This is a genomic window from Sporosarcina sp. P1, from assembly GCF_002743155.1.
GTDB classification, from domain to species: domain Bacteria; phylum Bacillota; class Bacilli; order Bacillales_A; family Planococcaceae; genus Sporosarcina; species Sporosarcina ureae_B.
Genome location: NZ_PDYS01000007.1, coordinates 1 through 115,343 on the forward strand (window position 1 = coordinate 1; position 115,343 = coordinate 115,343).

Consider the following 115,343-nt stretch of genomic DNA (forward strand, 5'->3'; position numbering starts at 1 on the left):
TTAATTGATAAACTGGATGATGCGGCTTCATAGTAGACTCCTCCTTTATTGGTTTTACTCTATAAATACCAACAAAGAAGGAAGTATAACCCTATATTTTTTCTTAAGTTGACGCCTATGGTCGCCCCTCCTACGCGCCAATCCCTGCAGTGTGAGCGGGTGACAGTTATTGCAGTCATTGAAGTTAGGTTTGTAATTGGTTTGTACATGAAATATATTCAGTGACGACATTAGTTCAAACACTATCGTCAGTGAGTGTTTCTGCATCCATCCACCATAAAAAGTAGGATTGAAGCGGAAGTTGGGGGCGACTCTGGGAGGATCAGCGGGACGGTTGAAACACCCGGCGAGCAACGCGAGGGGTGTGGTTCACCGCCCGCCCTCCAGAAAGCGTCCCCCAGCTGGAGCGGAAATCCCATGAGTAATGTAACTTCACTCAGCATCTTTAATTGTTTAAAACTCCAACACTACTACCAAATTCTGCAACAAAACAAGACATTCGTTGCAAATTCGTCATTTTTTGATAAAGTAAGAGAGATAGAAACTGATATAATCAGTCGAATAAGTTGGAGGCAAAGGAGAAGTACATATGTATTCTACTTACGGTTACTGGCGTTCACTAGTTTATCCTGACCGACTTGCCGTTGAAATTGGGCAAGGAACCGTCACTGGGTTCAAACGCCGTGTGTTTAGCGTATTCATTTTGGGCATCATCCTGTTCGTCCTCCGCGATATGTGGGGCATGAATACCGGGACGATGACGTATATCTTGGCGAACGGTTCGCTCGATGATTTTACCATCGGCCGCATCACTGCATTGGTCGGTGCCATACTCTGGGCCATCATCTACATGTCGTTCCATTTCTGGGGCGTCGCATGGATTTTAAGCATGTTGACGAAAATTCCATTTAAGCCCTTGCTGAAGCTACAGCTAGTGGTCACGGGATTATTGCTAATCGAAAAACTCATCAATTTCCTGATCTTCGCGGTTGCTGGAAAAACAGCAGCGGTTTCGATTCTTTCATTCGGACCACTCGCGGTAACATTCTTGGATAATTGGTATCTCATTCTGTTTGTCAATCAATTGACGATTTTCTCTGCATTGATCGTGGCGGTTCAGTATCGCTTCATCAGCTTCTCGAAAGTGGAAACGTCACTTGTCGGTGAAGAAGTTATAGAGCATAAAGGTATCCGCAAGCATGCATTGTGGATGTTGATCGCATTGCAAGTGGTCTTTGCATTGATCACTGCGGCAGTTGGCTTTGCTCCTATCGAAAAAATGTTGAACTTGTTAATGATTGGAGGACTATAAGATGAAAGCACAAAATATCATCGTGACGGTCCTCGTTACAGCGTTTCTAGCTTTGAACATGTTTTTGGTGTTCGATGAAAAAAGTGTCATCCCGAAAGCGCAGTACGTCGGTGAGTACGAACGGTTGTCTGCGGATGATTACAAGAAAGAGCTCGACAAAGAAGGATTCATTTCACCGAAAGATTTGCATACTATCTACCTAAAAGACAACCAGACAATTGATTCGTGGCTCGTTCAAGAAGGGGAGACAGTGGACTTCGGAACTGAGCTCGCTTCATTGAAAGTGGATCACATCGATTCGCAACGCAATGAACTAGAATCGGAACTATCCGCGTTGCAAAATCAGTCGTCATCGATTTCACAAACGATCAGTAATTTGGAATATGAACAGTCCTCAGTGGGCGGTTCGAAAAACAATAGTGATTATTATGACACGAATGACGAGAAAAAAGTACGCGTTAATTTGAATGTAGGCATCGAAGTTAGAGAAGACGGAACGTTTGCGCAAGCGATTGCGGAAGCAGAACGAGATCTCGCTGAAGTGCAACGGAAAACGGAAATCGTCGAATCGCAGCTCGCAGAATTGCCGAATGAATCTGCCTTGACGAGTCCAGTAAGCGGCTATGTCGTAGCCATTAAACGCGATAGCGAGTCACCATCTATCGATATTTACAGCACCGACCAGACGATCGTCACATATGTACTCGACAATGAATGGCCAAACGTGGAAACGGGCGCACCGGTAACGATCCAGCATGACTCGATCCACACACCGTTCACACCGAAAGTCGATCCGAATCAACAACCAGAAGAACCAGTAGAGCCTGAAGAAACGGAAGACGGGATCAGCAGTGAAAAAGGTAAATCAGTCGCGTCTCTATCTGCTGACGGTGTACCACCGAGTACCGTGCCTTACGACGATCCGAAAACGGAAATCGACGGAACGGATGCACAACCGCCAGCTGTGAATCCGAACGCTGGATCAAATCCTCCTGAAGAAAACTTCGACGGCACTTCCGGTAACCCGGATGGTTCGCTCGACAAACCGGAAACACCGGTATCTTCACCGGACAACAATAACAACTCAGGCACGCGAGATACACCGAACACGGAGACACCGCCATCTACAGACACTCCAAACTCGGATGGGACGACAAATCCCGATGCAACACCTGAAGCTACACCGAATCCGGATGATGCAACAACAAATCCGGACGGAACGATCACGAATCCAGAAGTAAAGGATTCACCTGAAGGTAAGCCTGCATTAACGAATAAACAAAAGAAACTCGCTGAAGTACAAGAGCGCATCACTCCGGACTATCCAAATGACATCTCCACAATTAATGGAGTCGTCGTATCGGTATCCAAAGTGCCGGCGAAAGACGACGAGTGGTTAGAAGCGTATAAAGCCCTAGGCAATACACAAAAAGACAATCCACTAGCCTATTACGAAGTACGCATTGCGCCGTACGACGAGCAAATGGATTTGCCATTCGGCACAAACGTCAACACGTTCATTCAAACGAACGAAGCAAATCAAGCAGTCAGCATCAAAACAAACTGGCTGACAGATAAATACCAAAACAATGCGAAAATATGGACGCTAGACAACAATGGACGAGCAGTCCAAAACATGGTCGAAGCACCATTCACTATACTCGATCGAACAGTCCTCACAACGGGCATCGAACCAGGCGTGATCGCACTACACAACGAAGATCTGGACAGCAGCCTCGAGCACCAATCCGTCTTCCACCCACTTCCACTTTACCTACCGGAATGGGAACAATGGAAAACAACACCTTGGCAACACTACGTCCGGTATTTGATTAAACGATAAAAAACTGCCCGTAATTGGGCAGTTTTTTTCGTTTTTGTGGGGGGTTCTGCAGGGGTGTTTCTGTTGGCCGCTCTGCTGGGCGCTCTATATAGCTTGTTATCCGCTCTATTTATGTAGTTGAACGCTCTATGAAACCTTTTAAGCGCTCTATCATCTCGTGTAATCGCTCTATGAATGCGCTCGAGCGCTCTATCAAGCCAATCAACCGCTCATTGGAGTATTACATCATGAAATCAGGCAAGGCGAAGCCGCGCCGCTCATACATTCTGTTTAAGTGCTCTATTAGCCAGGCTAACCGCTCAATATTCCTGCTTAAGCGCTCTATCCGGCCATCTGTCCGCTCTATTGCGACCAATAACCGCTCTATCAAGCCAATCAACCGCTCAATGAAGTAGTACATCATGAAATCAGGCAAGGCGAAGCCGCGCCGCTCATACATTCTGTTTAAGCGCTCTATCAGCCTAGCTAACCGCTCAATATTCATGCCCAAGCGCTCTATCCATCCGCTTATCCGCTCTATCGCGACCAATAAGCGCTCTATCAAGCCAATCAACCGCTCAATGAAGTATTACATCATGAAATCAGGCAAGGCGAAGCCGCGCCGCTCATACTTTCTGTTTAAGCGCTCTATTAGCCAGGCAAACTGCTCAATATTCATGCTCAAGCGCTCTATCCATCCGCTTATCCGCTCTATCACGACCGACAAGCGCTCTATCAAGCCATCTATCCGCTCAATCGCATGCAACCACCCACAACCCCAACATGACTAAAGACATATTTTCAAACAAAATACCAACATATATCATTCTCCAAACCCATAAAATTGAATTCTCCCCAACAAATCCACTTCAAAATTGAATTTCACCCCTCAAAAATCACTCAAAATCGAATTTCTCCTAATACTTCCCAATTCACGACGCCCTTGATACAATAAATATACGCTCTAACAATCCAAATAGTGGGAGGTGAAACAACATACTCTATAAAACTCGCACGATCCCCAAACTGATCATCGGCCAACAGGCGCTTCTAAAACGCTTACCAGTTAATCATGACAAATACGAAAAAATCCGCACTGATTTCTACAACGGCAAAGCGGGCTTCGGAGGGGAGAGGGAATTCGACTACCAATTAAGAGACTTCATCCCGCCGTATCCGCACGCCATCCTCCACGACGTTTTCCTGAAACACGAACATGCCTATTTCCAAATTGATTCCATTTTAATTACCCCGAGCACCATTGTCTTGTTCGAAATCAAAAATATTGCAGGCAAATTACACATCAAGCAAAGTCCGACCCAATTCATTCGCGAATCAGTCAACGGGGAACGCACCGTCTTGAGAAGTCCAATCGAAGAAATGGAACGCAAAAAACACTATTTCACCAGCTGGCTGCAAGCGCGTAACATCGACATCCCTCTCGTCGACTACATCGTTTTCGCCTACCAAAACGAACTCACCATCGAAAACACATCGTCCCACCGGCTCGTATTTTCATATGAAATTCCCAACCGTCTGAGAAATTTGGAAATGAAGAGTGAACTATTGAGCGCGAATCAAATCAAGAGATTGGCGAATGAACTCCTAAACACACACCGCCACTATGATCCATTTCCGCTAATCGAAAAGTACGCACTGTCCATAAAAGACTTAGCAACCGGTGTCGCGTGCCCGCATTGCGAACAATTGATGATGATGTGGCGGACCAGAAGTTGGCAGTGCCGAGCGTGCGGCCATATCGATCGCCATGCCCATCATGCTACGCTGGCGGAATGGTACTGCATCGGCGGCGCGCAACTCACCAATCAGCAATTCCGCCACTTCACCAACATCCACTCTCGCCACATAGCGAAACGAATGCTAGCCAACCCCTTCACCGAAATGTCCGGCAAAAAGCGCAACGCCATCTACCAACTCTCTCCGAAACTCCTCCACACAGAAAATCTACATTTGTAAAAGCAACCAAACCAGCGCATAAGCTTTTCATGCGCTGGTTTCTTAATGAAATCAAATAACGTATTCGCTCATAAGGAGATCTGCGCTACCCAAAACCTCCGCGCGCTCAATGTTTCTCCTTAACCGATCAATCGCCACGCCCAACCGCTCTATCCACCCCGTTCAGCGCTCTAACTGCCCCAATAACCGCTCAATCCAGCCGATGCCCCGCTCTATGTAGACCAATATCCGCTCAATCCCCACGGCCGGACCGCCCATAAGGAGTTCCGCGCTATCCCAAACTCCCGCGCGCTCAATGTTTCCCGCTAACCGCTCAATCCCCACGCCCAACCGCTCTATCCACCCCGTTCAGCGCTCTAACTGCCCCAATAACCGCTCAATCAAGCCAGTGCTCCGCTCTATGCAGACCAATATCCGCTCATCCCCACGGCCGGAACGTCCATAAGGAGTTCCGAGCTATCCAAAACTCCCACGCGCTCAATGTTTCCCGTTATCCGCTCAATCCTCACGCGAAACCGCTCTATCAACCCCGTTCAGCACTCTAACTGCCCCAATAACCGCTCAATCAAGCCAATGCTCCGCTCTATGTAGACCAATATCCGCTCAATCCCCACGGCCGGACCGCCCATAAGGAGTTCCGAGCTATCCAAAACTCCCGCGCGCTCAATGTTTCCCGCTATCCGCTCAATCCCCACAATCCCCACGGCCCAACAGCTCACCCCCAATCCACCCCCAACCCCCAAAAAAACAAAGTCATCCAACAAATTTCGACAATACCCCTACCAAAACACATGCCAAATCCCGTATACTCTTAACAAAAGGGGGACGTTTATATGAATCTAGCTTACGACAAAAAAATATTCTTAAGTACTATAGCGATGGCCGTTGCGGTATCTGCAGTAGGAGTTACTGCATCTGCGCCGGTGGAGGCTGCGAAACCGGTTGCGTTTAAGGACGTACCCGAGAAGCATTATGCCTACGATGCGGTCATGTATATGGCTGCCAATGGAATTATCAAAGGCTATGCCGACAATACATATCGCCTGAATAAACCTGTCACTCGGGCTCAGGCGGCTAAGATGATCGCCGTTTCCATTGGAGCGAAGCCGAGCCATGCGTATAAAATGGATTTCAAGGATGTAACGAAAGACAACGGGTCATATGATCATATTCGCGCATTGACACAGCGGGGGTTATTCAAGAATGCGGATAAATTCAATCCGAATAAACCCCTAACTCGCGGACAAATGGCGAAGCTACTAGTCCTTGGGTACCATATTGTCACGGACGATAATGATTTCATTATTTTTGATGATGTCCAGAAGAGCAGCGGGGCATATGCATACATTATTACGATTGCGGAACTCAATATCACGACGACGCGTCCAGGGGGCAAATTTAATCCGAATGAACCTGTTACTCGTGGCCAAATGGCGGCATTTTTGTACCGTACGATGCAATTCGACGAAAATCGCAAAAATGGATTGATTACGTATGACAATAAAAAGAAAGGCTATGTCGATCGCGATCAAAACTTGATCAAGCCGAATCCTGATAATCAAAAGCCAACACCTGAAAAGCCAAAACCAGTACCGCCGACGCCGAAACCGGATCCACCGAAACCAGTTCCGCCAAAACCAACACCACCCGCTACAAAACCGGAACCAACAAAACCTGAACCTGAAAAGCCTTCATTGGCGGCACAGGTGATTATTAACGTGAACGTGAAACGACAAAATGCCAAAATTGGCAATCTACGGGCGGATCCCGCGCTCAACCGGATTGCGAGCGCGAGAGCGGAAGACTTGGCGAAGCTCGGGGAATTATCGCATATTACGCCGACATATGGCACGGCTGAAGAGTTGCTGCAGAAATTTGATTATAAATGGACGGCTTATGGTGAAAACATTGGGGCTGGCTTCCATGATGCGCTGGAAATTACAAATGCTTGGTTAGCATCGCCTGCGCATAAAGAGAATCTATTAAGCCCAGTATTTACGCATATGGGAGCAGGTACGGCACCCGATCCAACGGGTAAAATCTATTGGGTCACACTATATTCGAAAAAATAATTATAGTTAGCCGCTTAATCGCTGGTGTATAGGGTATAGTGGAAAGATACATACTTTTACCAAACCCACCGTATAAAGGAGGAGACGCAATGAAACAAACTCTGATTGCAGTAGCAGCTGTTTTTGCCTGGCTCTGCTTAACACCCGCCACCGAAGCCGCGACTCTTGACGAAGTGAAAGAAATTGTCGATTTGTACTATTATGGCGATAAGCCTACTAATCTTCACAACGCGAGAAACGTCACTGAAGTCGTACGTCAGCTCGATGAATACTCGGTGTACATGACGCCCGCTGAATATAAAGACTATCTCAATCAATACGCAAGCGCTGAAGCACCGGCGCAAGTCGCTACTGTTACGGCACCGCACAATCCAAACAATGTGAGTTCGAATATGATGTACGGAAACGTCGGGTATATGAAGATCAAGACATTCTCTGCGCATCTACAAGAAGACGTCAATACCCATTGGTCACGTTTGAAAGCCGCAGGAGCGAAGAAACTGATTTTGGACTTACGTTTTAATGGGGGCGGCTATGTTGACAGCGCCGAGCAATTACTAGGCTTCTTCCCGAAAGTAAAAGAAGCATACAAACTGCAAACACGCATGGGGACACAGTCAGGGAAAGTCGTCCCAGCGAAAAACAAATTCCCGGTAGACACGTACGTACTCGTCAATCGCTACTCAGCTTCCGCTTCTGAAATTGTGGCAGTCAGCCTCAAAGACCAAAGCGCGGCGAACGTAGTAGGAGAGACGACAAAAGGAAAAGGTAGCGTTCAGTCGTTATTTGAATTAGAAAATGGCGGCGCGCTGAAGCTAACGACAGGTCACTATACAGGACCTAAAGGAACACCCGTACAACATATAGGCGTCGAGCCGAATATTAAAATGAAATCGGGAACGGAGCACACGGGCATGCACAAACGCCTTGTTACTTCTGACTTGGCCGCGCGGGGCTACCAGTTCATCAAAGGGCCAACCGCTGTAGCGCAATCAAAAATATTCAACGTCGAGTTCACGCAGAACATGAACTTTGGTCCAGCGAAAGATTTCAACAAGATGGAACTTGTGAAGTTCGGAAGCGTCTCTATACAAACGGCTAAAAAGGCTAGTAATGAGAAGACGATGACGATCCAGCCGGCGAAACCGATGGCGCTTGGAGCTGAGTATATGCTCATTGTTCATCCGGGGATAGCAGGGGCTAACGGGTTGAGTGTGGTGAAAGGGACGTATACGCCTTTTACTGTGCGAGCACGGGCTAAATAAATTGGTGATGAGGGCGAGAAGTTGGTATACTGTATAGATGGAATAGAATTAAAACTTAGGTGCTCTTAGTAGATGGGGTGAGGGTGGAGGCAACGTGGATCGACGCTGCAGGCGGATGCTTTCCCATGGGCTCGCGGTGAGCCAACCAGTTCGCTTTGCTCTCTTTGGTTGTCTCACCTGATCGAGCTGATCCATCGGGAGTCCCCGCCTTCCGCTTACGATCCACTGGTTATTCTTCTGGAGTTTGTGTGGAAGTGCTTAAAAAGTATTCATTCTTATATAATGTATTTGCTAGAACAAAGGATGAAGAGATTCATCCTTTCTCTTTGAAATTAGATGTGTTGGGTGTTGCGTTCTTGAACTTGAAATTCCAACACAAAGAAAAAGTGGTCACTAACTGTTACCGTAATATAGGTAGGATCGGAACGGCAGGCGGCGACTCCCGGAGGATCAGCGTGAGTTCGAGACCCTGGACAGGTGCCTTAATTTCTGCAAAGTACGCAGAAATACGGCAAAGCGAACTCTCCGTGGTTCGCTTGGCTCAAGCCATGCCCGCAGGAAAGCGTCCGCCTGTAGTGTAGATCCCAACCCCCACACAAAGTCTCACACAGTTCCACAAAGACACATCACTACAACCTAAAACAAGAAAGCGAAGGTATCATACACTATGGAAAAGAAATTATGCGTAGTAGGCCTAGGTTATATCGGTCTTCCAACTGCCGTTATGTTTGCGAACAGCGGCGTTCAAGTACATGGCGTCGATCGTAACGAACGCGTCGTTCAGCTGATCAACAATAAACAACTACATATAGAAGAAAACGGTTTGCAAGAACGTTTGGAGAAAGCGGTAGACGAAGGGCACTTCCAAGCGTCTACTACACCGGTAGAAGCAGACGTCTACATCATTGCTGTACCGTCACCGATCAATCCGGACAATACCGCGAACTTAGAATTCATCCGTGCAGCAACTGCATCGATCGTGCCGTTCGTCAAAAAAGGCGCACTGGTAATCTTGGAATCCACAGTTCCACCGAAGACGGTCGAAAACGTCATGTTGCCCGAATTACGTAAAACGGATCTAATTATTGGAGAAGAACTATTCGTTTCTCACTCACCTGAACGCGTTATTCCAGGTAAGATCTTTGAAGAACTAGTAAACAACGACCGTATCGTTGGTGGTGTTAATGCGAAATCGGCAGAAATGACGAAGGAACTTTACGAAGTGTTCGTCAAAGGGACGATCCACTTAACGGACGCTACCACAGCGGAACTCGTTAAAGTCATGGAAAACACGTACCGCGACGTCAACATTGCATTTGCCAATGAACTCGCAAAGATTGCAGAAGGGATCGACGTGGACATTTGGGAAGCGATTAAGTTTGCAAACTTCCATCCACGCGTCAATATCCATACACCAGGCCCAGGCGTCGGTGGTCACTGTATCGCAGTCGATCCATGGTTCTTAGTGGAATTGGCACCTGAAAAAGCGGATATTATCAAAAAAGCACGTCTAACGAACGATGGCATGCCGATGTATACAGCGAAACGCGCACAGCGTTTGCTTCAAGAATACCATATCGAAAACGGTAAAGTGGCGGTTCTCGGTCTTGCATTTAAAGGGAACGTCGACGACATGCGCGAAAGTCCGTCAACGAAAGTAATTGATTCTCTGCAAGATTTGGGTCTAGATGTCGTTTCATTCGATCCGCACATCAAAGAATTACAGCATTCGACGCAAGTTGCAACGCTCGAAGAAGCAATCGGCACAGCGGATCTTCTTCTATTAACTACAGACCATGACCAATTTAAACAATTGAATCCGGCAGACTTGCAGACGAAACAGCCAAGACCGATCATATTGGATACGAAAAATGCTCTCCCAGCAGATAAATGGGAACAAGCAGAATATAGATTCTTCAAATTAGGCGACGGCAAAAAAGAGGGGCAACTGTACAAATGAAAGAAGAAATACTAGGCGTCTCCGTTAACACGGAGAACTACGACGAACTGATTCCGAAAGTCTTCGAGAATATTGAAGAAGGAAAGAAATCACTTATCGTCGCGATCAATCCGGAAAAGCTCATGAAAGCTAAAGAAGATCCAGAACTAAAAGCATTGCTGAACCGAGCAGAATTCCAAATCCCGGATGGCATCGGTGTAATACTGGCATCCAAGCTGAAAAAAGGTCAGATCCGTTCGCGTGTGACAGGAATCGACATGATGGACCGCGTCGTACAGGAAGCCGCCATACGTGGAAAACGCATTTTCCTCTATGGCGCAAAACCTGGCGTGGCGCAAGAAGCGGCTGCGAGATTGCAAGTCATGCATCCAAACATTCAAATCGCTGGTATTCAGCACGGTTATGAAAAAGATGTACAAGTCGTCCTCGACACGATTAACCAAGCGAAACCGGATATATTATTTGTGGCGATGGGTTCACCGAAGCAAGAACAGTGGATTGAACAACACCGCGACCAGTTACATCCGACGTTGTTCCAAGGCGTAGGCGGATCATTCGACGTGCTAGCGGGCAATATCAAACGCGCACCGGCAGCATTCCAAAAAGCAGGAGCGGAATGGTTGTATCGATTGCTACTTGAACCAAGCCGGATTAAACGTCAAATGAATTTGCCGAAGTTTTTGGTAGAGGTGTATCGGAAGAAGTAAGGGTAAAGAAATAAGATAGGCAAGTAAGGGCTAGGGGTTGGGGATTTGCGCTTCAGAGGGGACGCTTTCTGGAGGGCCCGCGGTGAGCCAACTAGTCACTGCGTTCCTTTAGTTGTCTCACCTGATCGGGCTGATCCTCCCAGAGTCGCCCCTCTTACGCTCCAATCCCTTACGAGGTGAGTGGGTGGCACTTATTGATGCTCATTGAATATAGGATTGGCATTGTATTGGAATTTGAACTTGAACTTGAACTTAACCTAAGTCAAAGATAACAATAATTAGCATACTATCTCTAATGAGTGAATCAAGTATCTCCACTATCAACGTAGGATGGAAGCGTCCCCAGCTGTAGCTTCCATCCCAACCCACTAACCTAGTTCTCTAGTATTACAAAGTAAATCTACTAATTAATTCAACCAACTAACGAAAGTAAATTAAGAAATATTATACTATTAAGTTACTATCTTGTAATCTATTGAACTTGGTGATAGAATACGAAGTTGTAAGGATAATTTTCTCTTTAGCATATAGCACTATAGGTGCAAAGCGTTACGGTTGGTTGACCGCAAACAAAAAGGCTTGAACAGTTCCCATCTGTTCAAGCCTTTTTGTTTGGCAAAAATCTCTTGCATGCCCAACATCCCTTCTTTTTAAAACGCTTTGGAAAATACTTGTATTATATTAATCTTTCGATACAATAGTAGATGGGGCAAAAATATTTTGTCGCACCGTGCTATTAGACTAGTATATAATCCAAGATTCAATTGACTTTTAGCACATACTTATCTATACTTTAAGTTGTAATGCCTACTACTTTCATACATAGGTAGTAACTGGCAAAAACAAGAGATAATACGAGGAGGAAATTATTTAATGGCTAACCAACCAACGAAATATCGCAAGTTTGTAGTAGGGGCTGCTTCAGCTGCACTAGTAGCATCAGCAGTAGCACCAGTAGCAATGGCTGCAACTTTCACTGACGTAAAAGACAACAACTCACACAAAGAGGCAATCGACGCTCTTTCTAATGCAGGTGTAATTTCAGGTTATGAAGACGGAACATTCAAACCAAACAAAACACTTACTCGTTCTGACGTAGTAAAATTGATGGGTAAATGGTTAGTATCTGAAGGTTATAAAGTACCTACAGACTACAAAACTAAACCACGTTTCTCAGACTTGAAGACTACATCTAACGATGAGCTTCTAAAAATGTCTGCACTAGTGTATGACAACGGAGTATTCGTTGGTAAACCAGACGGTTCACTAGATGCAAACGGCGACATCACTCGTGAAAACATGGCAATCGTTCTTGTTCGTGCATTCGACCGCGTACATGATATTGACCTAACTTCTTACGTGAAAGACCAAGACTTCAAGAAAGACGTTACAGATCTAGGCAAAGCGAAAGCTGAAGCTCGTCCTGCTATCGACGTTCTAGACTTCTTCGACATCACAAACCCAGCTGCACCAGAATTCAACCCTAAATCAACAACAACTCGTGGACAATTCGCTTCATTCCTTTACAAGACTACTCAAGCAGACTTCAGTGAAGTTGGCGGCGGAATTGTAGCTCCTGGAGTTGCATCTGTTAAGGCGGTTAACGCAACTACTGTTGAAGTTGAAATGAAAGACAAAGTTGAGAACATCAACTCTTTGAACTTCAAAATTGACGGTTTGACTGTATCTAACGCTGCAGTAAAACAAACTAACGATAAAGTAATCGTATTAACAACTGCTACTCAAAAAGGCGGAGAAAAGTACACAGTTACTTTGAATGAAAAAGCAATTGGTTCATTCACTGGTATTTCTGCTGTTGTTCCTGAAAAAATCAGCTTGAACACGAAATCAGTTCAAGGTGTTGTGGGTCAACAAGTTATCCTTTCTGCTAACATCGGCGTGAAAGAAGCAGGCGTTCCTGTAACTTTCAACGTAAAAGCTAACACAACAGGTACATTGAACAAGGACCAAGTATTTGAAGTAGTAACAAATGCTGACGGTATCGCTACGTTCTCTTACACTCAATACAATGCTGGTAACGATACAGTAACTGTATACCCTACTGGTAAAGCAGATCTTCGTGAACAAGGTACAGTTTATTGGGAGAATGCTGCTCAATTAACTATCAAAGACATCACGGAAGCTACTACACTAGCTAACGGATCTAAAAAAGCATACGAAATCAATTCTGAAAAGAATGCAAACAAATATGTGTTTGTTACATTCAAAGAAAACTTGAACGTTACACCTGATAAATTGGTGAAAACAATTAAAGCTGAAGGCGTAACTACGTATAACCTAGATACAGTAACAGGCGTACCAACAACTACATCTGCTGACTACCCTTACAAAGCATCTACAGGCGGCGAAGCAGTTATCGCTGTTAAATTAGATGGTAAAGGTAAAGCAAACCTAGTTCTTACAGGATCTAATGCAACTGCTACTCCTATCGTTTATGAAGGTAAGCAATTGTCTAACACAAATGGCACAAGCCAACTAAACTTTGATGCAAAGTATGATGCAAGAGCAATGCAAGCATCAGCTACACCTGTTACATTCAACGTACAACATGCACTTGGATTAACAATCAAAGCTGAAGGCGTACAAAATGCAGCAACATACAAAAACGCTACAGAAACAGGCGGCCGTGATTACACAGTTACTTTCAACACGAAAGACGGTAAAGCAGCAGCTCCTGGAACAGTTGTAAATGTTGCGATTGATACAGAAAACATCAAAGGTTCTTTACGCCTATTGGATTCTGACAATAAAGCAGTTACACCTACACAAGATGGTAAAATCAACATCTATAAAGTATTAGTAGAAAAAGACGGCCAAGCGAAATTTACAGTTGCAAGCACTGTTGAAAATGACTATGTAGCTCCTGTTGCATTCATCGACAACGGCAAAACAAACGGTAAATTGGATGCTGACGATCTACAATCTAATGGCGAAGTAACATACTTTGTAGACGCTGTTAACTACACTGCTAACTTGAAGGCTGTTGATAAAAACGGTAAAAAAGTTACTACAGTTGTTGCTAACGGTGCAGAGCCTGCAACATTCATTTATCAGCTAGTTGACCAAAACGGTAAGCCACGTTCTTCTACAGATGCAACTACTGTATCATTTGAAGTACAAGCTGGTACTGGTAACCTTTCTGCTAATGGAACACTTGTTGCAGCTGGAACAACTAAAACAGTTCCTGCAGTAATTGGTGCAGGTCAAACTGAAGCAAAAGTACAGGTTACAGCTTCTGCTCCAACAAATGCAACAGTAAGCGCAACTGGATCTAAAGCAGGCGTTGTATTGCCTTCTACAAATCCATCATCTGTATCTGTGAACTTCTCTCAATATGGTTCAGCAGCTATTACAGGTACTGTAACAAACCTTAACACTACACTTGAAGTGTTAACAATCAATGATACGGTATACACTTATGCAAATGCAAAAGCATACCAAATCAAAGGTAGTGCAGTAACAAAATCAGCATTTGAAAATGAAATCGTAACTGGTACATCTAAAGTATCTGTAACAGTTGATGCAGATGGCAAGTTTACGTTTAACGTTCTTGATGCTAACACTGGAAATCCAGGAACTGGTACAAGTACAGCAGTAGTTGATCAGTTGAAAAATGCTACAACAGATGCTGCTAAGACAGCGGTATTGAAAGCAGCTTACCCAGAGCTATCTGACACTCAAGTAGCGGCATTATTAACTCCTGTTAAAACTAAAGTTAATGATGGAACAATTAATGCTTCAAATTTACAAGCAGACTATGATTCATTATTCGTTTCTGTTAAATCAGCAGTGGCACTTGATACAACAGGAGATGGTAAAGCTGATGCAGTTGAACTTACGTTCTCGGAAAATCTAGCTAATCCAACTAACTTGCTACCTGCAGATTTCGCAGTAACTAATGGAACAGTAAGTGCTGTCGTTGATGGAACTGCTAGTGATAATAAAGTTCGTTTAACTATCACAGGAGCTACTTCTACAAATGTTGGTACATTAACAGTTAAGTCTACTACAACTAATCCAGTTGCAGGTAAAACATTAGTTTCTGGGTCGATGGCAGTAGAAGCTGCAACAATTGAAACTGGTGTAGCTGGTAATGGAGTTGTTTCCCAAGCCGGAGATGCGGGAACTAAGCAAATTCAAACTTTAACTGCTACTGCAGCAACAGCAACTGGTGACGCAATTGTATCTATTGTTGCAAAAGGATTTAATGGAGACGCACCATTAAATATTAACGTACCTGTTATAGCTAGTGATGATGCTGGTACTGTTGCAACAAAAACATTTAACGCTCTAAAAGCTAATACTACGGTTACTAATTTCTTTGATGTAACATTGTCTACAGATGATGTGATTTTAACAGCAAAAACTGCAGCTGCTGATGATACTACAATGAAAGTAACTTTGGCTAATAACGTTACTCTTGCAACGGCTGCTAATACTGCTGGTGTGGCTCCGAAACAAGAAACTGTAAATATCACTATCACTTCTGGTGCAACAAATGCAGCTGGAACTGCATCAATCAAATTGGTTGATGGAACATTCAATAAAACTATTTCTGCTTCTGTTGCTAAAACAGATTCAACTACAACTGTTGCTGGTAAATTATTTGCAGCACTGATTGCAGATACTGACGTAACTGCTCACTATACTGCTTCTCTCAATGGTGCTGTAATTACTTTAGTAGATAACACTCCTGGTGTTGGAACTGTAACTACTGTAACAGTAAAATAAATTAATAAGCGATGCCTGTGCACCACACAATTCAGGCGTTCTTCAGATAATATGTTAGTTTAATAGCTGAGGAAAAATGATCCTGCGGAAAGCAATTTCTGCAGGGTCTTTTTCTGCTCTGAGAATGCTCCTTCTCGGCACTATTCTAGTAATAGCCATTAGAATGAAGAGATGAGCTAAGGAAGACTATCAATTTAATCGTAGTTTTCATACCCATTCCTCTCCTCCTAACAAAGCATTCCATATTGTGTTGGCTTGCCGTATTTAATGCGGTGTCTTACTTGATCATCGTGTCGCCTTCAAAAAGTCCATCCGGACAGAAATCACTAAGATTTCGCCGGATGGCTTTTCTTATTCCCATGAAGAGTATCAGAAATCCATCTTCACTTCATTCATGCAGTATACAAAAAAGTACCCATAAGAAAAGAAAGGCATGCCAAAGAAGCCTTTCTTGAAAGGGTAAAAAATTTTAAGCGAGTGGAGGCTGGGCTAAGCTACTTTCTTATATGTATGATAGAGACCATTTAGTACAGGTATCGCCTCAAGCTTTGTCTCTTCTGCTGAAGTCGGGAGATACGTTGGTGAAGTAATTGGCGTCTTGCCGTTTATGCCTTGATGTGTCCAATCATTGTTGTAATAGCTGATGTATTTTCGTAACAGCGAATGTAAATGTCGCTCATTCAGTGGGTTGATGTAGTCCAACAGTTCTCTCTTCACCGTACCAATGACTCTTTCTTCATAAGGGTTTTGTCATGGCAAGCGATTGTTTTACTATAATAGGTAACAACATCGTTCTAGTATGCTATCCTTATAGGATTACAATAAAGATGGTGAAACGATGAAGATTGTCTTTTTTATTTTGCTGATTCTCCCCATACCTCTCTATATTAACGGTCATCCCTTTTTATGTTGGCTTGCAGTGTGCAATGCAGCATCGTATCTAGTTGTAGGATTATTGATTCCTCATTTAATAGCTAAGTCAGCTATGGGCAAGTTCAAGTCAACAATAGATATGTTGGAACAACAAGGAGCTACTCCGGAAGAAATAGAAAAAGCATTTCAGGAAGAAATAGTTATTACAGAACAAGATCGTCAAGCAGTGCCAATTTGGATTTATTACATATCTTTAAGCCATGTATTAATTGGTGCAGTATTAAGCGGTATCGGCATCTTGTTTTTATTCCGGTAAGTAAACTGAAGGTATCTGCGCATTACACAGTTCAGGAAAATTCTGAAAATATGTTGATGTAAATGGATAAGTGTCTTCTGATCGAGTACATTGGTTCGGGAGCTTTTTTCTGTTTCGACTGCATTTCCAAATATATATTATAATCCTGAATAATCTAAACAAGCCTTACTTCCTTTGTGGAGGTAAGGCTTGTTTTAATTGGAGGGATTTAAACGATGAAGTATGAATTACAGACGGAACAAATGAAGTTATTGGTAGTAAAAGAAGAGACAAAGAAACCTGTACCAGCAAAACGAGTAGACATTGTATCTTTACGTATGGTGAAAGAATCATGTTTACTGTACAAGAATCGTTCTATTAAGAGTCTTGAAGATGGATTTCTTCTGTTCAAGCAGTTCTTAGGTGAACTTGACCGAGAATATTTCGTTCTCATGTGTCTTGACGTACTTGACCACCTCATCATTGGAGAAGACAAGTTTGTATCATTAAAAGAAAAGGGGTATCTATGATGACTAAACAAGGGAATGAAGGTGTTCTCATCTCCAGAGAAGTTCAATGGTTTGTTGACACGTTACGGAAAGATTATGGAATCCGGGTAACTGCACAAGAAGTAGGGTATGAAGGATTGGAACTTGGCATGGATGAAGTAGATGAAGTATTCATTCCGAAAGAACTGTTTGAAGTTATACCCACAACCATGCTCTATGAATTGATGATTTTGGATGAATCAAAAGGGAATGTTTGGTCCGGAACGATTGGCTTCTACCCGAATTCTCCTGAATGGTGTTTACAAGTCATCATGAAGAACGATGAATTACAGCTGCGAAAACTATTGTCGCTTCTTGACTGAATTACACGACAAAACTACTTAACCTAGCAACTTTTCTCACGACAATTCTACGTTGAAAAAAGCTAAAGCAGCACAACTGTTGCAGGGTAAGAAAACCGTTGATTGTCATGCGACTAAAAGAGGCGACAGTATTATATATTCTGTCGTCAGTTTCAGTGAGTGCCCTAATTAAATCTAAAGGAGATGCTTTTATGTGGAAGACTCTTGCAACGACAATTCTTGTACCTGTGTTGGCAGAGGTTGCAAAAGGACTAACGCTCTTTCAAGAAACTTATAAACCAACACTGGAGTACGCAGTTGGCTTGCAAACTTTTTTAAAGAGACTCAGATTCACTCTTCATCCCCACCTATTCAAACGGACGTTCTGTACGCGTTTATAGAAAAAGGGAGTCGATTTAACAATTGTCAGTAAAATTTCCAGACATTCTATCATTAAACAGCGTACCTATGCATCACACAACTCAAAAATCACTCTGACAATTCATCATTATACAAGGAGAGGAAACGAATAATCTAGAAATCAATCAGGAAGCTCTTTTTCAAAATTAGATACGCAAATTCTTTTATTCTACAATTGAGGTCAGTTATGGAAAAGTTACTGTTTATTTTTATTAAAAATGTCCTTAATCCTGTTTACTTATTATGTCACAATTAATCTCATCCAAATTACCTGCATCTTCACTGACTTGCAAAGCAACATTTATATTACGCATAGAATTCCCTGAGGAAGAATTTGAACTTATAGGACTGCGAAAAGCAGATGAGATGAGGTCGGTTAGATTAAAGTATATTTGAAAATCTAATACATTAAATGGCATATTATTAAAAAAATATATATGCATACTATTAATCATTGTTATAATGGCATAGTACTATATATATAGAATTATGAAGGAGGAAAAGATGCATGGCGATTCGTTCCAAACAAAATCAATTATTAATCGCGCTTGTTGTATTGGTCGTTCTAATCACTACACCGATTTCTACAAGTGCAAAAGGGTTTTTGGACACAGAGAACAGCTCACACGAAAAGGCGATTGTAGAACTAGTTGAACAAGGTGTTATTTCGGGATATCCAGATGGGACGTTCAAACCGAACAAGACAATATCACGTTCCGACGTAGTGAAGATGATGGGCAAATGGCTTGTGTCTCTGGGGTACGATATTCCGGAAGATTATCAAACGAAGCCCCGATTCACTGATAGTAAACAAATCGCTAATGAAGAACTGCTGAAATATGCAGCGTTAGTAAAAGATCAAGGGGTATTTAACGGACAAGCTGACGGTTCTCTTAATCCGACTGGAGAAATTACTCGTGAAAATATGGCGATTGTACTTGTTCGAGCATATAATGCCATTCATAAAACAGATCTTGTGGGATTTGTGGCGAAGCAGACATTTACAAGAGATGTAAAAGATTTAGGAAAGGCGAAATTAGAAGCACGATCATTTATTGATGTGCTCGACTTTTTCGATATTACCAATCCTGTGATTTTATCATTTAATCCGAAAAACACCACAACACGCGGACAATTTGCAACGTTTTTATATAAAACAGCATCTGTTCCGGTGCCTCCTGAAGAAGACAAGCCACAGCCGCCAACTGATAAATCTCCAGTTTGGCAATATAATGGCGAGCAGCAGTTAAATGTGAAAAATGGAGCGACATTTACACTTCCAGCAGTTCAGGCAATTGACTATTCAGGTAAACAGATTGCGCTTCGGACTGTCATTACCGATAATGCAGGGAATGTTATTAATGAAATCAACACTTCAAACGGTGGCACTTATACGATCACCTATAGCGCGATAGACGAAGCAGGGAACAGAGCGAAAGATTTAATCATCACAGTGTATGTAGCTCTCCCGTCACCTACTGAAGAAGATGACGGATTTGTAATAGAATCGATTACGTAAATAAATGTCATCCATCTGCTGATGTAAAATTGGCAGGTGGTTTTTTATAGAGGGTAATTGCATATATCAAAGGTGTTGGTTTAACGTAATCCATTATTAATCATGCATCATCAAAAGAAAATGTCGAACTTAAATGTAAATTCTAGGAATATATCGTTTAGTGCTATTGCATATTGCCAGATTGTTAACTATGATAGTAGTAACTAAATAATAATATATTGGTTCTCTGTTTATCACAGAGATGAAAAAGGAATCAGGTGAGAATCCTGAACGGTCCGGCCACTGTAAATGGGAAGTGACTTCTATAAAGCCACTAGTTGAAAAACTGGGAAGGCAGAAGAAACGATGATCCATAAGTCAGGAGACTTGCCAATGTATGTTGCTTTTAAACCTTCCGGAGAAAGGTGTGCAAACGGTATCACTCAATTGGTCTGTCTATCTATTGAATATACGTATGCTCTGATCTCTCATTCGGGAGGTCAGGGCATTTTTATTTAAATGACTTTAGAAGGAGAGAACACATTTTGGTGAAATTAAGTAGAACGGCATTCTCGGCTTTTTTAAGTTTGTTGCTCGTTTTTTCTATGTTGCTACCAACGATCCATGCTGCTGACATTGATAGTGCCGATGCAACACTTAAGCAACTTAGTCTGGATAGTCAAGACGATGTAACTAATGAAGGACAGGATTCGGAAGCTACCACAGATGACGAATCTGAAAAGACGATTCCAGTCAGTGTTAGAATTGAGGGATATGATAAAACTATCGTTCCTCTAACAGAATTTGAAATTGCACCATATGATATTAGCCATGCGCTTCGAAGTAGCAAAGGAAATGAACCACCGCTTGCTCTTCATGCGATTGTTAAAGCGCTTGAATTACAAGGACATGATGTCTCAGATCGTAAGAGATTCGATTTTGGCGGCGGAAATTTCATTAGTAATATAGATGGTTTGAAAATGAATTCAGTAAATCCGGGTCTAGATGGCTGGATGTACTATGTGAATAATGAATTCACCTATTATGGCGTAGGTCAACATGAATTACAGCCTAATGATGAGATTACAATGTTTTTCACCACGAATTATGGATCTGTGAAGTATTCGTGGTTTAATCAATCGTATCTCACTACGCATGTGAATGAAGAGGTCGCACTAGAACTGAATACAGTTGATGGTACGATTGGCGATGCAACTATTCTTGTCAATGAACAACCATTCGAGGTGGATGGAAAGGTAATACGGACAGATGAGCAAGGTGTTGCGAAACTGCAATTCACAGAGCCTGGTGAATATCATGTTTCTGCGAAGCGAATGGATGGGGAATTTAGTAATATTACGCGTCCTTATAGCAAGATTTTAGTGGAAGCAAAAGAAGTAGTTTCACCGGAACCAGAACCAGAGAAGCCGGAGGAACCTGAACAGCCAATTCAGCCAGATCCAGTACCTGGCTATACGGTGGATACATTATTGAATAATGTATTTAAGTTTTATAATAAAGAGAGACTCAATGGAGTTGGGGGCGTAAATCTTACTTGGACTGAAGTAGTAGCCTTACAAGCTACCAACTATTTGGCCAGCAGCGATCATTCATTGCCAGATTGGATTGAAAAAGATCCAGGATTAGATGAAAACACATATGATACAGAACATATTCGCTATATTTTCGCATTGCTTGCATCGGGTGAAGATCCGTCCAAGGCATGGGAAACTGAACGGAATTTATATGCTGAGTTAGCAGCTCAGCAGAAAGAAGACGGAGCTATTGGTGGAGTGAACAAGCATGTTTGGGCAATGCTGGCATTGGACACTGGCGAAAAACTAGGTCAAGATGTCGGAAGCTGGAATACTGCAAGCAAACAGAAGGCGCTTGATCACCTGCTTGGGCATCAATTATCAGATGGCGGATTTTCCTTTTCTGGTAAGACGGCAGACCCTGATATGTCAGGCATGGCTTTGCTGACATTGGCAAATTATCAAGATAACAGTGCAGTAGAGAATGCCATACAGCGTGTTAAAGATATATTACGTGAAAAACAATTAGCAACAGCTGGATGGGGATCATTTGGTTCAGAGAACTCCAATAGTATTGCCACAGTTATTTCTGGCCTGGTTGCGATTGGAGAAGATCCACTTTCAGATAGTTGGAAAAAAGGTGATGTAACACCACTTGACGCATTACAAAGTTTTCAATTAGCGAATGGTTCATTTACCTATACATTAGGACAGTATGCAGGAACTAATATAAAAGCAACGGAACAATCTCTCATTGCTTTACATGAAATCAAAACCGGAAAGTCAGTATGGGCGCAATTAGCAGTTCCTTCCGAACAGCCAGAAGTGCCTGTTGAACCGGAACCTGAAACCCCGACTGAACCGAAGCCTGAAACCCCAACTGAACCATCACAGCCGACTGAACCGGAAGAGCCTAATACTCCGACAGATCCGGTAGTGCCTGTTGAGGGTAAAGTAACTCTTTCCGTAGAGAAAAGAACGATGGGACAGGGGGATGCAATTCCTGCTATGCAAGTGTCTCTTCAAAACGGTGACACTGCCTATACAGTATTACGTCGTATAGCTGGAGAAAAAGGAATTGACGTAATAGCAACTGGAGCTGGTCCAGATGTGTACGTGAAAACTATTGCGGGGCTTTCTGAATTTGATGGCGGCCAAAAGAGCGGCTGGATGTATTCAGTCAATGGGGACTTCCCTCAATTTAGTGCGGGCATTTATACATTGCAAGATGGAGATGTTCTTCGCTGGCAATATACAAGAAATCTAGGGGAAGACTTAGGACAAGTGTGGGACCCGGAAGATAAAGAGGAAGATGTAAAACCGGGTGACAAAGAAGATCCGGATAAGAAGCCTGAAGAAAATGGAAAGCTTCCTGAAGATATTGACAAGACACCAGAAGTTACTCCGGATATGACAGAACAATTAGAAGCGACTTTGGAAAATGTTCAACAAAAACTGTTACGTGATGGCGTTCAAACAGAATGGCAATCAATCGGATTATTTAGATCAGGCGCTCAAGTGCCGGCCGATTACAAAAAAGTATTTGAACAGAACGTACAGGAACAGATTATTAGTAAAGTCGGTACGGGCCGAGCGAAGATCACGGACATTGAAAGATTGATCTTAGCAGCTGGCGCGATTGGAGTAGATCCGACAGACGTAGACGGTAAAGGGTTGAATTTAGTAGCGAAGATTTATGACAGTGAAAAACGTCCGACTGGTGAAGATAGCTTGACCTTCCAAGGAAATAACGGAATTATTTTCGCTTTGATTGCTTTGGACTCGAATAACTACGAAGTTCCAAAGGATGCTAAATGGAATCGTGAAAAATTGGTTGCAGAATTATTGAGTAATCAAAAAGTGGATGGATCATGGAGTTTGGAGACCACTACTTCCGGAACAACAAGCGTGGATATTACTGCAATGGCATTAGCTGCGCTCGCTCCTTATAAAGAGCAGGCGGATGTAAAGAAAGCAATTAACAACACAGTTGCATTTTTATCGAAAGCGCAAGGACCAGAAGGTGGTTATCATGAATCATTCGCGGGTGGGGTTTCTAGTGAAGCTACTGCTCAAGTGATTATCGGTTTAACTGCAAATGGGTTTAATCCTAGAAGCGATGCATTTACGAAGAATAACAAGAATTTACTAGATCACTTGCTAAGTTTTAAAGCTACTGATGGCGGTTTCAAGCATTTGGTGACTGAGCAGCAATCGAACGGCATGGCAACAGAACAAGCTCTGCTTGCTTTAGTAGCATATGACTTACTCGTTAAAGGGAAAGGTTCAATATATGACTTCACTGACGTGGCAATAAAGCCAGTGCCTAAGCCTGAACCAACACCTGATCAAGTATTTTCGGATTTAACTACACACTGGGCTGCTGATTACATTCAGCAAGCAGTGAAAAATGGAATTGTTACTGGATATAAAGATGGCACATTCAGACCAAATCAGTCATTGACGCGTGCGCAGGCTGTTTCGATACTCGTCCGCTCACTTGATTTGAAAACAGATAAAAAAGATCCGTTTACAGATACAGTAAATTATGCAGATGAAACGCGTGCAGAAATGGCAGCTGCTTATCATCATGGTTTGGTCAAAGGGAAAGATGGTAAGTTCATGCCGGCAGCTAAAGTGACACGTGCTCAAATAGCATTAATGTTTTATCGTGCGTATGAAATTCAAAACGGCACAAAATATAATGGGAAAACGAAAACACCGTTCCCAGACATCAAGAAATACGACGCGGAAGCACAAAAAGCGATTGGTATGTTATATAATCTAGAAATGGCGTCAGGAGAATATGGTCAGTATATGCCAGGAAATTCTACAACTCGTGCTCATGCAGCAAAAATGATAATAGAATTTTCAGAAGTAAAATGAATTAAATAAGAAAGTTACTTAATACCCCCTTCAACCTTACATTATAGGTGAAGGGGGTATTTAATCTGTCATCATGCTATTCAGTATAAAAAGAGTAGTGAATCTTGTGGAAATGGAAATAATAACTAAAAAGAAGAGTCTTAAGAATCATTTACTGCTTGTTCTTGTTATCAAATTTAATGATAAATCTTAAAAAAATAATAATTGGTAATACATTCATGTAGGGATATGGTAAACTAGTCTTGAACTAACTAATTATTCGGGGGGTAAATTTATTGAAAAAGACTTCAAAAGCTTCACACAAATTATTTAGAGCTGCTTTAGCAACAACAGTAGCAACTGGGGCATTCGTTGCGGCTGTTCCAGCAGAAACAAATGCAGCAATTAGCTTCAAAGATGTAACGAATCCGGCAGTGCACTACTATAAGCCAGTTTTAGAATTGGCAGAACGTGGTGTAGTGAAAGGGTACGATGATGGTACATACCGTCCAAATGCTTCTGTAACACGTGCACAATCCGCAAAGATTCTAGCACACGTACTAGACTTGGACACAGTAAATGTAAAAGATCCTGGATTTAAGGATGTAAAAAAAGGTACGCCGTATTATGGTCCTATCGCAGCATTAGCTAATGCTGGATATATTAAGGGGTATGAAGATAAAGGTGTTAAGACATTTAAACCGAATAATAACTTAACACGCTCACAAATGGCTAAAATTTTAACGTTAGGTTTTGATTTGAAAGAAGAGTCATTAGCTGCTGATCGTTTCAAGGATGTAAAACCAAGTGATGCATACGCAGGTTATGTAGCGGCATTAGTAGCACTTAATATTACAACGGGTACAACACCGACTACTTTCTCACCTAATGGATTGGTGACGAGAGGCCAAATGGCAACATTCGTAGTTCGTACTGAAACAGCGTTAAAAGTAGAAAAACCTGAAGTCCCTGAGCAACCAGAAAATCCGGATCCGACGCCACCTACAACTCCAGAAGAACCGGATAATCCAACACCAATTCCTCCGACAGTGGAAGTTGGTAACCAAATGTTACACAGTAAAATTGTGGATATATTAGCACAAGGCAATAATTCGACTGATGCTGTTGCAGTTTCATTGTCAGGTAACACATTCACTGTAGATATTAAAAAACCAACGACTACAGTCAATGATTTTAAACTTGTGGCAAAACCGATATTCAATGCATTTAAGACAAATACGATAATCAACTCAGTGACAGTGTCCTTAGTTATTGATAATCAAAGTGTTGTAATTAGCCAATCAAACATTGATCTTAATCAAGACTTCGAGACGGTAGTTGATAAGGCATTGGCAAAAGTAGGCGCTAGTGGCACGACAAATCTAAGTGCATTACAAGGTAAGACTGTTACAATGAACGTAGTAGGTACAATCGATGGTACACCTTTTAATAGCACATATTCATTCGTATTCGGAATTTGATCGATAACTGAGTAGAGAAAAGTTCCGTTTTTATATGGATTTGTGAAAAGTTGTACGCGCTTTTAATAATATGAGGTTATGTCTGTTTAATAGATTTAACAAAGTTGAAAGGGCTACCGCTAAAAGTCGAAAAATTAGACTCGTAGTGGTAGCTCTTTTTTTATTTCCATATTATATTAGGCAGAAGACTTGGAAAACTGGTAAACTATACATAAATAAAGAACAAAGGAGACTAATATGAATAAAAAACTTAAGATATTCTTACTATCGGCATTAGCGGTTATCGTTATAGGTAGTAGCTATATTATATATCTATTCCAATTCAAAGAGTATGAAGTGGCAGATGAAGAAGTGGATGAGATTATTGAGAACCCGTATGAAATTATTTTGCCGAATGGGACCAAGCTTGTTCTTGATGGCGAAGAACAAAACGATGATCAGAATACTGAACAAACGTCGGATAGTAAGTCGGATAATGGGGATGAAAACTCAGACGGCTCAACGTCCACTGCAGCAGGTGATAAAAACACCACTTCTAGTACTGCAGGAAGCACATCTACGGGTCAAGTAGACAGTGCAAAACAACCAGCTAAAGAAAACGTGGGAAGCACAACAGGTACCACTACTTCTACTGGTGATCAATCAGGTAAAAAAGATCCTGCCGGTAGCCAAGCTGCGTCAGGGAATGCGGGATCCAATCAGCCAGCGAAGAAGGATTCTGTAGCGGCGATTAAACAAAAATATGAACCAACCGTTAATAACTTACAAGGACAAGTTGATGGCAAGATTAACTCGTTGATTAGCCGTGCGAAGAATGAATACAGTACGAAAAAAGCGAATGGTGAAAGTATCGATTATGGGTACTTCTACAATAAGTATATGTCTGCTGCTAATAGTTTAGAGTCACAGACGGATGCTGTATTTAATGGAGTCGTTAGCTCGCTTGAAAAAGATCTGCAGGCTAATGGATATGATAAATCGTATTCTCAAAGCATTCGCGATGAGTACGCAGCGCAAAAGAAAGCGCGTCGTGATAGTATCATGAGTAAAGCGATGGGCAGGTAAATGGAAAAACGACTAGTCTAAAAGGATTTCCTTTCAGGCTAGTCGTTCTTTTTTTCTGGGACGCAACGAGACGGCAATTTGCAAAATGAGCAAGAACGTCAGCGCACCGGACATATCGAGTAGGACATCGCGAATGGTGGCGGTTCGTCCTCCCGTGAAATATTGATGGGGGCTTCATCAGCGCGGCCAAGTAGTAATGTGAGGATGCTTGCGATGAAGAATCTAGGGAAACGAGATGGCAGGGATAAGACTTTTCTCATACGCGTAATTATAGCATAATTAATCAAAAATCCTATTTTAAAATGAAAATTCGATATTTTTCATTATGCTTATATGCTATACTAGTAGCAAGTTTGCCGAAAAGGAGCAATTTTACATTATGGAAGAAACGATCAGTTTACAGGAACTATTCACGACATTAAAAAAGCGTTTGGGTTTGATTATAGGAACGACAGTAGCTGCAGCTGTACTTGCGGCGGTTATAAGCTATTTCTTTTTAACACCTATCTATCAAGCTTCTACACAAATACTAGTCAATCAACAAAAAACGGAACAACAATCATTTGACTCGCAAGACATTCAAACGAATTTACAACTTATCAATACATATAATGTCATTATTAAAAGTCCGGTCATCTTATCGCAAGTCATAGAACAATTGGATCTAGACATCACACCGGCAGCACTAAATGCTCAACTTACAGTGAATAGCGAGCAAAACTCACAAGTCGTCAATGTCACAGTACAAGACCCGCAAGCACATAAAGCGGTCGATATCGTCAATACCACTGCAGAAGTGTTCCAAAAAGAAATCGTCAATTTGATGAAAGTCGATAACGTAAATATTTTATCGCCTGCATTCTACGCGGAAGATCCGAAACCCGTTAAGCCAAATAAAGAGCTCAACGTGGTGATTGCAGCAGTTATCGGACTCATGGTAGGAGTAGGCATTGCATTTTTACTAGAATACTTGGATACTACAGTGAAAACAGAACAAGATATTGAAGAATTGCTCGGTTTACCGGTGCTTGGGCTAGTTAGTCCAATTTCTGATAAGGAAGTCCACACGGCAACCGTTGCGCCAAAGAAAGGGTCAAGTGCACATGTCAAAAAAGCGCATATTTAATAAGAAGAAACAGGCTAAACAATCCGTTGCGCGTAAATTAGTTACGGAAACGAATCCGAAATCAGTAGTGTCCGAGCAATTCCGTACTATACGGACGAATATCAACTTTTCCATGCCCGATCATGATCTGAAGTCCATTTTGTTCACGTCAGCAACGCCAGGGGAAGGGAAGTCTACAGCGTCAGCTAATACAGCTGTGGTCTTTGCGCAAGAAGGAAAGAAAGTGCTGTTGATTGACGCGGATATGCGAAAACCGACTACACATTATACATTTTCCCGAATGAATGCGACAGGCCTATCTAACTTATTGACTCGTCAATGGGAGCTTGAGGATATTATCCAACAGACTGATGTTGAAGGGCTCGATCTCATCACAAGTGGACCCATCCCGCCAAATCCCGCGGAACTTTTAGGATCGAAGACAATGGACGTACTCATAGAAAAACTTAAAGAAAAGTATGACATGATCATTTTTGATGCGCCACCCGTTTTATCTGTGACAGATGCGCAAATTTTGTCAAATAAAGCAGAAGGCACGATTTTGGTTCTGAATACAGGCACTACAGAAAAAGACAGTGTACTGAAAGCAAAAGAAGCGCTGATCTCTTCCCAAGCGAATGTTATAGGAACGATTTTAAATAACTTCATATTGCAAAAAGATCAGTATTACTACCAATATTATGGAAACGATGAGTGAAAGGGCCTTGCGCCTTTTCACTTTTCTTGAATACAGCAAAGTGCTAGGAGGACATACATGATTGATATACATAGCCATTTATTGTTCGGTGTCGACGATGGACCTGACACAATCGAAGGGACCATGCGCATGGTAGAAGAGGCCGCGTCAGAAGGCATCACTCAGCTAGTCGTTACACCGCATGCTTATAGCCCGCATTACCACGTACCGGTGCAAGAAGTGGAAAGCCAAGTTCGAATGTTAGGGGATATTATTCAAGTGGCAGGCATTGATCTGACTTTATCAGTGGGTCAAGAAGTACGGCTGCATGAACATATTATCGAAAATTTATTGAATAAAGACATACTCACATTAGCCAACTCTCGTTATTTACTATTGGAGCTACCTACTCAACATGTTCCAGCCTACACCATTAAAATCATCCAGTCTTTACTAGAAGAAGGCATTGTGCCCATCATTGCACATCCCGAACGGAACAAAGGGATAGCAGAGAAACCTGAGCGACTGGAGCGGTTAGTACGTCACGGTGCACTTGCACAAGTGACAGCGGGCAGTGTGGCAGGTCACTTTGGGAAAAATGTTCAGAAGTTATCTATTCAGCTCATAGAAGCGAATTTGATCCATGCGTACGGGTCGGATGCGCATAATACCGATAACCGTCCATTTTTATTCAATAAAGGATTAGAAGTGCTTGGAAAGAAAGTGGACATGGACACAGTGGATATGTTGTTGGTGAACAATCAACAAATTATCCAGAATAAATTACTCACCATCTATGAACCGGAAACGCCAGTGATTAAAAAGTGGTGGCAATTAATTGGATAGATTGGTAATGTTATAAAGGTTGATACTCTAAATTGACTAGTGAGTAAGTAGTAGAAACACAATTGAAAGGAGGAGCTCCTTTGACTGTACGCAAACGAATGACCATGTTAATCGCAGCCGATTCCATAATCGTCTTATTGTCGATCTATATAGGATACTTCATGCTTCATCCATTCACTTCGATTATCTTCAATAAAATGTTGCTAATCAGCGCCATTACGATACAGATTGCGCATCATTTCTTTGCTTGGTATTACGGCCTCTATCGAAAAGCGTGGTCGTATGCATCTATCGGTGAACTGAAGTCGATCGTCAAAGCCGTCACGTTCACCATCCTCGCAGTGGTCGTTGTTCAATTTACCCTCACACAAGATGTCTACGCTCGCGCATTGGCTATCACATGGATGTTGCACGTTCTGCTAATAGGGGGATCCCGTCTGTCTTGGCGTCTAGTGAGAGATGTAGTCGTGAAGGATAAAAGTATCGATATGAAACGCACGATGATTCTAGGAGCCGGACAAGCAGGCACGATGATCGCCAGACAAGTACTAAGCAATCCAGAATACGGCATGAAACCTGTCATTTTTGTAGATGACGATAAAATGAAACAAGGTCTCGATATTTACGGAATGCGTGTTTATAGGGGTACTAAGAACATCCAGCAATTAGTAGATATGCATCACATAGATAAAATCATCATTGCGATTCCCTCGATGGGTAAACAGCAAATGACAGAGTTAATGAAGCGTTGTATCGAAACAGGCGTCAAAACGCAAACGATTCCACGCATTGAAGACTTGATGACAGGGAAAGTATCCGTTAAAGATATGCGTGACGTGAAAATAGAAGATCTACTCGGACGTGACGAAGTACAGCTCGATATGCAGGCCATTGAACAGAAGTTGACCGGTAAAACAATCCTCATCACAGGAGCAGGCGGTTCAATTGGATCGGAAATTTGCAGACAAGTAGTCGAGTTCCAACCAAAGAAATTGATACTACTCGGTCATGGTGAAAACTCGATCTATACTATAGACATGGAACTGCGCCAAAAAGTTTCATCTACTACAGAAATATGTCCTGTAATCGCAGACGTGCAAGATCGTACGCGCATATTTGATCTGATGAGCGAACTAAAACCGGATGTCATCTACCACGCGGCAGCACATAAACATGTACCACTCATGGAAGGCAACCCGATGGAAGCCGTCAAAAATAATATATTCGGTACAAAAAACGTAGCAGAAGCCGCTAGATTCTTTAGCGTCAAGCACTTCGTTCTCGTGTCGACCGACAAAGCAGTCAATCCACCGAACATCATGGGGGCGACAAAGCGCTTCGCTGAAATGATTATACAAAATTTAGCTAAAGACAGTGAAACCAAATTTGCCGCTGTACGATTCGGCAACGTCTTAGGTTCACGAGGCAGCGTAGTGCCGTTATTCAAACAACAAATTGCCAAAGGTGGGCCTGTCACGATTACGGATCCAGAAATGACCAGATACTTCATGACGATTCCCGAAGCATCACGCCTAGTCATTCAAGCAGGAACACTTGCACAAGGCGGCGAAGTGTTTGTTCTCGATATGGGCGAACCAGTCAAGATTGTCGATTTAGCGAAGAACTTGATCAAGCTGTCTGGCTATGAAGAAGATGAAATCAAAATCAACTACTCGGGCATTCGTCCTGGTGAGAAGTTATATGAAGAGCTATTGAATGAAGACGAACGACAGAGTGAACATGTATTTCCGAAGATTTATATCGGGAAAGCTACACCGATTTCGGAGACAGAGCAATTATATGTGTTGGATAAGTTGCCTGGTATGGGTGATGGGGAGTTGAAAGAGACTTTGGTTGGGTTGGCGAATCGGAAGTTTGTGGAGGCGCCACAATCTACTAGAAGTGTAATGTAATGCTCTACATACATACACGACCATTGCATAGTGAACAAACCACGGTATAGGCTCTTTTATGAAATGTAGGTAGGGAAGGAAGTTAGTAAAATGAAGTCAACGAAAACACGCGAAAAAGTATTTCTTGCATCACCTCATATGAGTGATGAAGGGTACGAGATGGAATACATAAAAGAAGCATTTGATACGAACTGGATCGCTCCACTTGGAGAAAACGTCAATCAATTTGAAGTAGAATTCGCCACTAAAGTCGGTTCTACGGATGCAGCTGCATTGTCTTCAGGTACCGCTGCTATTCACTTAGCATTGAAAGCCGCTGAAGTGGGAGAAGGGGACATTGTTTTCTGTCCAACATTAACGTTTTCGGCCACTGCGAATCCAATCATTTATCAAAACGCGACACCCGTCTTTATAGACAGTGATTACGAAACGTGGAATATGTGTCCGAAAGCTTTAGAAAAAGCTTTTGAACAATATCCCGAAGTGAAAGCGGTCATCGTCGTACATTTATATGGACTTTCGGCCGATATGGACAAGATCATGGAACTTTGCAACAAACACGGTGTACGTGTCATAGAAGATGCAGCAGAATCATTAGGTACATACTATAAAGGCAAACATACAGGCACAATCGGCCATTATGGTGCATTTTCATTTAACGGCAATAAAATCATTACGACTTCAGGTGGCGGTATGCTAGTTTCGGATAATGTGGAAAAGGTCGCAAAGTCCAGATTTTGGGCGACTCAATCAAGAGATCAGGCGAGACATTATCAACATAGCGAACTGGGTTACAACTACCGAATGAGTAATGTGTCAGCGGGAATCGGCAGAGGACAGTTAAAAGTATTAGATCAGCGAGTGGACAAGAAAAGAGAAATCTTCAACTTTTATAAACGTGAATTAGAAGATTTAGAAGGAGTCTACTTCATGCCGGATAATAACTGGGGTGAGCCAAACTACTGGTTAAGTTCCATGATCTTAACAGGAAAAGTGAGACCGCAACATATATTTGAAGCACTAGAAGAAGAAAATATTGAATCACGTCCAGTATGGAAACCTATGCATTTGCAGCCGTACTTTGAGAAGTATGATTTTGTGGGTGAAGGAATATCAGAAGAACTGTTTGCGAATGGTGTTTGTTTGCCATCGGATACGAAGATGACTCAGGATGATTTGAATAGAGTGGTTCGTATTGTTAAAGGGTTGTGGTGAAGATCAATCAGAACGGCAAGCATAACTTTTATAGAAAAATTGTAAAAAGACCAATGGATTTTGTTCTTTCGCTTATGGCTATTATTGTTCTTAGTCCTATACTTTTGATCGTAGCTATCCTAGTCAGAACAAAACTAGGTAGCCCCGTGTTGTTTAAACAGAAGCGACCGGGTCTTAATGAAGAGATTTTTACGATGTATAAATTCAGGACTATGACGGATGAAAAAGACGCAGAAGGTAATCTATTACCTGATCACGTGAGACTGACAAAGTTCGGTAAGCTGTTGCGTTCTACATCATTAGATGAACTACCAGGACTTTTTAATATTGTAAAAGGAGATATGTCCATTATCGGACCACGACCGTTACTAGTTCAATATTTGCCATTATACAATGAACAGCAAAAACGACGTCATGAAGTAAAGCCCGGATTATCTGGATTAGCACAAGCCAGTGGTAGAAATGCGTTGAGTTGGGAAGATAAATTTAATCTAGATGTTAAGTATGTCGACCATATTAGTTTTATCGGTGATTGGAAGATTATTTTGATGACGATTAAGAAAGTGATTGTGAGAGAAGATATTAGTTCAGAGACAGCTGCTACTATGGAGCCGTTTACGGGCGCTAAAAAGGAAGAAATCAACTATGAGTAAAAAACTACTTATTATCGGAGCAAGCGGACATGGAAAAGTAGTCGCTGATATTGCCATCAAAATGAATAAGTGGAGCAGTATCGACTTCTTAGATGATAAGACGATTAAAAATGTAATGGGATTAGATGTAATAGGAAGTTCAACAGCCATGTTGAGGTATATTGATGAATATGAAATATTTGTTGGTATTGGTGATAATGCAATTAGAAAAAAGATTTTTGAGACGCTTAAAACTGCAGGAGCTACCATCCCCACATTAGTTCATCCGAATGCTGTTATTGGATCAGAAGTAAGTATAGGTCCTGGTACGGTAGTTATGGCGGGAGTCATTATTAACTGCTGTACCGTGATAGGTCAGGGATGCATTATCAATACGGGTGCTTCGGTAGATCATGATAACCTTATTGGGGATTTTGTTCATGTGTCACCGGGTGCTCGTTTGGCTGGCACGGTCACAGTTGGAGAAGGATCTTGGTTAGGTATTGGTAGTGTTGTTAGTAATAATATTAGTGTTGCTAGTGAATGTATTATTGGTGCTGGTTCCGTTGTTGTTAAAAGTATATGTGCTTCAGGAATTTATTTAGGTATTCCTGCAAAGAAACTAATTAGAAGTTAGGAGCAATATGCTATGAAAGTATTCATCTTAGGAAGTTATGGTCCTTCGTTAGTGAATTTTAGAGGAGACATGATTAAATCAATGGTTGAAAATGGCCATGAAGTAATAGCATGTGCTCCTGATGAAAATGACGATTTAGAAAATCAGTTATTAGCGCTTGGTGCTAAATATGTACCAATAGTTATGAATAGAACAGGTATGAATCCAATTAAAGATATATATTTATTTAATGAAATTAAGAAGAAAATTAAAAATGAAAAACCAGATGTTTTTCTTTCATACACTATTAAGCCTAACATTTATGGAACATTAGCAGCTCATGTAAGTGGTGTTGAAAATATTTATGGTTTAATGACTGGTGCTGGATCTGTAATTCGTGGTAATACATTAAAATTAAAAATAATTCAAAAAGGAATAGTTCCTCTGTATAGAATTGCTTTTAAAAAATGTAAAGCTCTTCTCTTTTTAAATGAAGATGATTTGGAGTTATTTAAAAACAAAAGAATTGTTAATAAGCAGGAGGTAGTTGTTATAGGTAGTTCTGGAGTGAATTTAAACGTATTTGATAAAAGACCTTTGAAGAATAAAGATACATATTTGTTTATTGCTAGACTTATAAAGGACAAAGGTATAAATGAATTTCTAAAAGCGGCAAGTATAGCAAAAGAAAAACGTCCCTCAATGAAGTTTAATGTATTAGGACCATTTGATAAAAACCCTACGGCTATTACTCATGAGGATTTAAATAAGTGGATCGATAAAGGAACTATAAATTACTTAGGTGAAACTAAAGATGTCCGGCCTTTTATCGAAGATAGCTTTGTGATTACACTCCCTTCATACCATGAAGGTCAAGGAAGAGTCTTAGTGGAGGCAATGGCTATGGGTAGAGCGACAATTGCTACAGATGTTTCGGGTTGTAGACAAACAGTTAAAGATGGTGAAACAGGATTCCTTGTTCCAGTTAAGAACTCAGAAGTATTAGCTGAAAAAATGATATATATGTATGATAATCCCGAAATAACATTGAAAATGGCTGAACAAGGATATAAAAGAGCGCTAGAAAAGTATGATGTAAAAAAAATCAACGAAATTATTTTAAACGCAATGGAATTATAAAATATGAATTAAATTGAGGCGAAGTAATTGGATATTTATGAAAAAATAGTTTGTGGAGAAGAAAAAATTTCCGTAGTTGGACTAGGTTATGTAGGAATGCCAGTTGCAGTAGCTTTTGCTAAAAAAGTAAATGTAATTGGTTTTGATATTAGCCAAGAAAAAATAGAGCTCTATAAAAGTGGTATAGATCCTACAAAAGAAGTTGGAAATGATGTAATTAAAAATACTTCAATCAACTTTACCTCTAAAGAAGAAGACTTAAAGAATGCCAAGTTTCATATAGTGGCTGTACCAACACCAGTTAGAGAAGACCGTACACCTGATTTAACACCCTTAAAATCAGCAAGTACTAAACTAGGTAAAAACTTAACAAAAGGATCAGTGGTAGTTTTTGAATCTACAGTATACCCTGGCGTTACAGAAGATATATGTGTTCCAATCTTAGAAAAAGAGTCTGGTTTAAAGTGCGGACTAGATTTCAAAGTAGGGTATTCACCTGAAAGAATCAATCCAGGTGACAAAGTACATACGCTAGAAAATATTATTAAAGTAGTTGCAGGCCAAGATGAAGAAGTATTAGATGTAATTGCAAAGGTTTATGAGCTTGTAGTTGGTGCAGGTGTATTTAAAGCGGCAAGTATTAAAGTAGCTGAAGCGGCAAAAGTCATTGAAAATTCTCAACGAGATATCAATATTGCATTTATGAATGAGCTTTCTATTATTTTTAATAAACTAGAAATAGATACAAAAGCCGTACTTGAAGCTGCAAGTACAAAGTGGAATTTCCTTAACTTCTCTCCGGGGCTAGTAGGAGGGCATTGTATAGGTGTCGATCCGTATTATTTAACTTATAAAGCGGAGCAGATGGGTTATCATTCCCAAATTATTCTTTCTGGCAGAAAGATAAATGATAATATGGGAAAATATGTTGCTGAGAATATAGTTAAGAAAATGATTAAAGCTAATAAGCAAATAAATGGGGCGAAAGTTGCTGTTTTTGGTATTACCTTTAAAGAAAACTGTCCGGATGTTAGAAATACTAAAGTGGTTGATGTAATCAAGGAACTCCAAGAGTATGGTATTGAAGTTAAGGTTGTCGACCCCGTAGCAGATGAAGAAGATTTAAACGCGATGTACGATATTAAGCTTTCCCAATCTGAAGAGGTTAAAGATATGGATGCAGTTATTTTTGCAGTAACGCATGAAGAATTTAAAAGTATTTCATTAGAAGATGTTAAATATATGTGTAAAGAGCCTGTAGAGCTTGTATTAGCAGATTTAAAGGGCATTTTTGATAGAGAGCAAGCAAAGACTTCAGGGTTTAATTATTGGGGGCTGTAAGAATGGGCTATGAAGATGTAAAATTCCCAAAAGGAAGTAAGTTTTTAGTAACAGGATCGGCAGGATTTATCGGTTCTAATTTAGTGGAAGCTATACTTAGGTTAGGATATCAAGTTAGAGGATTAGATGATTTTTCAACTGGTAAAAAAGATAATGTGGAAGAGTTTTTAGATGACTCGAATTACGAGTTTATTGAAGGTGATATTCGTAATTTCGAAACATGTATGAGGGCTTGTAATGGAGTAGATTATGTTTTAAATCAAGCGGCTTGGGGAAGCGTTCCAAGAAGTATTAAGATGCCTCAGTTTTATGAAGAAGTAAACATCAAAGGGACCCTAAATATGATGGAAGCTGCTAGACAAAATGGAGTGAAAAAGTTTGTTTATGCTTCTAGTTCTTCTGTGTATGGGGATGATCCTAATCTTCCAAAGATAGAAGGAAGAGAAGGAAGTGTGTTATCGCCATATTCTTTGACTAAGAAAGTAAATGAAGAGTACGGAAGACTTTATAGCAAACTTTATGGACTAGATACATATGGATTACGCTATTTTAATGTGTACGGTAGACGACAGAATCCTGATGGGTCTTACGCTGCAGTTATTCCAAAGTTCATTAAACAACTACTTGACAATGAACAACCTACAATAAATGGGGATGGAAAACAAAGTCGTGATTTTACTTATATAGAAAATGTTATAGAAGCTAACTTGAAGGCTTGTGAAGCACCTAGTAAATCGGCAGGCGAAGCCTATAATATAGCTTGCGGAGGACGGGAATTTTTGATTGATATATATAAGCATTTAAGTAATACACTAGGTAAGGATATCCAGCCAAACTTTGGACCCAATCGTATTGGGGATATTAAACACAGTAATGCTGATATTAGTAAAGCTGGAGAAATGCTAGGTTACGAGCCTGACTGGAACTTCGAAAGAGGAATTCAAGCTGCGATCGAGTGGTATAAGGAGAATCTATAATTATGAAAGCCTTATTTGTACATGATCATAAATTTCCTTACAAGGATGGAATAAATTATTATTCTTATGGATTTGATGAGGAATTTTTCAATAGGTATTTAATGATATTCGATGAACTAGGGATAGTTGGGCGAGATGTTTTGATATCTACAGAAGAATCAAAGAAAGCCACGATAGTTAAGAGTGAAGTTCAGTTTCAAAACTTAAAAAGTTTTAGTGAACTTAAATCATCCGATATAAGAAAAAAAATCAATGAAAGCATCTCTAATAGTGATTATATAATAATTAGGTTACCTAGTGTTTTGGGATTATATACGTTACGAAGTGCTAAAAAGTTAAAGAAACCATACTTAATTGAAGTTGTTGGAAACGCTTGGGATAGTTTGTGGAGCCAGGGCGGGACAAAGAAAATGATTGCCCCAATAATGTCTACTTTGTGTAAAAAAGCAATATTAGGTGCACCATATGTTGTATATGTAACAGAAAAGACTCTACAGGCAGCCTATCCCACGAATGGACAAAGTATTGCTTGTTCTAATGTAACCTTACATAGTGTAAGCAATTCATTAAATAAACGCTTAGAAAAGATCAGGAATACAAGTTTTGAAAAGAAATTGGTGATTGGTACTTGTTCCACTCTAAATATTTATAAGGGACAACAAGATGTAATTAAAGCTATATCAAGTCTTAAATCCCAAGGTTATGCCATTGAATATCAATTAGTAGGTAGCGGAAATCAGGAATATTGTAAAGCTATTGCAAAAAGTTATGGTGTGAGTGATGAAGTTAAGTTTCTAGGTAGGTTAAACCATGATGAAGTATTTTCATGGTTGGATAATATTGATATTTATATTCAACCAAGCTTAACGGAAGGATTACCTAGAGCTGTGATAGAGGCTATGAGTAGAGGCTGTCCAATTATGGGTTCTGACGCTGGAGGTATTCCAGAATTAATAGAAAATGAATTTGTATTTGAAAAAGGCAACTCTGAAAGTATTTGCGCATTAATCAAAAAGACTACTACTAAAGCCATGCTAGAACAGTCAATAAAAAATCATAGTAATTCAAAAGAGTATCTGAAATCTGTATTGTATGATCGAAGAATAAACTTTTTTAATAAGTTTATTGAAGAATCTATAAACATAAAATGAGGTAATGGAACAGTGAAACACATTAGATATTTAATAAGTTTTCTAGGCAGAGATATACCTATCCATATGATAAATTTGCTAACTGCTTTACTTCCAAATCACATTGTGACTAATAGAATTAGGGGTAGTCTAATCAGTCCATTTTTAGGTGAAAGCGGAAAAAGACTTCAGGTTGGGAAAAATGTTATTATTAATAATCCTGGTAAACTAAGGATAGGTAATGACTGTTATATTTCTCACTTTTGTTACGTACAGGCAAAAGGAGAAATAGTATTTGGTGATAATGTGATTATAGGTCCGATGTCTGTAATTGCAAGTAGTAATCATATATTTGAAAATGGCATAGCAACCAATAAAGGAATTAGTAAGCCTATAAAAATCGGTAGTGGCACGTGGTGTGGAGGACATGTTGTAATCACATCGGGAGTCAATGTAGAAAATGGAGTAGTAGTAGCAGCAGGAGCTATTGTAACTAAAGATGTTTCTGCAAATAGTAAGGTTGCAGGGGTACCGGCAAAAGAGTTATCTTAAGAATCTTAAAACGTGATGAAATTGATGGAATAATAACTTTCGAACGAATAAAATATTATAAAAGTTTATGTTGATATGAAGAAATTAGATTTTAATTAATGTAACACTTTTAATAAGCTACCTTACTTTTATACTATTTCAGGAGGAATAGGAATAGAACTCGAATCTAAACAAAGGTAGTCGTTGCGTTCTCCTAGTATACTTGTATTGAATTCTTTGATTGGTTTTAGCATCGATCCTTCATGTTGTAAGTCATTTGCGGTGCATGAAGAAGTCCGCACACCTCTTAAATAAGGCAATGATTTTATTTGTATTAAACATATCTTGAAATATATTCTACAAAAACGATTCTAGTGTGCGATACAAATCATTCATTGAATTGCCCAAGTTGAGATCTATACGATTGTGTTTTTCATAATCTGAAAACGCCGTTAATCCTGTGGTTATGAGGGTATTGGTAGTTTTCTCTACTTTTTACAGACAGTGACAATGTCTGTTGTTGATTGATTCCCAATGTCTTTTTATTGTGAATTTATTATGGTAACTTTGTTCTACAAAAAACTTATTTTCTGTTTATTCATTTATATAATATATTTAATATTACCCTGCTGTTAGTTCACCTTTAGTTTCAACTAAAAATATAGATACAAGTGTATTAAGTAAAACTTCTTTGATCACTTTACTATCTTTTTAAATTTATATAGAAAGAAAGAAAAACCATGAATCTAATTCGAAATATATCTTGGGTTTTTGGAGCGAATTTATTCGTTTCTTTAACAAAGTGGCTTTCTGTAGTAGTTATAGCAAAAACTCTTAATGCAGGGGATGTAGGGGTATATGCACTTGCATTTGCAATTGGTGCTCCCGTAACACTTTTAGCTAATATGAAATTAAGATCTTTATACATAACTGATGATGAAAAAGGATTTAGTAACTACATTTTTTCTCGAAATTTAATTAGTATAATTACCGTTATCTGTCTGGCTATTATTGCAATAGTTATGTATCAAGAATATCTCATTATAATAATGTTAATTGGTTTGATGAAAGTTTTTGATTTGCAATCTGATATCTACTATGCGATTCCACACAAAAATGAAGATATGAAACTTATAGGAAGATTAATGATAATTAAACACTTGTTAACATTTATATTTTTCCTATTAGCTATTTTATTTACAAAAAGTCTAGTAATATCAATTTCAATTCAATTAATAACACAAATGTTAATTTTATATTTTGTAGAAATTAGAGAAATAAATAAAAGATATACTTTACAAAGTGATAAAATAAAATTTGATTTTAAATATGTCAAACTGGTAATATTGGCAGGTTTACCATTAGGTTTTGTGCAAATGATGACATCCTTTAATACCTCATATCCTCAATATTTAATAGAACACTTTGAATCACCGGAGATATTGGGCTACTTTTCTGCAATAGTTTATATTGTAGTAATCGGTAATATGTTGATTAATGCTGTATCCCAAAACTTTCTTCCGGTGTTAAGTAAAAAAATAAATTCGAAAGACTATGATTCTTTTAAAGAAATCATTTTTGTTAAGTTAACAGGTTTCTCCTTAGTAATAGGGGTATTTTTAATTCTAAGCAGTTACTTTTTTGGAGAAACATTTTTAAGAATCTTTTATGGTATGGAATATGCTAATTATAATCATATATTGATATTAATGAGTTTTGCTTTGGCTATAAACTTTATCAGCTGGAATTATGACACTGCTCTTTTAACAATGAAATATATCAGTATTCAACCTAAAATTTCAATAGTCATTTTAATAATGAATCTTATGCTTGGTTATTTCTTCATAAGCTCATATGGTATTGAGGGGGCAGCCATTACAGTTATTATTACTAATACTTTGCAACTAATTTTAAGAATTGTCTTTGTTTGTATTCGATTAAATATGTTAATGAAAGATAGGTTTTAAGAAATTTATTTAGGAGTATGTTAAATGAAATATGCCAAGAGTGAAAACGTAAAAGGTATAGTTAATATCGTAGCATTAAATTTCACTAGGATTGCTATATTTATGATTTGGATGATATCTTCATTCACTATCTCCGACATTATTTACAAATATAAGACTTTTTAAATAATATTTGTTGTTTTTTTATTCGTAAGATATGTAATATTACCGGAATTAATTGTATACTCTATCTATTACAGATAAATTTATTAGTTCTCTCTTATCTTCTTCATATCAATTACTGATATGTATTAACAACACTAAATCGGACAGATTTTATGAAGTTCCTAATCTACATTGCATTGGTATTTAATAATCCAGCGTTCTGTGTATTCGAACTTGACCGAACCAATTTACATAACTCTGTAGTTCACACTCTAGCTGGTTAATAGAAGTAAAGGTTATTTGCTTATTAGACTCTGCCTCAACTATATTAAACATCCTTTCTGCCAAGCATATCGTATGAAAAACCTTTCATATTGAGCGATCAACCAATCCCAAAAGCTTCTAAAGTTTCGTCAATTAAGAGATTTTTATATTCTCAGCTGAGGTTCTGTATGAGGTAAAAGGATACGATTCAAGCTGAGTTATATGGAAATAAATCCTTAAAGATTAACCCAGCTGTCTTTTGGGAATCTGCACTGTAGCCGATGTTTTCACTATTGAAAAGATTGACATATAAGCATATGTATTTCCAACTTCCAATGACTCGAACGTATGTTAAATCACTGACAATAATATCTAGGTAAGCGTCAAATAGTAAACACATATTAATAGAATAAGATTCGTGAGATAATCCTCCCAGACAATATGTTTTGGGAGGCATTTACTTGGGATTAAAAAGGAAGAAGCATACTGGTCTACAAAGATCGTATAAGAAGATTTCCAAATTTCTTCTTCATATGCTATATTGACGCCAGTTAACAATGAAGTATTTGATGTTCTTCAGACAGGTTGGAAGTAGCAATATCCAACCATAAACCTGATGAAACAATTACCAGTCTAACGGAGAATGCGGATTATGGAAATTATATTTTCATTTCGCTTCACATTGATTATTTCGCTACTTATCGTCAAACAAAAAAGAGGTAATTTTAAAAATCAAGCGGAAATTCTATGAAGAGTTACCTTGATTTTATTGTTAATAGATACGAAAAGATGTTAAATACTATATCAACTTATTTGAAAAGTCTTTTTTGGGGTTATAAGACTAGATGAAGTAGTGAGTAATCTGCGGGTGAATTTAAAAGTGTTGAGGAAATTATAGTTGATTAATACTTAGACAGATAAAGTTAAACCTTAAAATCATCAACACTCATTTATATCTATATGGTAATAAATCATAGGAGGTTTCGAAGTGTGAAAACACCAAAGAATGGATTATTTTTAGAAATCACTTTAATATGTTTTGGAGTTGTTATATCTCTTATATCCTTTATATTTGGACATGATGTTTGGGGTGGTGTAAGCGCCTTAGCAATACTAGTAATTGTGGCTATATATAGGGCGAATCTAAATTTAATCCACCCATTAACTTGGTTCCCATCAATCTTCTTTTTGTATTCGATTGCATATCCAGTATTAGTCGAGTTAGGCGAATACCCACCCACTAACTTTTTAAAAGAAACTTTGTTTCTAGAGTGGATTGCATTATTAACTTTTATTTTAGTATTTGGAAAGCCGAAAAATAGAATAGTTTGTTATGACGATCAATCTATAACTAATATTAAGATTATAGCTTTTCCATTATATATAGTCTCATTTGCATTAACGGCCATTTACATTTTCAGTGTTTATAGTAGGGGACTAACGTCAAAATATGCTATTTCATTGGATCAATCATTCTTAAAAAATTTAACTTTGTTTTTTCCGATTTTCATTTTATGTTTTATTCTTCTACTTTCATATAATTTTATAGTGAAGAAAGAAATGCCTAAAATGTTGATTGCATTTACAATAGGTTACACTATAATTGCCCTTTTGGTGTTAGGTGAAAGGGATTTGGTGCTAAAAGTTTTATTGTGTATATTGTTCTTAACTCATATTCTATATAAACGAATCTCACGTAGAAAATTAATGATTATAGGTATATTAGGATTGTATTTAGTTCCGTTTCTAGGTGGTTTTAAAAATTTTGCAGTTAAAGAAGCAGTTGTTGCTGAAGAGAGGAAGTCATTGGTTGTAGATATTTTAACTTCTGAATTTAGTGCTGCATCGAAAAATATAAGCGAACTGTTAAATCAGCCAAATTTATGGGAACCATTCTATGGGAAGACATTCTTGTGGGATTTACAGGTTGTTCTTGGAATAGGGGTTTCTCCAGGAGCATGGTATAACAATACATTCTTTCCCGAATTGATTGCTCGTGGAGGGGGGAATGGTTTTACTATAGTTGGTGAAGGTTATATAAATTTCGGGACATTCGGAGTAATCTTGGTGTTTTCTTTTTTAGCGATGATATTAAAGTTTGTTTATTTAAAATCAAGCGGCAATATTATTTGGTTAACTATTTATATTGCTAGTCTGCCAATATTTATTTATATGATTAGGGGAGACTTAGCAACTTTATTAACACAAGTCAGCAAACAAATCATACTCCCATTAATTATAATTTTTATTCTTAAACATATTTTAGAAAATTCATTAAAGAAAATAAAGAGGCCGAAGAGATTTCCTATTTATAAAGCAGAATTGGAACATATAGAAAACCGCACAGTTCGTACACTATTTGAAAAGTAGATACCAGTTGCCTAAACAGTTATACCATAATTCATCAAAAGTGCTTATCTGTGTATTACACAACTTAGACTCTATTATGTTAATTTGACATCAAACAACAAAAGAGTCTTTTGAACTAGAAACCGATTGGAAGATACTTCTTTGATGCAGGCTATCTATTCAGCTAATCGGCCAAGTTCCTCATCACCATCTTCATTTGGAATCTTTCGAAAGCTTGCAAGTGACTACCTACCTCATACCATTTATACGGCTTATTGTCGATGATTACGAGAGGTGACTTCACTGTTGCTTGAATCGTAGGCACGTACCAACTTTCGAGTAGTTTTGTTTTAAATGCGAGTACCTGTGCATTATGTAACTAATGCACAATTCAAGCAATTAAATTGCGTATGTTTAGTGCAGAAGGAAAGTACATAGTATTGCAACCTAATCCAGAGTTGCATCTTTACTTGGAGTGGTGGGCATGATAGCCTTCACAAGGGCTCTATGTCAAATTGCAACATTGTGTAATTGTAATTGCAAACTTCTATATAACGTTTTTGCAAAATACAGCGTACAATAAAAGAATCTTTTGATCGAGAAGTCGATCGGAAGGTTCCTTTTTTGATGCAGCCTATCTGTCCGGTTGAAAGCATACGGTTCGATGCAAAACGGATCACTAAATAAACATTCCAACATTCACTCCAACTCATCGGCCTAGTCCTTCATCTGAAATCCTTCGAAGGCTTGCAAGAGATGGCCAACCTCATTCCACTTATACGGCTTACCGTCGATGATTACAAGTGGTGCTTCGGGGTTGACTGAATCGTAGGTAAGTACGCCTTTTAGGTGGTGTTGTTTTACATATGTATAGGATTCACCCGATGGAAATTCTCCCTTTTTCAGATAAGTCTCCGACAGGCCGCGAGTTGTTTTTTCTATCAGTTGTTTGAACAGATTATGCTGATCGACATCCAGTTTCCGATCCACAGCAAATTCGTATCCTTGCTCCCAACGGTCACGCGCAGCCAGCAAAATCGCTGTTCCCGTGATCTGCCGCTCCACTTCGAAAATACGTTTTACTTCATTCGCGACGAATTTTTGGACAATCCGGTAAGTTCTATTCCTAACTCTGCCGCCATCACTGTATTATGGCAATCCATACAAAGTGACTGATTGCCGAGCCGCACGCGCACTGTATCAGTACTGCATATTTCACACTTCATCAAATCTCCCTCCATTTGTATCTTTATCGTACCAGAAAAGCGTATAGATGTGCATTATACAATTGGGACACTACTCAGATAACTAGTACCTGATAAAAAAGTTATTCCATCGTACAAAACGATCTGATGACTATTTTAGCTATTCCTACATTTTCAACTCGATGACACTAAAATCTCTATCACTGCAATGATCTTTACAAACTTTGGAGATACTGTAAGTGGACCTTTGAATCTGACAGATCCTAAACGGGGTTTCAGGTGTTAATGAGGGAAATTGATCAGACATTTGAAGCGTATCGATTAACGCGTGTCATCTTAGAAATCGATACAACTGCTCATTACTATGAAGGCATAGTAAGAGTATGTGATCAACAGAGCTATATAGCGCGAGTAATTAACGCAGCGATAAACGAAAGAAGATGCTGAGCTATTAGAAGACTAACCAAATGACAGGGTACCAGGTTCCCGCATAATTCTGTAGTTCATTAGTATGTGCTTTTATTGAATGTAAAATATAACGATGTACCAAATCGCAACACTCCACTCTACAGATTAAATCTGTGAAGTGGAGTGTTTTTTGTCAAGAAAACACCAATTATCACGATATCCATTTTCCGTCAAGAGCTAAGAAAAATGTGTAGTAAAAATAAATTTCGTATTAAAATAAACCACTAGTTAGAAGATTCTGTGGACGAAGTATTATTCTTGCGCTATACTAATCAAAATGGCACGGGGAGGAAGACTCATGTTGGATGCGGGACTTACCACAAGGATGAGTGGTAGTAGTTATAAACAGTTCGGAAAAGAAGTTCTTTGCACTCAAATACACTTTTCCATGCTGGAGGCGATGTTCGAGATTGACCATGAAGTGCAAAGGCAGTTGGACCCCCGGAAGCGTAAAGATATTCGGGATTTCATACTGGATAGTCTGAAAAATGGGGAGCCGTTTTACTTTTCACCTTTCGTGTTCTCTAGTCGAGGAAATATACAAGAAATAGACGGTGGCTTCGTGTTGAAACCGGGATGTAGTATTTATGTCCTTGACGCACAACATCGCATGTCAGCGATTGCTTCTGCTATAAGTCAGTTGAAATCGAAGAAGGAAGCAGCGGAAGAGACGGGGAATCAGGCGGAAGCGGAGGAGTCGCGGAAGTTTATTCAAATATTAGCGGGTTATCCTGTATCGATGCAAGTCTATTTGGATTTGAATCAGCAGGAAGAACGGCAGTTGTTTACGGATTATAATACCGAACGACGAGAAGCGCATCCAGGATTCATGTTATTGTATGATCAACGAGACGCTTATACTGAGCTGACGCGTACTATAGCACAGCAAATGAAGACGCGGCTAGATATTGACCAAGTGCGTTCGCGGCTCACGGAATCGAACACGTCTATTACGTCATTGATCACGATGAAGAAATGTCTACTTGCGTTATTTGAAGGATGCTTAACGGTGAAAACAGGTAATCCATATTACAAAGGTTGTAAAGCAAGTGATGTACCAGCTATTGCAGAAGCATTCTTTTCCTCTTGGTTGCAACTGTTTCCTAAACGCATGACGGATCGAAAGAACTATGCTTGTGGCGTGACGGGCGTTCAAGTAGCGCTTGCTTATACAGTCTATACGCTAACGCGGGAGCAGTCGTTGACGCATATGGAAGCTATTCAGCAACTGCAACTGTTGAAGAAGAGATGCACGTGGAAACATGATGATCCGGTTTTTGATCATATGTACAATAAGCAATCCAAACAAGTGCGGAATCATTCGAATTCTACAGCCGTTAAGCGGACGATGTTAGAGTTTTTACTGATCATTCGTGAGGAAAGGGAGCGTTTGAATGATCGTTAATGAGATATTTTCCAAAAGACAGACCATGGTGATCTATACGGTGAAAGAGTTGACGAAAATGCTGGACGATCAACGTTTGGTACTTAGGGAAGTCAATGCGGGGCAGGCTCGGATGATTCGACGGTATATACTTGACAATGTCATTCAAGAACAAATTTATCTACCACCTATCGTTGCGGCAATCGAATCTGGAAGTCTTGCGGACGGCCGACCCGATTCATTGATCGTAATAGATGGTTCGCAGCGTATGAAGGCGCTAACACAACTTGAATCGGCAGTCTCTCGCATGACGAGTAGTGATGATGTAGCGGAGCAGAAGAAAGGTTTTACGTTACATTATATGCTGAATCAAATCGAAGTAGCAGTGCAAGTGTTTGAAGGGCTGTCGCCAAAAGAAATGGATCAACTATACATAGATCTCAACACAAAAGGAAAAAAGGTGTCTTTGTCTAAGCGGATTTCTTATGACTCACGTAATGAAGTGAACTCGCTTACGAATAGGCTACTTAAGAGCCATCAGTTGCTTCGAAAAGCGGGAGTGGAGCTGGAGAAGGCTGCCGTCATGAGACCGCGTAATACGAATTTGGTTTCGTTGTCGCAATTGAGACGATTGGTTGGCTATTTTATGACAGGTAAAGTAGTGAGCGGAAAGATTGCGATGCACAGTGAGAATACAGGAGAAGTGGAAGAAACTTACGAACTACTGATGACATGGTTTGACGAATTGTTCAATTTGCAAGATGCGAAAACGATAGGAGACTATACGGTATCTATGTTGGCAAGCTATTCAGTATTGTCAGCAATAACTCAGTATGCCTACAGTGGAGTGGAAAACGAAACGTACGCAGTGAAACAGCAAACGATTCAGGAGCGTATGCGAAAGCTGTCCCATGTAAACTGGTCACCAAAGCAAGATATTTGGAAGAAATTCGATGGCGATGTGAGAGGTAAGGACAAATTTTATTATCTTACACACAATAAGAAAAACAATCAGGCATTGATTAACTGGTTGCGCCTTGAAGGAGGTGAGTAGGTACTGGCAGGAAAAAATCCCCGAGTGTTAGCTAGTCTCCTCAGACTCACTCGGGGATTACCGATTGGAGTATGCTACCAATCTATAGATAGTATACTCTTTTTTTATTGATTACAAAAGCAATTAAGAAAAAAGGAGGCAACACAATGAAAGTCGAAACGAACTTTATGATGACAAAAGCAACATGCATGATTTATCCTATGTACAATGAGGTAGGTAAACTGCAGTCAGTGGTGATGGAAAACAAAGAGTTGATACAGGTTGATTTCAAGCCAACAGATTTAGTGGACCAAAACATTCGTTACCATGGATCCAGTTTGCGCGGTGCGTGGGATGGATCACGTGTCATTTTAGGCGGAAGATTCGCCATGATACCCGTTATAGTCAGTGAGAAGCTGAATATGTATTGGTTTCCCCTTTACTCACCGTCTCGACCAGATTGCGCATGGTTTGCATTGCAACGAATCCACAGCTATCATCGTCTGAATAAAAAACAAACACGTGTTATGTTCGATAATGGTGAATACTTTATTGCAAACATTTCGTATACAAATTTTGAAGGCAAATACGTACGGGCTTGCAGGCTGAAGCACGCAATGGACAGAAGGACAGAGTCACTGATGGTATGTGAGAGTCCGCAGTCTGCGACGTATTTGATTAATCGGGATACGAGTGACAGGAACTATAGTATGGAACTGGATTGAATGGAGTAGTTCAAGAAGTATGCGCATGAACATGAGAGATCTGATTACCGGGTAACCGGTAAGGATGTATCGCAAGTACTGGCATTTTCTGAGCCTAGTAGTTCTTTCTAATAGTATAGAGTTTTTTAGATACTCTCACTTGAAAATCATCAAATAGTGGAGATTAATGAGATAGCTTCTGTATGTACTAGATATAAGTTGATGAAAGAAGATCGTGTAGGCATTGATCTATCTGATCTTACAACTACACAGATGAGCAGGGTATTACTATTTAAAGCTAGGATTATCTTTGGCAAAACTGCCGATGAATTTATAAGCATAGAAAAGTAGTAATCACAATGCATTCTCATGAAAGAATGCTAGAAAAGACAGGTTCTAACAAATTGCCCAAAGTAATAGAGACCATTCAATGGCTAACGGACACAGACAATGTTTTGAAAGCCCAGTTTATAGGGCATAGTTCACTAGCATACCCATTAACGGCACGAAGGAAACGCACGATTGTACTGCCAATCAGCTTTAGATTTGTACGCGGAAGAAGATATCTATTATCCCTTACTCAAAGTCTTTGCCAGGATGAAAATTAAACAGATCAAATGGCTGAACTTCGACGTAAAATAGTGCAAAAACAAAATAAGAAGTAAGTTAAATGAACCAAGAATTGCTGGATAAGTAATTGTAGATGATTAAAATCATAGACGTAAGGGCAGTTTTAATGAAAGGGGAGACTTCACATGCTAATCATAAACAGGGAGGTTCAGTCAATGGACCGGGAAACAACTTTGCTAAAGAAAGACATTCATTGGCAAATTGAGGATAGTTTATATGTTGTTAGGAATGTCCCTTCTTTAAAAGCTGACTATGACGATGAAGAGCTATTAGATGTTGATGTATCCATTACATTAACTGCATTACGTGACTTGATGGTGGAGGATTCTATTCCTGTAGACGTAGACTTCACAGGTTTTGCAGACATTCGTTTCTAAGATGGGTAAATAAACTAAATTATGTGCAGCCTATGTCTTCATGGACATGGGTTTTTTTGATTGCTAGTCTACTTGGAAGGTTTGTCGATACTGGCGGCAAAAGTAGGTACCATGTTGCCACATATAGTTAGTGGGAACAAGGTGATGATCGCCAACGTTAGAATAATGGACAAATCGCCTGTTACTAGTAGAAGACTTATCACTATGGCCATATAAATTCCCCACGTTGCTTTAACTTTTTTGTCGGGATACAAGTCTCCATTTTTGCTCAGTATTGCCAATACAAATGTAACTGTCTCTGTATTCGTAATGAAGAGCAAAGCAAATAAAATAATGTTTATGATACTCATAAACATCGTAAATGGCAGTTATTTAAGTAATATAAACATATTCAGCGCATTATTTGCAAAGGCCCTATACCTGAGCTTATGGAAACGAAATGGCTCATGTATGCACTTAATGAGTTGCAAAAAGAAAAGTCTTCTGATGACTGAGAAACTCATCATCAGAAGACTCTTTTTGCTTTACTAAGAATTTGTACATTCGCACTAAGTAATTAAGTAGTTTCAAGATGCCTGTACACCAAACCTTTGTACGTTCTTGTTTATTCCTGCGCTCATGTTAATCATTCGACAAATCTCTTTTATAAAAGACTCCGAACTTACCCCATATGTCTTCCATTTGATTGAGCCGTTGTTCAACATTCTCTTCACGTTCTTTACCTAAATAGACAATTAGAGCATTAATCAAGCTTAAAGGTGCTGTGAAAGAATCGATGAACGATGGCATATCACTGGAAGCAGTCAATGTAATATCCGAATAGGGCAGAAGGGGAGACAACAAGTTATCAGTAATCGCAATAGTACTGGCTCCCATCTCTTTTGCAAACGCAATAGTGTTAATTGTACTGCTGGAATAACGTGAAAAACTTATCCCGACCACAACATCTTTGCTAGTGAGTGAATGAAGTTGTTCAGGAATAATTTCAAACGAACCCAGTATTTCAGAGTTATCCAGAATGATATTTAAATAATAGTGCAAGAATATTCCAAGTGAAGCCGTACTTCTATTTGCAGAAATATAGATTTTATTTGCATTAAGAAGAAGATCGGCAGCTTTATGAAAGGATTTAATATCCAAAGACTCTAGAGACGCCCTTATATTATTAATATCATCATTGAAAATGTCATAGATTGCCTGCTCTTTATCGTCATACACATTGGAAGACATCTTAAGCCGTTCGGTTGTAGTTAGTTGTTCCTTGACGGAGTTTTGCATTTGCTTTTGCAATTCCGGATAGCCTGAGTAGTCCAGTGCTGTGGCAAACCTCACAACGGTAGCTTCACTTACGCTAGCTTTTGCAGCCAATTCTGCTACATTGAAAAAGGGTACAGTATTAACGTTTTTTAATATATAGTTCGCAATTTTTCTATGCGATTTGCTTAATTGAGTAATATTTTCAGCGACATGTTGAAAAACATTTGTTTTGTTCATACTCGTTCAAATCCTTGAGCTGTATTTTAGTAATTAACGATTGGATCCTTGCCTGGTAGTAAGCTGCGATCCAAGTCATCGAGATATGGGACAACACTTCTCGTTTGACTGATGAGGGAAAGGTCCATATCATAAATCAGGATGTGTTCCTCGTCAGAAGGCGATTCAGTTAGGACTTCTCCATTTGGTGCGACGAGCTTACTTTTACCACAGCTACCTTCGTGGACTGTATTTACACCAAGTACAAACACTGTGTTATCTAATGCACGAGCTGGTAATTGGATATCCCATCTAGATTGCGCTGGAATACTCCAGACAGAAGGGCAAATAATAAGTTGTGTTCCTTGTAAAGCTAAAATCCGACTTGGCTCAGGGAACTCAATATCTGCGCAGATTAGAATACCGATATTGCCAATAGATGTGTGAATAACATTGTATTTTCGTTCACCTGCTGCGAAATGGTTCTTTTCTCTTCCCCAGAGGAAGGACTTCCTGTAGGTGGTTAATAATTCGCCTGTATTCTCAATTACAGCGGTGGAAATGTAAATATTACCGCCTTCTTTTTCCACGAATGGAACGACGAGTAAGATGTTATGTTCTGCTGCCGCTTCCTGGAAAAGAGATATTGTCTTACCTTGAGGTGTTTCAGCAAAAGCAGTAAATTCTTCTGTTGATAAATAATAGCCGCTTATCCATAGTTCGGGCAATACAATGAGCTTTGCTCCTTGGCTTGCAGCTTCGGAAATCATAGCCATTGCTTGAGTTATATTTTCCTCCCTAAGATTGGGCTTTGAATGCATTTGCAGGGCAGCCACTTTAACCAATCCAAACACTTCCTTTTTCTATTATGTTATAACACTTTACGTAAAAAAGATTTTGTTCGTTCATTTTCAGGATTAGTGAATATCTTTTCAGGAGGACCTTGCTCCATAATGATACCCTGGTCGAAGAATATAACACGATCACATACGTCACGGGCAAAATCCATTTCATGTGTTACAACCACCATAGTCATTCCACTTTTAGCTAGATCTTTCATCACTTCTAATACTTCGCCTACCAATTCAGGATCTAAGGCTGAAGTCGGTTCATCGAACAACATGATTTTCGGATTCATTGCAAGACTGCGTGCAATCGCGACACGCTGTTTTTGACCACCGGAAAGTTTCTCAGGGTATACATTTGCTTTGTCGGCAAGACCCACTTTTTCAAGTAGTTTTATAGCATTTTCATGGGCATCTGCCTTGTTTTTTTTACTAACGATCATGGGAGCTAATATGATATTTTCAATAACGGTCATGTGGGGGAAGAGGTTGAATTGTTGAAACACCATGCCCACCTCACTGCGTATTTTATTAATATTTGTTTTTTTATCAGTTAGGGAAACCTCTTCGATCAGAATTTCACCTGATGTAACTTCCTCTAATAAATTCAAACAACGAAGAAAAGTACTTTTTCCAGAGCCGGATGGTCCGATTATTGAAATTACCTCTTTAGGTTTAATATCGCATGAAATACCCTTCAATACTTCTAATTCACCGTAGTATTTATGTAAATCATTCACTTGTATCATTTAACATGCAACCTCCTTTCAACAAAACGTAAACCTATTGAAATGGAGAGAGTGAGCACTAAGTATAAAACTGCAACTGCAGTATACACTTCAACGGCACGGAAGTTAGAAGAAACTACAATCGTTCCCTGACGCGTAAGTTCACCTACTCCAATTACTGTTAGTAAAGATGTATCTTTGAGACTAATGATGAACTGATTGCCTAATGGCGGAATCATTCGTCTAAATGCCTGTGGCCATGTAATCCGGTATAAAGTTTGAAGTTTTGTAAGACCAAGGGATCTTCCAGCTTCTATTTGTCCATTATCTACACCTTCAACTGCTCCACGAACTATTTCTGCAATATATGCACCTGCGTTCAGTGCGATAGTTACGACACCAGCTACAAGTGGGTCAATTTTAATGCCCAACATCAACGGTAATGCAAAATAAATATAAAGTGCCTGAACCATGATTGGGGTTCCACGTATAATTTCTACATAGACAGTGGATAAACTAAAGAGGATTTTACTTTTGGAAAGCCTCCCTAATCCAACGACTATACCAATGATGAAACCAATCAAAATACCGACAATTGCAATGAGGACGGTATATTTCATTCCTTTAAGTAAAAAAGGCAAAGCTTCAATTGCAAATGACCAGTCCAGTGTGAAACCAGTATTCATAAACTATCACTCCTTTCAACTAACTTTGTATAAACGTAATGTAGAAATAACTATATACTCTCTGTTGGTCGATCTTATTTTTTAGGTAGTGCTTCTCCAAACCATTCTTTATACAATTCTTCATACTTTCCATTTTCCATCAATGTTGTTAAAGCGTTATCAACATCTTCCTTTAGTTCACTGCCTTTAGGCATTGCAATTCCGAATGATTGACCTTCAAGTAAATCACCTATTGTTTTCACTTTACCTTGTCCATTCGTTTTAATGTAATATTGAATGTTTGGTAAATCGAAAATGACAGCATCTGCAGAACCTTTTTCAAGTTCCATATAGGCTTGGTCTATGTTGGGGAAGGGTACTAAGTCTTTTAGTCCTTCAATTTCAGATGCATAATCATAGCTGGATGTTCCTTGTTTTGTGGCAACAACTTTACCTTTTAAATCGGCTACACTTTGTATTTCGGTTTCATCTTCTCTGACAAGAATAGCAGTTCCCGCATCATAATACGGTGCGCTGAAGTCAATAATCGCTTCACGTTCTGGTTTTATAGTAATTCCAGCGATAGCTAAGTCTAAATTTTTCGTTTGAAGTGCGGGAATAATACCTGTGAAATCCATCGGTTTAAGTTCATATTCAAATCCAGCTTCTTCTGAAACCGCTTTCAATAAGTCAATATCAAATCCAACGTACTCACCTGATTCTTGATCTAAAAACTCAAAAGGTACGTAACTAGTGTCTGTCCCTACTATCAATACCTTTTTTTCTGATGGTTCTTTTGCTGATGTTTCTGAAGAGCTTTTGTCTGAACTACAGCCAAACAATAGTAAGCTGCTAGCTAATGCTGTACCTGCTATTACATTTATAAAAGTTCTTTTTTGCATTTTATTTCCTCCTCTAAATTAGTTGTAGTATTCATAATATTCTAATCCCGCTTAATGTGCAATGTTTATTTCATAAAACAGAATGTAAAAATTATTTATTTCATATTGACAATATATTAATAAAACTCTTTGTATTAAATAGTTAAAATAATCTTTTTATTTGTTTACAATATCCATTGGGTTATGTATAGTTGAAATAAATATTTCATTTATATAAAAAATGAAATAAAAAATTCTAAAAGGGTGAAAACTATGTCGCAAAATAAAGTTCTTTCCGGAATTGAAGAGTATAAAAAAATGACCCCTAAGTCGTTGGAGTTTTCGAAAACCTCAAAGGAAGTTATGCCAGGAGGTGTCACTGCGAATATTAAATTTTTTGAACCGTACCCACTTATAATGAAAAAAGGTTCTGGTGCATACCTGACAGACTTGGATGGAAACGAATATATAGATTATCTTCTATCCTATGGTGCATTGATGACAGGTCACGGACATCCTAAAGTATTAGAAGGAATTCGTAACCAGCTTGAAGAAGAGGGAACGTTACTATTTGGCACCCCACACCATTTGGAAGTCAAAATGGGGCAGAAAATTAAAGAATTGTATCCAAGTATTGAAAAGCTGCGCTATACGAATTCAGGAACAGAAGCAACCTTACTTTCCATCCGGATGGCATATGCTTATACAGAAAAGTATAAAATCGCAAAATTTGAAGGTCACTACCACGGAGGGTATGATCAGGTTTTACTTAGTGTGAATCCTTCCGTTAACGAAGCGGGACCGGCAAAGAGACCGAATGCTATTGCGGAGTCAAAAGGTGTAGATCCTTATCACAAGGAACATACTGTTATATTGCCTTTTAATGACTTGGAAGCAACAACAGAAATTTTAACGAAACATAAAGATGAAATCGCGGCTGTTATTTTAGAGCCAATACAGGGTGGATTCATTCCTGCTGAACAGGAATTTATGGATGGTTTGCGGGTAATTACTGAGAAACTAGGCATTCTTCTAATATTCGATGAAGTAAAGACAGGCTTTCGTTTGGGACTGGGTGGAGCACAGGAGATTTACGGTATTACACCCGATTTGACAACGTTGGGGAAAGTTGTTGGTGGAGGGTTCCCAGTAGGAATTATCGGTGGTAAGAAAGAAATAATGGAAATGAGCGCACCTACGGCAGCTTCAGATGTTTTCGATAATAGTCAAAGCAAAAAATCGGGAGCAAAAGATGTGCTATTCCATAGTGGTACTTACAATGGACATCCTACTATTCTTGCGGCCGGTTTGGCGACGATTGATGTGCTTGAAGAAGAAATTCAACATGTTTTCAAAAGTACAGAACAATTAAAATCCGGAATTTGTGACTTGTTTTCACAAAAAGGAATTAATGTACAAACGATAGGTATGGGGTCAATCTTCAATATTATTATTACAGAGAAAGAGAACGTTCATAATTATCGAGATTTACAAGAATCTAATTTCGCATTACGAAAGGAAATTGATTATCACTTATTAACTAAGGGAGTTTATACAAAGCCTCTCAATCGTTATAGTCTATCTACCGTTCATGGAATGAAAGAAATTGACAAGACGTTGGAAGCGTTCAAATTAACGTTGAATAAATTATTTTAATATGTCATTTCGGATTGAATGCATGTATGGCTGTTTTTTACGCATATGCCTTTTCTACAATTCAACATATATTAAACGCAGTCGCCATTTTTAAAGTGGCGGCTGTGTTCGTATTAAAAGTTTTTTCTATAATGAAACAGCCAGGGTACCAGGTCCCCACACAATTCTCACACAATTACTTGGCAATTAGATAGAGTTGAAAATATAGTTTCAATATTTCGAAATAGTTTATCTTCTGTTCATATTCGCCGTATAGGATATAACTATACAGAATGAATGGAGATGAAGAACATGAGTACATTATTAATGGTTGCATCGTCTGCAATGGTAGTCGCTCTCATTTTATATAGTATTGGCGTATTCGGTGAGAAAATCAGTGGTACGATTCAATTTAAACATCTAATATTCTTTGTAGGTGGGCTGATATTCGATACGATCGGCACTACGCTTATGAACCGAATTGCTACGCAAGACGGAGGTTCGACATTTGGACTTCATCAAATTACGGGTGGTGCCGCACTTGTATTAATGGCTTTTCACTTGGTATGGGCGATTTGGGTCTATAACAAAGGCGATGAAAAAGCGAAGCGACAATTTCACAAGTTTAGTTTAGGTGTATGGACGCTTTGGGTTATTTCGTTTGTGCTGGGTATTTTGCTTGGGATTGGGGTTATTTGAATCGGTGCCAGGTCCCCACACAATTCCCACGCAATTCGGGTAACTCTCGATACAGTACCAGGTCCCCACACAATTCCCACACAATTCGGGTAACACTCGGTACAGTACCAGGTCCCCACACAATTCCTACACAATTCGGGTAACACTCGATACAGTACCAGGTCCCCACGCAATTCCCACATAATTCGGGTAACTCTTATCCACTAGAATACTATACAACACTTACTCATCACCTTTGTTGAAGTCGAGCACGGGTGCAACGGGTAAGTGTCTTTTCGGTTTTTTAGGCGTTACTAGTTCATTGACATAGTTTTCAAAGTTCGTTGCGTTAAACAACGTGGAAGGTCGCAGGAATGCGCTGAATTCAGGGCGGTTCAACCATTGCTTGGTCTTTAGATCAATGACACGAATGAAATCTTCTTGTGTATAGCCTTCTTTAATTCGCCCGTTGATGAATTTATGGGTGGCCGCGGATTGGGGTTTGAACTGTTTTCCGGTTTTGTCATTCAAGTACTGAATCACAGAATGTGCGACGTCGAGATTCTTCTCGACAATGGGTTTATTTTTTATATTCTTAAGTTCTTTGGTAATAGGCCGTCCCATAGTGGGATACGCCACCGTCTCAGTGTGAGTTGGCACGGCGTCCAATTGTGGGTTGGCAGTCGACTCATGTTGGGGTGGTGTCGCATCCCATGTTGGGTTAGCCGGTATCTCATTTGGCTTATAGGAAAAAGGTAGCTGTTCATAATCGATTCGATACCATTTCGTATTGTCGATTTTCATCCTATTATGCTTCGAAGTGGAAATCAAATAACCTTTTTGTTCCAAGTCATACGTAATCCGTTTGATCGTATTCAACGACCAAAACGGAAATTCTTCCATCCAGTCGTCGTACGTATTGAACACCCACTTATGACCATCCCGTATATTTTTTGAAATGTTCAAGCGGTAGTGCAGTTGTTGTAGAAATAGCGCAGCGTTTAATCCAACTTTCATGGCCAGTGATGGTAATAATGGGATCGGATCTTCGTTTATTAGTAATTTCATATCATTGCCCCCCTAGAGATCAGTGTGATTGAGTACTCATTTTGTACTTCTTATGCTCTATATAGAGAGTTTTCTTGAAAAGGATACTTGTTTTTTGCGAGTACCAGGTTCCCACGCAATTCGGGTAATTTAATAGGGGAAAGACCATTCCCATATAAATTAAAGAAAAAGCGTCAACTCCAAAGATTCGGTGTTGACGCTTTTTGATGATTAACATATATAAAAATTAGTTATTTAATAATAGCTTGTTTTTTTGGAAATATTTTTTTGTTCAAAAAATATCTTTAGTCTTGGGCAAAAAAATGCCGTAGTTCTCTCCAAATTTAATCGTGATGGGAATACATTCAGGGAGCTTTTGCCGTCCTTTACTTTTCTTCAGACGCTGATTACAAGACTTTAGTAACTAACTGATTGGTAGAAAAACATAATGGCATATCATCCGAAGAAAATCCCAAATTGATTTACGCTGTTGTTGAATTAATCGCATTAATTTCAATCAATGGGAACGTGATCAGCGTGATAAACATTTGATTCCAAATGCCTTTTGGTGAATGGCTAAACACGTGACGTACTTTCAAATGCTGCTTAATCCATTTGAAAAATAATTCGATATATCAACGATTCTTATATGTCTCTAATATCTCACTTTCACTTAAGTCAATCCGGTTTGTGAGTAAGTGGAACGTGGTTCCTTCTTCGTCCACTAATTCTATATATCTACAAATTTCTTTTCGTGTCAATATCGAAACTAAATCATTTCGCTTCAAATGGGGAAGAGTAGATTTATAAACTCTGATGAATTCTACAAGAAACGTCTTTCGAACACGTAAGAGAAATTGAATATTTCTTTCGCGCCAGCCCCCAATTTTTGTCTCTCGCATGTCGTTGAAGTACCCAATAACGTCTACCTAATCGACCAAGTGAATCAGCTAAATCAGCTGTATTTAAATCGATTAATCGACGACTAATTTATGAATAGCTAATAGATGTGAGCTCCAATTCCCTCTGCAATGCTTTTTAGAACGAATTCCTTTAAGTCCTTCTTTTAAGTTAGGGACAAAAGCCTCCTTAAATCCATAGAGTTAACGAAAAAATAGCCAATTAATATTTTGGTCATTGTGGATAGTTCACATAAAGAAATCAATATTATATGCTTTTTTGCCATATAAACTTTAATACAAATACATTAAAGTTTAAATAGGGTAAATATTCACAATAACACGAAAATTATATAGGAGGAATAATAATATGCGTTTCAAAAATAAAGTTGCAATCGTCACAGGATCAGGAAGTGGAATAGGGAAGATGATTGCAAAAAAGCTCGTTTTAGAAGGAGCAAAAGTGGTTGTTACCGATATTGACGAGGCTACATGCAAATCATCAGTAGAAGAATTGAGAGAGTTAGGTGGCGAGGTAACGTCGATTGTTGGGGATGTATCTAATGCAAAGGATGTGCAGAATGTTGTAAATAAGGCAATTCTTCAATTTGATAAGATCGATATTTTAGTAAATAATGCAGGGATCTTAAAAGATGCGAAAATCCACGATATGAAAGAAGAGAGTTGGGACGAAGTTATTGACGTATGTTTGAAAGGTACATTTTTGTTTTCAAAGTACGCTTCACTCTCGATGATGGAACAAAAATACGGGAAGATTGTAAACATTTCTTCACGTGCTCATTTAGGAAATCCTGGCCAAGCAAACTATTCATCGGCTAAAGCAGGTATTGTTGGTTTAACAAAGTCACTCGCAAAAGAGTTAGGTAGAAATAATATAAATGTAAATGCGGTTGCACCGGGGTTGATTGAAACAGCAGCATTACGAAATCATCCGAAATATGAAAAAATCAAAGAATTACAGAAAAAGGATACACCTCTTCAGCGGGTTGGTTTACCCGAAGATGTTGCGAATGCGGTATTATTTCTTGCGTCCGACGATGCTTCATATGTCACAGGAGACTTGTTACATGTAACAGGTGGTAGGTTTGGCTAATCAAGGAGGAGAATTATTATGTTCGATTCAGATGAAACGATTGCAGTAAAAGATGGAATGTGGAGAGATACAGCAAATGGTCCACTATTAATCGGGAGTAGATGTGGAAATTGCGGGGAGTTATTGTTTCCTGAAAAGAAAAACAACTTCTGTCCCAATTGTTATGAAAGCGCTTTAACGGAAGTGGAGCTTAGTAAAGAAGGGGTAATTAAAGCTTTTACGATAATTAATGAAAGACCAACAGGAGAGTTTTATAAGGGGAAAGTTCCATATTGTTATGGAGTAGTAACACTGCCAGAAGGGATTAATATTCTTGCTTTGTTTCAAGATGCGGAATGGGAAAATATGAAGATTGGTCAAAACGCTAAATTAATCATCGAACCATTATACGAAGAAGAAGGTACATCTGTTTTAACTTATAAATTCTCTCCGATATTTGACGGGGAATTAGAAAGAGGGGGGAAAACTATTGAGTGAAGAAGTTTGGGTTGCTGGGATCGGCACAACAAAGTGGGGTGTATCTCAAAATATTGAATCATACGAATTAGGCGCTCAGGCGATTATTGAAGCGATTCGAGATTCCGAATTAGGATGGGATGAAGTTCAAGCTATTTATTGTGGAAGTGTTTATCAAGGAACAGGTTCAGGACATCGTGTAGTCCAAGAGCTTGGTTTTAATGGAGTTCCCATTATTAATGTAGAAAATGCTTGTTCTAGTGGGGCTACCGCTTTTCAACTCGCTTATCAATCTGTGAAATCAGGTGAGTACGATGTTGCGTTGGCATTTGGCTATGAAAAAATGCCACGTGGACCGATACCGAGCACAGCTTTCCCGAAATGGCAACTAGAAATGGGTTTTAATGTCCAACCTGCAAATTATTCATTAGAAACGATTGAATATATGAAAGAATATGGCGCGACTGAAGAAGATTTCGCATTGGTAAGTGTGAAGAATCGTAAAAATGGATCGCTAAATCCAAACGCACGGTTTCAAAAAACAGTGACAATTGAAGAGGTTTTGAACTCTAGAATCATTGCCACGCCTTTAAGATTACTAAATTGCTGTCCTTTAGCTGATGGAGCTACTGCATCTGTTTTAGTAAATAAAAACAGGCTGAAAAATAAAAGAAAAGGGATAGAAGTAGTGTGTTCTGTCTTAACATCAGGTGTTTACGGAGAAGCAATTTATCAATCTGGGATTGTTCCAAGTGTTAAATATTCTCCAGAAGAAGGGTTAGTTGAACTGTCCGCGAGAAAGGCTTATGAGACAAGCGGGTATGGTCCAGGGGATATGGATATTGTACAAGCTTATGACAGTATGAGTCCAGGAGAGTTATGGGATATTGAAAAGTTAGGATTTTGTGAGCGAGGGTTAGCTCCACAATTGCTTAGAGAAGGTTATTTTGATTTAGACGGGAAATTACCTGTCAATACGGATGGAGGCTTACTTTCAAGAGGACATCCATTAGGAGCAACAGGTCTAGCTCAAATCTATGAAGTTGTGCAGCAGCTAAGAGGTTATGCGGGAGAAAGGCAAGTAGATAATCCCAGAATGGGATTAACACATGCGATGGGAGCGGGACCAAATAGTACGATAACCATTCTAAAAAAATAGAAAACGGGGTATTGATGTGAGAGAAGACACTTTGTTTTATGAAGACTTTCAAGTTGGGGATGTTTATTTTTCACCATCCAGAACGGTTACTGAGGCGGATATTGTAAATTTTGCAGGTCTTTCAGGAGATTATAATGCTTTACATACAGATGAAGAGTATGCGAGAGACTCCATATTTGGACAAAGAATAGCCCATGGCATGTTAGGTATGGTCATAGCTTCAGGACTCTTTACAAGAACAGATTTAAACGGAAGAATGAGTCCAACGTTATTAGCATTATTAGGAATTGATTCTTGGAAGTTTATCTCACCGATTAAAATTAATGACACAATTCGCTTGGAAATTGAAATTGCCGATAAAAGAGAGACAAGTCAGGGCGGAAAGGGAATCGTATTTTTTAAGAGGAAAGTAATCAATCAAAACGGTGACCTTCTACAAGAGGGGACTACGCCGATGTTAATTGAAGCTTATCAAAGATAGGAGGAATAAAATGAGTATAACATTAAATGAAGAACAGTTAATGATTAAAAATACTGTTAAAAAGTTTTTGGATAAGGAAATTAGTCCAATGGTTAATGAATACGAGCATGAAGGAAAACCCGTTACAACGGATATTGTACAGAAACTTGTACCATTTGGATTCTTAGGCGGTTTGTTACCAGAGAGTAGCGGAGGCTATGGTTTAAATCATACAACTTATTTTATTATGATAGAAGAGTTGTCAAGAGTTTGGCCATCGTTGAGGGCAACAGTTGGAATTACTAATTCTGTCTTAACGCATATTTATGAATATGGATCGGAAGAACAAAAGAAAAAGTTTATACCGCCATTATTAAAGGGAGAAAAGCTCGGTTTCTTTGCATTGACTGAACCAAATGTAGGATCAGATGCGTCCAGTATACAAACACGGGCAGTGCTCAAAGGAGATAAGTGGGTATTAAATGGATCGAAAATGTTTATTACAAATGGAATAGAGGGAGAAGTTGGAATTGTTATTGCCCAAACAGATAAAGACAAAGGAAATAAAGGAATAGCTTCCTTTATAGTAGAGAAAAGTGAATCGAGTTATTATGCAAGTAAAATAGAGAAAATGGGAACATTGAGTTGTCCTTTTGCAGAATTAACATTTGATAACTGTGAAATTCCAAAAGAAAATTTACTAGGGGAAGTAGGAGACGGCTTAAGACAAGGACTTAAATTTTTGAATAGTGCTAGAGCGATGGTTGCTTTTATTTCAACGGGTATTGCACAAGCGAGTCTAGATGCTTCAATTACTTATGCAAAAGAAAGAGTGCAATTCGGCAAGCCAATCGGTGGTTTTCAACTAATACAAGAAAAAATTAGTAATATGGTCACTTTAACAAATGCAATGCGTTTGCTCGGTTTACAAGCTAGTCATCTATTAGATGAAGGGAAAGAATGTAAGGTAGAATGTTCGATGGCAAAATACTTCTCTACAGAAAATGTCTTAAAAGTCGCAGAAGATGCTTTACAAATTCACGGAGGATATGGTTATACAAAAGAGTTTCCAGTAGAGAGATATTATAGAGATATACGATATTTCACGATTGCTGAAGGAACTAATGAAATACAGAAACTTATTATTGGAAGAGAGCTTTTAGGGATTTCTGCTTTTACTTAAAAGGAAGGAGGGATTTGAATTGCTACCACTTGAAGGAATCAAGGTTTTGGATTTAACTAATTTACTTCCAGGACCTTTTTCAACAATGATCTTTGCAGAGCTAGGTGCAGAAGTTATAAAAGTAGAGAGACCGGGGATAGGGGATGGAGCAAGAGAAGTAGCAGGGTTATTTGAAGCAATTAACAGAGGTAAAAAAAGTATTACACTTGACCTTAAAAATAATGAAGACAAAAAGAAGCTTTCTGCACTAATAGAAGAAAGTGACGTAATGATCGAAGGTTTTAGACCGGGCGTAATGGAGAGATTGGGTTTTCTAAAAGATAAAGTGAAGACAATAAATCCGCGCATCATTTATTGTTCTATTTCGGGCTATGGACAAGAAGGACCGTATAGAAATCTGCCAGGTCACGATATAAATTATTTAGCTGTATCAGGTATTCTTAGTATTAGTGGAGATCCAAAAGGAAAACCAGAGGCAGCAGGTGGTATACAAGTTGCTGATTTAGGTTCTGCTATGTATGCGGTTAATTCTGTTTTGGCTGCTTTATTATTGAGAGAGAAAACAAATGAAGGTACTTATATAGATGTCTCAATGACAGATTGTGCACTCTCTCTAATGGCACCTAGAATTAATGAGTACGTTAATCGTAACAATCCTTCCAAACAAAATTTTATGGGGAGAGGAGCTTATGGTGCCTATAAAACGAAAGATAATAAATATATTGCAATCGGCTGTGTTGAAGAACACTTTTGGCATAAATTATGTGACGTTTTAAATGTAGAAAAGTTGAAGTCGAATAAGAAGTTCGAAGGTTGGCATAATCGAATGGAACATGCAGATGAAATAAATGCTATTTTGAATAAGAAGTTTCTATTAAAGAACCGTTCAGAATGGTTGGAATTAATGATAATAGAGGATATACCGTGCGCTCCTGTTAATTTTATCGAAGAATTATTAGAGGACCCACATTTGGCATATAGAGGCATTATAAAAAAGGACGAAAATAGTGATAACCTTATTATTACGCATCCTGTGAAATTTACAAGTTTCGAAGTGAGAAGTAACTCGGATGTTCCAACAGTAGGAGAGCATAATTCCCTCATTAAAAACCCGCTATAAACTCCCGTTGCAATGGGGGGAACGTATATGATTTTTTAAAAGCGCTTACACTCAATTTCACATGAAAGAAAGGAGCTAAGGAATATGTTTACAGATTTAACAAGACTCGTTCAGCCGACAAATATAGCAATTATTGGTGTTTCGAGTAGGGATGGTTCTCACGGGAAAAACACATATGAAAATATAGTGAAACAATCAAATTTCTCTAAGGAAAATGTCTACTTAGTTAACGATCGATATGATGAGTTATTTAATCGTAGATGTTATAAAAGCATTAGTGAAATTAAAGGTGTTCAAATCGATGTAGCAATTATTTTAGTTAGGGCTAATGCTGTTCCAAGAATTGTCCAAGAGTGCGCAGACCATACGATTCCCTTTGCATTAATTATGAGTTCTGGTTTTAATGAAGTAGGGGAGGAAGGTCAAAAGTTACAAAATGAATTACAAGCTGTTATTAAAAATACGAATATTAGAGTTTATGGACCAAATTGTCCGGGGTTAACCGATTTAAATAGAAGATTAGGAATGACATTCTCTCCGGGATATGTAAATGATACGTTAGGCGGGAGTATTGGATTAGTTACACAAGGCGGTGGGTTAGGGAGAACTGCATTACAAGGACAGAAAAGAGGGATTGGCTTTGGTTACTTCTTTTCGCCAGGAAATGAAATTGACCTAGATTTATCAGATTGCATTTACTATATGATTCATGACCCTAAGATTAAAGTAATTGCTGCCGTTGCAGAGGGGATTAAAGATGGAGAGAAATTTAAAGAAGTAGCGAAACTAGCACTTAAAAAACGTAAACCAATTGTAATTTTAAAGGTAGGGAGAAGTGAACTCGGCAGAAAAGCAGCGCTGTCCCATACAGGTTCATTGGCGGGTTCAGATCAAGTTTTTGATGCTTTATGTAAACAATTCGGAGTCATAAGAGTCAACGATATTGATGAGCTTATAGAAACATCACAACTATTTGTTAGATGTACAATAAGAGAAGATGTAGGTTTAGCAATAGTAACGGGATCTGGAGGAAGTGGTTCCTTGTTGGCAGACTTCTGTGGTTTAAATGGATTAGACCTACCCTCATTTAATACATCGACCATAAAAAAATTAGAAGAAGTCTTACCACCGTTTGCTTCTTATAATAACCCAGTAGATTTAACCGCATCATTTTTAGTAGATGAAAGAATCCATGAAGATAGTATGATCCCAATATTGGAAGATGATAATATTGATATTGTCATTGAGCCAATTAACGCAGACTATGGAAATTCCACTAAAATACTTGCTGAATCACTTGTTAATTTACAGAAGAAAACGGATAAAGTGATTATCCCAATTTGGATGAGTAGTAGAGAAGATGGGGGATATGACATTTTAGAAAAAGGGGGACTAGTTCCTTTCAGAAGTATAAGAAATACGGTGACTGCCTTAACTCACTTCTCAAACTATGGAAACTTTGTAAGTAGTCATGTAGAAGTTGATTTTAATCCTAATCAAAAGGAAGCGCAGAGGAGCAAAGATATAATAGTTAAAAAAAGAGTACTGAACGAATATGATAGTAAAAAGTTTATTGGAAAAGTGGGGATTGAAGTTCCAAATGAAGTATTAGCAGTAAGTAAAGGAGCTGCGATTAACGCTGCAGAAAGTATAGGTTTTCCTGTAGCTATGAAGATTGTTTCTGAGCAAATTAAACATAAAACGGAAGTAAAAGGGATTCAGCTTAATATTGAAAATGAAAAAGCTTTAAGTTTAGCCTATGATGAATTAATGGAGAACGTGACTAGATTGGCGCCAAACGCTCATATCGATGGTGTACTAATAGCTGAAATGGTTAAAGGTGGGCAGGAAATGATATTAGGATTAAAATCCGATCCTCAATATGGTCAGTCTATCTTAATAGGAATGGGCGGAGTAAATGCAGAAATTTTAAAGGATATTGCAATTGGAATCTGTCCGATTTCTGAACAATATGCGAAAAGCTTGGTAAATGAATTAGCGTCCACTCCTTTATTAAACGGGTATAGAAATAGTCCGAAGTTAGATGTCGATGCATTGGCGAAAGCAATTAGTGATTTATCTGTACTAGGTATCACAACACCAGAAATTAATGAGCTAGACATCAACCCATTGATTGTAAAAGAAAAAGGTGTCGTTGCGTTAGATGCATTAGTTATCTTGGATTAATTCTTATTGTTGTAAAAAAACGCAAAAATTATTCAGAATAAATAGTTTCCCGTATAAGCTAAGGTCGGTTCGTTCTCCAATTCTAGCCAGATTTTCAGTTTATTTTATAACTTCATATTGAGATCTAGTGCTAGTGTTGATTAATACAAGGTTTGTTATACAAACAATGATATAGGAGGGAAAATGATGAAAAGAATATTAATTAACATATTAATTGCTGTATCAGTCATATCAATTGTATCTGCTTGTGGGAATACCGATGAGGAAAAAAGTTCTGATAATCAAGATGTTATTAAACTAAGATTCGCTGACTATATGCCAAAGAATCATTTTTCATCTGTCAATGCGCAACAAGTGTGGATAGATAGAGTAGAAGAACTAACGGAAGGCAAAGTGGAAATTGAGTATTATCCCGGTGAACAATTAGGGAAAGCGAGTGACTCACTGGATTTGGTAAATACAGGAGCAGCGGATATTGTTAATGTTCCGCAAGCTTATGTTTCGGGGAAAATGCCACTGTCTAGTGTAGCTTCGCTACCTGGTTTAGTAGATAATATTAGGCAAGGAAGCTTAGCATCTTTTGAACTGATAAATAGTGACCCAGTATTAAATCATGACTTTCTGAAAAATAATGTTGTGCCTATTTTTGGATATACGACGAGCACTTATGAGTTCTGGAGTGTGAAAAAGCCAATCAGTCAAATTGAAGATTTAAAAGGTATGAAAGTTAGATCTCAAGGCGGTTCAGCAAATCTTCAAATAGAAGCATTAGGGGCAACGCCAGTTACAATTTCAACAGCTGAGCAATATGAAGCATTGGAAAGAGGGACAATTGATTCGACTTTATCGGCTACAGCAAGTATCACCTCCTATAAGCTTGATGAAGTCCTAAACTATGCGACATTAGGTGCAGGCGGAGGAACAACTTTAGTTTTTTATTTAATGGATAAAGAGAAGTGGGACTCGATTCCTGAAGACTTGCAGAAGAAAATGCAACAAGCAACAGATGAAGTTTTGGAGGAATTTATAACTGTTTCGATAGAAAATGATGAAGAAATAATAACAGGGTTATCAGAAGAAGGGATTGTAGAGTTCATAGAAATCGACAAAGAAGAATTTGCACATGTTAACGAAGAAGTTCAGGAAAAATGGATTCAAGAAAATGAATCTATATCTTCACAAGAAACGTTAGATCTGTTTAAAGAGTTTTTAAATAAATATTAAGGAAATCCCAGAAAAAAGTGAGGGCCAATTGTAGAATCAAGTTAGCCTTCTAAATTCAAAAAAGTGCCATTATAAAATTTCGTGTATCATTGAAGTTGCGAAACAAACAATGAGAGGAAGTCTTATAATGGCACACACTGAGAATACCATAAAAATAAACACTTAGCTTTTTTGAGTGAAGTCAAATTGCTGCCCTGCATAATACTGAACTTTCTAACCGAGACATTGGAAGACGCTTAGGACGTGCCCACCAAACGAATGCTACTGAGTTGAAGCGTGGTGCGACAACACAACTGAAGAGGGCCGCACATCCTATACAGCCTACTTCGCTGAAACTGGACAGACTGTTACGAACGAAAACGGCTCAACTGTGATGCTAAAAGTAAGCTACTGAATACCGGAGAGTTTATTGATTTTGCCTGTGAACAGATCACAGATCACGATTGGTCTCCCGATGCCTTAGTAGGGTTTGCCGATAATCAATCCGACTGGATAGACAAGCCGATGGTGTCCACCAAATTTGTCCTCCATACTTCCCTTGTGAAAGAGGATCAAACGAGCGTCACAATGGCCTTATTAGACGGTAAATTCCTAAGGGGGGTTCAGATTATTCTGCTGAATCCATCCAACGTATTTATCAGACGCTAAATAACTTACCCCAGGAAGATTCTGGACTACCAACAGCCAGCCGTTCTTTCTAATGAAGAGTTAGCCGAACTGGCGTAGCAACTCTGAAATAAGACCCATATCAAAACCTTTTTAAAAGGGTTATGGAAAACATTACCATCCATAAATACAATAAAATTTATCTAAGTGGCTAACTTAATATTGCAATATAGGTGAAAAATAAATTACTCACTTTTTATATTTTAGTCGATTTTATAGTTGCCTTTAAATCTATATCATCCAATTAATATTGATTTTTTCTCCAAACGAACGCTTTCCACTATAACCAACAGGGATAATAACAAAATAAAAGGTACACCTTTGAATGATTTTACATACGTCTTCAAGATGAAGTGTATGAATTATGAAACCAACTAATTTAGTAGAAAAATTATTGTGTCAATGATCAAAAACATTGAGGATGAAAAGAAGTAATAAATTTTTATCGTTTTCGAAAAGGAGTTGCATGTATGATGAAAAATAAAATTAGTTTTTTTGAGAAAACTGTAACACTTTTAGAAAGATTTTCAATGTTCTTTGCGGCTTTCATATTATTAACGATGATGACTGTCATTATTGCCGATACGATATTAAGACACTTCTTCAATCATCCGATTTTAGGTGTACTAGAAGTAGTTGAAGGGTTTTTTATGGTCGCTATTGTGTTTTTTGGGATTAGCGATTCATTTAGAGCGGGGGAACATATAAGGGTTGATTTATTAAGTAAAAACTTTAGAGGCAGGTTTAAAAATATAAATGAAATTATTCTTCAGTTAGTAGTCACATTTTTCTTTATCGTTATCGGATTAAAAGCATATAAGCAAATGACAACCGCACTAAGTTTAAATCAAATGACTATAGGAGCCTTAAGTATACCAATTGCACCAGCATATTTAATTGTTGTGATTGGCTCATTTTTATTTGTCATTCGGTTAATGCTTACTATATTTAGTTTAACTTTTGGAAGAGTAAAGGAGGGGTGATATGGAGATTGTTGGTCTTTTTCTTTTAATTCTTTTCATGTTGCTAGGCATGCCAGTCGCATTTGCACTTTTAACAGCTGGTGCGATTGGTTTGTTTCTTATAGACATTGACTCAGGATTTAGTGTATTAACAACTACCCCATACAGAGCCGTTGCTAACTTTACATTGAGTACAATTCCGCTATTCATTTTAATGGCTGAATTTTTATCAAGATCAGGATTTGCAAAAGATTTATATGACTCTTCCAACAAATGGGTAGGACATTTTCCGGGCGGACTCGGAATCAGTTCGATTTTAACTTGTGCATTGATGGGGACAATGTCAGGATCTACTACGGCAACTGCGGCTGCAATGTCTCGAATCGCAATACCTGAAATGGACAGACATGGATACAACCGTATTATGTCGACAGGTATCATAGCGTTTGGTGGTACGATTGCGGGATTAATTCCACCAAGTATTGGACTGATTATCTATGGTATTCAAACGGAAACTTCTATTGGAAAGTTGTTAATTGCCGGGATTATTCCAGGGGTTTTGCTAACACTATTGCTTTCTCTAGGTATATATCTTAGAGCGAAAACAAATCCAGCGTGGGCCCCGGTAGGTTTCTCATTTAGCTGGAAGGAAAAAATATATTCGTTAAAATATTTATGGGCAGTTATTATAATACTGCTCGTTGTGATTGGCTCAATCTATAGTGGATTTGCGACGGCTACAGAATCTGCCGCACTCGGTGCAGGTGCCTCCGCACTTTTAGGTTTTTTAACAAAAAGGCTAAGCTTGAAGGATTTTTATGAAAGTTTAATTAGCACAATAAGAACGACTACAATGATATTCTCGATTATAATAGGAGCTATGGTTTTTGGTTATTATTTAACAATTACAGGCATGGCTCTAAGTTTTATCACCTTCTTAACAACAATGGATGTTCCGAATATTGGAATATTAATACTCGTTTTATTTGTCTATTTAATATTGGGATTCTTTATGGATGCAATTGCAATTCTACTATTGACATTACCGCTAACTTTTCCAGTAATAATAGAATTAGGCTATGATCCAATCTGGTTTGGGATTTTAGTCATTATGATGGTTGAAATTGGCCTAGTTACACCACCTTTGGGAGTGAATGCTTTTGTTGTAAGCTCCATCTCGAAAGAACCAATTAATAATGTATTTAGAGGTTCTGTTTATATGGTATTAATAGCGCTAATTACTTTAACAATAATCGTTATATTCCCTAATTTAGTGACTTGGCTTCCATCTACGATAAAAGGTATATAAAATCGGTGATTTGAGGGATTTGGAAGTCCTACTATAATAATCTTTTATTGTAGAAGAAGTATCGGTATTGGGTATATGGCGAATTTCCATTAATATCAGTCATACTAACATGTTTCAAAAAATGAGAAGTAGCGAATATAACAGCTTGTGTGAATAGGAAAGCAAGCCTAAGCCGGATAAGCGAAATAACGAGAAAGCAACTCATTCTAAGAATCGTAAACTATAGAACGGCTGGACGTCTAACCTCACCTGATTCGCTCTGAAAAATTATCGATAGGAATGGCAGTGGAGAGTAAAATATTCTAATAGTGTTACAGGGCACTTGCACCCCCTAATCTGCTATAAAACTCATTATTTTATATATAATGGGTTTTATTGTCATTGAGTCCTGTTTATATGATGGAGAGCCTGCAAAATTAATACTTTTGTATTTCTATATTATATTGAAATGTCATAACGAAATCGAATCTTCGATTACACAGGTAACCCAACTAGTCTCCTGATGTGCGACATGATTAACTGATGACTGCTTACGTAGCCAATACTTTATATTATGGACGGCGACCTTTGCCTTTTCATACCATTTAGAAAGTGCTAGTTCGCTGTTTTGATATTCATCGACTTTAGCAGACTAGTATGCTTCTTTCTCTTTCCTTTTCAAATAGATACCTCCCAAAACGTGTTCTATAGGAGGAGTATCTGACGAATGTACTTCTATTAATATGTGTTTACTTTTTGACGCTTACCGCCTTATGACTAGATCGAACGAAGGAATGTAGGCGCATCAACCCAATATATCCTGCAGTCTCTATTTTTTTCCGGGAACTTGAATGATGGAAAAGCCGCTATTACGCGGATAAAGAGAATTGAAGAACGGCTTCGGCTTTCTCATCTGACCTATCATACACTAGATGCCGGCTACGATTTCGAAGCGATTTTCGAGAAGGTGCATCGCATGGGACACCGGTCCAACATCAATTACAATAGGCGCAATGAACCCGACCCTGTTGGCTTTGATTAGCATTTCGCACTGACTTGTTTCCATTAGCAAACGTACCGATACGACAGCTACGACACCAAATATGAAACGCTGAAATAAACGCGACCTCAAGAGTGTGAGATGTGCCCACTCTCAATAGAAGGGATCTTTCAGAAAATGTAAAAGGTCAAAAACAACACAGATCTGCGGAGATATTCGGCATTAGCCCGCGGTTCTCAGGCATGGAAAGAGCTCTTCAAACGCCAGACCGCCGAAGAACGCGTCAACGTTTATTTGAAAAAAATCCAATTAAACAATGTACAATACCGCACAGGAAATCGCGCAAATGTTCATTTCGATTTATTAGTTCTAATGTACAACGCATCTAACGCTCGGATGATAAAATGAACGCAAGGTTACAATTGCTTCAAGCTGTATGATTTCTGTTTTTTGAAATACAACTCGTAAATTCTGTCCTTTTCTGTATTTTTAAAAAGAGCAATTATGAAATTGATTCATTTGTATGGTATTCTTGATGTGCTTATGAAAACTGCGTATATTTTTCGTGAAAACACTTTTTATTTGTTTGAAATGATTAGTCAGCTCCTACAAAAGATTCGATTTTTAAAAATAATAATAATAAATATTAAGTTTTTCGGAGGGAGGATGTTATGTCTAACATGGAGAATAATCAATCTATCTTTAGTAAAACTATTTTAATGCTTTCATCTTTAGCGAAAAAACCTTACTATAAAGAAAATTGGAATAATTTTTATTCGGATGTAAAACCAATTTTAGGAGAAGATCTTTTTTCGGATGTATACACAAGTTTTCAGGATATTGAAAACCTAAAACAAAGAGAACACAATTTAAGCTTTACATCAAGTACTTTAGAACTGATCCAGCAAATAAACCTTGAAATTTCTTCGTTAAAAAAGCTTGAGGAAGTATTAAATATAAGTGCGAAAAGATTAAAAGATGTCTCAAAAGCTCATATTATTTTTTTATTCTTAGTTGATGAAAAAAAGCCTCATAATTATATTATTAAAGCTGTGGCAGGCGCGTCTGCCCAAAATTATATAGGTTATAGATTAGACATTCGTAACTCTGTATTTGAAAAAACAATAGATGATAAAGAAATTTATATTATTGATAAATTCAATGAATCTCCAATAGAATTAGACGTATTTTCAAAGTATATAGCTGAAAATGAAGGAATACAATCTAGCATATATTCCCCAATTCTATTAAATGATCGATGCACTGGAGTGTTAGTTCTATCACGTAAAGTCCCTTATCGTTCAACTAAAGCGCATATTAAAATGTTATCTCAGTATTGCCAACACTTGGCGATTGTCATGGAAAACTCAAGATTATATACAAAAGAATTACAAATTTCAAATTTGAATCAACAAGTCTTATATGCCACTTTGGATGAAGGCTATGCTAACACGGTGCAACGATTAGAAAAGATTATTAACTCTCCAATATTATTAGTTGATGAAAATGGAAATACGATCTACAAGACAGACAGCACTAACCCTTATCCTACATATCAATATATCCTGAAATTCCAAATGGAAATCACTCAACTAATTTTATCCATGTCGTTTGATAGATTACAAAGAAAATCTCAGAGATTACGAAATGGTAAGGTTTTAACAATCTTTCCAATAGTATTAAAGAATAAAAATGTCGGCTTTTTAATTATCCCTCGAGTTTTTGATGATCGGGATGATTTAGACATATTAGCAATTGAACAATTTAAAAATGTTATTGCGCTTAAAATAAACCAGGAAAAGTCTATCACAGAAATGGAACTTAGTTTAAAGAGAGACTATCTTTATGAACTGTTATTGGGACTGGAGTCTGAGGAGAATTTATGTAGAAAAGGGAGGTTCTTGGCGTTTAATTTTGAAGAGCCTCATAAAATTCTTGTACTTAGACTGAACAAACAATCACACGAGATGACAGATTTAGTTATAGAAAAAATTAGAAATAGGATGGACATTGCTTCCGTAGAATTTAATATGATTCACAATAATAAGTTGGTCGTAATATCACGCGAAGAAGATGCAGAAAAATTGTCGGGAAAATTATTGGAATTGCATGATTCTTTATATCCTGATTATCCAGCAACGATTGGGATTAGTAACATTGTAATTACACCTAATGATTACGTGAACGGTTACTGGGAAGCTAAAAAAGCTTGTGAATTTGGTTTACATTTTGATACTACCCAAAAGGAAATACATTTCGATGATTTAGGCATCGTTGGCATGCTACTTCAAGCAGACCACGTAGAAAGAATTAGTAGATTTAAGGAGAAATATTTAAATAAATTGATTCAGTATGATTTAGAAAGCAATACCGATTTGATAAATACGTTGAAAGTATATTTAGAAAATGAATCGGTTATCCAATCATCTGCTAAAGTTTTATTTGTACACTACAATACATTAAGAAATAGAATTAAGCGGATTGAAGAAATTCTTGAATTAGACTTAAATGATGCTCAAACGAAACTGAATTTGAGGATAGCTTTAATTATACATAAGTTAGTCAGTAACTAACTGATCGTGACAACCGCTACTCAAATAACAAGTTTTATCTTAAGTAGGTAATCGAATCGATTTCACAATTGTAAGCGTCAAAAAGGTTCTTTCCATTGTTAGTTGAATTTACTTGATTCAAGTAATAATAATCTATTCCGTAGAAGTTAAAAACTATTTCTGTCATACATGATCCGTTTGATAGTTTTTAACTTATTTATGCTTTCTTCAGCTAATCCATTGTTATATGGAAGTATACACGCATTTTCAACCGCAACTATAATTCATTACATCACAAGCCATACATCGTACATAATCAAATTTCAATCTATACGAAGAATTCATTCATCATCATTCCTATTCCTCACATATCCTATAAAAGCATTGCTGAAAATAGGAAGGGGAATGATGTATGACGAGCGAATTCCATTACGGCGAGTCCCAACCGAACATTCTGTTTTTAATGGTGGACCAGGATCGGTTTCCGCCTGTGTATGAAACGAAGGGGATACAAAAGTGGAGAAGAAAGAATTTAGTAGCGCAAGAATTATTACGAAAAAATGGACTTTCCTTTTTGAATCATTATGCAGCGAGTACGGCTTGCTCTCCTAGCCGGACGTCATTATATACAGGGCACTATCCTTCGTTACATGGGGTTACGCAAACGCCGGGTGCTGCAAAAGGTTCTTTCGACGCGGATTTATTCTGGCTGGATCCGAATACCGTTCCCACTATGGGGGACTATTTCCGAGCTGCTGGCTACAAAACGTTTTGGAAAGGGAAATGGCATGCGTCGGAACCTGATATTCTCATTCCAGGAACAAAAAATTCATTGCCCAGTTATGATCAAAATACAGGAGTGCCTAATAAACGGGATGAAAGGATGTATCGAAAAGCAGACCGTCTGCATGAATACGGTTTTTCTGAGTGGATTGGTCCAGATCCCCATGGTGCGGATCCTAGAAATTCCGCTTCATCTGCAGGCACTGGAACGAGTGGACGCGATGAAGTGTATGCAGCGGATACCGTGAAACTGATTAAACAATTAGATCAAGATAGAACGTGTGATAAGAAGGATACTCCTTGGTTTATTCAATGTTCATTCGTCAATCCGCATGACATCGCATTGTATGGCCTGTTTTCTGCGATTTCTCCCAACTTTAATTTCGAAGTAGATCCCACACTTCCTTACATCCCATCCGCCCCAACTGTTCACGAATCGCTGCGGTCGAAACCGTCTGTACAGGAAAGTTATCGGGTCACGTATCCGAAAGGGCTTCAGCCGATACATGATAATAATTTTTACCGCCAGCTTTATTACAGTCTTCAAAAAGAAGTGGATCACGAACTCCTCAAAGTCCTTACCGCTCTCCAACAGTCTAGTTTTTTGGATAATACGATCATCGTGTTTACTTCGGACCATGGTGAGCAACTAGGTGCACACGGCGGCCTGTATCAGAAATGGTACACGATGTACGAGGAATCCATTCATATTCCTCTCATCATTCATAGTCCAAAACTTTTCGATAAAGCAGAGACTACTGACATGCTAACGAGTCATGTGGATATTCTACCTACTCTTTTAGGATTAGCCGGAATTGACGCCGCGGCTATACAACGGAAACTATCCCGCGATCATACAGAAGCACAGCCTCTCGTCGGAAGGAATCTAACGCCACTCTTTTACGGCCGTGACCATTTCTTCCGAGCAAATGAACCGTTGTATTTCATGACAGAAGATAATGTCTTCAAAGGACTTCACCAAACCAACCCGATTACCGGGCTTGCTTACGAACAGGTGGTCCAACCAAGCTCTATTGAAGCGGTCATTGCCTCATTTCAAACAGGCTGCAACAATGAGTATGAAATTTGGAAATTTGCCCGATACTTCGACAACCCTCAATTTTGGTCGGAACCCGGAGTTAGTGATACCACACTGGTTGAAAAAGATGGGTGCTGGGTGGAAATCGTCAAAACAGAGCCGGTTGGCGATCAATTCGAAATCTACAACCTGGCCGAAGATCCGCTGGAGACGAAGAACTTGGCTGATCCTGCTTATGCGTCGAAGGAATTGGAAGGGATCCGTTGCAGATTGGAACAGTTGTTGGTAGATCAGCGTTGTGAGAAACGGTTGTAGGAGGTACCACGACGATACGGTACCACGATACAGTACCAGGTCCTCACACAATTCCCACACAATTCGGGGCGGTGGACGTGCCAGTTCTCCACATCACGACACAGTACCAGGTCCCCACACAATTCCCACACAATTCGAATCGGTAGACGTACGAGCTCCTCACATCACGACACAGTACCAGGTCCCCACACAATTTCCATACAATTCGAATCGTTAAACGTACCAGCTCCCACATAATTATTCAATTACAAGGTAGTAACTCAACATACCGACTAAATTGAACGAGATCAAAAAATACTATATACTTAGTTTAGTATTATTGAACTAGTCGGAATGTAACTATATGACTAACTAGAGTAATGTGGAAAATGGAGGTTGTAATATGAATCAAGATATTCTCTTGCGCAATAATGTTAAAGTCACTGGGAAAGGTGACAAGACCATCCTATTTGCGCCTGGCTTCGGATGTGATTTGAATGTGTGGAGCTTGACAGCGCCTTACTTTGAAGACGATTTCCAAGTGGTTTTATTCGATTATGTCGGTTCGGGGCAATCTGATTATCAAGCGTATAGTGCGGAAAAATATCAAGATCTTCATGGCTATGCACAGGACGTACTTGATGTGTGTCATGCTTTGGAGTTGAAGGAAGTGATATTCGTCGGGCATTCTGTCGGGGGGATTATTGGTATGCTGGCGGCTATTCAGCAACCTGATTTATTTGAACATCTTATATTGATAGGCCCTTCTCCTTATTACTTAAATGAAATACCCGATTATTACGGTGGGTTTGAGAAGGAAGATTTAGAAGGGTTGATTCAGATGATGGATATGAATTATATTGGCTGGGCGAATTATCTAGCGCAAGTCATTATGAAGAACCCCGAAAGACCGGAACTGTCACAGCAATTGGAGGATAACTTCTGCTCGACGGATCCAGAAGTTGCCCATCGTTTTGCGATTGCGACTTTTTTCTCTGATCATCGTGAAGATATAAAGAAGGTACTAGTGCCGTCGCTCATTCTTCAGTGTTCCGATGATAGTATTGCACCGGTGGAAGTAGGGCATTATATGCACCGTCACCTCCAAAACAGCACGCTGAAAATTATGGATGCGACAGGACACTGTCCTCATATGAGTCATCCAGAAGAAACCGTTCAGCTGATTAGCCATTATTTGACTTCTGTATACAAGAGTCTTGTCACAAATGGATAGACAACTAGATTGTGCGCCGTTCGGTTATTTCACACTTGATGATGCAGGGATGATTTTTGAAGTCAATCAAACGCTGCTTAGTTTACTTGGCTACCAGCTTCATGAGGTACAAGGGAAACACATCAATTTAATATTGCCGAACGCAAGCCGGTCTTTTTACCAGCTGTACTTTTTTCCGATGATTCGATTGCAAAATAAAGTAGAAGAGATGTTTTTTTCATTTAAGTCCAAAGATGGTCAGGAAATATCCGTGCTATTGAATGCATTGCGTCATGAACGTGATGGAAAGGTGTTCAATGACTGTGCATGTCTGCGCATGAAAAATAGAATCGAGTATGAAGAAGTGATTCTGGCGGCAAAAAAAGAAACAGAGGCACGCAATCTACTGAAAGTGAAGCAAATAGCAGAGTTGGAGCGCTTACAGATCGAGTTGGAGTCAAAGCAGAAAAAGTTATTGGCGGTAAATGAGACGCTTCTCGAGATGGCCAATACGGATGGACTTACAGGTCTCAGGAACCGCCACTATCTACAAGACTGTCTTTCTTCTTATTTCACGCCACATACCGAACAGTCTTTGACTCTTTCTTTTCTGTTGATCGATATAGACTTTTTTAAAAACGTCAATGATACATATGGTCATTTGACGGGCGACAGCATATTGCAGAAGTTGGGAAACTTGTTGAGGGAAGAATCCAGAAATGAAGATGTGGCTGCTCGTTACGGGGGAGAAGAATTTGCTGTAGTCCTCCCAGCAACAGGGAATGTGGAAGCTTTAGAAATGGCGGAGAGAATTCGTTGCCGAGTCGAGAATGCAGACTGGAATACTTATGGTGTTACCGTCAGTATTGGGGTAGCGACCAAGATGCCAGGAGATACAGAGAATTCCTTGCAGTCTAGGGCGGATTGGGCATTGTATTATTCAAAAGATAATGGACGGAATCGGATTACGTTTGGATTGTAGGGGGAAGATACGATACGGTACCAGGTCCCCACACAATTCCTGCACAATTCAAACACTGCGATACGGTACCAGGTCCCCATACAATTCCCGCACAATTCGGGTAATTGAATATGGAAAAGGTAAGGAGTCTTTTGATCGTGAAAACGATTAAAGAAGGTATCAGGTTCTTACACAATTGCTAGTATATTTATACTACAGTAGGAGAATAATATTATTTTATAAATTTATATTCTGAAAACTAGTAATAATCTATTCAATAGATAAAATAGACTAGCAAAATAGATTTCTTACTGTAAAATAAAGAAAAAAGAACAACGGTGAGAGATTCGAATGAAGATTTGATGGATGACGTCTGTCTAGATTTAAGCCTTTATGATGGTGATGGCTCAGTACAAGTTGTAAAAATGAGAGTGGGACAAAGGGGAGAAGAGAGTATGATGAAATTTACGAAGAGAGTTGTACCGGCACTACTAGCATGCAGTATGGTTTTACTACCGATCCAATCAACCGAAGCGGCAGCAGCGAAGTTTAAGAATTGTACGGAGTTGAATAAAACATATCCTGGCGGCGTTGCAAAAAATGCTAGTGTGAAAAATAAAGGTGGTAAGACTAAACTGAAGCCTACTGTCGCGGCTAGTATATATAACTCACACACAAAACTTGATCGAGATAAAGACGGGATTGCTTGTGAGAGATAAAGCAGTAGCGATGTTTCAAAGAAGGTAACAGTTCACCACATAATTCCATGTGAATCGTCTATCGTGTCATGTGGAAGTGATACCGGTCTCTATATAATTAAAAGGTTTTCCGATCATGAATAGGATCGGAAAACCTTTTTGAGTTTTATACTAACGAATCATCACGGTCGATTCATTAGTCGTTGGCAGCCGGAAGAAGGAAGTTTTGGTCCGGATAAATCAAATCGGGATGTGTAATTTGATTTTTGTTTGCAGCGTATACTGCTTGAACTTGCCGTGAAATTTCTGTGTTTGTCTGCTTGTTAGGATAGTGCGTTTTAACGATCATCCACAGATTGTCGCCTCGTTTTACAGTATAGGCTAACGGGCTTGGCTGTTGTGTTTTTTCACTTGTAGTTTGTTTGTCGCGATTGTTTACAAGTTCCGTCGTTATGCTGAGACCACGACCGGAATCAATACTGCTGTCGCCAAATGTATAGATCGTGGAATAGTCGGACGGGATCGTGCCATCTGCAACGGCTTCGGCAAATGGGTTCGGTTCTCCGTTGTAGATATTCTTGAACTGGCCGTCTTCGGTTTCTATATCTTTATTTAGTAGATAGGCTGCCATGTGGCGGTGCGTTTTGTTGCTTACGTGATATTCGTCATACAAGTAAAAATCATTTGGCTCAAAGCCTGCAGTTTCGGGCGTGTAGTATTTGCTGTCGGTAGAGTAGAGACCATAGCCGCCGTATTTTTCCTCTTCTTTTGTAGTCGGGAACACATCGCTATTATCTTCAGAAGCCACTGCGTAGCCATATGCTGGGACCCAGTCAGAAATTAAATAGAAGCCCATACTTTTGTAGCCGAATTTTTCGAAACCTTGTTCGTCGATGTTTTCCTTGAGTTGCTGATTATGCCCATACAGAACATGGACATCGTCTGGCGTAGAATCTGACGCTAGATAGTCATTGATTTTTTGGACGGTTTGTTGATTTCTTATGTCTTCAAAATCGGTCAACTCTTTGCGGTCATCTTCATAGCGGTTAGGTAGCAGTATGTATTTCGCACCGCCTTCTATTAGATTTTGTACCATTTTCAAAGAAAAGTCGCTAGCCAGTTCTGCAGTGCGATCTGCGCCTAGATCTTCTACTGCATAGGTATCATTTCCACCTACGCTTATGATGTACAGAGCGTCTGGATCGATTTTGCCGTTATGTTCTGCGAGAAATGTCTTCACTTGCTGGTCAGCGCTCCAGCCTTTTAAGAAAGTAGAATAGTTGGAACGTTCATCGTCGCTGCCTTCTGTTCCAAATAGGACGCCTGAAAAAGCACCGCCAACTGCATAGTTTGTCAAGTTGTCATAATCTCCGGTCAATGCCTTGGCTAGATATTCCGGAAAGACACGCCCGTTAGAGTAGCGTCCATTATAATAGTAATCGCTTTCCGCTTTTACATAGATGCCGTCTTCCGGGTCATACCCTTCCGCCGGTTGTGCCGCTAACCCTGTTGTAGCAGCTGACACACTTAATAAGAATGCCAAAAGTAATGCTGCCCATGATTTGTTTTTCATGTTATCCCCCTGTCTGATAGTTAGAATCGTGATGCGTTGTGCATACGAAAAAGTTTTCTGACTTTTTCGTACTAGAATAATATAGCATGAATACTGAAAAGTCTGCAAAATTAAATGTTATTTATAGGATTCGAATTTTATTACACTATATGCAAAGTCGAGATTTATCTCGCCAATAGCTTTATTCGTTACATTCTTTAATCATATGAAAAACGCCAATCCCTTTTGCGGATAGGCGCTTTTCGCAATGCTCAAGCAAGTGTTTATAGCTAAATTCAAAGTACTAATAATTAAGTGTTTCTAGTCATCTGGGATATCCTTAGATCAACCTATTCCATCAATCTTGCAAGGGAAGTTTTATGAATACATTATATTCATTCAATACTTTCAGGTAAAATTTGACCACCATCTACTACAAGTGTTTGCCCGGTGATAAAGTTTGCCTCCTTAGAAGCGAAGAAAGTAGCAGCATGTCCTATGTCGTCTACAGTTCCTAAGCGTTTAAAAGGTATTGCGGCAGCCATAGAATTCAAATACTCTTCACCCAGTCCATCCAAACCTTCTGTGAGGATATTACCCGGTGAGACAGCGTTAATTGTGATATTATAATTGGCCAACTCCAGTGCGGCTGTTCTCATGAAGCCGAGTTGTGCGGCCTTACTCGCGCCGTAATGTGCCCATCCAGCATAGCCGGTAATAGGTCCAGTGATGGAAGAAGTTAATATGAAACGTCCGTATTCAGCTTTTTTTACATAAGGCATAAACGCTTTAACTGTAAAAAAGGTACCTTTGGAGTTAATGTTTTGTACGTGATCCCATTGTTCTTCGGTCATATCCTCTATGGTAGCGGATGGGAAAATCCCCGCATTGGCACAAACAATATCGATACTACCAAAATCCCCGAGAATAGTTTGTGCTGTTTTCTCTAATGAATGTAAAGAAGTTACATCTGCGGTGTAAGCGCTAACATTATTGTCGTTATTTTTTAACTCATTTGCGGTTTCTTGACCTTGTGTTAAATCACGAGAGATGATGGCGACATTAGCTCCTTTCTCAGAAAAGACTTTTGCAATTCCTTTACCAATCCCTTTACTTCCACCTGTTACTACCACTGTTTTTCCTTCAAATTGACTCTTCATTCTATCATCCTCCTAAAATTGTTTAAAAATCGTCTATTAATAAGAAGTATAAATGGGGAATTTGAATATCCCGTTAAATCCACAGTGAAATGTTGTATTTTGTGGATTTGAATCATAGTATCATTAGTGGAATTTTTAGTCAATCGGCTATATTTATTCTTTTACTAGTCGTCACATTTTTTGGGAATACTATAGCCTAATGTGTTTATTGAAAGGTTATAGCTTAGAGTAGACATTATCGTGATTACAAAATCGACCATAAAACTATGACCAGTATAAAGTTTTAAAAGATGAAATAATAATTTATTTAATTCTGAATTTTCTATTGACTAATTGGAATGACGATGATATTCTTTGATAAATCCACAACAATCAAAGAGAATACACAATCGCTGATGGTTGTCATTCGATTCTTGTGATGGAGTCTATTATACTGTGAATGTGAGGTGTTACACACATAAGCGGAATAGGAGACTGAATTATGTCATTATCATTTGAAGATAGAAAAAAAGTTATTTTAGAAGCATTAGAGCGAGATGAAAAAGTATATGTGCCTAAGCTAGCAAGTGATTTTCAAGTATCTGGAGAAACGATTCGAAGAGATTTAGATCGTCTTGAGAAAGAAGGGATTTTAAAGAAGGTTTATGGTGGTGCTGTTAAAGAGAAATCTTCATTAGAGCTTCCGTTTGATTTAAAAGCAGATATTCTACGTTTTGAAAAAGATGCTATATGCAAAGCGGCTGCAGAATTAGTTGAAGATGGAGATAGTGTAATTATTGGACATGGCACTACAACAGTAGGAATTATCCCTAATTTAGCTACTAAAAAAAATATCACCATCATCACACCGTCAGTACCCGTATTGTTAGCTACTATGGAACATTTTCATGGGAAAGTGATCTTTGTTGGAGGTGAGTATGAAGCAAACCAAAAATTCACAAGTGGTCCTTTATCTACTTCTATTCTAAATCAATTAAAAGCTAATAAAGCTTTTGTAGCTGCAGGAGGTTTATCTATTAACGAAGGTATGTCTGACTATGATTTGCAGGGAGCGAGTAGTTCGAGGCAAATGATGAATCGGGCAGATGAGACGATAATACTTGCCGATCACTCGAAGTTTGGAAGGACAACATTTGCTCATATTTGTTCATTGAAAGATATATCCATGATTATTACGGATAAGAAGTGTTCTAATGAGTGGAATAACGTATTAGAAGAAAGTGGAATTGAATTAATTGTAGCGAATGTGGAATGTTGAAACTTCAAATTCTAGTACGTTATGGTATCTCTCCAAAAAGTTTCATGATAATGAAGAGAGTTCTGCTATAACGTTTAATTGATAAAATAATTTCTAAGTAAAGGTGGAGATAGAAGTAATGGAATATAACATGAGTAAATCAGCCGTTTTAGATAAATCTATTCAGTATTGGAATCCCGGTAAAACGAAACAATGGCAAACTGATGGTGTCGATTTGGTAATAGGTAAACGTGAAGATTATTATCTGTATGATATGGAAGGTAAAAAGTTAATGGACCTTCATTTAAATGGTGGAACGTATAACCTAGGACATAGAAATCAGGAGATTATTTCATCATTAAAAGAAGCAATGGATTATTTCGATATCGGAAATCATCATTTCCCTTCGACTGCTCGTGCACAGTTGGCTGAGCAGTTAGCTAAGTGTACTCCAGATAATCTTCGCTACTCCATACTTTCAAGTGGCGGTGGAGAAGCTATAGATGTAGCGATTAAAAGCGCACGTTACGCAACTAAAAGAAGAAAAGTAGTTTCTCTTAAATATGCCTATCATGGCCACACAGGAATAGCAGTTTCTTTAGGAAATGAACGTTATTCAAAGTTGTTTTTGAGTGAAGGCAGCCCCGATGATGTAGTCAATGTTTTATTCAATGATTTAGATGAAATGGAAAGAGCGCTATCCAAAGAAGATGTAGCGTGTGTAATCATTGAGACAATACCAGCTACATACGGTTTCCCTATACCTGACCCTGGTTATCTAGAGGGGACAAAACGTTTATGTGAGAAATACGGTACTTTATACGTTGCCGATGAAGTACAAACAGGACTTTTGCGGACTGGAAAACTGTGGGGCTTTGAACATCATAATATCAAACCCGATATCATGGTAACTGCAAAAGGTCTAAGTGGTGGAATATATCCTATTGCAGCTACTATCGTCAGCGATAGAGTAGGTCAATGGATGAATGAAGATGGCTTCGCACATATATCTACATTTGGTGGATCGGAACTTGGCTGTGTCGTAGCTATGAAAGTATTAGAGATCTCTCAGCGCACCGAAACTATAGAGAATGTGGATTATACTGCACGATATTTACGTGCTGGCCTGGAAAGAATAAAGAATCAGTATTCGGACCAATTCACGGGGATACGTCAAAAAGGAGTCATTCTTGGCCTGGAGTTCAATAAAACGGATGGTGCTAAAGATATTATGAGGTCATTGTATGAAAATGGAGTATGGGCCATTTATTCCATGCTTGATACAAAGGTTTTACAATTTAAACCTGGACTATTGTTAGATCAACGCTATTGTGATGATTTGTTGAATCGTGTAGAGACGAGTATTGGTCAAGCTGTTCGGAAAATGTAGAGAAATGTAGAAAGGGGGATTTTGAAGATGGGTAATACGAGTGCGAATACATGGGATCGGTCAGTTGAATTTTTTAATCAAGTGTCGCAAAAAGCGAAGGGTATGTATGAGGGGCTAGATGACTTTTCAGTCAGGCTCCTAGATTACTCTGAAAATGCTACTTATCTAGTGGAAAATACGGTAACAGATGAAAAATACATCTTACGGGTTTGTCGACCAGATTATCATAAGAAAGTTGAAATTGAAAGTGAAGTTAAATGGTTACAATCCATTGATGAACATACAACCATCATGGTTTCGAAGCCTATTCTAGGTTCAAACAATGATTTTTTGCAAACGGTTACATTGGAAGGAGATAATCGAGAATATCATTGTGTGCTATTTACTTTTCTTGAAGGCGAAACACCGGATGTCGATAATGAAGAAAAATTAATACGGATATTTCGAGAAATCGGAAAAACTACTGCGCAATTTCATCAACATTCTATTTCTAATTATGCTAAGTTTGAAGAAATTAAACGTCCTATTTGGGATTACAATAATTTGTTGGGTGAACAACCTAAATGGGGAAGGTGGCAAGACGGCAGAGGGATCACTCCAGAACGTGAGCAACTTTTAACGCGCGTTTCAAAAACGATTAAATCTCGTTTGGAGGATTTTGGTAAGGGTCCTGAATTTTTTGGTTTAATTCATGCGGATTTACGACATGCCAATCTTCTTATTGATAACGAGAAAAAAATCGTACAAGTGATTGATTTTGATGACAGTGGCTTTGGCTGGTACTTATATGACTTGGCTACGTCCTTGTCCTTTATTGAACATCGTTCCTACGTTCCCAAACTGATAGAAGCTTGGCTTGAGGGGTATAGGGAAATACGTTCATTATCCGCGAAAGAAGAAAAAGAAATTCCAACATTTATTATGATGAGGAGATTGCAACTCATTGCTTGGATTGGTAGCCGCGATAATGAGACTGCCGAAGAACTCGGAGCTGAATATTCAGTTGAAACAGATGACTTGGCCGTTTCATACTTAAAGGAGTTTGAATATTCCGAATAAAACAGTCCGCAAACCGGAAATAAGATAGAGAAAATACTTTTTTAAAAGGAGAATACTATGAGTGATAAGAAGAATTTAGAATTAAAGAGAACACTCACCCCTTTTAACTTATGGGTTATCGGTGTCGGTATCGTTATATCGGGTAACTTTTTTGGTTGGAATTTCGGATTAAGCTCTTCAGGATATGTAGGCATGTTAATAGCTGTAGCCATAATGGGTGTCATGTACGCCTTTATGTCATTCGGAATTTCTGAATTATCGACGGCTTTACCGTTTGCTGGTGGACCATATTCATTTGCTAGACGTGCCATGGGTCCTTTTGTAGGCTTTGTTACAGGTATAGGTGTCATGTTGCAGTATGTTATAGCAGCACCAGTTGTAGCGATTGGTATTGGTGCGTATATTAACTTCCTTTTTCCAGCTGTCAATCCAATTGTTTCGGCTGCGGTTATGTATGTGTTCTTCATGGCTGTCCATATTCTAGGCGTAAAAGAATATGCAAGACTTGAAGCTGTATTGGTATTCATCGCATTAGCGCTCTTAGTGCTGATGTATTTCGTTGGATTACCACAAATTAAAGTCGAGAATTTATTTGGAAGTGAAGGTCAATCTATGATCCCGGGTGGCATAAAAGGGATTTGGGCTGCCTTGCCATTTGCTATGTGGCTCTTCTTAGCTATCGAGATGCTACCGATGTTATCAGAGGAAACCCGTGATCCGAAAAAAGATATGCCAAAAGGTATTTTGTCGGGAATGTTTACACTCATTATTTTATCTGTATTAACTACAACCGTAGCAATTGGTCTTAGTGGTTACGATCAATTAAGCACAGCGGATGATCCATTACCTGCTGCGATTGCAGCGGCATTTGGAGGCACCTATTGGCTGGCACAATTACTTGCTTCCGTTGGATTGGTTGGTTTGATAGCTAGTTTTTCAGGAGTAATACTCGCCTATTCTAGACAAATATTTTCCTTATCAAGAGCAGGATATTTGCCAGCAATATTTTCAAAACTACATCCAAAACGACGAACTCCATATATGGCAATCATTCTACCTGGCTTTATTGGATTAGTCTTAGTCGCATTCTTTAATCCGGATGATTTGATCTTAATTGCTACGTTTGGTGCACTGATCTCGTACATCTCGGTCAATCTTTCACTTATTATCTTACGTAAAAAAGAGCCTACTTTACATCGACCATATAAATCTCCCATGTATCCATTTATGCCAATCGTTTCAATGGTATTAGCCTGTATAGCCCTTTTCGCTAGTTTCTTTGCAAATCTTACTTTCTTCTGGGTGAGTATTGCAGTTTTCGGAGTAGCTATTCTTTATTACTTCATATGGGCACGGCATAATATTAACGCAGATGCACCTGAAGAACAATTTATGCAAATTGATGAAAATGACGTGCATATACTACCTGAGGTTGTTAAGGAGAGTATTTAATGAAATTTCCACAAGAAGACATCCAGTCGACTATCCTGTTTGATAAAGATGGTACATTAATTGATTTACCTTCAGTTTGGTTGCCATGGATAGAAGATGTTGATCAATATCTATCAAATTCTATATCTAACTATCCGTATCAAGCTGAAGGAATCAAGCATTTAATCGGCATCAATAAGCAAGACGGTACAATTGATCCTAAAGGTCCTCTTGCAATTGGAAGTGTAGAAGAAAGTGTATCCATTATTGCATTTTTGCTTTACACAAAAGGAATGTCTTGGGACAGCGCACTTTTATATGCAAGAGATAGCGTGGATTATGCGAATGAGCGGCAAAATCACTCACCGTTTCTGCAATTAGTTGAGGGTATTGAAGAGTTGCTAATTCAATTAACTGATAAAGGGTATAATTTAGGGGTTTTGACTGCAGATGATACGGACAAAGCGAATGAACAGTTGGATAGGTTGAACATATTAAAGTACTTTAACTTCGTAATTGGTAGCGATTTGGTAGAACGTAGTAAGCCGTTCCCAGACTTAGCATATGCCGCTCGTGATCGCTACGGAGTGAAGCTAGAAAACTCCGTTATGATTGGCGATACGAATGCGGATATTCAATTAGGAAAGAGCGCTGGTGTGAAGTTTACTATAGGAATAGTCAGTTACACCGGAAGTGATGTAACGCATTTACGTGAAGCGGATTTACTAATTCATAATTACTCTGAATTACTATCTTGGAGTAAGGAGGCAAAATAATGAACGCAGATATTGTGGCGGAAATTACTAAATTGGTTATGGAAAGATTAGGGCAAGAAAAAATACCGTCATCTTCTTTAACAGATTCGGAAATAAAACGTTGGAATGAAATTTCAACGTCTATGCAAAGGTCAACTGGAGGCAAGATGGATAAGCAAAGCAATCTCACGCCCTTAACACCGGAGGATCTGCGTAAGTGGAATAGTATTTCTGAGAAGAATTCGAAGAGGCAACCGAGCGGTAGGAATTCAGACAACATTAGATTTCATACACAATACTAACGGTTACTGATCATACCCTATTTGAAACATTGATGTCGAATGCAGAAAGGATGTTTCATATTACTCAAAATAATACTCCATATAGTGCAATGTCAGAGATGATGGAAGCTGTACAGAGAGCAAAATCAGCTCAAGAGAAGTTTATAAATTTTCAACCTGAAAAAATTGATCAAATAGTTAAAAGTATTGCTGAAGCTGCTTTTGCAAAGGCGGACTATCTTGCAACGATTGCTGTAGAAGAAACAAGCATGGGTGTTGTAGAGCATAAGAAAATAAAAAATGAACTTGGATCTATGGGTGTATATGAGTCTATAAAAGATGAAAAAACAATAGGCGTGATCGAGCGTGATCAGAAGCTGAAATTAACAGAAGTAGCCTATCCATTTGGGGTTATTGCAGCTATTTGCCCGACGACGAATCCGACGTCCACAGCAATTTTCAAGACATTGATTTCATTAAAAGCTGGAAATGCAATCGTAGTAAGTCCCCATCCTACAGCTGCTTATTGCACGGTAGAAGCTTTAAAGATTTGTTCAGAAGCAGCTATATTGGCGGGAGCGCCTGAAGGACTTATTGGATGGATTTCAAAACCGTCCATGGAGGCTACTACTGGCCTAATTCAACATCCAGATATTGACTTGATTCTTGCCACGGGCGGTAGTGGGCTAGTTAAAGCCGCTTATAGTTCGGGCAAGCCAGCATATGGTGTCGGCCCGGGTAATGGACCCGTGTATTTTGAAAAGTCGGCAAACGTGAAGAAAGCTGTTCAATTAGTTTTGGATAGCAAAACATTTGATAATGGGACCCTGTGTTCTACAGAACAATCGATAGTTGTGCATAAAAACATTAAAGAATTAACGATGCGTGAATTACGTAATCATGGTGCATATTTTTTGAACCAAGAAGAGAAACAACGATTAGGCAATGTGATTGCTCCTAACGAGGGACAGTTAAATGCCAAAATAGTAGGTAGATCCGCAGAGTGGATAGCACAGATGGCCAGTATTAGTGTACCCGAAGGCACGAGAGTATTAATTGCTGAAGAAGACAAAATCGGTAAAAGCATTCCGTTTTCACTTGAAAAACTCGCTCCGATCTTTCCGCTATACACAGCAGAAAGTGAAGAAGAAGCTTATCGAATTTGTAGAGAACTTTTAAACTTTATCGGAAGGGGACATAGTTGTTCTATTCATACTTCGGATGATGAGGCAGCCGAACAGTTTGGTCTTGCGATGCCTGTTTCCCGTGTCTTAGTCAATACTATGGCATCAATCGGTGCAGCTGGTGCAACTACAGCACTTATGCCATCTTTAACGCTAGGTTGCGGATCGTATGGAGGTAATATTTCATCAGATAATATTACAGCGCGTCATTTGTATAATACGAAACGAATTGCTTTCGGAATCAATGAAGTTACACTTCCAAAACAATCTCATGACAGACCAACATCCGTGGAACGTATTTCTGAACAGGAAACCAATATCAAGTTAGAAGAAGTTGTGGAGCAAGTCATGAAAGAACTCAATAAAAATCATCATGATTCAAATCCGGCAACAATTTCTAATGTGATAGAACAAGTAGTCAGACAGTCCACTAGGTAATTAAGAGGAGGAAAAGGTAATGAATGAAATTAATGGAGCATTGGGAATGATTGAAACAAAAGGTTTGGTAGCCGCTTTAGAGGCAGCAGATGCAATGGTCAAAGCAGCTAATGTACAAATAATAGGTAAAACACATGTTGGTGGCGGTATTGTTACAGTTCTTGTAACAGGGGATGTAGGGGCAGTGAAAGCGGCCACTGAATCAGGGAGTGCGGCCGCAAGCAGAGTAGGAGAATTACTTTCTGTTCATGTAATTCCACGACCACATAATGAAATTTCAAGCATACTGCCAAAAGTAAACTTATGAAATATATTTGATGTGAAGGCAGGAGATCAGGAATGTTAATCGGTACAGTCATAGAGAATATTTGGGCAACCCGTAAAGAGAATGGTTTAACAGGTTTAACGTTCCTTGTCATACAACCAGGCTTAGATCAAAAACACGTTTCTTCTGAGATGCCTATTATTGCGGTGGATCGTATAGGTGCAGGAATAGGAGATAAAGTGATTGTTACACAAGGTTCTCCTGCCAGTATAATTCAAGTGGATGAAAAAATCCCTATCGATGCCATCGTTATTGGTATTGTGGATTCCCCTGTGAATGGAACGTGATGAAAAATGAATGAAGCATTAGGCATGATAGAAGTATTTGGAGTTGCCCACTCTATCCTTATTGCAGATTCCATGCTTAAGACATCAAATGTTCGTATTCTTTCAACAGAAGAAGTGAGTCAAGCCTATTATACAATTGTTGTTGCAGGTGACGTAGACTCAGTTCAAATGGCAATTGAACAGGGCAGAGACATTGCTAATACAGCAGGTGTATTCATTGCCTCGAAAGTTATAGCAAGACCGATGCGAGAGACCATTACTAGTATGTTGAAAAATAATGTGTGAAAAATAGGAGGAATATAATATGAGTAGCGAAGCTTTAGGAATGATAGAGACAAAAGGATTAGTAGCATCTATAGAAGCGGCAGATGCAATGGTGAAATCTGCAAATGTTCAAGTAGTAGGTAAAGTCCATGTTGGTGGCGGCATTGTAACCGTCCTAGTGAGAGGTGATGTTGGGGCTGTAAAGGCAGCGACAGAATCAGGAGCTACTGCAGCACAAAGAGTGGGTGAGCTGATCTCAGTTCATGTAATCCCACGACCGCATAATGAGTTAGAGAGTTTATTGCCAAAAGCTGATTCTTTAAATTGATACTAAAGGAGGGGACTTTATGAATGGGGAGGTAATTCAATCAATTGTGGAAGATGTCATTAAAGAGATGACTAAAAATTCATCAAATAATCATGCCATCCCGATTTCTATTTCAGCAAGACATTGTCATTTATGTCAAGAGGATATCGAAACGTTATTTGGACCGGGGTATGAATTAACGAAAAAATCAAATCTATCACAACCTGGACAATTTGCTGCTAACGAAACTGTCGCTTTAATTGGGCCGCGTGACAGTATCCATTCAGTTCGTATTCTCGGACCCGCTCGTAGTGTGTCTCAAGTGGAAGTGAGCAAAACGGATGGAGTTAAACTAGGAGTGAATCCACCGTTGCGAGAATCGGGAGAAATTAAAGATTCAGCTTCTATTACGTTAGTTGGCACAAAGGGAAGTGTCTGTTTAAAAGAAGGCTTGATCGTAGCGAAAGCGCATATCCATATGCACCCGGATGATGCAGAAACGCTCAAAGTAACTAATGGCGAGTACGTAAAAGTGACAGTACAAAATGAGAGACCTGTGACATTTGAAAAAGTGCTTATCCGTGTGTCTCCCACCTACATAATGGATATGCATATTGATACGGATGAAGCTAATGCGGGTGCTATTGAAAGTGGCTCGTTCGGTAAAATTCGTTATAATGAGCGGAAAAATGAATAATAAAAATATAATCGAGGACATAGTTCAAGAAGTGCTAAATCAGTTGGGGAAATCAAAGCTATTTGTAAATGATACATCATTGCCTCTTTTATATGTTCATCATGCTGACAACGAAACTGTTCAGACTTTGAACAGAGATTGGAAAGTAACTGAGAACCCAGAGGAAAGTGCAGATCATGTATTGTTTTGTGATGTTTCACAAAACCTTCTTGTAAAAGGAGCGATGGGTTTAGCGGATGATCCGTGTAGTAAGTGGCTTGCTACATTTTTATTGAATGACAAGAAAATCACGATGATTCCATCAAAGGACTTAGAGTGGTTATTGTACCCGGATGAAAAGTACACACCGTATAAAAGCTATCTGTTTGCACATAAAGAACAGCTTGAGAGCTTCGGCGTTCAGTTTACTACATTGAACAATTTTACAATGTCTCGTAAAGGTGTAAATACCCCTATAGTTGAAAAGCTTTTAACTGAAAAAATAGTGAGAAATACTTTGAGTAAAGTTATTTTTATTGGACCTACCACTATTGTTACGCCATTGGCTCGCGATACTGCAAAGGAGCTTGAAAAAGTAATTACAGTAATTGAATAAGTATTCAAGGAAAGTGGTGAATATTTTGGGGAAAGCAATTGGTATGATTGAGACAAAAGGTTTCATAGGTTCTATCGAAGCAGCGGATACTATGTTGAAATCTGCAGACATCCGATTAGTTAAACATGAACAAATCGACGCGGGACTTGTCACTGTAGTAATTGAAGGAGATGTCGGTGCCGTAACGGCAGCTATCGAAGCAGGGGAAATCGCTGCTGCCAAAGTAGGTGAGCTTATTGCGAGTCATACAATACCAAACCTTGATGAGTCGATGTCAAAAATACTTTTATCAGAAACAGAGTTGGGGAAAAAGAAAAAACAAAAGAAGAATGCCAGAGTAGAAAGCGTGCAAAAACAAGTGGATAATTCTATAGCAGTTGATGAAGAAACTAAAAGTGGGAAAACAAAAAAGTAATATTAATCTAGATAAAAGGGAGGTAATATTTTGGCTTTTATCCGGAAAAAAATCACGGTTATTGGTGCTGGACATACGGGATCTACAGTTGCACTTTTACTGGCACAAAAGGAATTAGGGGATATAATGCTAGTTGATATTCCCACCCTTGAGAATACTGCCAAAGGGAAATCTTTAGATATCCAGCAAATTGGACCTATTCAAAGAACGAATTCAAAAGTAGTTAGTACGTCTAATTACGAAGATATAAGGGATTCAGATTTCGTAATCATTACTGCAGGTATTGCACGTAAACCAGGTATGAGTAGGGATGAACTGGTGACAATAAACGCAAAAATAATGCAGGAAGTTTCAGAAAAAGTTGCCTATTATGCTCCTGAGAGCTATGTGTTAGTTTTAAGTAACCCAGTGGATGCAATGACTTATGTTTGCTATAAAACAACCGGATTTTCTAAGAATCGCGTAATAGGTCAATCAGGGGTATTAGATACAGCTCGTTTTAATACATTTGTTGCGATGGAACTGAATATTTCGGTAGAAGATGTGTCGGGATTTGTATTAGGTGGACATGGAGATGATATGGTACCACTAATTCAATATTCTCACGTCGGAGGTATCCCATTAGATAAAATACTCTCATCTGATCGGATTGAAAAAATTGTGGAACGCACCCGAAAAGGCGGGGGAGAAATTGTTAGCTTACTTGGTCAAGGTAGTGCATACTATGCCCCTGCCGCAGCCCTTGTACAAATGACAGAAGCTATTTTACTAGATAAAAAACGGGTTTTGCCAGCTATAGCCTATTTAGATGGTGAGTATGGTTTTAAAGATATTTATTTTGGAGTTCCTACAATTCTTGGCGGTAATGGCATTGAAAGTATTATTGAATTACCATTGGATGAAGAGGAAAAGAATGCATTGAACCGCTCTGAGAAGTCAGTTCGACAGGTTTTAGAATCGATAAATAAGCTGTATAAATAGTATGTTTTAGAAACATGAACCTCACGTGTGCTAATGTCTCACATGACTTCTAAGTTACAATCATCACTCCTGAGATAAAGTAGAGGCTAGGTAGATAATTGAATACGGATAAAATAAATTAGTTTCTTGAGCAATCAGCCGAGGGACTTTTTTGTTGTGATTATCCCAGATTTGGACACAATGAATACAGTTTTTACTCGAGCATAAGAAAAAGAGAAATTCCATCCACTGTCTAGCCGGATAGAATTTCTCTTTTATGATGGGTGTGTGATGGGAGAAGGGGGGTACTTTACTGTTAATCATTCAAATTCAAATGCGTTTTGAATTCATTTTGTAATTCTTTTAATTCATCGTGATCGGGAATGTAATACCAAGTCTTCTTCATTTCTTTGCCATGTCCTTTTTTGAAAAATAGTTGCTCTATTTCTTCGAGAGCGTCTGTATAATGTTTTTGGATTTCCATCATCTCGTTAAACTCCATATTCGTGCGGACGTTGTTCTCGACTGTTTTGAAAATTTGTTGATAATTTAAGAGGCTGTTCACGGATGCTCCTTTACGCAGCATAGCTTGAGCCACTAGTTTTTGACGATCCTGACGCCCGAAGTCACCGTGGGGATCTTCATAGCGCATCCGTATATAGTTCAGCGCTTGCTCGCCAGTTAACGAAATAGTCCCTTTTGAAAATGAAGAGCCTAGAGTAGTGAAGGCCGTTGGGTTGTTAATGGTAATACCATCTACAGCATCTATAATATCTTTAAAGCTTTCCATATTGATTTGAACGACGTAGTCAATTGGGATGTCGAGGAAGTGTTCTACTGTACGTAACGACATGTCAATTCCACCAAAAGCATAAGCATGATTTATTTTATCCCAAACTTTCTTGCCTTGAATTTCTGTATACGTGTCACGGGGAATGCTGATCATCTTTGTGGTATTTGTCGTCGGGTTGACGGTTACTACGATAATAGTATCCGATCTTCCTTTATCTCCTTTGCGCTCATCCACACCAAGAAATAATAAGGAAATGGGTTCTTGCTCTTTAATGGAAACTGGTATCTTTCGCTTTATAGACATTACCCGATGAATGGGTTCATGTATTTGTTTCACTGTATTTGTTACTTTGAAGTACGCGGATGCGGCCAGAATAGCTATAATTAGAATAAAGACACCCAAAAATCTAAAAAGCCCATTCCGTTTGTTGTGTGTTGTCTTCTTCATATCCAATTCCTCCAGACGTATAAGAGAGTGATCGTGAATGAACTAGTTCTGTACTTCTTTGGAAGGTAAGTGATCGGTAAAAATAGTTTGAAAGTCGATAGAGAAGTTTATTTTCTGTTCATATTACTGGGTTATAGTAGACTTATAAACTAGAGACGGAGATGAATAGCATGAGTCCTTTATTGATTGTTGCTTCCATGGCAATGGTAGCCGCCTTAATTCTGTATAGTATTGGTGTATTCGGGGAGAAAGTCAGTGGTACAATTCGTTTTAAGCATTTGCTTTTCTTTGTAGGTGGTCTTGTGTTCGACACAATCGGTACTACTCTCATGAATCGAATCGCGTCACAAAGTGGAGGTTCGTCGATTGGCCTTCATCAAATAACAGGAGGAGCCGCTTTGGTTTTGATGGCGTTTCACTTGGTTTGGGCTGTCTGGGTTTACAATAAAGGAAACGAAAAAGCAAAGCATCAGTTCCACAAATTCAGTTTAGGTGTTTGGTCGCTTTGGGTTGTGTCGTTTGTACTCGGGATATTGTTAGGCACCGGTGTGATTTAAGAGAGAATTTTTACTTGATGGATATTAGATGTAGGTATTATATAGTTAACTAAACCAAGCTGTTTATGACAGCTTGGTTTTTGCATGTAGTGATGGATAGGAAGTTTGATAGGTTCACTTATAAAATAACACTTTTTGTGTTGTTTTACAACATAAAACGAAAAATGTGTAGTATAATCAAAACAATAGGTTGAATAAAAAGAATATTCTCGTGATGTAAAGTATACCGAAACTTCATTACATTATTGCTGTTCTACAAGAATTCCTCGTCAAATTATCAGAAAATTTGTTATAATATGTGGATATAGAGTAAAGTAATAACGTTGTATATGAGATGAATTGTCTACAGGCAATCGATTTGCAGTAGTATAACTACTATTCGTACGATAGAGAAGACATAAAAAAGGAGATGGAATATGAAAATAGCCCTAATTTGCCCATCGAATATGCTTTTTATGCCGTACGTAGATAACTATGTAAAAATACTCAAAGAAAATGAAGTGGACTTTACTATCATCAACTGGGATCGATTACATCTAGGGCAAGAAGGCAACATCTTATCATATAAAGATAAAAAAGTAGGGCATCAAAGAGGCTATTTAAGCTACTATAGGTATTCTCGTTATATAGTAAGGCAATTAAAACATAGTGAATTCGATAAAGTGATTGTGTTTGGAATTCAATTAACGTACTTTTTAAAAGCCTATCTACAGAAAAGGTATAAAGAGAATTATATTATGGATATTAGAGATTATAATAAGTCGTTAAAATTATTTACTATAAAAAAATCCATTGACTCTTCTTTTTTTACTACTATTTCATCTCCAGGATATAAAGAGTGGCTACCTACAAGTTCGAAATATGTTATTAATCATAATACAACCGTGAAAAACATAGGAAAATTGGAGCGACCGATTTTGAAATCAGTTGGAAGACCGCTAAATATCTCATACGTAGGCACTATTACAAACTTAGATGTCAATCTTCAATTGATCCATGAACTCCAAAATAATCCTGACTACTTTTTGAAATTTCATGGCGACGGAATGATTAATGAAGACATTGAACAATATGTAACGGAAAAAGAGATACATAATGTATCGGTTAAAGGAAGATACCAAAAGAATGAGGAAGTATGTTTATACAAACAATCGGATTTAGTCAATATGCTTTTGTTCAGTGATCATATCAATAATAGGACATGTTTAAGCAACAGATTATATAATGCCGTAATACACGGAAAGCCATTGCTCTCGTTAAATAATACGTATTTATCTGATGTAATTGAGCAACATAACTTGGGGCTAGTAGTAGATTCATTGAGTGAAATATCACAGAAACTCAATCAATATGTAAACAACTTTAACGAAGCAGAGTATGAAAAAGGAAGGGAAGCGTTTTTGCATACTGTTATAGAGGAAAATGCGAACTTTAAAATGAGATTGGAAGAATTTATTAGTGGAGATACAAGTAAATATAAACGGGGAGATGAGTGAAATGGAATTATACAAGAATACTATCTATGCTAATAAAATAGAAGTGTTGTCCTGGTGTATCCAATGAAAAGGGGGAAGGTAGTCAATATACTATATAGCGTGACAGTATCATCTGAAAGCGCATATGATAAGTTATTTTCAAAGAGTGAGAAAAAGCCTTTACAACAAGCTATGAAGTATCACAGATTGTTATGTGAAGGTCTTTCCGCTTTGGATGATGTAAACGTTCACGTTATTTCCAAGTTGCCAATAAATAGAAGTAATTTCAAGAAGAACTATTTAAAAAGTGAATCTGAAATAAAGAATAAAGTGAATTACTACTATATATCGATTGTAAATTTACCTCTAATTAAAAACGTATTTGCCTTTTTTACTGTACTTTATACTGTGATCAAACGATGTGATCGTGACACCGTCATCGTAGGGGATGTGTTAAATATTACAACATCTATGGCTAATATTATGGCTGGAAGAATTAAAGGAGTGAAAACGATAGGAATTGTAACAGATATTCCTTCACACTTAGCTTCAAGTAATAAAAACAGCCATACAGAACGGATTTCACGGTTTAAAAACTTCACTGTTAAACTGAATAATTTTATACTGCAAAAATTTGATAGTTATATATTTTTAACAGAGCAGATGAATGAGTTGATTAATAAAGAAGGGAAGCCCTATATTGTCATGGAAGGACACATCGATAGTCAGGTAGTTAAACTACGTAATACGCTTGAAGGGAAGTATCCTGGAATAATCTGTCAGTATGCGGGCTCTTTGAAGAAAATATATGGCATAGAAAAACTAACAAGAGCTTTCATACATGCAAATGTAGAAGGCAGTGAACTCCATATATATGGAGATGGAGATTTCGTCGATGAACTGCAACAGATCTGTGCCCAACATCCTACTATACGGTATTTTGGTGTGAAGCTTAATCAGTATATTGTGAATGAGCAACTAAAATCTACGTTACTCATTAATCCAAGACCGACAGATGAAGAGTATACCAAGTACTCCTACCCATCAAAAAATATGGAATATATGGCATCAGGAACTCCTACACTCACTACAAAGCTTGCAGGCATGCCACAGGAATATTATGACTATATTTATTTGATTGAAGATGAATCTCTAGAAGGCTTAACTAAGACATTACAACATGTATTAGGTAAATCAAAAGAAGAACTACATGAGAAAGGGTTAAAAGCGAAAGAGTTCGTGCTTTTAGAAAAGAATAATATCGTTCAAGCACAAAAGCTTTTACAGTTAATACAACAAATACAGTAAAAAGAATATATGCATTGGATATGTGCAATATAGTGCGGAAAATGCTATTGACCAAGCCGACGTCTCTTGATCTTCAAATACTTAGTAGGTTACACCAATTGATAGTATGTATCCAATTCGACATCTGAAAAATGTATATAAAATATCTCGAGTGAGGTGATCTTTATGAAAAGGAGACTAATAATTCTGTTATCCATTGTGTTAGCACTTATTGCCGTGAGTGGCGGCTATCTCCTATATATATTTCAGTTCAAAGAATACAACGTGGCGGATCAACAGATAGATCGGATTTTAGAACATCCCTATCATACCGTATTGCCAAATGGGACAAGACTTGTTGTTGATCATACAGGTGGGACAATTAAAAAGGAATATGCCGAAAAGGAAAACACGGGTAGAAAAGAGTTTTCGTCAAATCCTGATGAAATGGATAGTAAAGAAAGTCCAATATCCAGTCATAAAGCATCCACCCCTACTAAAGTCGATTCAAACTCCGAGAAATATCCTGAACGGATAACTGTTGCACAAATAAAAAATAAATATGAATCGGTCATTACGAATTTTCATAAACAAACAGATGATAAGTATTATGAGTTGATTGAACATGCAAAAAATGAATACGCTACAAAAGGAAAAAATGTCAGTTATGCCTATAGGTACACTAAATATAACAGTGCAGTGGAAGCTCTTGAATTACAGAGCGATAGTATGTTTAACGAAATAATGAATTCTGTAGAAAGAAGTTTGGAATCAAATGGCTATCATAAAGCTTATTCGAATAGCTTCCAAGATGAGTATAAAGAGAAAAAGAAGGTACGCCGTGACAAAGTTCAGAGCGACGCAGTAAAACAATAAAAACGAACGGTTATCTAGTACTATTAACTTTTCTGGATAACCGTTTTGCTATTCATTGAACGAATCCAACAAATATGCCGTAAAGGAGTCATGATACATTATGGGCGAGACTATTAGTTTACAAGAATTATTTGCGACATTAAAAAAGCGGTTATGGCTTATTATAGGTACTACGCTGACAGCGATTTTGGCTGCAATAGTTATAAGCTATTTCTTTTTGACTCCTATCTATCAAGCATCTACACAAATATTAGTAAATAAGGCAGAAGCCACGACAGATTTTGACTCATCGGATATTCAAACCAACTTACAACTCATCAATACTTACACCGTCATTATTAAAAGTCCTGTCATCTTATCGCATGTTATTGAGAGTTTGGACTTGGGGATAACGCCTGCTGCTCTAAATACACAATTAACTGTAAACAGTGAGCAAAACTCTCAAGTAGTGAGTGTAACAGTACAAGATCCCGAGCCACATAAAGCAGTGGATATCGCAAATACGACAGCTGAAGTATTCCAAAAAGAAATTGTTCATCTTATGCAAGTGGACAATGTGACTATTTTATCACCTGCTATGTATGCTGATGACCCGACACCTGTAAGGCCGAATAAACGTTTAAATATCGCGATTGCTACCGTGATTGGTTTGATGGCTGGTGTAGGAATCGCATTTTTACTCGAATATTTGGATACAACTGTGAAGACAGAGCACGATGTTGAAGAATTACTGAACTTACCGCTATTAGGCTTGATTAGTCCGATATCTGATAGAGAGGTAGGAGTAGGCAGAGTAATTAAACAGAAAGGTGTTGATCCTCATGGTAAATAAAATTAGTCGAAAAAAGAAAAGACAAGCTAAGCGTTTTGTCGGTCGGAAGTTAGTGACACAGTCCAATTCAAAATCTAGTGTGTCTGAACAATTTCGAACATTACGGACTAATATAAATTTCTCTATGCCGGATCAAGAGTTGAAAACGATTCTTTTCACTTCTGCTGCACAAGGTGAAGGGAAATCCACCATTTCGGCCAATACGGCTATTGTTTTTGCTCAAGCAGGAAAAAAGGTATTATTGATTGATGCGGATATGCGTAAACCGACGACACATTATACATTCAATCGGATGAATGCGACTGGATTATCCAATCTATTGACGCGTAATTGGGAGATTAAAGATGTCATTCAAAAAACAGATATAGAAGGTTTGGATTTAATAACGAGTGGACCCATTCCCCCCAATCCGGCTGAGCTACTAGGTTCGAAAACTATGGATCATGTACTGGAACAATTAACTGGCATGTATGATTTGCTATTATTTGATGCACCGCCTGTATTGAACGTGACGGATGCACAGATCTTATCGCATAGATGTGACGGTACAATTATTGTTTTACATGCGCGTAAGACGGAGAAAGACAGTGTAGTAAAAGCGAAAGAAGCACTGCTTTCCTCCCAGGCGAATATTATAGGCACAGTACTTAATAACTTTGAGAGGCAAAAAGATCACTATTATCATCAGTATTACGGAAATGTGGAGGCGGGGACATGACTAGAAAATAGTCCGCTCCCCTGCGCTCCACTCTTCTTTCTCAAAAGTTACATTTATAAATACGTAGTTAAAAAAATGCAGGAAGGAGAAGAATGATCCTTCATGCATTTTTTTGTTTTGTCCTAGTCTGTTTTTACGTTATGTCGTTGGCTATTCATTATTCGATAGGATTACTACCTTTTACGTATAAATAGCCATGATTTGAGCAAATGTTTCTAGTTAGTATGTTGAGTAGAGTACTTGCTTATTATTTGCTAGCATCTATGTTTTAGTTCAAAAGGTTTTGTTTGGGCGTTGATTCTGAATTTACTAAGAGCTAATAGCATAGATAAGTTGTAGACCGAAAGTCGAGTATAGTTGAGATGAAAGCGAGTAAAATACTAATTTGTAAGCTTTTTGTGTAGTAGTACTATCATTGGAAATAGAAAATTCTAAAAAATGTGTAGTATAACTACAATAAAAGATTGAATATACTGAACTATCTGTAGTATACTAGTTAAAACGAATGAAATACGCGTATTTTGTGTTGTTTTTATACACAAGAGGCATTTATACAACACGCTTTAAGAGATTACATAATGGATTTTCGAAAGGGGAGGTTGATGTGACCATTCGCAAGAGAATGACTATGCTCATTGTAGTAGATTCAGTGATTGTTTTGTATTCCATTTATATCGGCTATTTTATATTAACGCCATTCGTTGACGTGTTTTTTAGTAAATTGTTGTTGATTAGTGCAGTAACGATACAAATTTCTCATCACTTTTTCGCCTGGCGATTCGGCCTATATAGGAAAGCGTGGACATATGCATCGATTGGTGAATTGCGATCTATCGTCGTGGCGGTGTCGTTATCTATATTGGTGGTCGCTGTTGTGCAATATTCACTCACTCAAAACATTTCGATGCGTGCACTCGTGATTACTTGGATGCTGCATGTCTTGCTCATCGGAGGGTCAAGATTATCTTGGAGAGTAGCCGGAGGTCGAAAGATTAAAGCCCATGATGTGAAAATGGAACGAACAATCATAATAGGTGCTGGACAAGCTGGGATTATGATAGCAAGACAAATATTGAATAACCCTAGGCATGGTATGCGGCCAGTAGCATTTATAGATGATGATCCTATGAAACAAGGGTTGGAAATTTACGGTATTCGCGTTTGTGGCGGTACAGAAGACATCCAGCAATATGTAAACAGATACGAAGCGGATAAAATCGTCATTGCCATACCATCGATGGATAAACGGAAGATGGCACTATTAATGAAGAAGTGTGTGGAAACCAGTATTACTACACAAACGATTCCACTGATTGAAGACTTAATCACGGGAAAAGTATCGATTCAAGATGTGCGTGATGTGAAAATTGAAGATCTTCTTGGACGTGACGAGGTCCAGCTAGACTTACAGGCGATAAAAGGCAAACTGCAAGATAATACGATTCTTATAACAGGGGCAGGTGGTTCCATCGGTTCCGAGATTTGCCGACAAGTGGCAGAATTTAAACCGAAGAAACTGATTTTATTAGGACATGGTGAAAACTCTATCTATACCATCGATATGGAGCTCCGCCAAAAGCTTTCTAGTGAAATAGAAATTGTTCCCGTCATTGCAGACGTACAGGATCGAAATCGAATATTCGATGTGGTTAGCGAACAAAAACCAGATGTCATTTACCATGCCGCGGCACATAAACATGTTCCGCTTATGGAAGACAATCCAATGGAAGCAGTGAAGAACAATATCTTCGGTACTAAAAATGTAGCAGAGGCAGCAGAACTGTTTGGCGTCTCGTACTTCGTTTTTGTATCTACTGATAAAGCAGTAAACCCGCCCAATATTATGGGAGCTACTAAACGTTTTGCAGAGATGATCATACAGAATTTAGCGAAAAATAGTCATACAAAGTTTGCAGCAGTTCGGTTTGGTAATGTACTCGGCTCGCGAGGAAGTGTAGTTCCACTTTTCAGAAGACAAATTGCGGATGGCGGACCCATTACAGTTACCGATCCAGAAATGACTAGATACTTTATGACGATTCCTGAAGCTTCTCGATTAGTCATACAGGCAGGTGTTCTCGCGCAAGGAGGAGAAGTTTTCGTGCTCGATATGGGGGAACCAGTAAAAATTGTGGACTTAGCTAGAAATCTGATCAAGCTTTCTGGATACGAGGAAGACGATATCGGAATATGTTACTCAGGAATAAGGCCTGGAGAAAAGTTATATGAAGAATTAATGAATGAAAGTGAACGGCAAACCGATACAGTTTTCCCGAAAATCCACATTGGAAAAGCCACACCTATACCAGAAATGGAACAAGTCCGTGTGTTAGAGCAGTTGATGAATATGTCTGACATAGAGATAAAAGATACATTAGTTGGGTTAGCAAATCGCAAGTTTCCGGAAGTACCTACCCAAGAAGTAGAAGCGGTATAAGTCGTGATTTCTATTCATGGACTTAGGAAAAATGAACAAGAGGGGTGAATGAAGTGATAGATAGCAAATTTAGAAATATCCCTTTTTCTATACCTGATATAACAGAGGCTGAGATGGATGAAGTCATGAAGATCATGAAGTCAGGGTGGATTACTACTGGATCTAAAACGAAAGAGTTGGAACAAAGAATCGCCGAATATCTCGGAGTATCTCAAACAGTGTGCTTGAATTCCGCAACTGCGGCAATGGAACTGACACTAAGAATATTAGGGATTGGACCTGGAGACGAGGTCATCACATCAGCTTATACATACACTGCATCTGCATCTATTATTCATCATGTGGGAGCAAAAATTGTATTAGTTGATACGTCTCTCAATTCTTTTGAAATGGATTATAACCAATTAGCGGATGCCATAACAGAGAAAACAAAAGCCATTATACCTGTTGAAATTGCTGGGAAAATGTGTGATTACGACACGATTTACAAAATTATAGAAAGCAAAAAGCACTTGTTTACAGCGACTGGCAAGCTTCAATCTCAGCTTAACAGAATTGCGGTCATGAGTGATGCGGCACATGCTTTCGGAGCTGAAAGAAAGAATCGAAAATGTGGTCAAGTAGCAGATTTCACTTGTTTCTCATTTCATGCAGTAAAAAACTTCACTACTGCTGAAGGTGGAGCTGCCACGTGGCGCAATGATCGAGGATTTGACGAAGAGTGGCTTTATAAGCAATACATGCTGTACAGTCTTCACGGTCAATCGAAAGACGCCCTGTCCAAAACACAGATAGGTGGTTGGGAATACGACATCGTCTATCCGGCTTATAAGTGCAATATGACAGACATTGCGGCAGGGATTGGATTAATTCAGCTAACCCGGTATGAAGACCTGCTCGATAGACGTAAGCAAATGATTGCTATATATGATCAAGCCTTGCTGCCGTTAGGAATTGATGTATTACAACATTATGGTGAAGACTACAACTCTTCAGGTCATCTATATATGGTCAGGCTACCTGGGATCAATGAGAAAGAGAGAAATCACATCATTAACCGAATGGCAGAAGCTGGAGTCGCCTGCAACGTGCACTATAAACCATTACCTATGTTAACGGCGTATAAAAACTTAGGGTTTGACATGGAGAATTATCCAAACGCCTATAAACAGTATGAAAATGAACTGACTCTACCACTTCATACTCAGCTAAGCAATACAGATATCCGTTATATCGTGAAGCAATTAGAAAATATTTTAAACGGTAGGTGATCTAATGTATAGAAATATTGTCAAAAGACTTATCGATATTGTGATCAGCCTAGTTACATTGCCTATTCTACTCCTGATTCTTTCGGTTGTCGGCATTCTAATAAAAACAGAAGATCGTGGACCTATTTTTTATAAGGCGGACAGACTAGGGAAAAACGGTGTGCCATTCCATATGTTTAAGTTCAGGACGATGAAAGTAAACGTTCCCGATATCCGTAATGAAGATGGGTCCACTTTCTGTTCGGGGAGTGATCCGAGATTGACCAAAATCGGTAAGGCGCTCAGAGAAACGAGTGTGGATGAATTGCCACAATTAGTGAATGTCTTATTCGGTCAAATGAGTCTAATTGGGCCAAGGCCTGATTTAGTAGAAATGTTGTCTGTGTATGAAGGAAGAGAAGTTCAAAAGTTAGACGTCGTACCGGGAATCACTGGCTACAATCAAGCGTATTTCCGTAATTCAATTTCTATGAAAAAGAGATTTGAAAACGATGTATTCTATGTCGATAATTTGAGTTTTTTATTGGATGTAAAAATCGTCTTCAAAACACTACATCTACTCATTCAGCGAAAACATGTTTATAACGAGGAGAACGGCTGACACATTATCTGGGAGATTTACAATTGGTGTAAATGAAATGTGGTGATGACATGAAAGTTTGTTTTTTCTCAGACATACATGGCAACTTGTACGCATTTGAAGAGTTCTTGAGGCAAAGCGACCAGCTGGAAATTGATCAGTATATATTTTGTGGTGATGTCTTTGGTTATTACTACGATCAAAATGCTATCCTATCGAAGCTGCGGAGTATGAAGAATCTACACGCTGTAAAAGGTAATCATGACCAATACTACTTAGATTATTGTTTGGCTGAAGAAGACGAAGATCAGTTAGTGAAGAAGTATGGGAATTCCTATAAAGGAATCATGAGTCGGATTTCAGCTGACAACCAAGTGTTCATTGAAAACATGCCCGATTCTCTCGTTCTGGAAATGGAAGGGAAAAGAGTGGGGGTGTTTCATGGAAGCGTAAGAAATCCTATCAACGGAAGAGTCTATCCAGATACTAAATTATTGGAAGCGGACGGATATGAGACATTCGATTACGTGATACATGGACACACACATTATCGAATGGTGAGGAACTTGCATTCCACAACCGTTATTAATCCGGGATCTATTGGACAGCCAAGAGATACGAATGGCTTTAGCTTCGCTACACTTACACTGCCAAATGGAACAGTCGAGTTTCAGGAGATACATTGGGATAGACAATTATTGATCAGAGACATTGAGACATACGATGCGGGAAATCAAAAGCTGATAGATATCTTGTTTAGAAATGGGGAGAGGAATCATGAATAGAGTCATATTAGTTACTGCAATCGGTGGAGATGTGGGGCATAGTATTTTGAAATGCCTCAAGAACGAGTCCGATGTGTTGATTGGGTGCGATATAGATTCACATCCGGTAGGACTAGATGTAGTCGATAAATTCTTCTCTTCACTTCCAGCAGGAAATGAGGATTATATCTCCCAAATCTCAAATAAATGCAAAATTTATAACGTAACTCACTTAGTTCCTGTAAGTGAACATGAGATAGAAGCAATTATACATCATTTGGATATTTTTGAACGATTGAATGTAAAAGTGTTAATCAATAGAAAAGAAATCGTGGATATTTGCTTGGACAAGTATTTAACAGCGCAAAGATTAGAACATCTCGGCTTAGATATTCCAGAATATTTCTCAGAAGATAATTTCGTGGCCGACGGAAGGAAATATATTGTGAAGTTTAGAAAATCTTGCGGGTCTAAACTGTTAACGATCATTACCACTCAAAAAGAGTTAGACAAGATCAGTTCAAGTGTTTCGGAACTACTGATCATTCAAGAGTATATTGATGCGTCAGATGAGGAATATACAGTCGGAGTGTTCAGCGATGGGAAAGAAATCCGAATCATTTCATTCCAAAGAAGATTACAAGGTGGCTATACGAAATTTGTAAAGTTAGTGGATGATTCGTCCATCACGCGAGATGCGATCATTGCTGCGCAAGGTCTAGGTCTCGTAGGAAGTTTTAACATTCAATTACGTAAGAGTGGCGGTAAAAACTATATCTTCGAGATTAACCCGAGAATATCAGGAACTGTGAATTTTAGGCATCAACTAGGTTTTGAAGATGTCAGATGGTGGCTCGATATGATGGACGAAAGAGAAGTCCAACCGTATGTAAAGAAATATAAAAGTGCAATCGGCATTCGGGAAATGAATGAGAAGTTCTTACTGCTAAGTTAAAAAATAAGTCTTTTAAGGAGAATGACTATAGTGAGAGTGTTATATATCGCTACTTCATTTCCGGAACCATCAAAAGGTGCGACTATATATACCGACTTGGCAGAAGCCTTACACGAGGCTGGTCATGAAGTGACTGTCGCAGTGTCAGAGCAAGCGAGGAATAAAGAACGTACAGAATTACAGCAAGAAAGAGGATTCAATGTACTACGAATTGTAACGGGTAATTATTATGATGTTGGATTAGTAGAGAAAGGTGTTACGACGTTAAAGATCCCACTCTTGATGAAACGTGGAATCATTAAATACTTTGCGAATAAAGAGTTCGATTTCATTTTATTTGAAGCGCCACCAGTCACGAATGCGGATCTTGTTGCATGGGCAAAAAAACGTTTTAATTGTCCTGCCTATCTGATGTTGAAAGATATCTTCCCACAAAACGCTGTAGATTTAGGAATGATAAATAAAAAGAGTGTATTTTACCATTACTTTAAATCAAAAGAAAACAAGTTACTGAAAACTGCGGATGTTATTGGGTGCATGTCTAATGCGAATAGGCAATATATTCTTACTCATCATACAAGACTTCACTCTTCTGCTGTTGAAATATTTCCTAATACGAAAAAAGTGAGTTATTCAAAAAACGTAATTAATCTACATGAGATCAACATGCGAGAACAGCTTGGAATTCCTAAAGACTCCTGTGTATTTTTGTTTGGTGGAAATATGGGGAAGCCGCAGTATATAGACTTTTTATGTAAAGTTGTTGAAGGCTGCAAAGATGAAAAGAATATGTATTTCCTATTCGTTGGCCGGGGAACGGACAGAGTGAAATTAGAACAAGTAATAGAAGAGAAATCTATACACAATGCGCGTGTCATTGAAAATCTTCCAAGAGATCAGTATGAACAAATCACAAAAGAAAGTGATATAGGTTTGATTATCCTAGATCCGCGATTCTCGATACCCAATTATCCATCCAGGATTCTATCGTACATGGAGTATGCCAAGCCGATTATTGCAGCTACGGATAACGTAACAGACTTAAAAGAGCTGATTGAAGAAGCCGACTGTGGTGAATGGGTTTGGTCTGGTGATGTACATGTTTTTATAAATAAGGCGAAGGAAATGTCTACTTCCAAAAGGTTGAAGATAATGGGTGAGAATGGACGCAAATACATGGAAGAGAACTTCAAAGTACATCGCTCAGTTGAGATATTGGAAAGCCATTTCAAAAAGTGAGGTGTTGGATATGTTTAAGGACAAAACATTATTAATTACAGGTGGAACGGGTTCTTTTGGACATGCGGTAATGGAAAGATTTCTTGACAGCGATATAAAAGAAATACGAATTTTTTCTCGAGATGAAAAAAAACAGGATGATATGCGGAAGTTAAACAAAAACAATAAACTAAAATTTTATATTGGTGACGTAAGAGATTTGGCTAGTGTGAAAAATGCGATGCATGGAGTAGATTATATTTTTCACGCAGCAGCATTAAAGCAAGTTCCATCATGTGAATTCTTCCCACTTGAAGCTGTAAAAACCAATATCTTAGGAACAGACAATGTCTTAACAGCCGCCATCGATTATGGAGTAGAAAAGGTCGTTTGTCTGTCGACAGATAAAGCAGCCTATCCGATCAACGCAATGGGCATTTCTAAGGCGATGATGGAAAAAGTGTTTGTGGCAAAATCCAAAACCGTTTCCCCGGAAAGAACTTTAATATGTGGTACGAGATACGGAAATGTCATGGCTTCACGTGGATCTGTTATTCCTCTATTCATCGATCAAATCAAAAGTGGACAGCCTATTACCGTTACGGACCCGGGCATGACTAGATTCTTAATGAGTCTGGAAGAAGCGGTCGAACTCGTAGTGTTTGCTTTCCATAATGCAGAAGCGGGAGATATCATGGTCCAAAAATCTCCAGCTAGTACGATTGGTGCATTGGCACAAGCGATCAAAGAGTTATTCAATGCAAGTAATGAGATTAAAATTATTGGCACGCGTCATGGAGAAAAACGCTATGAAACATTGCTTACGAAAGAGGAATATGTGAAGTGCGAAGATTTACCAAACTTCTATAGAGTTCCATCAGATAAAAGAGAATTGAACTACGACAAGTATTTTGAAGAAGGAGATCGTGAGCTTTCTAGTATCCAAGAATACAATTCAGATAATACTGACATCTTGACTATTGAACAGATTAAGGAAAGGCTGTTAGAATTAGAGTATGTTAGAACTGAATTAGAACACTGGAATAGAACCTTCCCTATTATGAATTAAAAGGTGGTCTGCGTCATGAAAATCCTAGTTACCGGAGCAAAAGGATTCTTAGGAAAAAATCTGATTGCGGAACTAAAAAATACGGGGTACAGTGAAATATTTGAATTTACTAGAGATACTAATTTTACACAACTAGAGCATTACACAAGAGAATGTAATTTTGTATTTCATTTAGCAGGTGTGAATAGACCGCAAGATGACAACGAATTCATGGAAGGGAACTTTGGTCTGACTTCTCAAGTATTGACTTTGTTAAATCAACATCAAAATAAAGCGCCGATTCTGATCACTTCTTCTATTCAAGCGGAACAGGATCATCCCTACGGAAGAAGTAAAAAGGCTGCTGAAGAATTAGTAGCTGCCTATCAGAGGGATACAGGTGTTGAAGTATATATGTATCGTCTGCCTAACGTGTTTGGAAAGTGGAGCAAGCCTCATTACAATTCTGTTGTGGCTACATTTTGTCATAATATCGCAAGGGATTTAGACATTCAAGTCAATAATCCGAATGCAGAGTTGAATTTATGTTATATCGACGATGTAGTAGAAGAGTTCAAGCTTGCGTTAGAAGGAAAGCCGACAGTCATTGAGGGGCGTTGTACGGTTGCTGGATCACATCCTATTAAAATTGGAGAGTTAGCCGATCTGATACGTAGTTTTAAGGACAGTAGAAGCGATTTATATATTCCCGATATGGAGAACGCTTTAATTAAGGCCTTGTATAGTACGTATCTAAGCTTTTTGCCGGAGGATCAGTTTTCATATGATTTGACTATGCATCGTGATGATCGTGGATCTTTTACTGAATTTTTAAGGAGTCGTGAAAGAGGTCAAGTTTCTATTAATGTTTCAAAACCTCATATTACCAAAGGTGATCATTGGCATCATACAAAAAATGAGAAGTTCTTAGTTGTCAGTGGGAAAGGAGTCATTCGTTTCAGAGGAATGGATTCCGATAAAATGATCGAGTATGAAGTGAGTGGGGACAAGCTACAGTCGGTCGATATCCCGCCTGGCTATGCACATTCGATTGTTAATACTGGAGATAGTGATTTGGTAACTGTTATGTGGGCAAATGAGTGCTTTGATGCGGAAAAGCCCGACACATACTTTTTGGAGGTCTGATGATGAAAAAATTAAAAGTCATGACAGTAGTGGGGACGAGACCTGAAATCATAAGATTGTCGGCAGTCATCAATAAATTAGATAGTTCGTCTGCCGTTGAACATACGCTAGTTCACACCGGACAAAATTATGATTATGAGTTAAATGAAGTGTTTTTTGAGAATTTCAAATTAAAAAAGCCTGATTACTTCCTGAATTCAGCGAATGGAACAGCCGTGCAAACTATAGGGAATATACTTATTCACATCGATCCAGTGATTGACGAAGTACAGCCCGATGCATTTCTTGTACTAGGGGATACCAACAGTTGTATTAGTGCTATTGCAGCTAAAAGAAAACAAATCCCTATATTCCATATGGAAGCCGGTAATAGGTGTTTTGATCAACGGGTGCCAGAAGAAACCAATAGAAAGATTGTAGATCATATAGCCGATATTAATTTAACCTACAGTGATATCGCGAGGGAATATCTCTTAAGAGAAGGCTTGCCAGCAGACCGAATCATCAAGACCGGTAGTCCGATGTTTGAAGTGATCCATTCCAGAAGAGATGATATTGATCGCTCCGAAGTGCTCGAAAGACTGGATCTTGAAAAAGGGTGCTATTTTGTCGTATCCGCACATCGTGAAGAAAATATTAATTCGCAAGTGAACTTCCTAGATTTGGTGGACAGTTTGAATACGATTGCAGAGAAGTATCAAATGCCAGTGATTGTCAGTACACATCCACGAACGAAGAACATGATTGAAGAAAAGGGAATAGAATTTCATCCTTTAGTTAAAACGATGAAGCCTTTAGGATTCAATGATTATATAAAGCTTCAAAAAGATGCAAAAGCTGTGCTGAGTGACAGTGGAACGATAAGTGAAGAGTCCTCTATTCTCGGCTTTCGAGCGTTGAATATAAGACAAGCTCATGAAAGACCAGAAGCGATGGAAGAAACGTCCGTCATGATGGTGGGCTTGAAGAAAGAAAGAATTATACAAGGGTTGAAAGTTTTAGAGACGCAAGAACAAGGAAGCTTGCGACCTGTCGGTGATTATAGTATGCCAAATGTTTCGGATAAGGTATTACGAATTATTTTGTCCTATACGGACTATGTAAACCGAGTAGTGTGGGGGAAATGAGTATGAAGAATATTAAGTAGACTATTTAAATCGAATGAAAAAATTTGATTTTCAAGGGTTGATTTTATGTTCGAAACTAAAAAAGTCCTCACTAGTAAAGATATTAGTCCTCTGTTAACTAGTATTAATCATTTAGCCATTATTTTTGTTTGTATGTGGATCGCTATTCCATATGTGAGAAGTATAATAGGTGTTATTTTCTTACTATTCTGGCTATTCATTTGGTTCATCACGACTGATATGAGATGGATTCTAAAAAAATGGTCATTAGATTTAGTGTTTGTTCTAGTTTTTTTTATTACTTTCATTCCTTACTTCCTTACGGGCACATTATTTTATGGAGCCGCAGGAACGAATGCCATTACTATCAGCTTTCCCATCTTCTTAGCCGGAATATTTATTAATCATTATTATATGTATTATAAGAAAGATTATAAAGCTTTGGGATTGATCGCAATTTGTACCATTATATTCTTTATAATAGGTAATTTTCAAACCTACTTAGGCTTACTGGATTATCCGATGGCATCTAGAGAGCTTGCGACTGGAAGAGCGGATTTTATTCAAATGTATACTAAGTTAGGCATTGGTGGGTTTGGCCATATTTACAGTGTGGTTTTCCTGTTAATAGGTAGTTTATATCCTATCATAAGAAATCCTTCTTTATTCACATTGGCACATAAAGCGTTAGCTCTGTTATTTAGTATAGTTGCCTTTCAGATGCTGATACAAGCTTCCTACGCTACTTCTCTATTGATATCCATACTTGGAATTATACTGGTTGTCTTTGCCAAAAACAGAGTGACCTTACTCCTATTAATGATTACTTCTTTTTTTCTGTTAGTGGTAGTGGATCAAATCGCTATGGGGAATTTTTTCCTAGCTATAGCAGATAAGCTTAGTTGGAACTATATTCTAAATGAAAAGTTCACAGATTTGGCTAACTCACTTTTAATAGATTTTAACGGTGGACAACTAGGTAATAGAGTAGATTTATACTTATCTTCTTTACAAACATTCTTTTCCAATCCCTTCTTTGGAATACTGGGTCCGTTCAGCCATATAGAATCTGGAAGAATCGAAGGACACTCCGGGTGGTTTGATTTGCTAGGGTTTTACGGGTTATTCACTGGAGTTCCTTTATTCTTAACTTTTTACTTTAATTTTAAAAAACATCTGAAATATTATAAAAAAACTAGCTTTACGGGTTTCTTACTAGTCATCTACTTCCTGTTTTTATTATTCGGTACTATTAATCCGGTACTTTATGTAATTGAAATAGGATTTGTCATATTCTGTGTCATACCTGCAATCCCGTATATTCCGTATGCTTTTAAGAGAGAAAAAGTTAAAGTTCCAAAAAAACGAAGCGTTGTTGTTACTGGAAGGGAGCATGGCATATGAAAGTGATGTGGATTACGAATATTGTTATAGGATCCATTCATCAGAAATTATTTGGCAGAGAATCTAATGGCCTATGGATGGATGCATTACTACAGGAATTCATCTCTACAAAAGAACATGAATTAGTGATCGTTACAACAGGGAGAAATAAAAAGTATATTTACTTAGAAGAAGAGAATGTAAAATATTATATCCTACCAGGCGGTAATCCAGTTGAATATGATCATGCAAAAAAAGATCATATTCAGGATTGGGAAAGACTTTTAACTAAAGAAGCACCTGATATTATTCAAGTGTGGGGAAGTGAGTTTACACAAGGATTAGCTGCACTTCAGGCAAAACCTACTATTCCTTCTGTACTATTCATACAGGGATTATTGGCATCCATTGCGAAATATTACGAGGCGGGAATTGAACACCATGAGTTGAAGAAAAATATCACTTTGCGTGACATGATAAAAGGCGATTCTGTTCTTGCGCAAAAAAGAAAATTTTTAAAGAACAGCAAGTATGAAAAAGAAATGCTGAGAATTTCCGGAAACATTATTAGTGAAAATATATGGACCAATGCTAATTGCAAAGCGATCATTCCTGATCTCAACATTCATTCGTGTCCGTTAAGTATTAATGAAACATTTAAAAACTACCGATGGTCATATGAAACGAGTGAGCCTTATACCATTATGTGTAACGCATCAGGTTACCCATTAAAGGGATTACACATGATTTTGAAGGCACTGGCATTAGTAAAAAGAACGTATCCAAATGTTAAGTTAGTAGTACCAGGGAATCCGATGATTAGTGATCGAAATATAAAAAGTAGACTAAAAAAATCAGGTTATATGAAATACATCGAAGGACTAATAGATAAACTGGACTTGATGGATCATATAGAATTCACCGGTCCTTTAACACCTGACAATATGGCTAAGACCATGTCGAAAGTTAACGTGTTTGTACTTTCCTCAGCATTGGAGAACCACTCTAGCACCTTAAAAGAGGCAATGATGGTAGGAACACCATGTATAGCTAGTAATGTAGGGGGGATACCTGAATACGCCACCCATGAAGACATCGCATTACTCTATCGTTTTGAAGAGTATGAATTGCTTGCAGAATATATCAAGATGATTTTTGAAGATCCACAACTAGCGAATAGGCTGTCTCAAAATGCGTTAAAAGCTGTACATACTCTCCATGATGACGGGATGATTTATAAGACGATTACAGATATTTACATGAATATTATGCATGACAATAAAATTAATTAGTGCTCACTGCATAGCCTTTGCTGTAGATAGGAAAACGAAATGAGGTGACATCATGAAAGTGACATTCTACTCAAATTTCTTGAATCATCATCAATTACCTTTCTGCCTGGAAATGTACGAAAGGCTTGGAAGGGATTTTAAGTTCGTTGCAACTGAACCCATGCACGAAGAACGAGTAGAGCTAGGGTATGAAGATATGAGCGAGAAATATCCCTTTACACTCAACTCCTATGCTACTGATGAAAATTATCATAAAGCTTTTCAATTAAGTGAAGAAAGTGAAATTGTAATTATCGGTTCCGCACCAGCAATTTTTATAAAAGAAAGGCTGAAGCAGAACAAAATCACCTTCCGCTACTCTGAAAGGATTTTTAAAAAGGGACGTTACAGAGTGGTGAGTCCTAGATCCTTCTTTCCTTTAGTGAAAAACCACACGCGTTATCTGAATAAAAATGTGTATATGTTATGTGCAAGTGCATACACTGCTGCAGATTTTAGACTAGTAGGAGCGTATAAGAAAAAGGCATTTAAGTGGGGATACTTCCCTGAAGTAAAGCGTCATGACATAAAAGAGCTAATGGAAAAGAAACAGAATAGAGTTCCTAAAATATTGTGGGTAGGAAGGCTATTAGGACTAAAACATCCAGAACAGGCGATACAAGTAGCTGCCATGTTAAAGGCCAGCGATTACTTGTTTCACATGGATATCATTGGTTCCGGAGAGATGGAAGATGAGTTGAAAGAAATGATAGAGAAATATGATCTTTCTACTCATGTAAACCTGCTAGGTAACATGAAGCCAGATGAAGTAAGACGTCATATGGAACGCGCAAATATCTATTTATTCACTAGTGACTTCAATGAAGGTTGGGGAGCAGTCTTGAACGAAGCTATGAATAGTGGATGTGCCGTAGTTGCAAGTCATGCTATTGGTTCTGTACCATTTTTACTCGAACAAAATAAAAATGGATTAATTTATAAGAATGGAGATATACATCACCTATACAAATGTGTTGCCAGTTTATTAGATACTACTGGTTTAGCTGAAAGATTGGGAATTGAGGCCTATCATACATTATACGAAACATGGAATGCAAAATATGCAACCACCCGATTGATAAACTTGTTTGAATCTTTACTAGGCGGAATACACTTACACTATGAACAAGGCCCCTGCAGTCAGGCAGAAATACTAACGCACAAGTTTATATATTAAATTTGGCAAGTGAAATATTCATTCGAAATAGAGTTTTTAAAGATTGAATTACTGAAGAGTAGGGGTGGTGTGTATGGCTAAAGATCAAATTAAATCAGGTGCACTTCTATCCTATGTAAATATTATTTTAACTACCTTTAGCGGGTTATTGTTCACACCATTCCTGCTGCGGCATCTCGGTCAATCTGAATATGGTTTGTATATGTTAATCGGTTCAATTGTAGGGTATATTGCGATTATGGATTTGGGATTACACAATACGATGTACAGGTTTATATCGAAGTATCAAAGTGAGAAAAATGATAAAAAACAAGAAAACTTTTTGGCTACTATATTTTTAATTTATGGTTTGATCTCGCTTTTAGTATTACTAATAGGCACATTACTCGTAATGAATCTGGATCTTTTCTTTGCTCATTCTCTAACGGATGCCGAATTTTCTAAGGCTAAGATTATGGCGGCTATTCTAGTATTTAATCTAATGTTATCACTTCCTCTTGGGGCATTTCATTTTATCGCCAATGGGTATGGAAGATTTGTGGTCGTGAATGTGATAGGGATCGTCAGAATATGCTTGCGTATTGGTGTTCTCATTACACTACTGTTAATGGGGTATAAGTCTATAGCCATTGTTATTATTGATACGATTTTAAATATTGGAATTGGGGTAGTATACGCTATATATTGCTTCAACCATCTTAAAATCAAAATCAGACTGTATAAATTTGATATGGAATTTATTAAAGAAATTATGAATTATTCTTTTTTTATTTTCATTACGGCGATTGTGAATCAACTCTTTTGGAGAATTGGTCAAGTGACATTAGGAATATATAGCAGTACAGTAGCAGTTGCGCTATATGCATTATCCTTAACCCTCGTAATCTATTATCAGCAACTTTCATTAGCTATATCCAACGTTTTTATGCCAAAGGTATCTAATTTAGTAAGTGAAGG

The 115,343-nt window shown here is 38.5% G+C and carries 102 protein-coding genes, 3 pseudogenes and 1 riboswitch (1 of these 106 running past the window's edge); of the genes and pseudogenes, 87 read left to right on the forward strand and 18 right to left on the reverse strand.

Going from position 1 to position 115,343, the window contains the following annotated elements:
• Positions 1–589 precede the first annotated feature (589 nt).
• Both CSV73_RS08685 and CSV73_RS08690 read left to right on the forward strand, forming a co-directional pair.
• Positions 590–1,312, forward strand: a complete 723-nt coding sequence (locus CSV73_RS08685) for a hypothetical protein (RefSeq protein WP_085132735.1) — start codon at positions 590–592, stop codon at positions 1,310–1,312.
• Position 1,313: 1 nt separating this feature from the next.
• Entirely contained in the window at positions 1,314–3,155 is a 1,842-nt protein-coding gene (locus tag CSV73_RS08690; protein ID WP_099627231.1) for a hypothetical protein, read from the forward strand.
• A 220-nt stretch (positions 3,156–3,375) separates the two neighbouring features.
• Here the strand turns inward: CSV73_RS08690 and CSV73_RS16340 are convergent, their stop codons facing one another.
• Both CSV73_RS16340 and CSV73_RS16470 read right to left on the reverse strand, forming a co-directional pair.
• Positions 3,376–3,699 carry a hypothetical protein gene (locus CSV73_RS16340; RefSeq protein WP_143560938.1) on the reverse strand — a complete coding sequence of 108 codons (324 nt, stop codon included), beginning with the start codon at positions 3,697–3,699 and terminating at the stop codon, positions 3,376–3,378.
• A 24-nt stretch (positions 3,700–3,723) separates the two neighbouring features.
• The gene (locus CSV73_RS16470; protein WP_158232317.1) at positions 3,724–3,900 is read right to left on the reverse strand and encodes a hypothetical protein; all 177 of its coding nucleotides are present in this window, start codon (positions 3,898–3,900) and stop codon (positions 3,724–3,726) included.
• A 323-nt stretch (positions 3,901–4,223) separates the two neighbouring features.
• Between CSV73_RS16470 and CSV73_RS08695 the strand changes: the two genes are divergently transcribed.
• From CSV73_RS08695 to CSV73_RS08730, 6 genes are all read left to right on the forward strand, one after another.
• The gene (locus tag CSV73_RS08695) at positions 4,224–5,111 is read left to right on the forward strand and encodes a nuclease-related domain-containing protein (RefSeq protein WP_255407854.1); all 888 of its coding nucleotides are present in this window, start codon (positions 4,224–4,226) and stop codon (positions 5,109–5,111) included.
• A gap of 833 nt (positions 5,112–5,944) precedes the next feature.
• Positions 5,945–7,183: a CAP and S-layer homology domain-containing protein gene (locus tag CSV73_RS08705; protein WP_099627234.1), complete on the forward strand. Its 1,239-nt coding sequence runs from the start codon at positions 5,945–5,947 to the stop codon at positions 7,181–7,183.
• Positions 7,184–7,272: 89 nt separating this feature from the next.
• Complete coding sequence (locus CSV73_RS08710; protein WP_099627235.1) at positions 7,273–8,448, forward strand: S41 family peptidase; 1,176 nt, start codon at positions 7,273–7,275, stop codon at positions 8,446–8,448.
• A 667-nt stretch (positions 8,449–9,115) separates the two neighbouring features.
• Entirely contained in the window at positions 9,116–10,408 is a 1,293-nt protein-coding gene (locus CSV73_RS08720; protein ID WP_099627237.1) for a nucleotide sugar dehydrogenase, read from the forward strand.
• Positions 10,405–11,115 carry a WecB/TagA/CpsF family glycosyltransferase gene (locus CSV73_RS08725; RefSeq protein ID WP_099627238.1) on the forward strand — a complete coding sequence of 237 codons (711 nt, stop codon included), beginning with the start codon at positions 10,405–10,407 and terminating at the stop codon, positions 11,113–11,115. The genes CSV73_RS08720 and CSV73_RS08725 overlap by 4 nt, the downstream gene beginning before the upstream one ends.
• 873 nt (positions 11,116–11,988) lie before the next feature.
• Positions 11,989–15,867 (forward strand): S-layer homology domain-containing protein, encoded by a 3,879-nt coding sequence (locus tag CSV73_RS08730; protein WP_099627239.1) that lies wholly within the window; start codon positions 11,989–11,991, stop codon positions 15,865–15,867.
• A gap of 489 nt (positions 15,868–16,356) precedes the next feature.
• Here the strand turns inward: CSV73_RS08730 and CSV73_RS08735 are convergent.
• Positions 16,357–16,605, reverse strand: a pseudogene (locus CSV73_RS08735) (integrase); the annotation flags it as partial.
• Between the two features lie 100 nt (positions 16,606–16,705).
• Between CSV73_RS08735 and CSV73_RS08740 the strand changes: the two are divergent.
• The 7 genes from CSV73_RS08740 (at position 16,706) to CSV73_RS08775 (ending at position 26,749) form a co-directional block, all read left to right on the forward strand.
• Positions 16,706–17,056, forward strand: a complete 351-nt coding sequence (locus CSV73_RS08740; RefSeq protein WP_099627240.1) for a hypothetical protein — start codon at positions 16,706–16,708, stop codon at positions 17,054–17,056.
• A gap of 215 nt (positions 17,057–17,271) precedes the next feature.
• Positions 17,272–17,565: a hypothetical protein gene (locus CSV73_RS08745; protein ID WP_199093019.1), complete on the forward strand. Its 294-nt coding sequence runs from the start codon at positions 17,272–17,274 to the stop codon at positions 17,563–17,565.
• On the forward strand, positions 17,565–17,906 hold the full coding sequence (locus CSV73_RS08750; protein ID WP_099627241.1) for a hypothetical protein: 342 nt from the start codon (positions 17,565–17,567) through the stop codon (positions 17,904–17,906). Before CSV73_RS08745 ends, CSV73_RS08750 begins: the two co-directional genes overlap by 1 nt.
• A gap of 907 nt (positions 17,907–18,813) precedes the next feature.
• Positions 18,814–19,824 (forward strand): S-layer homology domain-containing protein, encoded by a 1,011-nt coding sequence (locus CSV73_RS16475; protein ID WP_158232318.1) that lies wholly within the window; start codon positions 18,814–18,816, stop codon positions 19,822–19,824.
• A 202-nt stretch (positions 19,825–20,026) separates the two neighbouring features.
• Positions 20,027–20,212, forward strand: a riboswitch (cobalamin riboswitch).
• Positions 20,213–20,351: 139 nt separating this feature from the next.
• Positions 20,352–24,224, forward strand: coding sequence for an S-layer homology domain-containing protein (locus tag CSV73_RS08765; RefSeq protein ID WP_233202866.1), 3,873 nt, complete (start codon positions 20,352–20,354; stop codon positions 24,222–24,224).
• A gap of 275 nt (positions 24,225–24,499) precedes the next feature.
• Positions 24,500–25,684, forward strand: coding sequence for an S-layer homology domain-containing protein (locus CSV73_RS08770; RefSeq protein WP_085132751.1), 1,185 nt, complete (start codon positions 24,500–24,502; stop codon positions 25,682–25,684).
• Between the two features lie 237 nt (positions 25,685–25,921).
• Positions 25,922–26,749, forward strand: a complete 828-nt coding sequence (locus CSV73_RS08775; protein ID WP_099627244.1) for a hypothetical protein — start codon at positions 25,922–25,924, stop codon at positions 26,747–26,749.
• A gap of 33 nt (positions 26,750–26,782) precedes the next feature.
• On the opposite strand, the pseudogene CSV73_RS16685 reads toward CSV73_RS08775, so the two are convergent.
• Positions 26,783–26,911 (reverse strand): annotated as a pseudogene (locus CSV73_RS16685) (hypothetical protein); the annotation flags it as partial.
• 217 nt (positions 26,912–27,128) lie between these two features.
• Between CSV73_RS16685 and CSV73_RS08780 the strand changes: the two are divergent.
• The 13 genes from CSV73_RS08780 to CSV73_RS08840 all read left to right on the forward strand — a co-directional run bounded on the left by CSV73_RS08780 (position 27,129) and on the right by CSV73_RS08840 (position 40,859).
• On the forward strand, positions 27,129–27,875 hold the full coding sequence (locus CSV73_RS08780; protein ID WP_099627245.1) for a YveK family protein: 747 nt from the start codon (positions 27,129–27,131) through the stop codon (positions 27,873–27,875).
• A complete protein-coding gene (locus CSV73_RS08785; protein WP_199093022.1) occupies positions 27,853–28,572 on the forward strand; it encodes a CpsD/CapB family tyrosine-protein kinase in 720 nt (239 codons plus the stop codon). The genes CSV73_RS08780 and CSV73_RS08785 overlap by 23 nt, the downstream gene beginning before the upstream one ends.
• Positions 28,573–28,629: 57 nt before the next feature.
• The gene (locus CSV73_RS08790) at positions 28,630–29,397 is read left to right on the forward strand and encodes a tyrosine-protein phosphatase (protein ID WP_099627246.1); all 768 of its coding nucleotides are present in this window, start codon (positions 28,630–28,632) and stop codon (positions 29,395–29,397) included.
• Positions 29,398–29,477: 80 nt separating this feature from the next.
• A complete protein-coding gene (locus tag CSV73_RS08795; RefSeq protein WP_099627247.1) occupies positions 29,478–31,310 on the forward strand; it encodes a polysaccharide biosynthesis protein in 1,833 nt (610 codons plus the stop codon).
• 90 nt (positions 31,311–31,400) lie between these two features.
• Positions 31,401–32,525, forward strand: coding sequence for a DegT/DnrJ/EryC1/StrS family aminotransferase (locus CSV73_RS08800; RefSeq protein ID WP_099627248.1), 1,125 nt, complete (start codon positions 31,401–31,403; stop codon positions 32,523–32,525).
• Positions 32,526–32,578: 53 nt separating this feature from the next.
• Positions 32,579–33,178 (forward strand): sugar transferase, encoded by a 600-nt coding sequence (locus tag CSV73_RS08805; protein ID WP_099627326.1) that lies wholly within the window; start codon positions 32,579–32,581, stop codon positions 33,176–33,178.
• On the forward strand, positions 33,171–33,794 hold the full coding sequence (locus tag CSV73_RS08810; protein ID WP_099627249.1) for an acetyltransferase: 624 nt from the start codon (positions 33,171–33,173) through the stop codon (positions 33,792–33,794). The genes CSV73_RS08805 and CSV73_RS08810 overlap by 8 nt, the downstream gene beginning before the upstream one ends.
• 12 nt (positions 33,795–33,806) lie before the next feature.
• On the forward strand, positions 33,807–34,913 hold the full coding sequence (locus CSV73_RS08815; protein ID WP_099627250.1) for a glycosyltransferase family 4 protein: 1,107 nt from the start codon (positions 33,807–33,809) through the stop codon (positions 34,911–34,913).
• A gap of 27 nt (positions 34,914–34,940) precedes the next feature.
• The gene (locus tag CSV73_RS08820) at positions 34,941–36,254 is read left to right on the forward strand and encodes a nucleotide sugar dehydrogenase (RefSeq protein WP_099627251.1); all 1,314 of its coding nucleotides are present in this window, start codon (positions 34,941–34,943) and stop codon (positions 36,252–36,254) included.
• Positions 36,255–36,256: 2 nt separating this feature from the next.
• Entirely contained in the window at positions 36,257–37,231 is a 975-nt protein-coding gene (locus tag CSV73_RS08825) for an SDR family oxidoreductase (protein WP_099627252.1), read from the forward strand.
• 2 nt (positions 37,232–37,233) lie between these two features.
• Positions 37,234–38,382: a glycosyltransferase family 4 protein gene (locus CSV73_RS08830; protein ID WP_099627253.1), complete on the forward strand. Its 1,149-nt coding sequence runs from the start codon at positions 37,234–37,236 to the stop codon at positions 38,380–38,382.
• Between the two features lie 12 nt (positions 38,383–38,394).
• Positions 38,395–38,913 (forward strand): acyltransferase, encoded by a 519-nt coding sequence (locus CSV73_RS08835; RefSeq protein WP_099627254.1) that lies wholly within the window; start codon positions 38,395–38,397, stop codon positions 38,911–38,913.
• Between the two features lie 719 nt (positions 38,914–39,632).
• Positions 39,633–40,859, forward strand: coding sequence for an oligosaccharide flippase family protein (locus tag CSV73_RS08840; protein ID WP_099627255.1), 1,227 nt, complete (start codon positions 39,633–39,635; stop codon positions 40,857–40,859).
• 348 nt (positions 40,860–41,207) lie between these two features.
• Here CSV73_RS08840 and CSV73_RS16950 read toward each other — a convergent pair whose 3' ends face one another.
• Positions 41,208–41,339: an IS3 family transposase gene (locus tag CSV73_RS16950; RefSeq protein WP_099627256.1), complete on the reverse strand. Its 132-nt coding sequence runs from the start codon at positions 41,337–41,339 to the stop codon at positions 41,208–41,210.
• A gap of 918 nt (positions 41,340–42,257) precedes the next feature.
• On the opposite strand from CSV73_RS16950, the gene CSV73_RS08850 reads away from it, so the two are divergent.
• On the forward strand, positions 42,258–43,637 hold the full coding sequence (locus CSV73_RS08850) for an O-antigen polymerase (protein WP_158232319.1): 1,380 nt from the start codon (positions 42,258–42,260) through the stop codon (positions 43,635–43,637).
• Positions 43,638–43,800: 163 nt separating this feature from the next.
• Here CSV73_RS08850 and CSV73_RS17010 read toward each other — a convergent pair whose 3' ends face one another.
• From CSV73_RS17010 to CSV73_RS16480, 3 genes are all read right to left on the reverse strand, one after another.
• Complete coding sequence (locus CSV73_RS17010) at positions 43,801–43,941, reverse strand: DUF7713 domain-containing protein (RefSeq protein ID WP_483315708.1); 141 nt, start codon at positions 43,939–43,941, stop codon at positions 43,801–43,803.
• A 392-nt stretch (positions 43,942–44,333) separates the two neighbouring features.
• The gene (locus CSV73_RS08855; protein ID WP_143560940.1) at positions 44,334–44,681 is read right to left on the reverse strand and encodes a DUF7713 domain-containing protein; all 348 of its coding nucleotides are present in this window, start codon (positions 44,679–44,681) and stop codon (positions 44,334–44,336) included.
• A gap of 14 nt (positions 44,682–44,695) precedes the next feature.
• Positions 44,696–44,842: a DUF7685 domain-containing protein gene (locus CSV73_RS16480; protein WP_158232320.1), complete on the reverse strand. Its 147-nt coding sequence runs from the start codon at positions 44,840–44,842 to the stop codon at positions 44,696–44,698.
• Positions 44,843–45,106: 264 nt separating this feature from the next.
• Here CSV73_RS16480 and CSV73_RS16485 point away from each other — a divergent pair, with 264 nt between their 5' ends.
• The 5 genes from CSV73_RS16485 to CSV73_RS08875 all read left to right on the forward strand — a co-directional run bounded on the left by CSV73_RS16485 (position 45,107) and on the right by CSV73_RS08875 (position 49,417).
• Positions 45,107–45,268 carry a hypothetical protein gene (locus CSV73_RS16485; protein ID WP_158232321.1) on the forward strand — a complete coding sequence of 54 codons (162 nt, stop codon included), beginning with the start codon at positions 45,107–45,109 and terminating at the stop codon, positions 45,266–45,268.
• 319 nt (positions 45,269–45,587) lie between these two features.
• Positions 45,588–46,694: a DNA sulfur modification protein DndB gene (locus CSV73_RS08860; protein ID WP_099627259.1), complete on the forward strand. Its 1,107-nt coding sequence runs from the start codon at positions 45,588–45,590 to the stop codon at positions 46,692–46,694.
• Positions 46,684–47,727: a DNA sulfur modification protein DndB gene (locus tag CSV73_RS08865; RefSeq protein WP_099627260.1), complete on the forward strand. Its 1,044-nt coding sequence runs from the start codon at positions 46,684–46,686 to the stop codon at positions 47,725–47,727. The genes CSV73_RS08860 and CSV73_RS08865 overlap by 11 nt, the downstream gene beginning before the upstream one ends.
• A gap of 146 nt (positions 47,728–47,873) precedes the next feature.
• Complete coding sequence (locus tag CSV73_RS08870) at positions 47,874–48,431, forward strand: competence protein ComK (protein ID WP_099627261.1); 558 nt, start codon at positions 47,874–47,876, stop codon at positions 48,429–48,431.
• Between the two features lie 764 nt (positions 48,432–49,195).
• Entirely contained in the window at positions 49,196–49,417 is a 222-nt protein-coding gene (locus tag CSV73_RS08875; RefSeq protein ID WP_099627262.1) for a hypothetical protein, read from the forward strand.
• 68 nt (positions 49,418–49,485) lie between these two features.
• Here CSV73_RS08875 and CSV73_RS08880 read toward each other — a convergent pair whose 3' ends face one another.
• The 6 genes from CSV73_RS08880 to glnH form a co-directional block, all read right to left on the reverse strand.
• Positions 49,486–49,773 carry a BCCT family transporter gene (locus tag CSV73_RS08880; RefSeq protein ID WP_099627263.1) on the reverse strand — a complete coding sequence of 96 codons (288 nt, stop codon included), beginning with the start codon at positions 49,771–49,773 and terminating at the stop codon, positions 49,486–49,488.
• 265 nt (positions 49,774–50,038) lie between these two features.
• Entirely contained in the window at positions 50,039–50,911 is an 873-nt protein-coding gene (locus CSV73_RS08885; protein WP_099627264.1) for a MurR/RpiR family transcriptional regulator, read from the reverse strand.
• 26 nt (positions 50,912–50,937) lie between these two features.
• Positions 50,938–51,726, reverse strand: a complete 789-nt coding sequence (locus CSV73_RS08890) for a nitrilase-related carbon-nitrogen hydrolase (RefSeq protein ID WP_233189623.1) — start codon at positions 51,724–51,726, stop codon at positions 50,938–50,940.
• Between the two features lie 35 nt (positions 51,727–51,761).
• On the reverse strand, positions 51,762–52,484 hold the full coding sequence (locus CSV73_RS08895) for an amino acid ABC transporter ATP-binding protein (protein ID WP_099627265.1): 723 nt from the start codon (positions 52,482–52,484) through the stop codon (positions 51,762–51,764).
• Positions 52,481–53,149, reverse strand: coding sequence for an amino acid ABC transporter permease (locus tag CSV73_RS08900; protein ID WP_085132774.1), 669 nt, complete (start codon positions 53,147–53,149; stop codon positions 52,481–52,483). Before CSV73_RS08900 ends, CSV73_RS08895 begins: the two co-directional genes overlap by 4 nt.
• 74 nt (positions 53,150–53,223) lie before the next feature.
• Positions 53,224–54,030, reverse strand: a complete 807-nt coding sequence (gene glnH, locus CSV73_RS08905) for a glutamine ABC transporter substrate-binding protein GlnH (protein ID WP_099627266.1) — start codon at positions 54,028–54,030, stop codon at positions 53,224–53,226.
• A gap of 252 nt (positions 54,031–54,282) precedes the next feature.
• Between glnH and CSV73_RS08910 the strand changes: the two genes are divergently transcribed.
• Together CSV73_RS08910 and CSV73_RS08915 are read left to right on the forward strand one after the other, a co-directional pair.
• Entirely contained in the window at positions 54,283–55,665 is a 1,383-nt protein-coding gene (locus CSV73_RS08910; RefSeq protein WP_099627267.1) for an aspartate aminotransferase family protein, read from the forward strand.
• A 291-nt stretch (positions 55,666–55,956) separates the two neighbouring features.
• Positions 55,957–56,343: an HsmA family protein gene (locus CSV73_RS08915; protein ID WP_099627268.1), complete on the forward strand. Its 387-nt coding sequence runs from the start codon at positions 55,957–55,959 to the stop codon at positions 56,341–56,343.
• A gap of 222 nt (positions 56,344–56,565) precedes the next feature.
• Here CSV73_RS08915 and CSV73_RS08920 read toward each other — a convergent pair whose 3' ends face one another.
• Positions 56,566–57,390, reverse strand: coding sequence for a conserved phage C-terminal domain-containing protein (locus CSV73_RS08920; protein WP_099627269.1), 825 nt, complete (start codon positions 57,388–57,390; stop codon positions 56,566–56,568).
• 1,248 nt (positions 57,391–58,638) lie between these two features.
• Between CSV73_RS08920 and CSV73_RS08925 the strand changes: the two genes are divergently transcribed.
• The 17 genes and pseudogenes from CSV73_RS08925 (at position 58,639) to CSV73_RS09005 (ending at position 78,648) form a co-directional block, all read left to right on the forward strand.
• A complete protein-coding gene (locus CSV73_RS08925; RefSeq protein ID WP_085132780.1) occupies positions 58,639–59,382 on the forward strand; it encodes an SDR family oxidoreductase in 744 nt (247 codons plus the stop codon).
• A gap of 18 nt (positions 59,383–59,400) precedes the next feature.
• Positions 59,401–59,859 carry a Zn-ribbon domain-containing OB-fold protein gene (locus CSV73_RS08930; RefSeq protein WP_085132781.1) on the forward strand — a complete coding sequence of 153 codons (459 nt, stop codon included), beginning with the start codon at positions 59,401–59,403 and terminating at the stop codon, positions 59,857–59,859.
• Positions 59,852–60,997: a thiolase family protein gene (locus CSV73_RS08935; RefSeq protein ID WP_085132782.1), complete on the forward strand. Its 1,146-nt coding sequence runs from the start codon at positions 59,852–59,854 to the stop codon at positions 60,995–60,997. The genes CSV73_RS08930 and CSV73_RS08935 overlap by 8 nt, the downstream gene beginning before the upstream one ends.
• Before the next feature lie 16 nt (positions 60,998–61,013).
• Positions 61,014–61,478, forward strand: coding sequence for a MaoC/PaaZ C-terminal domain-containing protein (locus tag CSV73_RS08940; protein WP_232319153.1), 465 nt, complete (start codon positions 61,014–61,016; stop codon positions 61,476–61,478).
• Positions 61,479–61,488: 10 nt separating this feature from the next.
• Complete coding sequence (locus CSV73_RS08945; protein WP_085132784.1) at positions 61,489–62,640, forward strand: acyl-CoA dehydrogenase family protein; 1,152 nt, start codon at positions 61,489–61,491, stop codon at positions 62,638–62,640.
• 19 nt (positions 62,641–62,659) lie between these two features.
• Positions 62,660–63,760: a CaiB/BaiF CoA transferase family protein gene (locus tag CSV73_RS08950; protein ID WP_158232323.1), complete on the forward strand. Its 1,101-nt coding sequence runs from the start codon at positions 62,660–62,662 to the stop codon at positions 63,758–63,760.
• 84 nt (positions 63,761–63,844) lie between these two features.
• Entirely contained in the window at positions 63,845–65,947 is a 2,103-nt protein-coding gene (locus CSV73_RS08955) for an acetate--CoA ligase family protein (protein WP_099627270.1), read from the forward strand.
• Positions 65,948–66,133: 186 nt separating this feature from the next.
• Positions 66,134–67,171 carry a TRAP transporter substrate-binding protein gene (locus tag CSV73_RS08960; protein WP_158232324.1) on the forward strand — a complete coding sequence of 346 codons (1,038 nt, stop codon included), beginning with the start codon at positions 66,134–66,136 and terminating at the stop codon, positions 67,169–67,171.
• Between the two features lie 194 nt (positions 67,172–67,365).
• Complete coding sequence (locus CSV73_RS16895; protein ID WP_369802580.1) at positions 67,366–67,545, forward strand: helix-turn-helix domain-containing protein; 180 nt, start codon at positions 67,366–67,368, stop codon at positions 67,543–67,545.
• 762 nt (positions 67,546–68,307) lie between these two features.
• Positions 68,308–68,820 (forward strand): TRAP transporter small permease, encoded by a 513-nt coding sequence (locus CSV73_RS08970; protein WP_099627271.1) that lies wholly within the window; start codon positions 68,308–68,310, stop codon positions 68,818–68,820.
• Between the two features lies 1 nt (position 68,821).
• Positions 68,822–70,108: a TRAP transporter large permease gene (locus CSV73_RS08975; RefSeq protein ID WP_085132790.1), complete on the forward strand. Its 1,287-nt coding sequence runs from the start codon at positions 68,822–68,824 to the stop codon at positions 70,106–70,108.
• A gap of 775 nt (positions 70,109–70,883) precedes the next feature.
• Positions 70,884–71,495, forward strand: a pseudogene (locus CSV73_RS16690) (IS5/IS1182 family transposase); the annotation flags it as partial.
• A 272-nt stretch (positions 71,496–71,767) separates the two neighbouring features.
• Positions 71,768–73,660: a helix-turn-helix domain-containing protein gene (locus tag CSV73_RS08980; RefSeq protein WP_158232325.1), complete on the forward strand. Its 1,893-nt coding sequence runs from the start codon at positions 71,768–71,770 to the stop codon at positions 73,658–73,660.
• 391 nt (positions 73,661–74,051) lie between these two features.
• Complete coding sequence (locus CSV73_RS08990; RefSeq protein ID WP_099627273.1) at positions 74,052–75,776, forward strand: sulfatase family protein; 1,725 nt, start codon at positions 74,052–74,054, stop codon at positions 75,774–75,776.
• Between the two features lie 382 nt (positions 75,777–76,158).
• Positions 76,159–76,989, forward strand: a complete 831-nt coding sequence (locus CSV73_RS08995; protein WP_099627274.1) for an alpha/beta fold hydrolase — start codon at positions 76,159–76,161, stop codon at positions 76,987–76,989.
• Positions 76,982–77,950 (forward strand): sensor domain-containing diguanylate cyclase, encoded by a 969-nt coding sequence (locus tag CSV73_RS09000; RefSeq protein ID WP_099627275.1) that lies wholly within the window; start codon positions 76,982–76,984, stop codon positions 77,948–77,950. Before CSV73_RS08995 ends, CSV73_RS09000 begins: the two co-directional genes overlap by 8 nt.
• A 482-nt stretch (positions 77,951–78,432) precedes the next feature.
• Positions 78,433–78,648: an excalibur calcium-binding domain-containing protein gene (locus tag CSV73_RS09005; protein WP_233194244.1), complete on the forward strand. Its 216-nt coding sequence runs from the start codon at positions 78,433–78,435 to the stop codon at positions 78,646–78,648.
• A gap of 175 nt (positions 78,649–78,823) precedes the next feature.
• Here CSV73_RS09005 and CSV73_RS09010 read toward each other — a convergent pair whose 3' ends face one another.
• Together CSV73_RS09010 and fabG are read right to left on the reverse strand one after the other, a co-directional pair.
• A complete protein-coding gene (locus CSV73_RS09010; RefSeq protein ID WP_099627276.1) occupies positions 78,824–80,200 on the reverse strand; it encodes an SGNH/GDSL hydrolase family protein in 1,377 nt (458 codons plus the stop codon).
• Positions 80,201–80,574: 374 nt separating this feature from the next.
• A complete protein-coding gene (fabG, locus tag CSV73_RS09015) occupies positions 80,575–81,339 on the reverse strand; it encodes a 3-oxoacyl-ACP reductase FabG (RefSeq protein ID WP_085132805.1) in 765 nt (254 codons plus the stop codon).
• Between the two features lie 481 nt (positions 81,340–81,820).
• Between fabG and CSV73_RS09020 the strand changes: the two genes are divergently transcribed.
• From CSV73_RS09020 to mdh, 15 genes are all read left to right on the forward strand, one after another.
• Positions 81,821–82,597 carry a DeoR/GlpR family DNA-binding transcription regulator gene (locus tag CSV73_RS09020; protein WP_085132806.1) on the forward strand — a complete coding sequence of 259 codons (777 nt, stop codon included), beginning with the start codon at positions 81,821–81,823 and terminating at the stop codon, positions 82,595–82,597.
• A gap of 118 nt (positions 82,598–82,715) precedes the next feature.
• The gene (locus CSV73_RS09025) at positions 82,716–83,966 is read left to right on the forward strand and encodes a class-III pyridoxal-phosphate-dependent aminotransferase (RefSeq protein ID WP_099627277.1); all 1,251 of its coding nucleotides are present in this window, start codon (positions 82,716–82,718) and stop codon (positions 83,964–83,966) included.
• A 27-nt stretch (positions 83,967–83,993) separates the two neighbouring features.
• Positions 83,994–85,025: a phosphotransferase enzyme family protein gene (locus CSV73_RS09030; RefSeq protein WP_099627278.1), complete on the forward strand. Its 1,032-nt coding sequence runs from the start codon at positions 83,994–83,996 to the stop codon at positions 85,023–85,025.
• A gap of 57 nt (positions 85,026–85,082) precedes the next feature.
• Entirely contained in the window at positions 85,083–86,477 is a 1,395-nt protein-coding gene (eat, locus tag CSV73_RS09035; protein ID WP_099627279.1) for an ethanolamine permease, read from the forward strand.
• Positions 86,477–87,232, forward strand: coding sequence for an HAD family hydrolase (locus CSV73_RS09040; protein ID WP_085132810.1), 756 nt, complete (start codon positions 86,477–86,479; stop codon positions 87,230–87,232). The genes eat and CSV73_RS09040 overlap by 1 nt, the downstream gene beginning before the upstream one ends.
• A complete protein-coding gene (locus CSV73_RS09045; RefSeq protein ID WP_099627280.1) occupies positions 87,232–87,513 on the forward strand; it encodes a hypothetical protein in 282 nt (93 codons plus the stop codon). Before CSV73_RS09040 ends, CSV73_RS09045 begins: the two co-directional genes overlap by 1 nt.
• A 50-nt stretch (positions 87,514–87,563) precedes the next feature.
• Positions 87,564–89,114, forward strand: a complete 1,551-nt coding sequence (locus CSV73_RS09050; protein WP_099627281.1) for an aldehyde dehydrogenase family protein — start codon at positions 87,564–87,566, stop codon at positions 89,112–89,114.
• Between the two features lie 19 nt (positions 89,115–89,133).
• Complete coding sequence (locus CSV73_RS09055; protein WP_085132813.1) at positions 89,134–89,421, forward strand: BMC domain-containing protein; 288 nt, start codon at positions 89,134–89,136, stop codon at positions 89,419–89,421.
• 32 nt (positions 89,422–89,453) lie between these two features.
• A complete protein-coding gene (locus CSV73_RS09060) occupies positions 89,454–89,726 on the forward strand; it encodes a EutN/CcmL family microcompartment protein (protein WP_099627282.1) in 273 nt (90 codons plus the stop codon).
• 6 nt (positions 89,727–89,732) lie between these two features.
• Positions 89,733–90,011: a BMC domain-containing protein gene (locus CSV73_RS09065; protein ID WP_099627283.1), complete on the forward strand. Its 279-nt coding sequence runs from the start codon at positions 89,733–89,735 to the stop codon at positions 90,009–90,011.
• 19 nt (positions 90,012–90,030) lie between these two features.
• A complete protein-coding gene (locus CSV73_RS09070; protein ID WP_085132816.1) occupies positions 90,031–90,318 on the forward strand; it encodes a BMC domain-containing protein in 288 nt (95 codons plus the stop codon).
• A 19-nt stretch (positions 90,319–90,337) separates the two neighbouring features.
• Positions 90,338–90,994: a phosphate propanoyltransferase gene (locus tag CSV73_RS09075; protein ID WP_099627284.1), complete on the forward strand. Its 657-nt coding sequence runs from the start codon at positions 90,338–90,340 to the stop codon at positions 90,992–90,994.
• Positions 90,987–91,589: a hypothetical protein gene (locus tag CSV73_RS09080; protein WP_099627285.1), complete on the forward strand. Its 603-nt coding sequence runs from the start codon at positions 90,987–90,989 to the stop codon at positions 91,587–91,589. The genes CSV73_RS09075 and CSV73_RS09080 overlap by 8 nt, the downstream gene beginning before the upstream one ends.
• 25 nt (positions 91,590–91,614) lie before the next feature.
• The gene (locus CSV73_RS16900) at positions 91,615–92,004 is read left to right on the forward strand and encodes a BMC domain-containing protein (protein ID WP_304442367.1); all 390 of its coding nucleotides are present in this window, start codon (positions 91,615–91,617) and stop codon (positions 92,002–92,004) included.
• Between the two features lie 30 nt (positions 92,005–92,034).
• Positions 92,035–92,985, forward strand: coding sequence for a malate dehydrogenase (gene mdh / locus CSV73_RS09090; RefSeq protein WP_099627286.1), 951 nt, complete (start codon positions 92,035–92,037; stop codon positions 92,983–92,985).
• A 295-nt stretch (positions 92,986–93,280) separates the two neighbouring features.
• Here the strand turns inward: mdh and CSV73_RS09095 are convergent, their stop codons facing one another.
• Positions 93,281–94,204, reverse strand: a complete 924-nt coding sequence (locus tag CSV73_RS09095) for an LCP family glycopolymer transferase (protein WP_099627287.1) — start codon at positions 94,202–94,204, stop codon at positions 93,281–93,283.
• 170 nt (positions 94,205–94,374) lie between these two features.
• Here CSV73_RS09095 and CSV73_RS09100 point away from each other — a divergent pair, with 170 nt between their 5' ends.
• From CSV73_RS09100 to CSV73_RS09190, 19 genes are all read left to right on the forward strand, one after another.
• Complete coding sequence (locus CSV73_RS09100) at positions 94,375–94,761, forward strand: HsmA family protein (RefSeq protein WP_099627288.1); 387 nt, start codon at positions 94,375–94,377, stop codon at positions 94,759–94,761.
• A 416-nt stretch (positions 94,762–95,177) separates the two neighbouring features.
• Entirely contained in the window at positions 95,178–96,257 is a 1,080-nt protein-coding gene (locus tag CSV73_RS09105) for a glycosyltransferase family protein (protein WP_099627289.1), read from the forward strand.
• Between the two features lie 63 nt (positions 96,258–96,320).
• A complete protein-coding gene (locus CSV73_RS09110; RefSeq protein ID WP_143560941.1) occupies positions 96,321–97,544 on the forward strand; it encodes a glycosyltransferase in 1,224 nt (407 codons plus the stop codon).
• A gap of 165 nt (positions 97,545–97,709) precedes the next feature.
• Positions 97,710–98,399, forward strand: a complete 690-nt coding sequence (locus CSV73_RS09115) for a hypothetical protein (protein ID WP_099627291.1) — start codon at positions 97,710–97,712, stop codon at positions 98,397–98,399.
• A gap of 100 nt (positions 98,400–98,499) precedes the next feature.
• On the forward strand, positions 98,500–99,231 hold the full coding sequence (locus CSV73_RS09120) for a YveK family protein (protein WP_085132826.1): 732 nt from the start codon (positions 98,500–98,502) through the stop codon (positions 99,229–99,231).
• Entirely contained in the window at positions 99,221–99,949 is a 729-nt protein-coding gene (locus CSV73_RS09125; protein ID WP_099627292.1) for a CpsD/CapB family tyrosine-protein kinase, read from the forward strand. Before CSV73_RS09120 ends, CSV73_RS09125 begins: the two co-directional genes overlap by 11 nt.
• 604 nt (positions 99,950–100,553) lie before the next feature.
• On the forward strand, positions 100,554–102,386 hold the full coding sequence (locus CSV73_RS09130; protein WP_099627293.1) for a polysaccharide biosynthesis protein: 1,833 nt from the start codon (positions 100,554–100,556) through the stop codon (positions 102,384–102,386).
• A gap of 53 nt (positions 102,387–102,439) precedes the next feature.
• Positions 102,440–103,657, forward strand: a complete 1,218-nt coding sequence (locus CSV73_RS09135; RefSeq protein WP_099627294.1) for a DegT/DnrJ/EryC1/StrS family aminotransferase — start codon at positions 102,440–102,442, stop codon at positions 103,655–103,657.
• Between the two features lie 4 nt (positions 103,658–103,661).
• Positions 103,662–104,258 carry a sugar transferase gene (locus CSV73_RS09140; RefSeq protein WP_099627295.1) on the forward strand — a complete coding sequence of 199 codons (597 nt, stop codon included), beginning with the start codon at positions 103,662–103,664 and terminating at the stop codon, positions 104,256–104,258.
• A 50-nt stretch (positions 104,259–104,308) separates the two neighbouring features.
• A complete protein-coding gene (locus CSV73_RS09145; protein ID WP_158232326.1) occupies positions 104,309–105,022 on the forward strand; it encodes a metallophosphoesterase family protein in 714 nt (237 codons plus the stop codon).
• Positions 105,015–105,956, forward strand: coding sequence for an ATP-grasp domain-containing protein (locus CSV73_RS09150; protein WP_158232327.1), 942 nt, complete (start codon positions 105,015–105,017; stop codon positions 105,954–105,956). The genes CSV73_RS09145 and CSV73_RS09150 overlap by 8 nt, the downstream gene beginning before the upstream one ends.
• Positions 105,957–105,986: 30 nt before the next feature.
• Entirely contained in the window at positions 105,987–107,195 is a 1,209-nt protein-coding gene (locus CSV73_RS09155) for a glycosyltransferase family 4 protein (RefSeq protein WP_158232328.1), read from the forward strand.
• Positions 107,196–107,205: 10 nt separating this feature from the next.
• Positions 107,206–108,243 (forward strand): polysaccharide biosynthesis protein, encoded by a 1,038-nt coding sequence (locus tag CSV73_RS09160; RefSeq protein ID WP_085132835.1) that lies wholly within the window; start codon positions 107,206–107,208, stop codon positions 108,241–108,243.
• Positions 108,244–108,258: 15 nt separating this feature from the next.
• A complete protein-coding gene (locus tag CSV73_RS09165) occupies positions 108,259–109,368 on the forward strand; it encodes a capsular polysaccharide biosynthesis protein CapF (RefSeq protein ID WP_099627298.1) in 1,110 nt (369 codons plus the stop codon).
• Positions 109,369–109,370: 2 nt separating this feature from the next.
• Positions 109,371–110,495: a non-hydrolyzing UDP-N-acetylglucosamine 2-epimerase gene (gene wecB, locus CSV73_RS09170; protein ID WP_085132837.1), complete on the forward strand. Its 1,125-nt coding sequence runs from the start codon at positions 109,371–109,373 to the stop codon at positions 110,493–110,495.
• A 66-nt stretch (positions 110,496–110,561) separates the two neighbouring features.
• On the forward strand, positions 110,562–111,899 hold the full coding sequence (locus CSV73_RS09175) for a hypothetical protein (protein WP_099627299.1): 1,338 nt from the start codon (positions 110,562–110,564) through the stop codon (positions 111,897–111,899).
• A complete protein-coding gene (locus tag CSV73_RS09180; protein WP_099627300.1) occupies positions 111,896–113,170 on the forward strand; it encodes a glycosyltransferase family 4 protein in 1,275 nt (424 codons plus the stop codon). The genes CSV73_RS09175 and CSV73_RS09180 overlap by 4 nt, the downstream gene beginning before the upstream one ends.
• A gap of 52 nt (positions 113,171–113,222) precedes the next feature.
• Entirely contained in the window at positions 113,223–114,386 is a 1,164-nt protein-coding gene (locus tag CSV73_RS09185) for a glycosyltransferase (protein WP_099627301.1), read from the forward strand.
• 73 nt (positions 114,387–114,459) lie between these two features.
• Positions 114,460–115,343: the 5' portion of an oligosaccharide flippase family protein gene (locus CSV73_RS09190; RefSeq protein WP_099627302.1), read on the forward strand. The gene runs 643 nt beyond the window's last position; only the first 884 of its 1,527 coding nucleotides appear in the window; it begins with the start codon at positions 114,460–114,462; its stop codon lies off the right edge, out of view.

Excerpts from the sequence above, each read along its gene's own strand:
- CSV73_RS08945 (WP_085132784.1), top strand. The coding sequence starts at position 61,489 with ATGAGTATAACATTAAATGAAGAACAGTTAATGATTAAAAATACTGTT.
- CSV73_RS09030 (WP_099627278.1), top strand. The coding sequence starts at position 83,994 with ATGGGTAATACGAGTGCGAATACATGGGATCGGTCAGTTGAATTTTTT.
- CSV73_RS16475 (WP_158232318.1), top strand. The coding sequence starts at position 18,814 with ATGGCGATTCGTTCCAAACAAAATCAATTATTAATCGCGCTTGTTGTA.
- CSV73_RS08815 (WP_099627250.1), top strand. The coding sequence starts at position 33,807 with ATGAAAGTATTCATCTTAGGAAGTTATGGTCCTTCGTTAGTGAATTTT.
- wecB (WP_085132837.1), top strand. The coding sequence starts at position 109,371 with ATGAAAAAATTAAAAGTCATGACAGTAGTGGGGACGAGACCTGAAATC.
- CSV73_RS09175 (WP_099627299.1), top strand. The coding sequence starts at position 110,562 with ATGTTCGAAACTAAAAAAGTCCTCACTAGTAAAGATATTAGTCCTCTG.
- glnH (WP_099627266.1), bottom strand. The coding sequence starts at position 54,030 with ATGCAAAAAAGAACTTTTATAAATGTAATAGCAGGTACAGCATTAGCT.
- CSV73_RS09115 (WP_099627291.1), top strand. The coding sequence starts at position 97,710 with ATGAAAAGGAGACTAATAATTCTGTTATCCATTGTGTTAGCACTTATT.
- CSV73_RS08830 (WP_099627253.1), top strand. The coding sequence starts at position 37,234 with ATGAAAGCCTTATTTGTACATGATCATAAATTTCCTTACAAGGATGGA.
- CSV73_RS08910 (WP_099627267.1), top strand. The coding sequence starts at position 54,283 with ATGTCGCAAAATAAAGTTCTTTCCGGAATTGAAGAGTATAAAAAAATG.
- CSV73_RS08915 (WP_099627268.1), top strand. The coding sequence starts at position 55,957 with ATGAGTACATTATTAATGGTTGCATCGTCTGCAATGGTAGTCGCTCTC.
- CSV73_RS08930 (WP_085132781.1), top strand. The coding sequence starts at position 59,401 with ATGTTCGATTCAGATGAAACGATTGCAGTAAAAGATGGAATGTGGAGA.
- CSV73_RS09110 (WP_143560941.1), top strand. The coding sequence starts at position 96,321 with ATGAAAAGGGGGAAGGTAGTCAATATACTATATAGCGTGACAGTATCA.
- CSV73_RS08980 (WP_158232325.1), top strand. The coding sequence starts at position 71,768 with ATGGAGAATAATCAATCTATCTTTAGTAAAACTATTTTAATGCTTTCA.
- CSV73_RS09105 (WP_099627289.1), top strand. The coding sequence starts at position 95,178 with ATGAAAATAGCCCTAATTTGCCCATCGAATATGCTTTTTATGCCGTAC.
- CSV73_RS09120 (WP_085132826.1), top strand. The coding sequence starts at position 98,500 with ATGGGCGAGACTATTAGTTTACAAGAATTATTTGCGACATTAAAAAAG.
- CSV73_RS08775 (WP_099627244.1), top strand. The coding sequence starts at position 25,922 with ATGAATAAAAAACTTAAGATATTCTTACTATCGGCATTAGCGGTTATC.
- CSV73_RS09180 (WP_099627300.1), top strand. The coding sequence starts at position 111,896 with ATGAAAGTGATGTGGATTACGAATATTGTTATAGGATCCATTCATCAG.
- CSV73_RS08790 (WP_099627246.1), top strand. The coding sequence starts at position 28,630 with ATGATTGATATACATAGCCATTTATTGTTCGGTGTCGACGATGGACCT.
- CSV73_RS09005 (WP_233194244.1), top strand. The coding sequence starts at position 78,433 with ATGGTTTTACTACCGATCCAATCAACCGAAGCGGCAGCAGCGAAGTTT.
- CSV73_RS08920 (WP_099627269.1), bottom strand. The coding sequence starts at position 57,390 with ATGAAATTACTAATAAACGAAGATCCGATCCCATTATTACCATCACTG.
- CSV73_RS08800 (WP_099627248.1), top strand. The coding sequence starts at position 31,401 with ATGAAGTCAACGAAAACACGCGAAAAAGTATTTCTTGCATCACCTCAT.
- CSV73_RS09095 (WP_099627287.1), bottom strand. The coding sequence starts at position 94,204 with ATGAAGAAGACAACACACAACAAACGGAATGGGCTTTTTAGATTTTTG.
- CSV73_RS09020 (WP_085132806.1), top strand. The coding sequence starts at position 81,821 with ATGTCATTATCATTTGAAGATAGAAAAAAAGTTATTTTAGAAGCATTA.
- CSV73_RS09055 (WP_085132813.1), top strand. The coding sequence starts at position 89,134 with ATGAATGAAATTAATGGAGCATTGGGAATGATTGAAACAAAAGGTTTG.
- CSV73_RS08870 (WP_099627261.1), top strand. The coding sequence starts at position 47,874 with ATGAAAGTCGAAACGAACTTTATGATGACAAAAGCAACATGCATGATT.
- CSV73_RS16950 (WP_099627256.1), bottom strand. The coding sequence starts at position 41,339 with ATGTTTAATATAGTTGAGGCAGAGTCTAATAAGCAAATAACCTTTACT.
- CSV73_RS09040 (WP_085132810.1), top strand. The coding sequence starts at position 86,477 with ATGAAATTTCCACAAGAAGACATCCAGTCGACTATCCTGTTTGATAAA.
- CSV73_RS08925 (WP_085132780.1), top strand. The coding sequence starts at position 58,639 with ATGCGTTTCAAAAATAAAGTTGCAATCGTCACAGGATCAGGAAGTGGA.
- CSV73_RS09140 (WP_099627295.1), top strand. The coding sequence starts at position 103,662 with ATGTATAGAAATATTGTCAAAAGACTTATCGATATTGTGATCAGCCTA.
- CSV73_RS08840 (WP_099627255.1), top strand. The coding sequence starts at position 39,633 with ATGAATCTAATTCGAAATATATCTTGGGTTTTTGGAGCGAATTTATTC.
- CSV73_RS08960 (WP_158232324.1), top strand. The coding sequence starts at position 66,134 with ATGAAAAGAATATTAATTAACATATTAATTGCTGTATCAGTCATATCA.
- CSV73_RS09165 (WP_099627298.1), top strand. The coding sequence starts at position 108,259 with ATGAAAATCCTAGTTACCGGAGCAAAAGGATTCTTAGGAAAAAATCTG.
- CSV73_RS08995 (WP_099627274.1), top strand. The coding sequence starts at position 76,159 with ATGAATCAAGATATTCTCTTGCGCAATAATGTTAAAGTCACTGGGAAA.
- CSV73_RS09050 (WP_099627281.1), top strand. The coding sequence starts at position 87,564 with ATGTTTCATATTACTCAAAATAATACTCCATATAGTGCAATGTCAGAG.
- CSV73_RS08825 (WP_099627252.1), top strand. The coding sequence starts at position 36,257 with ATGGGCTATGAAGATGTAAAATTCCCAAAAGGAAGTAAGTTTTTAGTA.
- CSV73_RS08720 (WP_099627237.1), top strand. The coding sequence starts at position 9,116 with ATGGAAAAGAAATTATGCGTAGTAGGCCTAGGTTATATCGGTCTTCCA.
- CSV73_RS08780 (WP_099627245.1), top strand. The coding sequence starts at position 27,129 with ATGGAAGAAACGATCAGTTTACAGGAACTATTCACGACATTAAAAAAG.
- CSV73_RS08740 (WP_099627240.1), top strand. The coding sequence starts at position 16,706 with ATGAAGATTGTCTTTTTTATTTTGCTGATTCTCCCCATACCTCTCTAT.
- CSV73_RS08875 (WP_099627262.1), top strand. The coding sequence starts at position 49,196 with ATGGACCGGGAAACAACTTTGCTAAAGAAAGACATTCATTGGCAAATT.
- CSV73_RS09045 (WP_099627280.1), top strand. The coding sequence starts at position 87,232 with ATGAACGCAGATATTGTGGCGGAAATTACTAAATTGGTTATGGAAAGA.
- CSV73_RS09080 (WP_099627285.1), top strand. The coding sequence starts at position 90,987 with ATGAATAATAAAAATATAATCGAGGACATAGTTCAAGAAGTGCTAAAT.
- CSV73_RS08955 (WP_099627270.1), top strand. The coding sequence starts at position 63,845 with ATGTTTACAGATTTAACAAGACTCGTTCAGCCGACAAATATAGCAATT.
- CSV73_RS08750 (WP_099627241.1), top strand. The coding sequence starts at position 17,565 with ATGACTAAACAAGGGAATGAAGGTGTTCTCATCTCCAGAGAAGTTCAA.
- CSV73_RS08805 (WP_099627326.1), top strand. The coding sequence starts at position 32,579 with ATGGATTTTGTTCTTTCGCTTATGGCTATTATTGTTCTTAGTCCTATA.
- CSV73_RS08785 (WP_199093022.1), top strand. The coding sequence starts at position 27,853 with ATGTCAAAAAAGCGCATATTTAATAAGAAGAAACAGGCTAAACAATCC.
- CSV73_RS08880 (WP_099627263.1), bottom strand. The coding sequence starts at position 49,773 with ATGTTTATGAGTATCATAAACATTATTTTATTTGCTTTGCTCTTCATT.
- CSV73_RS08975 (WP_085132790.1), top strand. The coding sequence starts at position 68,822 with ATGGAGATTGTTGGTCTTTTTCTTTTAATTCTTTTCATGTTGCTAGGC.
- CSV73_RS08865 (WP_099627260.1), top strand. The coding sequence starts at position 46,684 with ATGATCGTTAATGAGATATTTTCCAAAAGACAGACCATGGTGATCTAT.
- CSV73_RS09145 (WP_158232326.1), top strand. The coding sequence starts at position 104,309 with ATGAAAGTTTGTTTTTTCTCAGACATACATGGCAACTTGTACGCATTT.
- CSV73_RS09160 (WP_085132835.1), top strand. The coding sequence starts at position 107,206 with ATGTTTAAGGACAAAACATTATTAATTACAGGTGGAACGGGTTCTTTT.
- CSV73_RS08970 (WP_099627271.1), top strand. The coding sequence starts at position 68,308 with ATGATGAAAAATAAAATTAGTTTTTTTGAGAAAACTGTAACACTTTTA.
- CSV73_RS09070 (WP_085132816.1), top strand. The coding sequence starts at position 90,031 with ATGAGTAGCGAAGCTTTAGGAATGATAGAGACAAAAGGATTAGTAGCA.
- CSV73_RS09065 (WP_099627283.1), top strand. The coding sequence starts at position 89,733 with ATGAATGAAGCATTAGGCATGATAGAAGTATTTGGAGTTGCCCACTCT.
- CSV73_RS16480 (WP_158232320.1), bottom strand. The coding sequence starts at position 44,842 with ATGAAGTGTGAAATATGCAGTACTGATACAGTGCGCGTGCGGCTCGGC.
- fabG (WP_085132805.1), bottom strand. The coding sequence starts at position 81,339 with ATGAAGAGTCAATTTGAAGGAAAAACAGTGGTAGTAACAGGTGGAAGT.
- CSV73_RS09025 (WP_099627277.1), top strand. The coding sequence starts at position 82,716 with ATGGAATATAACATGAGTAAATCAGCCGTTTTAGATAAATCTATTCAG.
- CSV73_RS08810 (WP_099627249.1), top strand. The coding sequence starts at position 33,171 with ATGAGTAAAAAACTACTTATTATCGGAGCAAGCGGACATGGAAAAGTA.
- CSV73_RS08860 (WP_099627259.1), top strand. The coding sequence starts at position 45,588 with ATGTTGGATGCGGGACTTACCACAAGGATGAGTGGTAGTAGTTATAAA.
- CSV73_RS08705 (WP_099627234.1), top strand. The coding sequence starts at position 5,945 with ATGAATCTAGCTTACGACAAAAAAATATTCTTAAGTACTATAGCGATG.
- CSV73_RS08895 (WP_099627265.1), bottom strand. The coding sequence starts at position 52,484 with ATGATACAAGTGAATGATTTACATAAATACTACGGTGAATTAGAAGTA.
- CSV73_RS08710 (WP_099627235.1), top strand. The coding sequence starts at position 7,273 with ATGAAACAAACTCTGATTGCAGTAGCAGCTGTTTTTGCCTGGCTCTGC.
- CSV73_RS08725 (WP_099627238.1), top strand. The coding sequence starts at position 10,405 with ATGAAAGAAGAAATACTAGGCGTCTCCGTTAACACGGAGAACTACGAC.
- CSV73_RS08730 (WP_099627239.1), top strand. The coding sequence starts at position 11,989 with ATGGCTAACCAACCAACGAAATATCGCAAGTTTGTAGTAGGGGCTGCT.
- eat (WP_099627279.1), top strand. The coding sequence starts at position 85,083 with ATGAGTGATAAGAAGAATTTAGAATTAAAGAGAACACTCACCCCTTTT.
- CSV73_RS16485 (WP_158232321.1), top strand. The coding sequence starts at position 45,107 with ATGAGGGAAATTGATCAGACATTTGAAGCGTATCGATTAACGCGTGTC.
- CSV73_RS08745 (WP_199093019.1), top strand. The coding sequence starts at position 17,272 with ATGAAGTATGAATTACAGACGGAACAAATGAAGTTATTGGTAGTAAAA.
- CSV73_RS08990 (WP_099627273.1), top strand. The coding sequence starts at position 74,052 with ATGACGAGCGAATTCCATTACGGCGAGTCCCAACCGAACATTCTGTTT.
- CSV73_RS09150 (WP_158232327.1), top strand. The coding sequence starts at position 105,015 with ATGAATAGAGTCATATTAGTTACTGCAATCGGTGGAGATGTGGGGCAT.
- CSV73_RS08690 (WP_099627231.1), top strand. The coding sequence starts at position 1,314 with ATGAAAGCACAAAATATCATCGTGACGGTCCTCGTTACAGCGTTTCTA.
- CSV73_RS09060 (WP_099627282.1), top strand. The coding sequence starts at position 89,454 with ATGTTAATCGGTACAGTCATAGAGAATATTTGGGCAACCCGTAAAGAG.
- CSV73_RS08885 (WP_099627264.1), bottom strand. The coding sequence starts at position 50,911 with ATGAACAAAACAAATGTTTTTCAACATGTCGCTGAAAATATTACTCAA.
- CSV73_RS08685 (WP_085132735.1), top strand. The coding sequence starts at position 590 with ATGTATTCTACTTACGGTTACTGGCGTTCACTAGTTTATCCTGACCGA.
- CSV73_RS09000 (WP_099627275.1), top strand. The coding sequence starts at position 76,982 with ATGGATAGACAACTAGATTGTGCGCCGTTCGGTTATTTCACACTTGAT.
- CSV73_RS08900 (WP_085132774.1), bottom strand. The coding sequence starts at position 53,149 with ATGAATACTGGTTTCACACTGGACTGGTCATTTGCAATTGAAGCTTTG.
- CSV73_RS09100 (WP_099627288.1), top strand. The coding sequence starts at position 94,375 with ATGAGTCCTTTATTGATTGTTGCTTCCATGGCAATGGTAGCCGCCTTA.
- CSV73_RS09185 (WP_099627301.1), top strand. The coding sequence starts at position 113,223 with ATGAAAGTGACATTCTACTCAAATTTCTTGAATCATCATCAATTACCT.
- CSV73_RS09125 (WP_099627292.1), top strand. The coding sequence starts at position 99,221 with ATGGTAAATAAAATTAGTCGAAAAAAGAAAAGACAAGCTAAGCGTTTT.
- CSV73_RS09075 (WP_099627284.1), top strand. The coding sequence starts at position 90,338 with ATGAATGGGGAGGTAATTCAATCAATTGTGGAAGATGTCATTAAAGAG.
- CSV73_RS09010 (WP_099627276.1), bottom strand. The coding sequence starts at position 80,200 with ATGAAAAACAAATCATGGGCAGCATTACTTTTGGCATTCTTATTAAGT.